Annotated in this window: 101 protein-coding genes, 9 tRNA genes, 2 rRNA genes and 1 pseudogene (2 of these 113 cut by a window edge); 42 read left to right on the top strand and 71 right to left on the bottom strand. The window is 65.7% G+C overall.

Annotated features, from left to right (window positions below; genetic code table 11):
• Nucleotides 1-166, bottom strand: partial view of a hypothetical protein gene (locus M9799_RS14460; protein ID WP_263725517.1) — the 5' end (the start) only. The gene continues 833 nt to the left of window position 1, outside the view; only the first 166 of its 999 coding nucleotides appear in the window; the start codon lies at nucleotides 164-166; the stop codon falls past the left edge of the window.
• Between the two features lie 487 nt (nucleotides 167-653).
• Complete coding sequence (locus tag M9799_RS14455; protein WP_231044582.1) at nucleotides 654-1,580, bottom strand: LysR family transcriptional regulator; 927 nt, start codon at nucleotides 1,578-1,580, stop codon at nucleotides 654-656.
• A gap of 197 nt (nucleotides 1,581-1,777) precedes the next feature.
• Here M9799_RS14455 and M9799_RS14450 point away from each other — a divergent pair, with 197 nt between their 5' ends.
• From M9799_RS14450 to M9799_RS14440, 3 genes are read left to right on the top strand one after another with little or no spacing between them, the layout of a single operon-like run.
• Complete coding sequence (locus M9799_RS14450) at nucleotides 1,778-3,001, top strand: CaiB/BaiF CoA transferase family protein (protein WP_231044581.1); 1,224 nt, start codon at nucleotides 1,778-1,780, stop codon at nucleotides 2,999-3,001.
• The gene (locus M9799_RS14445) at nucleotides 2,998-3,999 is read left to right on the top strand and encodes a hydroxymethylglutaryl-CoA lyase (RefSeq protein WP_231044580.1); all 1,002 of its coding nucleotides are present in this window, start codon (nucleotides 2,998-3,000) and stop codon (nucleotides 3,997-3,999) included. The genes M9799_RS14450 and M9799_RS14445 overlap by 4 nt, the downstream gene beginning before the upstream one ends.
• A gap of 47 nt (nucleotides 4,000-4,046) precedes the next feature.
• A complete protein-coding gene (locus tag M9799_RS14440; RefSeq protein ID WP_231044579.1) occupies nucleotides 4,047-5,027 on the top strand; it encodes a Bug family tripartite tricarboxylate transporter substrate binding protein in 981 nt (326 codons plus the stop codon).
• On the opposite strand, the gene M9799_RS14435 is transcribed toward M9799_RS14440, so the two are convergent.
• Complete coding sequence (locus M9799_RS14435; RefSeq protein ID WP_231044578.1) at nucleotides 5,028-5,942, bottom strand: LysR family transcriptional regulator; 915 nt, start codon at nucleotides 5,940-5,942, stop codon at nucleotides 5,028-5,030.
• Nucleotides 5,943-6,095: 153 nt separating this feature from the next.
• Between M9799_RS14435 and M9799_RS14430 the strand changes: the two genes are divergently transcribed.
• The 3 genes from M9799_RS14430 (at nucleotide 6,096) to M9799_RS14420 (ending at nucleotide 8,852) form a co-directional block, all read left to right on the top strand.
• A complete protein-coding gene (locus M9799_RS14430) occupies nucleotides 6,096-7,304 on the top strand; it encodes a CaiB/BaiF CoA transferase family protein (protein WP_231044577.1) in 1,209 nt (402 codons plus the stop codon).
• Between the two features lie 26 nt (nucleotides 7,305-7,330).
• Nucleotides 7,331-8,332, top strand: a complete 1,002-nt coding sequence (locus M9799_RS14425; protein ID WP_231044576.1) for a tripartite tricarboxylate transporter substrate binding protein — start codon at nucleotides 7,331-7,333, stop codon at nucleotides 8,330-8,332.
• A gap of 145 nt (nucleotides 8,333-8,477) precedes the next feature.
• The gene (locus M9799_RS14420) at nucleotides 8,478-8,852 is read left to right on the top strand and encodes a nucleotide pyrophosphohydrolase (protein WP_231044575.1); all 375 of its coding nucleotides are present in this window, start codon (nucleotides 8,478-8,480) and stop codon (nucleotides 8,850-8,852) included.
• A gap of 3 nt (nucleotides 8,853-8,855) precedes the next feature.
• Here the strand turns inward: M9799_RS14420 and epsC are convergent, their stop codons facing one another.
• A complete protein-coding gene (gene epsC / locus M9799_RS14415; RefSeq protein WP_231044574.1) occupies nucleotides 8,856-9,776 on the bottom strand; it encodes a serine O-acetyltransferase EpsC in 921 nt (306 codons plus the stop codon).
• Between the two features lie 324 nt (nucleotides 9,777-10,100).
• On the opposite strand from epsC, the gene M9799_RS14410 reads away from it, so the two are divergent.
• Together M9799_RS14410 and M9799_RS14405 are read left to right on the top strand one after the other, a co-directional pair.
• A complete protein-coding gene (locus M9799_RS14410) occupies nucleotides 10,101-10,904 on the top strand; it encodes a hypothetical protein (protein ID WP_231044573.1) in 804 nt (267 codons plus the stop codon).
• 63 nt (nucleotides 10,905-10,967) lie between these two features.
• The gene (locus M9799_RS14405) at nucleotides 10,968-11,768 is read left to right on the top strand and encodes a hypothetical protein (RefSeq protein WP_231044572.1); all 801 of its coding nucleotides are present in this window, start codon (nucleotides 10,968-10,970) and stop codon (nucleotides 11,766-11,768) included.
• Nucleotides 11,769-11,844: 76 nt separating this feature from the next.
• Here the strand turns inward: M9799_RS14405 and guaA are convergent, their stop codons facing one another.
• Together guaA and guaB are read right to left on the bottom strand one after the other, a co-directional pair.
• A complete protein-coding gene (gene guaA, locus M9799_RS14400) occupies nucleotides 11,845-13,461 on the bottom strand; it encodes a glutamine-hydrolyzing GMP synthase (protein ID WP_231044571.1) in 1,617 nt (538 codons plus the stop codon).
• Between the two features lie 73 nt (nucleotides 13,462-13,534).
• Nucleotides 13,535-15,010: an IMP dehydrogenase gene (gene guaB, locus M9799_RS14395; protein WP_231044570.1), complete on the bottom strand. Its 1,476-nt coding sequence runs from the start codon at nucleotides 15,008-15,010 to the stop codon at nucleotides 13,535-13,537.
• 147 nt (nucleotides 15,011-15,157) lie between these two features.
• Between guaB and M9799_RS14390 the strand changes: the two genes are divergently transcribed.
• On the top strand, nucleotides 15,158-15,892 hold the full coding sequence (locus M9799_RS14390; RefSeq protein ID WP_318530286.1) for a DUF4124 domain-containing protein: 735 nt from the start codon (nucleotides 15,158-15,160) through the stop codon (nucleotides 15,890-15,892).
• On the opposite strand, the gene M9799_RS14385 is transcribed toward M9799_RS14390, so the two are convergent.
• Both M9799_RS14385 and M9799_RS14380 read right to left on the bottom strand, forming a co-directional pair.
• On the bottom strand, nucleotides 15,886-16,224 hold the full coding sequence (locus M9799_RS14385) for an RnfH family protein (protein ID WP_231044569.1): 339 nt from the start codon (nucleotides 16,222-16,224) through the stop codon (nucleotides 15,886-15,888). The two genes, M9799_RS14390 and M9799_RS14385, sit on opposite strands and share 7 nt — an antisense overlap.
• Nucleotides 16,217-16,657: a type II toxin-antitoxin system RatA family toxin gene (locus M9799_RS14380; RefSeq protein ID WP_231044568.1), complete on the bottom strand. Its 441-nt coding sequence runs from the start codon at nucleotides 16,655-16,657 to the stop codon at nucleotides 16,217-16,219. Before M9799_RS14380 ends, M9799_RS14385 begins: the two co-directional genes overlap by 8 nt.
• Before the next feature lie 144 nt (nucleotides 16,658-16,801).
• Here M9799_RS14380 and smpB point away from each other — a divergent pair, with 144 nt between their 5' ends.
• Nucleotides 16,802-17,275, top strand: a complete 474-nt coding sequence (smpB, locus tag M9799_RS14375; RefSeq protein WP_231044567.1) for an SsrA-binding protein SmpB — start codon at nucleotides 16,802-16,804, stop codon at nucleotides 17,273-17,275.
• A 98-nt stretch (nucleotides 17,276-17,373) separates the two neighbouring features.
• On the opposite strand, the gene M9799_RS14370 is transcribed toward smpB, so the two are convergent.
• The 10 genes from M9799_RS14370 to M9799_RS14325 form a co-directional block, all read right to left on the bottom strand.
• The gene (locus M9799_RS14370; RefSeq protein WP_231044566.1) at nucleotides 17,374-18,468 is read right to left on the bottom strand and encodes an enoyl-CoA hydratase/isomerase family protein; all 1,095 of its coding nucleotides are present in this window, start codon (nucleotides 18,466-18,468) and stop codon (nucleotides 17,374-17,376) included.
• A 165-nt stretch (nucleotides 18,469-18,633) separates the two neighbouring features.
• Entirely contained in the window at nucleotides 18,634-20,460 is a 1,827-nt protein-coding gene (typA, locus tag M9799_RS14365) for a translational GTPase TypA (RefSeq protein ID WP_231044565.1), read from the bottom strand.
• Nucleotides 20,457-21,449: a tRNA pseudouridine(55) synthase TruB gene (gene truB, locus M9799_RS14360; protein WP_231044564.1), complete on the bottom strand. Its 993-nt coding sequence runs from the start codon at nucleotides 21,447-21,449 to the stop codon at nucleotides 20,457-20,459. Before truB ends, typA begins: the two co-directional genes overlap by 4 nt.
• 2 nt (nucleotides 21,450-21,451) lie before the next feature.
• Entirely contained in the window at nucleotides 21,452-21,823 is a 372-nt protein-coding gene (gene rbfA / locus M9799_RS14355) for a 30S ribosome-binding factor RbfA (protein ID WP_231044563.1), read from the bottom strand.
• Between the two features lie 3 nt (nucleotides 21,824-21,826).
• On the bottom strand, nucleotides 21,827-24,703 hold the full coding sequence (gene infB / locus M9799_RS14350; protein ID WP_231044562.1) for a translation initiation factor IF-2: 2,877 nt from the start codon (nucleotides 24,701-24,703) through the stop codon (nucleotides 21,827-21,829).
• Nucleotides 24,704-24,726: 23 nt separating this feature from the next.
• The gene (gene nusA, locus M9799_RS14345) at nucleotides 24,727-26,211 is read right to left on the bottom strand and encodes a transcription termination factor NusA (RefSeq protein ID WP_231044561.1); all 1,485 of its coding nucleotides are present in this window, start codon (nucleotides 26,209-26,211) and stop codon (nucleotides 24,727-24,729) included.
• Between the two features lie 90 nt (nucleotides 26,212-26,301).
• On the bottom strand, nucleotides 26,302-26,883 hold the full coding sequence (gene rimP, locus M9799_RS14340; RefSeq protein ID WP_231044560.1) for a ribosome maturation factor RimP: 582 nt from the start codon (nucleotides 26,881-26,883) through the stop codon (nucleotides 26,302-26,304).
• Nucleotides 26,884-27,103: 220 nt separating this feature from the next.
• Nucleotides 27,104-27,472 carry a thioredoxin family protein gene (locus M9799_RS14335; RefSeq protein WP_231044559.1) on the bottom strand — a complete coding sequence of 123 codons (369 nt, stop codon included), beginning with the start codon at nucleotides 27,470-27,472 and terminating at the stop codon, nucleotides 27,104-27,106.
• 10 nt (nucleotides 27,473-27,482) lie between these two features.
• Nucleotides 27,483-28,754, bottom strand: a complete 1,272-nt coding sequence (locus M9799_RS14330; protein WP_231044558.1) for a cytochrome c — start codon at nucleotides 28,752-28,754, stop codon at nucleotides 27,483-27,485.
• Nucleotides 28,754-29,452 carry a c-type cytochrome gene (locus tag M9799_RS14325; RefSeq protein WP_263725516.1) on the bottom strand — a complete coding sequence of 233 codons (699 nt, stop codon included), beginning with the start codon at nucleotides 29,450-29,452 and terminating at the stop codon, nucleotides 28,754-28,756. Before M9799_RS14325 ends, M9799_RS14330 begins: the two co-directional genes overlap by 1 nt.
• Before the next feature lie 747 nt (nucleotides 29,453-30,199).
• On the opposite strand from M9799_RS14325, the gene M9799_RS14315 reads away from it, so the two are divergent.
• The 6 genes from M9799_RS14315 (at nucleotide 30,200) to M9799_RS14290 (ending at nucleotide 36,355) form a co-directional block, all read left to right on the top strand.
• Nucleotides 30,200-31,375, top strand: coding sequence for a major royal jelly family protein (locus M9799_RS14315; RefSeq protein ID WP_231044556.1), 1,176 nt, complete (start codon nucleotides 30,200-30,202; stop codon nucleotides 31,373-31,375).
• Nucleotides 31,376-31,421: 46 nt separating this feature from the next.
• Nucleotides 31,422-32,183: an SRPBCC family protein gene (locus M9799_RS14310; protein WP_231044555.1), complete on the top strand. Its 762-nt coding sequence runs from the start codon at nucleotides 31,422-31,424 to the stop codon at nucleotides 32,181-32,183.
• A 10-nt stretch (nucleotides 32,184-32,193) separates the two neighbouring features.
• On the top strand, nucleotides 32,194-33,366 hold the full coding sequence (locus tag M9799_RS14305) for a zinc-dependent alcohol dehydrogenase (RefSeq protein ID WP_231044554.1): 1,173 nt from the start codon (nucleotides 32,194-32,196) through the stop codon (nucleotides 33,364-33,366).
• A gap of 1,087 nt (nucleotides 33,367-34,453) precedes the next feature.
• On the top strand, nucleotides 34,454-35,044 hold the full coding sequence (locus tag M9799_RS14300) for a lipocalin family protein (RefSeq protein WP_231044553.1): 591 nt from the start codon (nucleotides 34,454-34,456) through the stop codon (nucleotides 35,042-35,044).
• Nucleotides 35,045-35,072: 28 nt separating this feature from the next.
• The gene (locus M9799_RS14295; protein ID WP_231044552.1) at nucleotides 35,073-36,008 is read left to right on the top strand and encodes a DnaJ C-terminal domain-containing protein; all 936 of its coding nucleotides are present in this window, start codon (nucleotides 35,073-35,075) and stop codon (nucleotides 36,006-36,008) included.
• 14 nt (nucleotides 36,009-36,022) lie between these two features.
• Nucleotides 36,023-36,355 (top strand): chaperone modulator CbpM, encoded by a 333-nt coding sequence (locus tag M9799_RS14290; RefSeq protein WP_231044551.1) that lies wholly within the window; start codon nucleotides 36,023-36,025, stop codon nucleotides 36,353-36,355.
• Between the two features lie 49 nt (nucleotides 36,356-36,404).
• Here the strand turns inward: M9799_RS14290 and M9799_RS14285 are convergent, their stop codons facing one another.
• Complete coding sequence (locus M9799_RS14285; protein ID WP_231044550.1) at nucleotides 36,405-36,572, bottom strand: hypothetical protein; 168 nt, start codon at nucleotides 36,570-36,572, stop codon at nucleotides 36,405-36,407.
• Nucleotides 36,573-36,751: 179 nt separating this feature from the next.
• Here M9799_RS14285 and M9799_RS14280 point away from each other — a divergent pair, with 179 nt between their 5' ends.
• Both M9799_RS14280 and M9799_RS14275 read left to right on the top strand, forming a co-directional pair.
• Entirely contained in the window at nucleotides 36,752-38,557 is a 1,806-nt protein-coding gene (locus M9799_RS14280; RefSeq protein WP_231044549.1) for an ABC transporter ATP-binding protein, read from the top strand.
• Between the two features lie 200 nt (nucleotides 38,558-38,757).
• The gene (locus M9799_RS14275) at nucleotides 38,758-39,405 is read left to right on the top strand and encodes a lipocalin family protein (protein ID WP_231044548.1); all 648 of its coding nucleotides are present in this window, start codon (nucleotides 38,758-38,760) and stop codon (nucleotides 39,403-39,405) included.
• A gap of 14 nt (nucleotides 39,406-39,419) precedes the next feature.
• Here the strand turns inward: M9799_RS14275 and M9799_RS14270 are convergent, their stop codons facing one another.
• Genes M9799_RS14270 through M9799_RS14255 form a run of 4 tightly spaced genes read right to left on the bottom strand, consistent with a single transcriptional unit; the run spans nucleotide 39,420 to nucleotide 44,992 of the window.
• Nucleotides 39,420-41,045 carry an ABC transporter ATP-binding protein gene (locus tag M9799_RS14270; RefSeq protein ID WP_231044547.1) on the bottom strand — a complete coding sequence of 542 codons (1,626 nt, stop codon included), beginning with the start codon at nucleotides 41,043-41,045 and terminating at the stop codon, nucleotides 39,420-39,422.
• Entirely contained in the window at nucleotides 41,042-42,166 is a 1,125-nt protein-coding gene (locus tag M9799_RS14265; RefSeq protein ID WP_422689417.1) for an ABC transporter permease, read from the bottom strand. The genes M9799_RS14270 and M9799_RS14265 overlap by 4 nt, the downstream gene beginning before the upstream one ends.
• The gene (locus M9799_RS14260) at nucleotides 42,132-43,163 is read right to left on the bottom strand and encodes a microcin C ABC transporter permease YejB (protein WP_231044546.1); all 1,032 of its coding nucleotides are present in this window, start codon (nucleotides 43,161-43,163) and stop codon (nucleotides 42,132-42,134) included. Before M9799_RS14260 ends, M9799_RS14265 begins: the two co-directional genes overlap by 35 nt.
• Nucleotides 43,163-44,992, bottom strand: a complete 1,830-nt coding sequence (locus M9799_RS14255) for an extracellular solute-binding protein (protein ID WP_231044545.1) — start codon at nucleotides 44,990-44,992, stop codon at nucleotides 43,163-43,165. Before M9799_RS14255 ends, M9799_RS14260 begins: the two co-directional genes overlap by 1 nt.
• A 99-nt stretch (nucleotides 44,993-45,091) precedes the next feature.
• On the opposite strand from M9799_RS14255, the gene fabI reads away from it, so the two are divergent.
• Together fabI and M9799_RS14245 are read left to right on the top strand one after the other, a co-directional pair.
• Nucleotides 45,092-45,892 carry an enoyl-ACP reductase FabI gene (gene fabI / locus M9799_RS14250; RefSeq protein WP_231044544.1) on the top strand — a complete coding sequence of 267 codons (801 nt, stop codon included), beginning with the start codon at nucleotides 45,092-45,094 and terminating at the stop codon, nucleotides 45,890-45,892.
• Nucleotides 45,893-46,378: 486 nt separating this feature from the next.
• On the top strand, nucleotides 46,379-47,245 hold the full coding sequence (locus tag M9799_RS14245) for a cation diffusion facilitator family transporter (RefSeq protein WP_231044543.1): 867 nt from the start codon (nucleotides 46,379-46,381) through the stop codon (nucleotides 47,243-47,245).
• A gap of 13 nt (nucleotides 47,246-47,258) precedes the next feature.
• On the opposite strand, the gene M9799_RS14240 is transcribed toward M9799_RS14245, so the two are convergent.
• The 6 genes and pseudogenes from M9799_RS14240 to M9799_RS14220 form a co-directional block, all read right to left on the bottom strand.
• The gene (locus M9799_RS14240; protein WP_422689414.1) at nucleotides 47,259-47,498 is read right to left on the bottom strand and encodes a DUF2789 domain-containing protein; all 240 of its coding nucleotides are present in this window, start codon (nucleotides 47,496-47,498) and stop codon (nucleotides 47,259-47,261) included.
• Between the two features lie 220 nt (nucleotides 47,499-47,718).
• Entirely contained in the window at nucleotides 47,719-47,997 is a 279-nt protein-coding gene (locus M9799_RS14235) for a zinc ribbon domain-containing protein (RefSeq protein ID WP_377008725.1), read from the bottom strand.
• A pseudogene (locus M9799_RS20650) lies at nucleotides 47,988-48,077 on the bottom strand (helix-turn-helix domain-containing protein); the annotation flags it as partial. The pseudogene M9799_RS20650 and the gene M9799_RS14235, both read right to left, overlap by 10 nt.
• 217 nt (nucleotides 48,078-48,294) lie before the next feature.
• Nucleotides 48,295-49,293, bottom strand: coding sequence for a Bug family tripartite tricarboxylate transporter substrate binding protein (locus tag M9799_RS14230; RefSeq protein WP_231044541.1), 999 nt, complete (start codon nucleotides 49,291-49,293; stop codon nucleotides 48,295-48,297).
• Nucleotides 49,294-49,326: 33 nt separating this feature from the next.
• Nucleotides 49,327-49,710: an AtuA-related protein gene (locus tag M9799_RS14225; protein WP_231044540.1), complete on the bottom strand. Its 384-nt coding sequence runs from the start codon at nucleotides 49,708-49,710 to the stop codon at nucleotides 49,327-49,329.
• Entirely contained in the window at nucleotides 49,707-51,140 is a 1,434-nt protein-coding gene (locus M9799_RS14220; protein WP_231044539.1) for an acyclic terpene utilization AtuA family protein, read from the bottom strand. Before M9799_RS14220 ends, M9799_RS14225 begins: the two co-directional genes overlap by 4 nt.
• A 69-nt stretch (nucleotides 51,141-51,209) precedes the next feature.
• On the opposite strand from M9799_RS14220, the gene M9799_RS14215 reads away from it, so the two are divergent.
• Together M9799_RS14215 and M9799_RS14210 are read left to right on the top strand one after the other, a co-directional pair.
• Nucleotides 51,210-52,148 (top strand): LysR family transcriptional regulator, encoded by a 939-nt coding sequence (locus tag M9799_RS14215; RefSeq protein WP_231044538.1) that lies wholly within the window; start codon nucleotides 51,210-51,212, stop codon nucleotides 52,146-52,148.
• Nucleotides 52,149-52,219: 71 nt separating this feature from the next.
• Nucleotides 52,220-52,648 (top strand): hypothetical protein, encoded by a 429-nt coding sequence (locus M9799_RS14210; RefSeq protein WP_231044537.1) that lies wholly within the window; start codon nucleotides 52,220-52,222, stop codon nucleotides 52,646-52,648.
• A gap of 30 nt (nucleotides 52,649-52,678) precedes the next feature.
• On the opposite strand, the gene M9799_RS14205 is transcribed toward M9799_RS14210, so the two are convergent.
• The 3 genes from M9799_RS14205 to M9799_RS14195 form a co-directional block, all read right to left on the bottom strand.
• The gene (locus M9799_RS14205) at nucleotides 52,679-53,143 is read right to left on the bottom strand and encodes a COG4315 family predicted lipoprotein (protein WP_377008310.1); all 465 of its coding nucleotides are present in this window, start codon (nucleotides 53,141-53,143) and stop codon (nucleotides 52,679-52,681) included.
• A 138-nt stretch (nucleotides 53,144-53,281) separates the two neighbouring features.
• Nucleotides 53,282-54,922 carry an AMP-binding protein gene (locus M9799_RS14200; RefSeq protein WP_231044536.1) on the bottom strand — a complete coding sequence of 547 codons (1,641 nt, stop codon included), beginning with the start codon at nucleotides 54,920-54,922 and terminating at the stop codon, nucleotides 53,282-53,284.
• A 9-nt stretch (nucleotides 54,923-54,931) separates the two neighbouring features.
• Nucleotides 54,932-55,459, bottom strand: coding sequence for a GNAT family N-acetyltransferase (locus M9799_RS14195; RefSeq protein WP_231044535.1), 528 nt, complete (start codon nucleotides 55,457-55,459; stop codon nucleotides 54,932-54,934).
• A gap of 237 nt (nucleotides 55,460-55,696) precedes the next feature.
• Here M9799_RS14195 and M9799_RS14190 point away from each other — a divergent pair, with 237 nt between their 5' ends.
• The gene (locus M9799_RS14190; protein ID WP_231044534.1) at nucleotides 55,697-56,842 is read left to right on the top strand and encodes a zinc-dependent alcohol dehydrogenase family protein; all 1,146 of its coding nucleotides are present in this window, start codon (nucleotides 55,697-55,699) and stop codon (nucleotides 56,840-56,842) included.
• Nucleotides 56,843-56,931: 89 nt separating this feature from the next.
• Here the strand turns inward: M9799_RS14190 and M9799_RS14185 are convergent, their stop codons facing one another.
• From M9799_RS14185 to M9799_RS14165, 5 genes are all read right to left on the bottom strand, one after another.
• Nucleotides 56,932-57,591, bottom strand: coding sequence for a hypothetical protein (locus M9799_RS14185; RefSeq protein ID WP_231044533.1), 660 nt, complete (start codon nucleotides 57,589-57,591; stop codon nucleotides 56,932-56,934).
• 2 nt (nucleotides 57,592-57,593) lie between these two features.
• The gene (locus M9799_RS14180) at nucleotides 57,594-58,112 is read right to left on the bottom strand and encodes a carboxymuconolactone decarboxylase family protein (RefSeq protein WP_231044532.1); all 519 of its coding nucleotides are present in this window, start codon (nucleotides 58,110-58,112) and stop codon (nucleotides 57,594-57,596) included.
• A 5-nt stretch (nucleotides 58,113-58,117) separates the two neighbouring features.
• Complete coding sequence (locus M9799_RS14175) at nucleotides 58,118-59,080, bottom strand: Bug family tripartite tricarboxylate transporter substrate binding protein (RefSeq protein WP_231044736.1); 963 nt, start codon at nucleotides 59,078-59,080, stop codon at nucleotides 58,118-58,120.
• 82 nt (nucleotides 59,081-59,162) lie between these two features.
• Nucleotides 59,163-59,993 (bottom strand): SDR family NAD(P)-dependent oxidoreductase, encoded by an 831-nt coding sequence (locus M9799_RS14170; protein ID WP_231044531.1) that lies wholly within the window; start codon nucleotides 59,991-59,993, stop codon nucleotides 59,163-59,165.
• Between the two features lie 61 nt (nucleotides 59,994-60,054).
• Complete coding sequence (locus M9799_RS14165; protein WP_231044530.1) at nucleotides 60,055-60,909, bottom strand: amidohydrolase family protein; 855 nt, start codon at nucleotides 60,907-60,909, stop codon at nucleotides 60,055-60,057.
• Nucleotides 60,910-61,029: 120 nt separating this feature from the next.
• Between M9799_RS14165 and M9799_RS14160 the strand changes: the two genes are divergently transcribed.
• Nucleotides 61,030-61,914 (top strand): LysR family transcriptional regulator, encoded by an 885-nt coding sequence (locus M9799_RS14160; RefSeq protein WP_231044529.1) that lies wholly within the window; start codon nucleotides 61,030-61,032, stop codon nucleotides 61,912-61,914.
• A gap of 80 nt (nucleotides 61,915-61,994) precedes the next feature.
• On the opposite strand, the gene M9799_RS14155 is transcribed toward M9799_RS14160, so the two are convergent.
• From M9799_RS14155 to M9799_RS14145, 3 genes are all read right to left on the bottom strand, one after another.
• A tRNA-Ser gene (locus M9799_RS14155) sits at nucleotides 61,995-62,084 on the bottom strand.
• A 62-nt stretch (nucleotides 62,085-62,146) separates the two neighbouring features.
• Nucleotides 62,147-63,064, bottom strand: coding sequence for an SPFH domain-containing protein (locus M9799_RS14150; protein WP_231044528.1), 918 nt, complete (start codon nucleotides 63,062-63,064; stop codon nucleotides 62,147-62,149).
• A gap of 53 nt (nucleotides 63,065-63,117) precedes the next feature.
• Nucleotides 63,118-63,543, bottom strand: coding sequence for an NfeD family protein (locus M9799_RS14145; RefSeq protein ID WP_231044527.1), 426 nt, complete (start codon nucleotides 63,541-63,543; stop codon nucleotides 63,118-63,120).
• Nucleotides 63,544-63,686: 143 nt separating this feature from the next.
• On the opposite strand from M9799_RS14145, the gene M9799_RS14140 reads away from it, so the two are divergent.
• A complete protein-coding gene (locus M9799_RS14140; protein WP_231044526.1) occupies nucleotides 63,687-66,221 on the top strand; it encodes an arginine/lysine/ornithine decarboxylase in 2,535 nt (844 codons plus the stop codon).
• 128 nt (nucleotides 66,222-66,349) lie between these two features.
• Nucleotides 66,350-66,793, top strand: a complete 444-nt coding sequence (locus M9799_RS14135; RefSeq protein WP_231044525.1) for a VanZ family protein — start codon at nucleotides 66,350-66,352, stop codon at nucleotides 66,791-66,793.
• Here M9799_RS14135 and M9799_RS14130 read toward each other — a convergent pair.
• The 3 genes from M9799_RS14130 to M9799_RS14120 all read right to left on the bottom strand — a co-directional run bounded on the left by M9799_RS14130 (nucleotide 66,790) and on the right by M9799_RS14120 (nucleotide 68,310).
• On the bottom strand, nucleotides 66,790-67,686 hold the full coding sequence (locus M9799_RS14130; RefSeq protein ID WP_231044524.1) for an MBL fold metallo-hydrolase: 897 nt from the start codon (nucleotides 67,684-67,686) through the stop codon (nucleotides 66,790-66,792). The two genes, M9799_RS14135 and M9799_RS14130, sit on opposite strands and share 4 nt — an antisense overlap.
• Nucleotides 67,687-67,831: 145 nt before the next feature.
• Nucleotides 67,832-68,158 (bottom strand): plasmid stabilization protein, encoded by a 327-nt coding sequence (locus M9799_RS14125; protein WP_231044523.1) that lies wholly within the window; start codon nucleotides 68,156-68,158, stop codon nucleotides 67,832-67,834.
• A gap of 29 nt (nucleotides 68,159-68,187) precedes the next feature.
• The gene (locus M9799_RS14120) at nucleotides 68,188-68,310 is read right to left on the bottom strand and encodes a hypothetical protein (RefSeq protein WP_255662761.1); all 123 of its coding nucleotides are present in this window, start codon (nucleotides 68,308-68,310) and stop codon (nucleotides 68,188-68,190) included.
• 218 nt (nucleotides 68,311-68,528) lie between these two features.
• Here M9799_RS14120 and M9799_RS14115 point away from each other — a divergent pair, with 218 nt between their 5' ends.
• The gene (locus tag M9799_RS14115) at nucleotides 68,529-70,655 is read left to right on the top strand and encodes an alkaline phosphatase D family protein (RefSeq protein ID WP_231044522.1); all 2,127 of its coding nucleotides are present in this window, start codon (nucleotides 68,529-68,531) and stop codon (nucleotides 70,653-70,655) included.
• Between the two features lie 68 nt (nucleotides 70,656-70,723).
• On the opposite strand, the gene M9799_RS14110 is transcribed toward M9799_RS14115, so the two are convergent.
• From M9799_RS14110 to tig, 10 genes are all read right to left on the bottom strand, one after another.
• Nucleotides 70,724-70,815, bottom strand: a tRNA-Leu gene (locus M9799_RS14110).
• 135 nt (nucleotides 70,816-70,950) lie between these two features.
• Nucleotides 70,951-71,026: transfer RNA gene (locus M9799_RS14105), tRNA-Gly, on the bottom strand.
• Nucleotides 71,027-71,187: 161 nt separating this feature from the next.
• Nucleotides 71,188-71,261, bottom strand: a tRNA-Cys gene (locus M9799_RS14100).
• A gap of 47 nt (nucleotides 71,262-71,308) precedes the next feature.
• Nucleotides 71,309-71,384: transfer RNA gene (locus tag M9799_RS14095), tRNA-Gly, on the bottom strand.
• Between the two features lie 62 nt (nucleotides 71,385-71,446).
• Nucleotides 71,447-71,522 (bottom strand) — tRNA-Gly (locus tag M9799_RS14090).
• 65 nt (nucleotides 71,523-71,587) lie between these two features.
• Nucleotides 71,588-71,663: transfer RNA gene (locus tag M9799_RS14085), tRNA-Gly, on the bottom strand.
• 104 nt (nucleotides 71,664-71,767) lie between these two features.
• The gene (gene lon / locus M9799_RS14080; RefSeq protein ID WP_231044521.1) at nucleotides 71,768-74,185 is read right to left on the bottom strand and encodes an endopeptidase La; all 2,418 of its coding nucleotides are present in this window, start codon (nucleotides 74,183-74,185) and stop codon (nucleotides 71,768-71,770) included.
• Nucleotides 74,186-74,338: 153 nt separating this feature from the next.
• Entirely contained in the window at nucleotides 74,339-75,601 is a 1,263-nt protein-coding gene (gene clpX, locus M9799_RS14075; protein WP_231044520.1) for an ATP-dependent Clp protease ATP-binding subunit ClpX, read from the bottom strand.
• Between the two features lie 101 nt (nucleotides 75,602-75,702).
• On the bottom strand, nucleotides 75,703-76,311 hold the full coding sequence (gene clpP, locus M9799_RS14070; protein ID WP_304505210.1) for an ATP-dependent Clp endopeptidase proteolytic subunit ClpP: 609 nt from the start codon (nucleotides 76,309-76,311) through the stop codon (nucleotides 75,703-75,705).
• 125 nt (nucleotides 76,312-76,436) lie between these two features.
• Nucleotides 76,437-77,747 (bottom strand): trigger factor, encoded by a 1,311-nt coding sequence (gene tig, locus M9799_RS14065; protein WP_231044519.1) that lies wholly within the window; start codon nucleotides 77,745-77,747, stop codon nucleotides 76,437-76,439.
• 398 nt (nucleotides 77,748-78,145) lie between these two features.
• Here tig and M9799_RS14060 point away from each other — a divergent pair.
• Nucleotides 78,146-78,222, top strand: a tRNA-Pro gene (locus tag M9799_RS14060).
• Nucleotides 78,223-78,642: 420 nt separating this feature from the next.
• Here the strand turns inward: M9799_RS14060 and M9799_RS14055 are convergent.
• Together M9799_RS14055 and M9799_RS14050 are read right to left on the bottom strand one after the other, a co-directional pair.
• Entirely contained in the window at nucleotides 78,643-78,852 is a 210-nt protein-coding gene (locus M9799_RS14055) for a hypothetical protein (protein ID WP_231044517.1), read from the bottom strand.
• A 254-nt stretch (nucleotides 78,853-79,106) separates the two neighbouring features.
• A complete protein-coding gene (locus M9799_RS14050) occupies nucleotides 79,107-79,247 on the bottom strand; it encodes a hypothetical protein (protein WP_231044516.1) in 141 nt (46 codons plus the stop codon).
• A 204-nt stretch (nucleotides 79,248-79,451) separates the two neighbouring features.
• Here M9799_RS14050 and M9799_RS14045 point away from each other — a divergent pair, with 204 nt between their 5' ends.
• Nucleotides 79,452-80,066, top strand: a complete 615-nt coding sequence (locus M9799_RS14045; protein ID WP_231044515.1) for a cysteine hydrolase family protein — start codon at nucleotides 79,452-79,454, stop codon at nucleotides 80,064-80,066.
• Between the two features lie 107 nt (nucleotides 80,067-80,173).
• Here the strand turns inward: M9799_RS14045 and M9799_RS14040 are convergent.
• The 3 genes from M9799_RS14040 to M9799_RS14030 all read right to left on the bottom strand — a co-directional run bounded on the left by M9799_RS14040 (nucleotide 80,174) and on the right by M9799_RS14030 (nucleotide 84,626).
• Nucleotides 80,174-80,260: transfer RNA gene (locus M9799_RS14040), tRNA-Leu, on the bottom strand.
• 87 nt (nucleotides 80,261-80,347) lie between these two features.
• Nucleotides 80,348-83,512, bottom strand: a complete 3,165-nt coding sequence (locus M9799_RS14035) for an efflux RND transporter permease subunit (protein WP_231044514.1) — start codon at nucleotides 83,510-83,512, stop codon at nucleotides 80,348-80,350.
• A 7-nt stretch (nucleotides 83,513-83,519) separates the two neighbouring features.
• Nucleotides 83,520-84,626 (bottom strand): efflux RND transporter periplasmic adaptor subunit, encoded by a 1,107-nt coding sequence (locus tag M9799_RS14030; RefSeq protein ID WP_263725515.1) that lies wholly within the window; start codon nucleotides 84,624-84,626, stop codon nucleotides 83,520-83,522.
• A 249-nt stretch (nucleotides 84,627-84,875) separates the two neighbouring features.
• Between M9799_RS14030 and hpnC the strand changes: the two genes are divergently transcribed.
• The 4 genes from hpnC (at nucleotide 84,876) to hpnE (ending at nucleotide 89,413) form a co-directional block, all read left to right on the top strand.
• On the top strand, nucleotides 84,876-85,712 hold the full coding sequence (gene hpnC, locus M9799_RS14025; RefSeq protein WP_231044734.1) for a squalene synthase HpnC: 837 nt from the start codon (nucleotides 84,876-84,878) through the stop codon (nucleotides 85,710-85,712).
• Nucleotides 85,713-85,834: 122 nt separating this feature from the next.
• Nucleotides 85,835-87,115, top strand: coding sequence for a DEAD/DEAH box helicase (locus tag M9799_RS14020; protein WP_231044512.1), 1,281 nt, complete (start codon nucleotides 85,835-85,837; stop codon nucleotides 87,113-87,115).
• A gap of 139 nt (nucleotides 87,116-87,254) precedes the next feature.
• Nucleotides 87,255-88,094 (top strand): presqualene diphosphate synthase HpnD, encoded by an 840-nt coding sequence (gene hpnD / locus M9799_RS14015; RefSeq protein ID WP_231044733.1) that lies wholly within the window; start codon nucleotides 87,255-87,257, stop codon nucleotides 88,092-88,094.
• Nucleotides 88,095-88,132: 38 nt separating this feature from the next.
• A complete protein-coding gene (gene hpnE / locus M9799_RS14010; RefSeq protein WP_422692661.1) occupies nucleotides 88,133-89,413 on the top strand; it encodes a hydroxysqualene dehydroxylase HpnE in 1,281 nt (426 codons plus the stop codon).
• Here the strand turns inward: hpnE and M9799_RS14005 are convergent.
• From M9799_RS14005 to M9799_RS13990, 4 genes are all read right to left on the bottom strand, one after another.
• A complete protein-coding gene (locus M9799_RS14005; protein ID WP_231044511.1) occupies nucleotides 89,403-90,176 on the bottom strand; it encodes a lipoprotein intramolecular transacylase Lit in 774 nt (257 codons plus the stop codon). The genes hpnE and M9799_RS14005 overlap by 11 nt on opposite strands.
• Before the next feature lie 171 nt (nucleotides 90,177-90,347).
• Entirely contained in the window at nucleotides 90,348-91,532 is a 1,185-nt protein-coding gene (locus tag M9799_RS14000; RefSeq protein WP_231044510.1) for an MFS transporter, read from the bottom strand.
• A 97-nt stretch (nucleotides 91,533-91,629) separates the two neighbouring features.
• Nucleotides 91,630-92,538, bottom strand: a complete 909-nt coding sequence (locus tag M9799_RS13995) for a LysR family transcriptional regulator (RefSeq protein WP_231044509.1) — start codon at nucleotides 92,536-92,538, stop codon at nucleotides 91,630-91,632.
• A 2-nt stretch (nucleotides 92,539-92,540) separates the two neighbouring features.
• On the bottom strand, nucleotides 92,541-93,263 hold the full coding sequence (locus M9799_RS13990; RefSeq protein WP_231044508.1) for an HAD family hydrolase: 723 nt from the start codon (nucleotides 93,261-93,263) through the stop codon (nucleotides 92,541-92,543).
• 73 nt (nucleotides 93,264-93,336) lie between these two features.
• Here M9799_RS13990 and hemH point away from each other — a divergent pair, with 73 nt between their 5' ends.
• Entirely contained in the window at nucleotides 93,337-94,434 is a 1,098-nt protein-coding gene (gene hemH / locus M9799_RS13985; protein WP_231044507.1) for a ferrochelatase, read from the top strand.
• A 10-nt stretch (nucleotides 94,435-94,444) separates the two neighbouring features.
• On the opposite strand, the gene M9799_RS13980 is transcribed toward hemH, so the two are convergent.
• Nucleotides 94,445-94,930, bottom strand: a complete 486-nt coding sequence (locus M9799_RS13980) for an Lrp/AsnC family transcriptional regulator (protein WP_231044506.1) — start codon at nucleotides 94,928-94,930, stop codon at nucleotides 94,445-94,447.
• A gap of 131 nt (nucleotides 94,931-95,061) precedes the next feature.
• Here M9799_RS13980 and M9799_RS13975 point away from each other — a divergent pair, with 131 nt between their 5' ends.
• The 4 genes from M9799_RS13975 to M9799_RS13960 all read left to right on the top strand — a co-directional run bounded on the left by M9799_RS13975 (nucleotide 95,062) and on the right by M9799_RS13960 (nucleotide 98,403).
• A complete protein-coding gene (locus M9799_RS13975) occupies nucleotides 95,062-96,000 on the top strand; it encodes a DMT family transporter (protein ID WP_231044505.1) in 939 nt (312 codons plus the stop codon).
• Between the two features lie 110 nt (nucleotides 96,001-96,110).
• Nucleotides 96,111-97,055 carry a sulfurtransferase gene (locus tag M9799_RS13970; RefSeq protein ID WP_231044504.1) on the top strand — a complete coding sequence of 315 codons (945 nt, stop codon included), beginning with the start codon at nucleotides 96,111-96,113 and terminating at the stop codon, nucleotides 97,053-97,055.
• 71 nt (nucleotides 97,056-97,126) lie between these two features.
• A complete protein-coding gene (locus M9799_RS13965; protein ID WP_231044503.1) occupies nucleotides 97,127-98,224 on the top strand; it encodes a YeeE/YedE thiosulfate transporter family protein in 1,098 nt (365 codons plus the stop codon).
• An 11-nt stretch (nucleotides 98,225-98,235) separates the two neighbouring features.
• Complete coding sequence (locus tag M9799_RS13960) at nucleotides 98,236-98,403, top strand: hypothetical protein (RefSeq protein ID WP_231044502.1); 168 nt, start codon at nucleotides 98,236-98,238, stop codon at nucleotides 98,401-98,403.
• Between the two features lie 78 nt (nucleotides 98,404-98,481).
• Here the strand turns inward: M9799_RS13960 and M9799_RS13955 are convergent, their stop codons facing one another.
• From M9799_RS13955 to M9799_RS13945, 3 genes are all read right to left on the bottom strand, one after another.
• Nucleotides 98,482-99,972 carry a tripartite tricarboxylate transporter permease gene (locus M9799_RS13955; RefSeq protein WP_231044501.1) on the bottom strand — a complete coding sequence of 497 codons (1,491 nt, stop codon included), beginning with the start codon at nucleotides 99,970-99,972 and terminating at the stop codon, nucleotides 98,482-98,484.
• On the bottom strand, nucleotides 99,972-100,532 hold the full coding sequence (locus M9799_RS13950) for a tripartite tricarboxylate transporter TctB family protein (protein ID WP_231044500.1): 561 nt from the start codon (nucleotides 100,530-100,532) through the stop codon (nucleotides 99,972-99,974). The genes M9799_RS13955 and M9799_RS13950 overlap by 1 nt, the downstream gene beginning before the upstream one ends.
• 115 nt (nucleotides 100,533-100,647) lie before the next feature.
• Nucleotides 100,648-101,607, bottom strand: a complete 960-nt coding sequence (locus M9799_RS13945) for a Bug family tripartite tricarboxylate transporter substrate binding protein (RefSeq protein WP_231044499.1) — start codon at nucleotides 101,605-101,607, stop codon at nucleotides 100,648-100,650.
• A 159-nt stretch (nucleotides 101,608-101,766) separates the two neighbouring features.
• On the opposite strand from M9799_RS13945, the gene M9799_RS13940 reads away from it, so the two are divergent.
• The 3 genes from M9799_RS13940 to M9799_RS13930 are packed head-to-tail and all read left to right on the top strand — an operon-like array spanning nucleotide 101,767 to nucleotide 104,371.
• Entirely contained in the window at nucleotides 101,767-102,447 is a 681-nt protein-coding gene (locus tag M9799_RS13940; protein WP_231044498.1) for a response regulator, read from the top strand.
• Nucleotides 102,448-102,452: 5 nt separating this feature from the next.
• Entirely contained in the window at nucleotides 102,453-103,952 is a 1,500-nt protein-coding gene (locus tag M9799_RS13935; protein ID WP_231044731.1) for a sensor histidine kinase, read from the top strand.
• A complete protein-coding gene (locus tag M9799_RS13930) occupies nucleotides 103,949-104,371 on the top strand; it encodes an RNA-binding S4 domain-containing protein (protein WP_231044497.1) in 423 nt (140 codons plus the stop codon). Before M9799_RS13935 ends, M9799_RS13930 begins: the two co-directional genes overlap by 4 nt.
• Before the next feature lie 290 nt (nucleotides 104,372-104,661).
• Here M9799_RS13930 and M9799_RS13925 read toward each other — a convergent pair whose 3' ends face one another.
• Nucleotides 104,662-106,017: a uracil-xanthine permease family protein gene (locus M9799_RS13925; protein WP_231044496.1), complete on the bottom strand. Its 1,356-nt coding sequence runs from the start codon at nucleotides 106,015-106,017 to the stop codon at nucleotides 104,662-104,664.
• An 11-nt stretch (nucleotides 106,018-106,028) separates the two neighbouring features.
• Nucleotides 106,029-107,444 carry a guanine deaminase gene (guaD, locus tag M9799_RS13920; protein ID WP_231044495.1) on the bottom strand — a complete coding sequence of 472 codons (1,416 nt, stop codon included), beginning with the start codon at nucleotides 107,442-107,444 and terminating at the stop codon, nucleotides 106,029-106,031.
• A 266-nt stretch (nucleotides 107,445-107,710) separates the two neighbouring features.
• Between guaD and M9799_RS13915 the strand changes: the two genes are divergently transcribed.
• Nucleotides 107,711-108,508, top strand: coding sequence for a DNA/RNA non-specific endonuclease (locus M9799_RS13915; protein ID WP_377008289.1), 798 nt, complete (start codon nucleotides 107,711-107,713; stop codon nucleotides 108,506-108,508).
• A 724-nt stretch (nucleotides 108,509-109,232) separates the two neighbouring features.
• On the opposite strand, the gene M9799_RS13910 is transcribed toward M9799_RS13915, so the two are convergent.
• From M9799_RS13910 to M9799_RS13900, 3 genes are all read right to left on the bottom strand, one after another.
• Nucleotides 109,233-109,979, bottom strand: a complete 747-nt coding sequence (locus tag M9799_RS13910; protein ID WP_231044493.1) for a 16S rRNA pseudouridine(516) synthase — start codon at nucleotides 109,977-109,979, stop codon at nucleotides 109,233-109,235.
• Nucleotides 109,980-110,047: 68 nt separating this feature from the next.
• A 5S ribosomal RNA gene (rrf, locus tag M9799_RS13905) occupies nucleotides 110,048-110,160 on the bottom strand.
• A gap of 127 nt (nucleotides 110,161-110,287) precedes the next feature.
• Nucleotides 110,288-111,624, bottom strand: a 23S ribosomal RNA gene (locus M9799_RS13900) (it continues 1,539 nt past the right edge of the window).

Genomic DNA, 111,624 nt, shown 5'->3' with positions numbered 1-111,624 from the left:
TCAATCGTTCGAGAAAATCCACCACGTTGAAAGGCGGCAGCTCCATCACGGGCAAGGAGCCATTGCCCATCCGGCTGCGCAGCGCTGCGTGGGTGGCAAAGCCCAGACCGGCGGCAATGGCTTCCGTGAGATGGGCGGACTTCGCGTCCGGGAAGCGCAACTGCAAACGACTCTTGAGCACTCGTAATGCTTCGGAATGACCAGCCGAATTTTTCGCTGGCAATGGCGCGGCCCAAGGCGCTTGAGAAGACATGGCATTCGGTCCTGTGAAGCCGGTGTCCCTCGATTACGCACCAGCCTTGCGACAGAATGCAAAAGCAGGAGTGGCGTCAAAAATGTGAATTCCGATTTCACTCGAGGGCAAGTGGGGCCGGATGCCAGGGTGTGATTATGCGATGAAACGAATTTTGCCTCAGCGCATGGACTCCAATGGGTGCCTGGAACTGCGGGTCGGATACGGGGCTTTCGTCAAATCATCACGAGCAGCATGGCGCCGCTCAAGCTGTTGCATGGCCAAAGCGGCAGGCGACTCAATCGCAGTGCGTAATTACTTACAAGCTCGATTAATAACAGACGTTGGAATTCGTGCGCCTAAATGGAATATCGACGACGCTGGCTACCCGTCGGGCGCGTACACCGTCGCGCAAGTGCCGTCACTGCAACGGTCCTGGCGCTTCCGAAGCACCAACCGGGTCGGGCGGAGCAATCAAATGCTCCACCAGTGCCCTTGCGACAGGCGGCAGCGCCTCCAGGGAACGCAGGCACAGCACCAACTGGCGCTGCGCCCAGGGTTCGTCCAGACGTACCGCCGTGATACCAAGCGTGCCGGCATACAGCGCTGCGCTCTGGCGTGGCAAGATGCCCACGCCCAGACCGGCTGCCACCATCAGGCATAGTGCGTCATAGCTTGTGACCTGGATGCGCAGGCGCAGCGGCATGTCCAGCTGCGCGGCGCTGCGCGTCAGCGTGGCGTTGATGACGCTGCCTGCATGTGCGCCCACGAAGTCGTATTCGAGTGCCTGCCGCATGCTCACCTGCTCCAGCAGCGTGAGCGGATGGCCATGCGGGGCAATCAGAATCAGCTCGTCGCGCCTATACGGCAGATAGGACAGGTCGCCACCGTACCGGCCTGCATTGAGGATGCCGAAATCGGCTGTGTTCTGGGCCACGGCCAGCGCGATCTCGGTGCTGATCTTTTCCTGCAGGTGGACCTGGACTTCGGGGTGTTTTGCCATGAAACCCTGCAGCTGCACGGGCAGGAATTGCGTGATGGCCGAGATATTGGCCACCATGCGCACATGGCCGCGCATGCCGCTGCCATATTCGCGCATCTGCCGGGCGATGCCATCGATCTCTCCGAGTACGTTGCGCGCCAGGCCAAGCAAGGTATAGGCGGCGGGCGTGGGCGTGATGCCGCGGTTGCTGCGCTCGAACAGCTGCACGTTCAACTGAAGCTCCAGTTCTGCCAGCCGGCGGCTTGCGGCGGAAGTTGCAATGTGTTCCCGCAACGCAGCGCGTGCGATGGCCTGTTCCTCCATGACGGCGATGAAAAGACGCAGGGAAATGGGATCGAGGCGCATCGCAGCATTTTGCTTTGCCCAAACGGCAATGCTCATCGCATTTCTGCGGTTTATCCAAGGGTATCTACCGATATAGGCATCTGCCATGCTGAAATGCGTTGACAGCAACGCAAATCAGCGTTTTGTGCCCATGCGACTTCTTTGCATCATGACCGGCTTCGCGCGGCCACAGTCAGGCCGTCGAATCAAAGGAAAGCATGCAAGAAACTCAAGAACACATGCCGGCGTCGGACACGGGTGCGCTGTCGGGCGTTCGCGTCGTCGAAATGGGCCAGTTGATCGCCGGCCCATTTGCCGGCAAGACCCTGGGCGAGTTCGGCGCCGATGTCATCAAGATCGAGGCCCCGGGCATGGGCGACCCCTTGCGCAACTGGCGCATGATCAAGGAAGGCACCTCAGTGTGGTGGCAGGTGCAGTCGCGCAACAAGAAATCGGTGGCGCTGGATCTGCGCCAGCCCGAGGGCCAGGATCTGGTGCGCCAACTGCTGCGCGAAGCCGACGTGCTGATCGAGAACTTCAGGCCCGGCACGCTCGAGGGCTGGGGAATGTCGCCCGAGGAATTGCATGCGATCAACCCCAGCCTGATCATCCTGCGCATCTCCGGATATGGCCAGACCGGCCCCTACCGCGACCTTCCCGGTTTCGGCGTCGTGGGCGAAGCCATGGGCGGGCTGCGCCATCTCACCGGCGAGCCCGGGCGCGTGCCTGTGCGCGTGGGCGTCTCGATCGGCGACACCCTTGCCGCACTGCACGGCACCATCGGCGTGCTCACGGCGCTCTACCACCGCAAGGCCCATGGCGGCAAGGGCCAGGTGATCGATGTGGCGCTGCACGAAGCCGTGTTCAACGTCATGGAAAGCCTGGTTCCCGAGTACAGCGCCTTCGGTGCGGTGCGCGAGGCGGCCGGCAGCGCCTTGCCGGGCATCGCACCGTCGAACGCCTACCCCTGCGCCGACGGCTGGGTGCTGGTGGCGGGCAATGGCGACAGCATCTTCAAGCGCCTGATGCAGACCATCGCGCGTGAAGACCTGGCCCATGCGCCCGACCTGGCGAGCAATGCCGGTCGCGTGGCGCGCGTGCAGGAAATCGATGCCGCCATCGGTGCGTGGACGCAGACGCGCAGCATTGCCGAAGTGCTGGAACAGCTCGGAGCGGCCCGCGTGCCGGCCGGCCGCGTATACACCGCCAGGGATATCTGCGAAGACCCGCACTACCGCGCGCGCAACATGATCCTGCAGCAGCAGACGCGCGACGGCTACAGCCTCGAAGTGCCCGGCATCGTGCCCAAGCTTTCGGCCACGCCAGGCACGGTGCGCTCCAGCGCGCCCCGGCTGGGCGACGACACCGACGCGGTGCTCGCAGGCATGGGCCTCGATGCCGCTCAGATCGCCGCGCTGCGCGCCCGGGGGGTGATCCAATGACCATGTCCCATGTCTGGAACGGCGCCGGCAGGCGCATCCACATCCAGGAAGTCGGCCCGCGCGACGGCCTGCAGATGGAAAAGGTTTTCGTTCCCACGGCGCAGAAAATTGCCATGGTGGACGCGCTGTCGGCCGCAGGCATGGCCAAGATCGAGGTCACGGCCTTCGTCTCGCCCACCGCCATTCCCGCGCTGGCGGATGCCGAGCAGGTGCTGCGCGGCATCCAGCGGCCGCCCGGCACGGTGATGACCTGCCTGGTGCCCAATGTCAAAGGGGCGCAGCGCGCGATGGGCGCGGGTGCGGACGAGCTGAACCTGGTCATGTCGGTCAGCGAGACGCACAACCTCTGCAACCTGCGCATGCTCAGGCAGCAGTCCTTTGCAGCCCTGCAGGAAGTGGTGGCCGTGGCGCAGCAAGGCCGGGTGGCCGTCAACGTGTCGCTGTCTTGCAGCTTCGGCTGCCCCATGGAGGGCGACGTGCCCGCGCACACCGTGCTGGACTGGGCCGAGCGCTTCATCGCGCTGGGCGTGCAGGGCATCACTCTGTGCGACACCACGGGCATGGCCCATCCGGCGCAGGTGCATGCGCTGGTGCGCGCCTTCAGGAGCCGCTGGCCGCAGACCACATTGACCCTGCATTTCCACGACACGCGCGCCATGGCCCTGGCCAACGTGCTGGCGGCCATCGATGCCGGGGCGGACCGTTTCGACGCGTCGGTGGGCGGCCTGGGAGGCTGCCCCTACGCCCCCGGCGCCAGCGGCAATGCCTGCACGGAGGAGCTGGTGCATGCGCTGCAGCTCATGTGCTACGACACTGGAGTGGATCTGGCCGCGCTGACCCAGGTCGCGGCCGGGCTGCCGGCGCAGATCGGCCACGATATTCCCAGCGCGATCGTCAAGGCGGGGCCGGTGCACCGGCTGCACCCCGCTCCCGCATCGCTGCAAGAGGTTCGCATCCGCGCGCAGGAGAGGCTGCAGGCGGCGCAACAGGGGCTCTGAGCCCGCAACACAGGGCTTCGCCCATCACAGGATCCAAGGAGAAAAACATGACAATGACTCGCCAGCAATTCAGCCGTCTCGCATTGGCCACCGGCCTGGCCCTGGGCCTGGCCGGCACCGCCGCCGCACGCCCCAACTACCCGGACAGGCCGATCACCATGGTGGTGCCCGCTTCCGCCGGCGGCACGACCGACCTGGCCGCACGCATGACGGCGCAGGCGCTCGGCCCGGTGCTGGGACAGACCATCGTGGTGGAGAACAAGGGCGGCGGCAACGGCAACATCGCCGCGGCACAGGTCAAGCGCGCCGAAGCCGACGGCTACACGCTGCTGATGCAGTACTCGGGCTTCCACGTGATCTCGCCCCATCTGGCCAGGAGCACCTGGGAGCCGGCCGACTTCGTGCCCGTGGCCAACGTGCTGTCGGCACCGCAGATCATCGTGGTGCGCCGCGATCTTCCCGTGAACAACATGCAGGAACTGGTGGCCTACGCCAAGGCCAATCCGTCGAAGCTGAACTACGCGTCGTCCGGCAATGGTTCGCTCCAGCACGTGACCGGCGTGCAGCTGGAACAGGCCGCCGGCGTGCGCATGGTGCACGTGCCGTACAAGGGCACGGGCCCGGCGCTGCAGGACCTGCTCAGCGGCCAAGTGGACCTGACCTTCGGCACCGCGCCGCCCTTCATGCCCCACATCCAGGCCGGCAAGCTCAAGGTCTTGGCCGTGACCGGCAAGGAGCGCCTGCCCAGCCTGGCAAGCGTTCCCACCACCGCGGAAGCCGGCCTTCCCGGCGTCAACGCCACCTCGTGGTTCGCGCTGTTCGCGCCCGCCAAGACGCCTGGCGACATCGTGCGCAAGCTGGAATCCGACGTGCGCAACATGCTCGGCGATCCCGCGTTCCAGAAGAAGGCACTCGACCAGGGCGCCACTGCCGACTTCAAGGACGGCAAGGCGCTGGGCGCCATGGTGAAGCGCGACTGGGACATGTGGGCCAAGGTGGTCAAGGAAGCCAATATCCAGGCGGAGTGATCAGGCAGGCGCGGGCAGGCCGCCCTGCCTGCCCGCCTTCTCCAGCAGAAAATCGACCAGCGTCGCGATGGCTTTGGTCTGGTAGCGCGTCGGCATGTACAGCAGGTACTTGTTGGTCGACAGGAAATTCAGGCTGCCCGGCGCGAAGGGCAGCTGCACCAACTCGCCGCGCTGCAGCGGCTCGCGCACCATGTAATCGGGCACCACGCCCACGCCCAGTCCCTGCAGGATCGCGTCGCGCAGGAAGTAGAAGTTGGCCGACATCAGCCGCGGCTTGATGCGCAGCTCGGCACTGCGGCCCACGCGGTGGCCGGCCAGGCGCAGCTTCTGGCCCGTGAGGTTCGAGGTGATGAGCGGCACCTGGTGCAGTTCCGCCAGGCTGTGCGGCATGCCGTGCTCGCGCACCAGGGCCGGTGCGGCGCAGGCCACATAGTGCACCGGCCCCATGTTGCGCGCGACCAGGCTGGCCGGCGGCTCCGCCATCACGCGCATGGCGAAATCCACTGCGCCCGCCATCAGGTCCTCGATGTCGTTGTCGAAGACGACCTCCAGTGTCACGCCCGGGTACAGCTGCATGAACTCGGTGAGCCACGCCGACATCGCCAGCTGGCCATAGCCGCTGGGCACCGACAGCCGCACCGTGCCCTGCAATCCCCGGCCCAGGCTGCTGACCGATTCGCTGGCGGCCAGGAGCTCCTGGCGCATCGCGCGGCCGTGTTCATAGAGCTTCCATCCCAGCTCGGTGGGCTCGATCTGGCGCGTGGTGCGCCGCAGCAGCTGCTGGCCCAGCTCGCGCTCGAGCTGGTTGAGCCGCTGGCTCACGCTGGCCCGGCTCACGCCCAGGCGCACGGACGCCCGGCTCAGGTTGCCGGCTTCGATGATGTCCACGAGCAGGGAAAGGGTCGCCAGATTCATTGTCAAATTTACGAATACACAATGTTCAATTTTTATCACAATTGATAAATTTTCTAAACATATCAAAATACGCACCAGATTGGCGCACGATGGCGCAGTCGCTGAACCAGGGGTCCGCGTGCCTCGTTTTGATTTGTTGGACAAGGCTTTCGCATGACCGCTTCCCTTCCCCTGCAGCCGCTCGCCGGCCTGCGTGTTCTCGATCTGTCGCGCGTGCTGGCCGGGCCCATGTGCGCCATGTCGCTGGCCGACCTGGGCGCCGATGTCACCAAGGTCGAGCACCCGAGCCGCGGCGACGACACGCGCGACTGGGGCGTGCGCGTGGGCAGCCGCAATACCTCGTATTTCAACAGCGCCAACCGCAACAAACGCTCGATCAGCCTGGACCTGCAGTCGCCCCAGGGCCAGGAGATTGCGCTGCAGCTGGCGGCACGAAGCGATGTGGTGATCCAGAACTTCAAGGTCGGCGGCGCGGAGAAGCTCGGCCTGGGCTACGAACAGCTCAGCGCCCTCAACCCGCGCCTCGTGTACTGTTCCATCTCCGGCTATTCGCGCAGCGGGCCCGAGGCCAGGCGTCCCGGCTATGACCTGGTAGTGCAAGGCGAGGCCGGGCTGATGGCCATGAACGGCGAGGAAGGCCAGGGGCCGCTGAAGTTCGGCATAGCCGCCGTCGACATGTTCACCGGCATGTACTCCGCGCAGGCCATCCTTGCCGCCCTCTATGAGCGCCACACCACCGGCCGGGGCCGCCACGTGCAGATGGCGCTCTACGACTGCGGCCTGATGATCACCAGCTACTACGGCATGGAGGCGCTGCTCAAGGATGGGGACCCGCCGAAGTTCGGCAACGCCCATCCGTCCATCGTCCCCTACGGCGTGTTCGAAGCCGCCGACGGCCCGCTGGTGATCACCGTGGGCAACAACGGCCAGTTCCAGCGCTTTTGCAACGAGATCATCGAGCGCCCCGAATGGACCACCGACGAGCGCTTCGCCACCAACACCGCGCGCTCTGCCAACCGCCATGTGCTCATGCCGCTGATCCACGAGGCGCTGCGCCGCAAGCCGCGGGCCGAGCTGCTGGCGCAGCTCACGGCCGCGCAGATTCCCTGCGGCGAGGTACTGGGCATGCTGGACGCGCTGCAGTCCGAACGCACCCGGACGGCAGGTTTGCTGCACCGCTATGAAGACCGCGAAGCTGGCGCGCAGGCCGTGCTGGCGCCTCCCTATGCCATGGACGGCGAACGCCTGCCCGTGCGCATGCCGCCGCCGCATCTGGGCGAACACACCGACGCCGTGCTGAGCGAGCAGCTGGGAATGGCCCCCGACGCCATTGCCGCGTTGCGCGCGCAGAACATCATCTGAATATTATTTTTCAACGGAGACAAGAGATGGATCAACCTCACGCAATCAATCGCCGCCACCTGCTGGCCGCTGGCGCCGCCAGCGCGCTCGGCGCCTTTTCGGGCATCAGCTTCGCCGCCGATCCCGCCTGGCCCAGCAAGCTGGTGAAGATCGTCGTCGCCTTCCCACCCGGCGGTCCCACCGACACCGCCGCGCGCATCGTCGCGCAAAAGCTTGGCGAGCGCCTGGGCCAGACCATGATCGTCGAGAACCGTCCGGGCGCCTCGGGCTCGATCGGCACGGCGGCGTTCATCAAGTCGCCCGCCGACGGCTACAACCTGTCGATGTTCGGCATGCCGGCGCTGCTTGCGCCGCTGCTTTTCAACAACAACGCCTATGACGTGCGCAAGGACTTCCTGCCCGTGGCCACGGTCTATGACCTGCCCATGGCCATCGTCATCAACCCGCGCGTGCTGCCCGAGGTCACTAACCTGCAGCAGCTGATCGCCCACGCCAAGGCCGCCCAGACGCCGCTGAACTACACCAGCTCCGGCACCGGCAGCTTCGGCCACCTGTCGATGGAGCAGCTCAAGGACCTGGGCGGCTTCGACATGCAGCACATCCCCTACCGCGGCAGCGCTCCAGCCGTGACCGACCTGATCGGCGGGCAAGTCCCGGTGATGTTCGCCGACGTGGTTGCCGCCCTGCCCCACATCCAGGCGGGCAAGCTGCGCGCCATTGCCGGCAGCTCCAACAAGGCAAAGCTGCTGCTGCCGGGCATCCAGTCGGTGGCCGAACAGGGCTTTGCCGGGTTCGACGCCGACACCTGGGGCGGCCTGGTCGCGCCCCTGGGCACGCCGCGCGCCATCGTCGACCGCCTGAATGCCGAGCTGAAGGTGATCCTGGCCGACCCCGAGCTGCAGAAGAAGCTGATCGGTGCAGGGGCGGTCGCCAGCTACCAGGACTCGGAGACGATGCGCAAGCGCCTGGGGACCGACTATGCGCGATGGAGCAAGATCGCCAAGGACAAGAACATCTCGGCGCTCTGAGGCCGCATGCTCCGACGGGATGGGGCTTGCCAGCGAAGCCTTGGCAGGTCCGCTTGCCAAGGCTTTTTCTTGGTGAGCGCAGGCCGGCTGGACGGTGCATCAGGCGACGGGAATGGATGACAATCCTTACCCAAGGGGGTAGAACGTGAACCGGACTTTGATCGATGTGGACGGCGCCACGCAGGCGCTGCGGCAATTTGCGCACGAGCGGGATTGGCAGCAGTTCCATTCGCCCAAGAACCTGGCCATGGCGCTGTCGGGGGAAGTCGGCGAGCTGACGGAGATCTTCCAGTGGATGACCGAGGCCGACTCGCACGCAGCGGCTTCGGCGCCCAGTACCGCCCAGGCGGTAAGGGACGAACTGGCCGACGTCGCTCTCTACCTCATTCGCCTTGCGGACGTGCTGGGCGTGGATCTCAACGCGGCGATCACGGACAAGCTGGCCGCCAACGCCGCCAGGTACCCAGTGGAAGCTGCGCGCGGTGTAAGCACCAAGTACGACCGGTTGCCCAGGTCCTGATCGTCAATCGGGCGCAGCCCCTCCCCTGGGCGCCTTCTGCAGGCTGGCCTGCGTCACACTGGCCCCCGGCGCCACATCATCCGTGATCCAGACATTGCCGCCAATGGTCGCACCCCGGCCCAGCGTCACGCGGCCCAGGATCGTGGCGCCGGCGTAGATCACCACATCGTCTTCCACCACCGGGTGGCGCGGCAAGCCCTTCTTCAGCTGGCCCTCGCTGTCGGTTGGAAAGCGCTTGGCGCCCAGCGTCACGGCCTGGTAGAGGCGCACATGGTTGCCGATGACGGCGGTCTCGCCGATGACGACACCCGTGCCGTGGTCGATGAAGAAGCTGGCGCCGATCTTCGCGCCGGGATGGATGTCGATGCCGGTCTGCGCATGCGACAGCTCGGCGACGATGCGCGCCAACAGCGGCAGCTCCAGCCCGTAGAGCACATGCGCCAGGCGGTGGTGGATCATCGCCAGCACGCCGGGATAGCACAGCAGTACTTCGTCCACACTGCGCGCGGCCGGATCGCCCTGGTAGGCCGCGAGCACATCGGTGTCGAGCAGGCGCCGCAATTCGGGCAGCGCATTGGCAAACCGGCGCACCGCCTCGATGGCCTGGACCTCGATCTCCTGCGCCGGGCGCGCCGCATGCCGCGCGTTGAAGTTCAGCTCCAGCCGGGCCTGGCCCAGCAGTTCCTGCAGCGCGGCATCGAGCGTGTGGCCCACGTAGAAATCCTCGCTCTCGTGGCGCAGGTTGGTCGGGCCCAGGCGCATCGGGAACAACGCGCCCTTGAGCCCTTCGACCACACGCTCCACGGCATCGCGCGACGGAAACTCGCGTTCACCCGGCTCACGCGAGCGTTTTTGCAGGTCGCGCCATTCCTCGCGCGCGCCGCGCAGCGCGCGCACGATCTCGCCAACTTCGAAATTCGCCATGGGCATTCCTTGGTGTTCTTGTCGTGCCCAGCTTAACCCGGCTCGACGCCGAACCATCGCTGCTCACTGCAAGAGTCGCGGGGTTGAGCGTCCCCGCAGCCGCAGCCGACTTAAAGGGACAAGTATTCCTATCCTCCCTCGCACCGATTTCCTATGCGCCGTCAACCTGCTCCCAACGGATCGATTCATTGCGCGCTCAGCAAAATCAACAGACCACCCATACCCGATGCAGTCCATCAGTGCCGATATGGCAATTCACGAGGTGTATGCGCGGCGCCCTTTGCCGATGGGTCTTTTTCAGCATCACCCATGGAGTGACACACCATGCGCAAACCCATTCATGTTTCCCTGTCCGTGCTGCTGCTGTCCCTGCTGCAGGCCTGCGGAGGCGGCGGCGATGATAAGGCCAGTCCCGCGCCGCCGGCAGCCGAAGGCATCGCTGCCGCTGGCGCCGACATCGGCTCGGTCTCCGCCAGGCTCGTCCCCACCGAAACCAGGCGCTTCCTGCTGTTCTCCGCGTCCGGCCATTCGATCTTGCGCGGGGAGTCCGAACAGACAGACAGCGGCGCCATGGTCCGCCTGGGATCGGCCACCTTGTCGGGATCACGCCAGACGGTGGACATTACCGGCGACGCACACTATGCGCTCGGCCGCTGGCTGAAGGGCACCGTCACCCGATCCTCGCAAACCGAGACCTTGAACGGGGACAACCACAAGTCATATCACTACCTTGCCTTCAACGGCGTGACTGCACTGCCCACCATCGGCCAAGCCGAATGCAAGACCGTCGCCGCCACGGCGCCGACGGCCAATTCCGATCGCCATGCGAAGCTCGGGTCGGCAAGCGGATCCGGAACCATGGTGTTCAGCGACAGGGGCACAAGCATACGGGCCACGATACAGGTGCGCGTGGTCGGGGAAAGCGCACCGATGGCCCTGTCCGCAGAAATCACGGATGTGGAGCAAACGTCCTATAGCGGGCTGCTGCTGGCGCAGGGCCCGGGTGCGGCGCTCATGCTGGCAGACCAGGGCAGCCCCATTCCCGGGTTGGTCATGGGCTACAGGGCGCAGTTGCCTGGCGGCACCTTCTATACCGGAGTCGCCCGTTTTTCCTGCACCAAGAAGTGATACGGCCGCAGGTCCGGTCCGCAGTGCAAGCGCATTTCTGATCACAACCCAAGGATGCACATCATGAACCAATGCACTCGTGTTTCTCTTTCGGTGCTGCTCTTGGCCTTGCTGCAGGCCTGCGGAGGCGGTGGCGGCGAAGATGGTCCCGCGTCTCCTGCAGCGACGGCAGGCCTGGCCCCGGCCGTCGACACCGGCAAGGTCTCCGCCAAATTCGTACCCAAGGAAAAGAAACGCTTCATGCTTTTCGCGAGAGGCTTGGAGGTCTTCTCCGCAGGCGAGTCCGAGCAGGCAGACAGCGGCGCCATGGTGCGCCTGGACGAATACACCCTGTCGGGGTCTCGTCAGACGGCAGATATTTCCGGCGACACCCACTATGCGCTTGGCCGCTGGGTGAGAGGCACTGTGACTGGATCCTCGCGCACCGACACGCTCACGGGCACGGACAACAATGCCTATCACTACCTCGTCTATAACAGTTTGGCCAAACTGCCCGCCAGCGGCCAGCTCCGGTGCACTTCGGTGGCCGCCACGACGCCAACCAATTTTTACGCTTCTGCCAGGAACGCCGGCTCGGCAAGCGGATCCGCCGATGTCTCCTTCGATACCGACGGTGCTGGCGTACAGGGGGCGTTGCAGCTGCAGGTGGATGCTGGAAGTGCCACGGTAGATCTCCACACACGCATCAGGAGTGCGGGGTCCATGCCGATCACCGGCAGGATGCTGGCGCAGGGCCCAGGCGCGGCGATCGCATTGGCGGACCAGGGCAGTGCAACCCCTGCGCTGGTGGTGGGGTACAAGGCCCAGCTGCCAGGCGGCAACCTCTACAGCGGAGTGGCCCGCTTCGCCTGCAAGAGCCTCTGAAAGCAAAAAAGCCCGCTGCAAAGCGGGCTTCGATGGTTGGCGCCCGAGCCGGATCCGGCAGCGGCCTATGCGGATATCACTCCCACTCGATCGTCGCCGGCGGCTTCGTCGAAACGTCGTAGGTCACGCGGTTGATGCCGCGCACTTCGTTGATGATCCGGCCTGACACCTTCTTCAGCAGCGCATAGGGCAGCTCGGCCCAGTCCGCCGTCATGAAGTCGCTGGTCTGCACCGCGCGCAGCGCCACGACGTAGTCGTAGGTGCGGCCGTCGCCCATGACGCCCACGCTCTTGACGGGCAGGAACACGGTGAAGGCCTGGCTGGTCAGCTCATACCAGTTCTTGCCCGAGGCGGCGTCGACGAAGTTGTAGAGTTCCTCGTTGAAGATCGCGTCGGCGCGGCGCAGCAGGTCGGCGTATTCCTTCTTGACTTCGCCCAGGATGCGCACGCCCAGCCCCGGGCCGGGGAACGGGTGGCGGTAGACCATGTTGCGCGGCAGACCCAGGGCCACGCCGAGCTCGCGCACTTCGTCCTTGAAGAGGTCGCGCAGGGGCTCGAGCAGCTTCAGGCCCAGCTGCTCGGGCAGGCCACCCACGTTGTGGTGGCTCTTGATGGTCACGGCCTTCTTGCTCTTGGCGCCGCCCGACTCGATCACGTCGGGGTAGATCGTGCCCTGCGCCAGGAAGGTCGCGCCCTTGCTGCCGGCATTGGCGGCCTTGAGCTTGCTGGCTTCGGCCTTGAAGACATCGACGAACAGGCGGCCGATGATCTTGCGCTTCTGCTCGGGTTCGGACACGCCGGCGAGCTCGCCCAGGAACAGGTCGGCGGCATCGACGCGCACCACCTTGGCGTGCAGCTTGCCGGCAAACATCTCCATGACCATGTCGCCCTCGTTCAGGCGCAGCAGGCCGTGGTCGACGAAGACGCAGGTCAGCTGGTCGCCGATCGCGCGGTGGATCAGCGCCGCGGCCACGGACGAATCGACGCCGCCGGACAGGCCCAGGATGACTTCCTCGTCACCCACCTGCTCGCGGATCTTCGCCACGGCTTCCTCGATGTAGTCGCCCATGATCCAGTCGGGCGCGGCGCCGCAGATGTCGCGCACGAAGCGGTCGAGCATCGCCTGGCCCTGCACGCTGTGCGTGACTTCGGGGTGGAACTGCACGGCGTAATAGCGGCGCGCTTCGTCGGCCATGCCGGCGATCGGGCAGGACGGCGTCGAGCACATGACCTCGAAGCCCGGGGGCAGCTGGGTCACCTTGTCGCCGTGGCTCATCCAGACCTTGAGCATGCTGTTGCCCTCGTCCGTGGCGAAGTCCTCGATGCCCTTGAGCAGGCTGGTCTCGCCGTGGGCGCGCACTTCGGCGTAGCCGAACTCGCGGTGGTGCGAGCCTTCGACCTTGCCGCCCAGCTGGGTGGCCATGGTCTGCATGCCGTAGCAGATGCCGAGCACGGGCAGGCCCAGCTCGAACACGGCGTCGGGCGCGCGGTCGTCGACTTCGTAGACGCTGGCGTGGCTGCCCGACAGGATCACCCCGCGCAGCTTGCCGTCGGCGGCGAACTCGCGCACCCAGTCGCTGCTCACGTCGCAGGGATGCACTTCGCAGTAGACATGTGCTTCGCGCACGCGGCGCGCAATCAGCTGGGTGACTTGGGAGCCGAAGTCGAGGATGAGGATCTTGTCGTGTTGCATGGTCTGGAAAATGGCAAGGCCCGACCCGCCTGCCGAAGCAGCGGATCGGGCCATGGATGGCGATGAACCGATTTTAATCGGCGCGGTAGTTGGGCGCTTCCTTGGTGATCTGCACGTCATGGACGTGGCTCTCGCGAATGCCGGCCGTGGTGATCTCGACGAACTCGGCGCGGTTGTTCATCTCCTCGATGCTCGCGCAGCCGCAGTAGCCCATGGCCGCACGCACGCCGCCGGCCATCTGGTAGACGATGGAGACCATCGAGCCCTTGTAGGGCACGCGGCCTTCGATGCCTTCGGGCACGAGCTTGTCGGCCGTGGGGTTGCCGGTCGACGACTCCTGGAAGTAGCGGTCAGCCGAGCCCTGCTGCATCGCGCCGATCGAGCCCATGCCGCGGTAGCTCTTGTACGAGCGGCCCTGGTACAGGATGACCTCGCCAGGCGCTTCCTCGGTGCCGGCAAACATGCCGCCCATCATGATGGTCGATGCCCCGGCTGCCAGCGCCTTGGCGATGTCGCCCGAGAAGCGCACGCCGCCGTCGGCGATCAACGGCACGCCCGTGCCCTGCAGCGCGGTGGCCACGCTGTCGATGGCCATGATCTGCGGCACGCCCACACCGGCGACGATGCGCGTCGTGCAGATCGAGCCCGGGCCGATGCCGACCTTCACCGCGTCGGCGCCGGCTTCGACCAGTGCCAGCGCAGCCGCGCCGGTGGCGATGTTGCCACCCACCACATCGACCTGCGGATAGTTCTGCTTGACCCAGCGCACGCGCTCGATCACGCCCTGGCTGTGGCCGTGCGCGGTGTCGACGATGATCGCGTCCACGCCGGCCTTGACCAGCAGCTCGACGCGCTCCTCGGTGCCCGCACCCACGCCCACGGCCGCGCCCACGCGCAGGCGGCCGGCGCCATCGCGCGCGGCGTTCGGGAAGGTGGTCTGCTTGTTGATGTCCTTGACGGTGATCAGGCCCTTGAGCTCGAAATCATCGTTGACGACCAGGATGCGCTCGAGCTTGTGCTTGTTGAGCAGCGCCTTGGCTTCGGCGGGCGTCGTGCCGGCCTTCTCGTTGACCGTGATCAGCTTCTCGCGCTGCGTCATGATCTCGCTGACCTTGACGTCGTAGCGCGTCTCGAAGCGCACGTCGCGGCTGGTGACGATGCCGACCACCTTGCCACCATCGCAGACCGGGAAGCCGGAGATGCCGAGGTTTTCCGACAGCTGCAGCACCTGCAGCACGGTGTGGTCGGGGGTGATGACCACAGGGTCGATCACGACGCCGGATTCATGGCGCTTGACCTTTGCCACCTCGGCCGCCTGCTCCTGGGCCGTCATGTTCTTGTGGATGATGCCGATACCGCCCTCCTGCGCGATGGCAATGGCCAGGCGCGCTTCCGTCACGGTGTCCATCGCGGCGGAGACCAGGGGAATGTTCAGGGAGATATTGCGCGAGAAACGGGTCGCGAGGGAGGTGTCCTTGGGCAGGATTTGGGAGTAAGCGGGAACCAGCAACACATCGTCGAAGGTCAGTGCTTTTCCAAGAAGGCGCATGTGAAAGCTCCAAAAGAACGATTGTATCCGTGCCGGCTATTCTTAGAGGCGTGGCCCGGTTTTTGCCGCTTGCCTTGGCAGGCTGCGGGCGAAGTGCGAAGATTCCTGCGCGACACCGCCCTCCATTCACCTCACGCCCGAACGCCCATGAAGGTCTACACGCTTGTCCTGCTGTGCGCCAGCAGCCTGGTTTCCACCCATGCCCTGGCGCAGTGGCAATGGCTCGACGCGCAGGGGCGCAAGGTCTTCAGCGACCTGCCGCCCCCCAACCAGGTGCCGCCCGAGCGCATCCTGCAGCGGCCCACCAATGTGCGCCCCGCCGCGATACCCGCCCCCTCGGGCCCTGCCCCATCGGGCCCTGCCGCGCCTGCCGCCCCGGTCGAGGGCCGCGGCGTGGACCGCGAGCTGCAGGCGCGCAAGGCCGCGGAGGAAGCCGAACAGGCGAGGCGCGACCAGGCGCTGGCGCAGCAGCAGCAAAGGCTGCAGGCACAGCAGCGCCAGGACAACTGCGCGCGCGCCCGCTTGACGCTGGCCACGCTGATCGATGGCCGGCTGGTGGCGCACACCAATGCCCAGGGCGAGCGTGCCTATATGGATGAAGCCACACGGGCGCAGGAGCGCCAGCGCGCGCAGGGCATCATTGCCAGCGATTGCGGGCCAGGCGCCGGCACTGCGGCACCGCGCACGCAGCCAGCAGGCCCGGCGACTTCCGCCACTGTCGAGCCCAACACCCTCCCGTCCAGCGCGACTCCAGCCAACACGCCGCGGCCCGAAGTCCCCGGGACCGCCTCGCGGCGCGACCCCACCCCGCCGGAGCTCGCACGCCCCGGCGCGCCACGGCCGGGGCGCCCCGAAGAGCCCACCCCGCCGACGATTCAGTAACCGGCCTTGCCCCCGGGGCGCTGGCGTGAAAACAGTCCCGCCCCGCGCGCGCCCTGGCGCGCGAAGCGCTCGCGCCGCGCGACCTTGGGATCGACCAGCAGCGGCCGGTACAGCTCGACCCGGTCGCCGTCGCGCAGCCGTTGCGCGCGCTCGGCGCGCCGCCCCCAGATGCCTGCCTCGCAGGCGCTGGCTTCAAGGCCCACGGCGCGCAGTGCATCCTGCAGGCATGCCTGCGGCGGCAGGTGCAGCGTCCACTCCTGTGTCTGCCCAGCCTGGGCGGAAAACACCACCTCCACGCACAGCGGCGCCGAGGCAGCCGCGTCTTCAGCCATAGACCTGTTCCGCGCGCTTGATGAAGGCATCGACCATCGAGGCCGCGATGCGGTCGAATACCGGCCCGACCAGCGCCGCCAGCGCCATGCTGTCGAAGCCATAGGTCAGGCGCAGCTCCACCTTGCAGGCGCGCTGCGAGCCGTCGCCCACCGCGTGGAAGCACCAGTCGCCCTCGAGATGCGAGAACGGGCCCTCGACCAGCCGGATGTTCACGCGCCGGCCGGGCTCGTGGGTATTGCGGGTGACGAAGGATTTGCGCAACCCGCCCATGGCCATGCCCACTTCGGCCGTCATGCCGTGCTCATCCTGCTCCAGGATGCGCGCATGGTCGCACCAGGGCAGGAAATCGGCGTAATGGTCCACATCCGTCACCAGTGCATACATTTCTTCAGGGCTGTACCAGATGAGGACGGATTTGTTGACTGTTTTCATGGAATTGGGGCCCGAGTGGCGATGCTGCCAAGGCTTGTTGCATGCATCCGGGGCCGTTGGAAACTAGAATCTCTGAAGCGAGACGACAAACCACATTGTAGGGAGAGCTTTCATTTCCCGGATTGCGCCGCACTTAATTCATACATGGCCAAAAAAACTGATTCCCCGTCCCGCATAGCCGACAACAAAAAAGCGGCTTACAACTACTTCTTCGAGGAACGCCACGAAGCCGGCATGGTGCTGCACGGCTGGGAGGTCAAGGCGCTGCGCGAAGGCAAGGTGCAGCTGACCGATGGCTACGTCGTCATCAAGGACGGCGAGCTGTACCTGATCGGCTGCCAGATCAACCCGCTGCGCACCGCCTCGACCCACGTGAGTCCCGACGCCGCGCGCACCAAGAAGCTGCTGCTGCACAAGGAAGAGATCCGCAGGCTGATCGGCAAGGTCGAGCAAAAGGGCTACACCCTGGTGCCGCTGAACCTGCACTGGAAGAACGGCCTGGTCAAGGCCGAGATCGCGCTGGCCAAGGGCAAGGGTGAGCACGACAAGCGCGACACCATCAAGGACCGCGAAGGCAAGCGCGAGGTGGAGCGGGCGATGAAGGGGCGCAATCGTTGAGGTTGCGGGCCCCGTCTTGACCAGGGCCATTCATCCTTCGACAGGCTCAGGACGAACGGATGAATCTCGTTCGAGCTCAGGACGAACGGTTTGAAGCCTCAATCGGCCAGCCCCGCCAGCGGATGCGCATGCGCCGGCCACGGGCTCACGAAGAACGCCTGCCAGTCCGCCTCCTGCACCTCCTCGATGCGTGCCGGGTTCCAACGCGGCGCATGGTCCTTGTCCACCGCCAGCGCTCGGATGCCCTCGACGGTCTCGCTCTGGCCGGGGCGCAGGTAGAAGCAATGGCGCACCATGTCGCGCTCCATGCGCAGGTCGTCGGCCAGATCCATTTCGCGCGCGCGGCGCACCTGTTCCAGCACCACATGCAGCATCAGCGGCGAGCGCTTGCGCAGCGTCGCTGCAGTGGCCTGGGCCCAATCGCTGCCATCGGCCTCCAGCGCATCGACGATCGCCGGCACGGTGGGCAAGGCGAAGAAACGGTCGATCTCGGACTGTCGGCCTGCGTGGTGGGCCTCGGTGGTGCCGAGTTGCCCATCGATCCACTGCTGCACCGCAGCGCTGTCGCCAAATTCCCGGGTGATCAAAGTCTCCCACAGCGCGGGCAGTTGTTCCGAAGCAATGAAGCCATCGGCCAGGTTCAGCGCAATGGCATCACCCGCACCGATCATGTCCCCCGTGAGGCCCAGCCATTCGCCGGCGCGGCCCGGGCAGCGGCTGAGGAAATAGCCGCCGCCGACGTCCGGAAACAGGCCGATGGCCGTCTCGGGCATGGCCATCTTCGTGCGCTCGGTCACGATGCGCGCGCTTGCGCCCTGGCTGATGCCCATGCCGCCGCCCATCACGATGCCGTCCATGAAGGCGATGTAGGGCTTGGGATAGTGGTGGATCAGGTGGTTGAGCGCATATTCCTCGGTGAAGAAGTCCTCGAGCTGCGGGTTGCCCGTGCTGCCCGCCTGGTGCAGGAAGCGGATATCGCCGCCCGCGCACAGCGCGCCAAACACGCCCTCCTTGCTGCTGCCGCGCAGGGCCACCGCCAGCACCTGCGGGTCATCCTTCCACTCGAGCAGCGCGGCCATCAGTTCGCGCACCATCTCGAGCGACAGCGCGTTGAGCGCGCGCGCGCGGTTGAGGGTGATGCAGCCGATGCGGCCCCGCACTTCGGTCAGGACCAGCGCATTTGTCTCCGTCATGATTTTTCCTCTGTCTACAGGTGATTCCCGCGCAACCCCGCGGCTGCGCGCCAACCTTCAACCTTAACCGAGGCCATGCCGCAACCCTTGTCGCAGACGCAAAAAAAGCCGCACGAGGCGGCTTTTTCTGGACGCAGCGCAGTGGCCTGCGCGGCATTGGGGCTATCAGCCTTCGCGCGAAGCGCGCTTGCGGTCGTGTTCCTTGAGGAAGCGCTTGCGCACGCGGATGCTCTTGGGCGTGATCTCGACCAGCTCATCGTCCTCGATGAACTCGACGCCGTATTCCAGCGACAGGTCGATCGGGGGCGTGATCTTGATCGCGTCTTCCTTGCCGGAAACGCGGAAGTTGGTCAGCTGCTTGGTACGCGTGGCGTTCACGACCAGGTCGTTGTCGCGGCTGTGAATACCGATGATCATGCCTTCGTACACCGGATCGCCGGCCTTGACGAACATGCGGCCGCGGTCGTCGAGCTTGCCCAGGGCGTAGGTGAAGATTTCACCGTCGTCCATGGAGATCAGCACGCCGTTCTTGCGCCCGCCGATGTCGCCCTTGTGCGGCTCGTAGCTGTCGAAGATGTTCGAGATCAGGCCCGAACCACGCGTCAGGTTCAGGAACTCGTTGGTGAAGCCGATCAGGCCACGCGCCGGGATGCGGTACTCCAGGCGCACGCGGCCGCGGCCATCGGGTTCCATGTTGACCAGCTCGCCCTTGCGCTCGCCCAGCGCCTGCATCACGCCGCCCTGGTGGCCTTCCTCGATGTCGGCCGTGACCAGCTCAATCGGCTCGTTGCGTTCGCCGTCGATGTCGCGGAACACGACGCGCGGCTTGGACACTGCCAGCTCGTAGCCTTCGCGGCGCATTTCTTCCAGCAGGATGGTGAGGTGCAGTTCGCCGCGGCCCGACACTTCGAAAATGCCGTCTTCGTCGGTCTCACGCACGCGCAGGGCCACGTTCGAGCGCAGTTCCTTTTGCAGGCGGTCCCAGATCTGGCGGCTGGTCACGAACTTGCCTTCACGGCCGGCCAGGGGCGAGGTGTTCACGCAGAAGTTCATGGTCAAGGTCGGTTCGTCGATCTTGAGCATGGGCAGCGGCTGCGGGTTCAGCGGGTCGGTGATGGTTTCACCGATGCCGACGTTCTCGATGCCGTTGACCAGAACGATGTCGCTCGGGCCGGCCTCGTTGACCTGCACGCGGTCGATGCCCTGGAACTTGTGGATCTGGTTGATGCGGCCCTTGTAGGACTTGCCGTCCGGACCGGCCATGACCATCACGTCCTGGCCCATCTTGATCGTGCCCTGGGTGATGCGGCCCACGCCGATACGGCCGACGAAGGTGGAATAGTCCAGCGCAGAGACCTGCATCTGCAGGGGTGCCGAGGCATCGCCCTCGACCGAAGGCACGTGCGTCAGGATGGTGTTGAACAGGGCCGACATGTCGGTGCCCCACTGCTCGCCGGGAGCGCCTTCCTCGAGGGAGGACCAGCCATTGATGCCCGAGGCGTAGACCACGGGGAAGTCGAGCTGCTCATCGGTCGCGCCGAGCTTGTCGAACAGGTCGAAGGCGGCGTTGACCACGTAGTCGGGACGCGCACCGGGCTTGTCCACCTTGTTGACCACGACGATGGGCTTGAGGCCCAGGGCCAGCGCCTTCTTGGTCACGAAACGCGTCTGGGGCATGGGGCCCTCCTGCGCGTCGATCAGCAGCACCACGCCGTCGACCATCGACAGCGCACGTTCCACTTCGCCGCCGAAGTCCGCGTGGCCGGGCGTGTCGAGAATGTTGATGTGCGTGCCTTCCCAGCTCACGGCACAGTTCTTGGCCAGGATGGTGATGCCGCGCTCGCGCTCGATGGCATTGTTGTCCATGACGGTGTCGACCACCTTTTCATGCTCTGCAAAGGTGCCGGACTGGCGCAGGAGCTGATCGACCATGGTGGTTTTGCCGTGGTCAACGTGCGCGATGATCGCGATGTTGCGGATTTGTGTACTCATAAAGTTTCCAAAATGCCGCGGTCTGTTGGGCGCGGCGTGCCTTCCAAAATTTGTTGAATTTCCAGGGGACTCAGCAGGCGGTCGGGGATCAGTTCCCCGGCCAGCACATGGCCGACTCCCAGCAAAGCGTGTGGCTTTTCGCCATAGACCGCCACGGCGGGCGCATCCGCCCAGTCGCCGCGCCGGCGCATGCCCGACAGAAAACGTCCGGCATCGTACTCGTTCAGCGTGACAGGCGTGTGTTCATGCAGCAACACCTGGGGCGGCTGCACCTGCAGCAGGCGCTGCTCCTCGTCCATGGCCTCGAGCGCTTCGAGCGTGACGCAAGCTTCCAGCCCGAGCCCGCCGGTATCGGTGCGGCGCAGGAAGCGCAGGTGCGCGCCGCAGCCCAGCGCCTCGCCCACATCCTCACCCAGCGTGCGGATATAGGTGCCCTTGCTGCAGGTCACGACCAGCTTCACCGCGGCAAAGCCGTCCGCATCCTCGCACAGGCTGATCTCGAGCGCATGGATCGTCACGGCGCGCGCCGGGCGCTCGATCTCGATGCCCTCGCGCGCATATTCGTAGAGCGCCTTGCCGTCCTTCTTCAAGGCACTGTGCATGGGCGGCACCTGCGAGATCGGGCCGGTGAATCGCTGTGCCACGGACTGCAGCCGCTCGGGCGTGAAGGCCGTGAGGTCCACGGGCCGCTCGCGCACGACCTCGCCTTCCGCATCCGCAGTGGTCGTGGTCGCGCCCAGGCGGGCAATGGCCACATAGGTCTTGGCGGCTTCGAGCTGCAGCTGGCTGAACTTGGTGGCCGCGCCAAAGCACAGCGGCAAGACGCCGCTGGCCAATGGATCGAGCGTACCGGTATGGCCGGCCTTTTCCGCGCGCAACAACCACTTCACCTTCTGCAAAGCGTCGTTGCTGGAAAAGCCCAGCGGTTTGTCAAGCAGCAACACCCCATGCACAGGGCGCCGCTGCACCCTGGTGCGTGGCGCGTTCATGCTCAGTCGTCCTTCGCGCGCGAAGAAACCGCCTTGGCGATCAAGGCGTTCATGTCGGACGCGCGCTCCGTCGTACGGTCGTAGACGAAATGCAGCGTGGGCACGGTATGGATGTGCAGGCGCTTGAACAGGCCCGCGCGCAGGAAGCCCGCGGCCTGGCTCAGGCCTTCGAGCGTCTGCTCGGGATCACCCGTGAGGACGCTGAAGAACACCTTGGCGTGGGCGTAGTCGGGAGTGACCTCCACCCCTTGCAGGGTGACCATGCCCACGCGCGGGTCCTTCAGTTCCCGGGCGATCAGCTCCGACAGATCGCGCTGGATCTGGTCGGAGACCTTGAAGCTGCGATTCGGCGCAGCGCGTTTCTTGGCAGCCATCGGTTACAGCGTCCGTGCGATTTCCTTGATCTCGAAGACTTCCAGCACGTCACCTTCCTTGATGTCGTTGTAGTTCCGGAGCTTGATACCGCACTCGAAGCCTTCCTTGACTTCCTTGACGTCGTCCTTGAGGCGCTTGATCGACTCGATCTCGCCGGTGTAGACGACGATGTTGTCGCGCAGCAGGCGGAAGCGTGCATTGCGCGTGACATGGCCGGACGTGATGTACGAGCCGGCAATCGTGCCGATCTTCGTTGCCACGAACACCGTGCGGATCTCGGCCATGCCGATGATCTCTTCACGCTGCTCGGGTGCCAGCATGCCGGACATCGCCGCCTTGAGCTCGTCCACAGCGTCATAGATGATGTTGTAGTAACGGATCTCGACGTCGTTGTTCTCGGCCGTCTTGCGGGCATTCGCATCGGCGCGCACGTTGAAGCCGATCACGATGGCCTTAGAGGCAATCGCCAGGTTGATGTCGGACTCGCTGATGCCGCCCACGCCGGCATACACCAGCTGCACGCGCACTTCCTCGGTCGACAGCTTGAGCAGCGACTGGCCCAGGGCTTCCTGCGAACCCTGCACGTCGGCCTTGATGATGATGGGCAGGGTCTGCACCTCGCCCGCCGACATCTCGGCAAACACGTTCTCCAGCTTGGCAGCCTGTTGCTTGGCCAGCTTGGTGTTGCGGAACTTGCCGGCGCGGTAGGTGGCGATCTCACGGGCGCGGCGTTCGTCGCCCAGCACCATGAATTCGTCGCCGGCCGCGGGCACGTCCGACAGACCCTGGATTTCCACCGGGATCGAAGGACCTGCGGTCTTGGTCGCCTTGCCGGTTTCGTCCACCATGGCGCGCACGCGGCCATAGGTCTGGCCGGCCAGCACCACGTCGCCCACCTTCAGCGTGCCGGACTGCACCAGCACCGTCGCCACGGGGCCGCGGCCCTTGTCGAGCTGGGCTTCGATGACCAGGCCCTTGGCAGCGGCTTCGACCGGAGCCTTGAGTTCCAGCACTTCGGCCTGCAGCAGCACCTGCTCGAGCAGATCATCGATGCCCATGCCGGTCTTGGAGGACACGGGCACGAAGGGCGACTCGCCGCCGTACTCTTCGGGCACGACCTCTTCGACCACCAGCTCCTGCTTCACGCGCTCGAAGTTGGCATCGGGCTTGTCCGACTTGGTGATGGCCACGACGATGGGAACACCCGCCGCCTTGGCGTGCTTGATGGCTTCCTTGGTCTGGGGCATGACGCCGTCGTCGGCGGCAACCACCAGGATCACGATGTCGGTGGCCTGCGCACCGCGGGCACGCATGGCCGTGAAGGCCTCGTGGCCCGGGGTATCCAGGAAGGACACCATGCCGCGCTCGGTCTTCACATGGTAGGCACCGATGTGCTGCGTGATGCCGCCGGCTTCGCCACCCGCCACCTTGGTGCGGCGGATGTAGTCGAGCAGCGAGGTCTTGCCGTGGTCGACGTGACCCATGACGGTCACCACAGGGGCGCGCGGCAGGGCTTCCGCCTGCGAGGTTTCCTCGAAGGTGAACGCTTCGGGGTCGTCCAGCGCCGCCACCTTGGCGGTGTGGCCCATTTCCTCGACCACGATCATCGCCGTGTCCTGGTCCAGGGGCTGGTTGATGGTGACCATCTGGCCCATCTTCATCAACACCTTGATCAGCTCGGAAGCCTTGACCGACATCTTGTGCGCCAGCTCCGACACCGTGATGGTCTCGGGCACGTGCACCTCGATCGCGCGGAACTCCGCCGGTGCATGCTGCTGCTGCTCGTGGCGGTCATTGCCGCCGCGGCGGCTGCCGCCGCGCGGGCCGCTGCGCCAGTTGCTGGTGCCACGGCCGGGCGTGGCAGCGCTGTCGCCGCGCGTCTTGATTTCCTTCTTCTTGCCGTCGCCAGCCCAGCTGGAGGACAGCTTGGCGGACTTGACTTCCTTGCCCGCACCTGCGGCAGGCGCGGGGGCAGCAGCGCCGGGGCGTGCCGCGGTGGAGCCGGTGGCAGGCTTGTGCAGCGTGCCCTTCTTGGCGTCGCCCGCGGGCTTGGCCACGGCGGCCGGCTTGGGCGGCTCCTCGGGCTTCTTCGCCACCAGCACGCGCTTGGGCGCAGCCATCATGGCGCGGATGGCCTCGGCTTCGGCCTGGGCCCTGCGGCGGCGCTCGTCGAGATCCTTGGCGCGCGTCGCTTCCTCAGCGGCACGCTGACGCGACTCTTCCTCGGCCTTTTCGCGCGCGGCCGCCTGGGCGGCATTGCGGGCGGCGGCTTCCGCCTTGTATTCGCGCGAGGCTTCGGCCTTTTGCGCGTTGGCCTGGGCGATCTTCGCGGCTTCCTGGGCAGCATAGGCCGCAGCCCGCTCCTCGGCTTCGCGCTCGCGGCGTTCGCGCTCTTCGCGCTCACGGCGTTTTTCCACCAGTTCTTCCTCCTGCTGGCTGATCAGCTGCACCTGCTGGCGCGCGGCTTCCTCGCGGCGCACCAGTTCCTCGGCTTCGCGCTGCGCGTTGGCGCTGGCGGCCAGCTCCTGGGCGGCGGCAGCCTGAGCGGCTTCGCTTTCGGAAGCAGCTTCGCTGCCTTCGTCACGCTTGATGAAGGTGCGCTTCTTGCGCACTTCCACTTGAATGGTGCGGGCGCGGCCGGTGGCGTCAGCCTGCTTGATTTCGCTCGTCGACTTTTTCGTCAATGTGATTTTCTTGCGGTCAGCTCCGCCTGTGCCATGGCTGGCCTGCAGGTGCGAGAGCAGTTTCTGTTTATCGGACTCGGTCAACGCATCGGAAGCCGAGGCCTTGGCAACACCGGCGGAGCTCAGTTGTTGCAACAAGGTTTCGGGGGATTTTTTGAGTTCGGCGGCAAACTCGGCAACAGTGTTACTCGACATATTTGGTTCGTTCCTCCCTGACCTTACTCTTGCCCGGTGAACCAGTGTTCACGTGCCTTCATGATCAAAGCTTTCGCTTCGTCGGCAGACTGCCCGGTCAGTTCGGTCAGTTCGTCAATGGCCAGATCGGCCAAGTCATCCCGCGTATGCACGCCACCGTCGGCCAGCTTGGCCACCAGCTCAGGCGTCAATCCCTCGAGGTCGCGCAGATCCTGCGAAACCTTGTCGACATTTTCCTCGCGTGCGATTTCCATCGTGAGCAAGGCGTCCTTTGCACGCGCCCGCAGCTCGTTCACGGTGTCTTCGTCGAAGCTTTCGATCTCCAGCATTTCCTGCAGCGGCACATAGGCCACCTCTTCCAGGCTGGCGAAACCTTCTTCGATCAGGATGTCGGCGATTTCCTCGTCCACATCCAGGTTCTCCATGAACAGGCGACGCGCGGTATCCGTTTCGTCGGCCTGTTTTTGCGCAGACTCGGCTGCGTCCATGATGTTGATCTTCCAACCGGTGAGGTCGGAGGCCAGACGCACGTTCTGGCCGCCACGGCCGATGGCGATGGCGAGGTTTTCCTCGTCGACCACCACGTCCATGGCATGTTTCTCTTCGTCCACCACGATGGACGACACGTTGGCGGGCGCCAGTGCGCCGATGACGAACTGCGCCGGGTCTTCGGACCACAGCACGATATCGACGCGCTCGCCGGCCAGCTCGTTGGTCACGGCGTTGACGCGCGTGCCGCGCACGCCGACGCAGGTGCCGATCGGGTCGACGCGCTTGTCATGCGAGATCACGGCGATTTTCGCACGGCTGCCAGGATCACGGGCGCAGCTCTTGATTTCCAGCAGGCCCTGCTCGATTTCCGGCACTTCGTTGCGGAACAGCTCCACCATGAATTCCGGCGCCGAGCGCGACAGGATGATCGGCGCGCCGCGCAGCGTCAGGTCGACTTCCATAATCATGGCGCGCACGCGGTCGCCATTGCGCAGGTTTTCCTTGGGGATCATCTCGCTGCGGCGCAGGCGTCCCTCGACGCGGCCGCCCTCGACGATGATGTCGCCCTTGTCCATGCGCTTGACGGTGCCGGTGAAGATCTTCTCGCCGCGCGCCATGAAGTCGTTGAGCAGCATCTCGCGCTCGGCGTCGCGGATCTTCTGCAGGATCACCTGCTTGGCTGCCATCGCGCCGATGCGGCCGATGGGCACCGATTCCACTTCGTCTTCGATGTGTTCGCCCACGGCAATGCCAGGCACGCGGTCTTGCGCGTCCATCAGCAGTTCCTCGGCCTCGGGGTTCTGCAGGCCGGCGTCGTCGGGCACGACCAGCCAGCGGCGGAAGGTGTCGTAATCACCGCTATCACGGTCGATGGCCACGCGGATATCCACTTCGCCCTGGTACAGCTTCTTCGTGGCCTGGGCCAGCGCCAATTCCACAGCACCAAAGACCACATCGCGCTCGACGTTCTTCTCGCGCGAAATGGCCTCTACCAACATCAACAATTCGCGATTCATGCGATGACTCTCCTATTTCAATCACTTCGAGGGGGCACGGCCCTGGCGCCACCGATTTGCCCCGACCTATTCGACCTGCAGCGGCACCGCTTATGAGGCGGTCTTGTGGCCCCTGCCCTTGAAATCCACAATCGGTGCAAGGCGCGCTTCACGCAGCTCGTCGAGCGCGAAACCCAATGCCTGCAGCGGCGCAGGCACGCGTTTCTTGCTCACGCGCTGGCCCGGCTTCACGGGCGGCTCGTCGCTCCAGACGATCTGCCAGCCACCGGCCTCGCTGCGCTCGAGCGTGCCGCGGAATTTCTTGCGGTTGGCGCTGACCTGCCCGCCGGCGGCCGCGCCCATCGGCGCCTTGAGCGTCAGGTCGATGACCGAGCCTTCGAAGCGCACGAAATCCTGTTCGTGGCGCAGCGGCCGGTCGATGCCCGGCGACGACACTTCCAGGCGCTTGTATTCGGCACCATCGACTTCCAACGCGAACTGCAGCTGGCGCGTGACCTTCTCGCAGTCTTCGACGGTGACGAACTGCTCGGGAAGGTCCTGCGTTTCGGGCGTGGGCGGTTGCCACGGCAAATCGATGGTGACGCGCAGCAACCCGCCGGCGGAGCGCTCGATCTCCACCAGGTCATAGCCCAGGCCTGCGACTGTTTCTTCAACGATTTGCTGTAGTGCCACGTGTTTCCTATTCCATCTCTGCAAATACAAAAAACCCGATAACCCCCGGAAAACCCATCCGACAGCTTCGAGCTCCAAATGCAAGCGACCAAAAAAAACGGGCGGTATGTACCCGCCCGCTTGGTCGTGAGTGGCATATTGTACCCGCAATCCATTGTGAGGACTTGCAGACAGCCACCCGGCCCGGGTTGCCCGCAGGCTACTCGCCCAGGGCAGGGATTCAGGCCATGCCCGCCGCCAGAACGCGTTCGCGCAGATCCTGCGCCGCTACGGACACCGGTGCCTCCACCAGGCCTGCCTCCTGCAGCGACACCAGCAGCCGCGCCAGCACGGGCAGCTGCGGCAGCAAGGGGCCCAGGAAACGTGCGTGCCGTGCGTCGGAAATCAAGAGGCTGGGAAAAGTTTCTATGTCCAGATCGCCCGCGACATCTTCCCGGTCCTCGATGTCCAGCCACACGAAGCGTGCCTCGGGATGGCTGGCGGCAAGCGCCTCGAAACCCTGGCGGTATTGGGTGCATGTGCCGCACCACTGCGCGCACAGGCAGACCACGAGCCACTGCCTGCCCTCCACGCTCTGCCCACTGTCCATTCCCGCTCCTTCAATGCTGCCGCTTCTCGCGTGCCCTGTAAACCTCGATGGTACCAACCGCCGGCGCCATGTTGCCCCAGGATTGTCGGACAAAGCTCGCTACGGCAGCGATCTCGGCATCGCTCAGCTGATGGGAAAACGGGGGCATTCCATAGGGACGCGGGTTGCCGGCCGTCGCGGGGGGATAGCCGCCCTGCAGCACCATGCGCACGACGTTGCTGGCGTCTTCGAGATTGACGGCGGGATTGCCGGCCAGCGCATTGATGGCCCCGGGACGGCCTTCGCCCTGCGCTCCATGGCATTGCGCGCAGTGCTGGGCATAGAGCTTGGCACCAAGCCGGGTGTCGGTGGCCCTGGCCACCGGCGCGGCCGGCGTCGGCGGCGCGGGCAGGCTCTGCAGATAGACGGCGATGGCCTGTAGGTCAGCGCCGGACAGGTATTGGGTACTGCGAAAGACCACCTCGGCCATCGGCCCGCTGACGGAGGCGTGTGCAGAGACCCCGGTCTGCAGCAGCCGCACCAGGTCCTGCTGTCCAGCGTGCGTCCCGCCCAGCGCCGGCGCGTACCAGTCCTGCAGCGCCATCATGCCGCCGCGCAGCAATCCCTCCTCCACCGAGCCGCCCCAGGCATTGCGCGCCGCATGGCAGGCGGCGCAGTGGCCAAGGCCCTGCACCAGATAGGCACCGCGGTTCCACTCGGCCGTGGCGCTGGCCTGGGGCACCCATTCGGCGGCGCGGAAATACAGCGCGCGCCATACCGCCAGCGCCGCCTGGGTATTGAACGGAAACTCCAGACGATGCGCCTTGTTCGGAGCGCTGACCGGTGCCAGGCTTTGCAGATAGGCAAACAATGCGTTTGCATCTTCGCGCTGCACGCGCGTGTACTGGGGATAGGGAAAGGCCGGGTACAGCAGGCGGCCGTCCTGAGAGCGGCCATGGTGCAGCGCACGCCAGAACGCATCGGAGGTCCAGCGCCCCAGGCCGGTCTCCGCATCCGGCGTGAGATTGGGCGCGTAGACCACGCCAAAGGGTGTCTCGATGCCGCGCCCGCCAGCGTATTCCTTCCCACCCTGCGCCGTGTGGCAGCCCATGCAGTTGCCGGCACGCGCCAGGTAGGCGCCCTTTTCCAGCAGGGCGGAGGAAACGGTAGCCGGCGTGCCGGGTTCGCGCCACAGCTGCGGGGCGGGCGCCTCTCCGCGCAGATTGAGCCAGGCCACGGCAGCCGTGCAAGCCACCAGCAATGCAGCCAGCGCCAGCAGGCATTGGATCCAGCAGGATTTCATCATCGCGCCTCCCACGCCGCGGCAGCCAGCCCCGCGCAGGCCATGGGCGCGGGTCCGGACGGCTGGGTAGCTGGCTTGCCGCCCTCGGGAACGGGCTGCGCCGCCAGCCAGGCCGACACCGCCGCCACTTCCGGTGCTGAGAGTTTTTGCGCAATTGCGGCCATGCAGTCCGGATCCTGCGCATGCCGCTGCCCGGTTCTCCAGGCACCCAGCTGGCTGTTGAGATAGTCGCGCGACAGCCCCAGCAGGCCGGGTACCGCGGGCAGCACTCCGGTCATCGCCGTGCCATGGCAGGCCACACAGGCCGGCAGTCCGCGCGCCGCATCGCCCTGGCGCACGAGCGCCTCGCCGCGTGCTAGCGCCTGTGCCCCAGCCTGGGGCTGCAGAGGCGGCGGATATGGAACCTCGCGCCGCGCAAAGAAGCCGGCCATCTCGCGCAGATAGTCGTCCGTGAGGTGGGCCATCAGATAGCGCATCTGCGTGTGGTTGCGCCGGCCGTCGCGGAAGTTCTGCATCTGCCGGAACAGGTAGTCTGCGGGCTTGCCGGCCAGCCGCGGGAAATAGCCTTCGGGCGTGGCGCGCCCCTGGTCGCCATGGCAGGCGCTGCAGGCTTGGACGCGCCAGGCCATGGAGTCGATGGGAGCTGGCTGCTGGGCACCTGCACGAAGAGCCAGGAAGGTGGTCAGAGCGGCCACCATGGTTGCAGAGCAGTAGGTACCGATGGTGCGACTACGCCCGATCCCAACTTTTAACTTGCCCGAGGTAGAGAAAAACATGGCGCGCTCATCCGGTTGCACTACGGAAATGCCGAATCTACGTTTTGCCGCAGTTCATGACCAGGGGAATATTGCTAAGAGCATGCATTCGCAGAAGTTCCCGTAGATGACAAGCATCTGCTGCACGGCCATTTCGTGCCCTGTCAGACTGCTCCCAGCATATCTTTACGACGCACCAACCACTTAGAGCGCCTAAGAAAACCTCTTGCCGTATCTCCAACAGATGAGTGAGCACGCAAGCGAAAGAAAAGCCTGGTGAATGTCGGTCAACCGCCGGGCCGACTTCATGACCACGCCGAGGTTCTCGTGGCCGAAGACGCGACCCTGCTCGAAATCGGTCCGGCCCTCCTACATGTGCAGGTCGGAACCGCAGATGTTGGTGCCGGTAATTTGACGATGGCATCCGTCGGACGTTCGATCTTGGGATCGGGCACGTTTTCGACGGCAATTTGATTGGGACCGCGATAGACAACAGCTTTCATAGTCTGCTCCTTTGATCCACCAGGAGATGACGGCCCACCTGACGGGCACGGCACTCCCGGCAGCTATCGACAAAAACCCGTAAGTAAGCGCTCACCAAACGGCATGTAGTCCTGCATATGGGTCGTATCGGCAGTGGCAGGATGTGTGTCCTCCACCGCGGGTTGTCGTTATTGGAAAGGAAGAGTCATGCGAACCACGTCCCTGTTTTTCGCACTCGTCTTGGCAGGAGCATGCCTGTCTTCCGGCTCGGCGTCGGCACACACACAAGCGGCACGGGCGCCACCTGCGGCGCAATCGGAACATCACCGCGCCGATGCGCGGCTGCAGCAGGCGGCCCGGTTCGAACACCAGGTCACCGGCGTGACGGTCAGCGAAACGGGCCGTATCTTCGTCAACTTTCCGCGCTGGACGGAAGATTCGCTTGTCTCGGTCGCTGAACTCATGAAGGATGGGAGCTTGCGTCCTTATCCCAACGAACAATGGAATGCCTGGCGCAATGTACGGCGCGATGAGCTCGATCCATTGGATCACTGGGTGTGCGTGCAGAGCGTGGTGGCCGACGGTCGCGGCAGCGTCTGGGTAGTGGACCCCGCCGCTCCCGCCGTGGATGGCCTCGTACCCGATGGACCGAAGCTGGTGCGCATCGATCTCGCCACAGACAGGGTGGCCCAGGTGGTCCGCCTTGGCCAGGATATCGCAATTCCGGGATCGTACCTGAACGATGTCCGCTTCTCGATCGACGGCAAGCATGCCTTTCTTACCGACGCCGGACAGCGCGGTGCGCTGGTTGTAGTGGAGCTGGCCAGCGGCAAGGCGCGCCGGGTGCTGGATGGACATCCGTCGACCCAGCCGGAAAAAGGCGTGGTCGTGAACACCGACGGCAAGCCGCTGCGCTATCCGGACGGGCGCAAGGTGCTTTTCGCCGCCGACAGCATCGCCCTGTCTTCCGACGGTGCCTGGCTGTACTGGAAAGCGCTTACCGGTCACACCCTGTACCGCATCCAGACCGCGGCGCTCACAGGAAAGGGCCTGGCCGGAGGAGATGTCTCCAGCCACGTCCAGGCCTACGGCAAGGTCGGGCCTACGGACGGTCTCTGGATCGGCCGCGGCACCGACACCCTGTATGTCACATCCATCGAGGACAGTGCCATCAAGGCGCGCGACCTGTCCCAGGGTCCGGACGGGCGTCTGCGCACAGTGCTGCAGGATCCGCGGCTGCGCTGGCCCGACACCTTCAGCCAGGGCCCGGACGGCAGCCTGTACGTGACCACCTCGCGTATCCAGGACTCGGCTTTCTTCAACCGGGATGCGCCACCGGCCCTGCCGACCCAGCTATGGCGCCTTCCTCGGCCACGCGACTGACATCCTCGTGCGGCACGCCCGCGCCGCGAACGCCAAACCTGACTGCATGGCGGGCAAAACACAAGGGGGTTTTATTATGGCAAACGGTATCTTTGATACACAACGGAGTACGTCATCGCAGCGCGGCCGCCCTTGCGGGGCCGCCTCGGCCGGCGGGACGGGGCAGAACCTGCGCTGGATTCCCATCGCACTGGGCGCCGCCGCGATCGTGGCCGGGCTCGGGGGGCGAAAGAAAGGCGCGGGGGCGCTCATGGTCGCCGCGATCGCCGGCGCCGGCGCGGTCGGCGCGCTGCGCGTGCAGTCCGCGCGTGGGACCGCAAGCGGCCAGCCGGAAGTGGAGCGTTCGATCACGATCGGCAAGACTGCAGATGAACTTCGCCGCTACTGGCTCGACCCCGGCACGCTGCCCCAAGTCATGGCAGGTTTTGCTTCCGTGCATGCCACTGATGACGGCCGCATGCACTGGAAGCTGGAGGGACCGCTCGGCCGCGCCTGCGAATGGGATACCGAGACAGTCGACCGGGCCGACGAAGGCATCGGATGGCGCGCCCTTTCCGACGGCGCCATCGCGAACGAGGGATGGATCCGCTTTCACCCCGCCCCGGCTGGCCGGGGCACCGTGGTCACGCTGCGGTTTCATTTCAACCCGACCGGCGGCGCGCTCGGCGATTGGATCCTCGAACTCCTGGGAGCCGCGCCTCTGCGCGTGATCGCCGACGGCGCGCTGCGGCGCTTCAAGAACCTCGTCGAAACCGGCGAGATACCGACTACCGTGCGCCAGCCCGCCGCTCGCGCCGACACACACTGAGGAGAAGCACATGCGAGCACTTTACTGGAACGGCGTGAACGACTTGCGTGTCGGCACGGTGAAGGACCCCGAGATCGTGAACCCCCATGACGCCATCCTGCGCGTCAGCCTGTCGACGACCTGCGGCTCCGATCTGCATTTCATCGACGGCTACATCCCGACCATGCAGGCCGGCGACGTGATCGGCCACGAGTTCATGGGCGTGATCGAGGAAGTCGGCCCCGCGGTCAAGCGCGTGGCGAAGGGCGACCGCGTCGTGGTCCCGTCATTCATTGTGTGCGGCCAATGCTGGTATTGCCAGCAATCTCTCTACTCGTTGTGCGACAACACGCATCCCAAACCCGAATTGCAGGAGCCAATGCTCGGCGGATATCCCACGGCCGGCATCTACGGCTATACCCACGCTTTCGGCGGCTACGCGGGTGCGCACGCGCAATACGTTCGGGTACCGTTTGCCGATAACGACTGCTTCAAGGTCCCCGACGGGGTGGAGGACGAGACCGCGCTGTTTCTATCGGACGCGGCGCCGACCGGCTATATGGGCGCCGATTTCTGCAACATCCGTCCGGGCGACACGGTCGCGGTCTGGGGCTGTGGTGGCGTGGGCCTGATGGCGCAGCAGAGCGCGCGGCTGATGGGCGCCGAGCGGGTGATCGCGATCGACCGTTTTCCCGAGCGATTGCAAATGGCGCGCGAGCACGCCGGCGCCGAGACGATCGACTACACGCAGGTCGACAGCGTTCTGGACGCGCTCAAGGAAATGACGGGCGGACGCGGCCCAGATGCCTGCATCGACGCCGTAGGCATGGAGGCGCACGGCACCGGCCCGCAGTATGCCTATGACCGCGTGAAGCAGGCCCTGCGCCTGGAAACGGACCGCGGCCAGGCCCTGCGTGAAGCCATCATGGCCTGCCGCAAGGGCGGCACGCTGTCAGTCCTCGGCGTCTACGGGTTGATCGACAAGTTCCCCATGGGCGCCATCATGAACAAGGGCATGACGGTGCGCAGCGCCCAGCAGCACGGGCAAGCCTACATGGACCGGCTGCTTGCGCACGCACAGAGGGGTGAACTGAACCCGGCCTACCTCGCCACGCACCGTTTCTCGCTCGAGGACGGACCGCGCGGTTACGACATGTTCAAGCATAAGAAGGATGGCTGCGTACGCGCGGTATTCGCGCCATAGAGCCCGCCGCATCCGATGGACATGCCCCCAAGCGGCGCCGCCGGGGGCTACCGGCGCTGGCGCACGCTCCTGGAAGCCGGGCTGATGCTGGCACTCGGGCAATGGTGCTGCAAAAGGCCTGTGGCCAGCTGCCGGCCTTGGCGGCTAGCCCGGCAATCGCGCCGATCAAGGTCGCGGTCAACGTCAGCGCGCGCCAGCTTCACCGCCCACAGGTCGTTTGCCCAGGTGCAGGACTTGCTGGCGGTGGCTCGCATCGATGGGCGGAAACGTCGATCCTGGAGAACGTCGACGACACAATTGCCAAAATGAATGTGCTCAAGGCGCATGGCGTCACCTTGGCACTAAACAATTCGGAACCGGCTATTACTCGCTCGCCTGCCTCAAGCTCTGCCGCTCCACATGGACAAGATCGACCGCTTCGAGCATGCGTGCGACGCCTACCAGGGCTGCCTGTACGAATCCCTACACCATAGGATAGCTTCGGGTTTAACCAAATAACTCCCAACGCTTGCGATGTCGAGCCAGCCCTCGCCTTCTCGGAGGGAAGAACAAATACATCACCAACAACCACGTTAATCAACTCAGGATGACCTGTTTCCAAAAATTTAACCCTATCTATGCCAATATTAATCAGATTCATCTTTTTCCCAGAAAATTCACAGTTCTCCTCCGGCATTATTCTGGACTGATTTTTATCATCCAAAAGAGAATCATTAGAGAAATAATCACCAAAGACAGCAGCATCCGCAACATCCGAAATGAAATCAACCCGGCTCCTATCCCGCGGTTTTCTCTTGATTGCAACACATCAAGAAATTCCATAAATTTTTTCACAAATCATCAGAATTTTTAAAAAAACTTATAAATAAAATCCAATTCTCTAGATTGAAATCAAATATTCAACGGACGGCTTAAGGCTGATTTCAAAATTATTCTCAATTCATCCGGTTTTGACCCATGCCCGCAACAGTCATGCAGACTTGCCCCACCTCTGCCGACAGCGCGAGCCAGTGCTTACCTACAAATCAGGATACCTGTCATATGTACATTGGCCATACGCCGCCTCACAGCACCCAGGAGTCCGCCCATGTCCGCTGCCGCCTTTGCTTCCAGCCCCTCCAAGCCGCGTACCTGGCTCATGGCCCTGCTGCTGTGCAGCCTGCTGTTGGCATGCGGGCTGACTGCGCGCACCCATTCAGCGACCCATAACGTGGCGGTGGTGCAGAACTTCGATATTTCCCGCTATGCCGGCCCCTGGTATGTGCTGGCGCGCATCGATCACCCGTCGGAAGCGGGGCTGGTCCAGACCGGCGTCTACTACCGCAGCAACCAAGATGGCTCGCTGAGCATGGTGCAACGGGGCCTTGATCCCACCAGCGGGCAATGGGTCAAGCGCGAAAGCCTGGCGCTGCCTGCGGGCTCACCGCACGAGGGGGCATGGAAGCTGTCGTCGCAAAGGGGCGTGGCCAGCGATTACAACGTGGTCGCGCTGGATGACAGCTACCACTGGGCCGTCGTGAAGGGGGCCAGCGCCGCGCGCTCCTGGGTGCTGTCGCGCACGCCGACCCTGCCGGCCGATGTCAGGAGCGAGCTGCTGCAGCGCGCGCGCACTGCCGGCATCAATACCGAGCAGCTGCTCTGGGTCCCGCAGGAACGCGCCGTGGCTGCCCTGCTCTGACGATAGGCATGCACAGGCCGGAGCACATATGGATTACAAGGACTACTACCAGATCCTTGGTGTCGACCGCTCGGCCAGCGCGCAGGACATCAAGAAAGCCTACCGGCGCCTTGCGCGCAAGCACCATCCGGACCTTAGCCAGGACCCTGAATCGGCGCGCCGCATGGCCGAACTCAACGAAGCCAATACGGTGCTGTCGGACCCCGAGAAGCGCGCGGCTTACGACCAGCTGGGCAGCGAGGGAGCGCGCGGGGGCTTCCGGCCTCCGCCGCAGTGGGACGAAGAGCATGTCTTCCATGCCAGCGGCAGCGCCGACAGCGATGGTTTTAGCGATTTCTTCGATCAGCTCTTCGGCCGCAGCGCCTACCACCGTCAAAGCCATGCCCGCGGCCAGACCCCGCCCGATCTCAAGGGGCGCGACCAGCATGCGGTCATCGAGCTGGATCTGCAGGACAGCTATCAGGGCACGCAACGCGCGCTGCAGGTGCGCAGCGCCACGCTCGACGCGCAGGGCCACCCGGTCGAGAGGACGCGCGAACTGCAGGTCACCATCCCGAAAGGCGTCAAGGAAGGGCAGCTGATCCGCCTGGCCGGCCATGGAGGCCCGGGCCTGGGCAACGGCCCGGCGGGCGACCTGCTGCTGGAGGTGCGCTTTCGCGCGGATCCGCGCTGGCACGCCAAGGAGCGCGATGTCTACCAGCAGCTGCTGCTGGCGCCCTGGGAGGCGGCACTGGGCGGCCCGATCGAGGTGCAGACGCTGGCCGGGCCCCTCGAGGTCAACGTGCCCGCAGGCTGGAAACCCGGGCGCCAGCTGCGCCTGCGCGGCAAGGGCCTGCCGGGGCCGACGCCCGGCGACATGTATCTGACGCTTGAAATCGCGCTGCCGCCCGCCGATGATGCAGCCAGCCGCAAGGCCTACGAAGCGTTTGCCCAGGCCTTTGCCCAGTTCCATGCCCGATCCTGACGCGAGGAAGCTCCATGACTGCCGCCCCCTCCCCTTTTTGCACCCCCTGCGAAGTGCTGGACACGGCGGCACTGGATCTGGCGCAGCTGGCCCATGCCTGCCAGAAGCCGACGACGTGGGTGGTGCAGCACGTGCGCGACGAGGTGCTGCATATCGATGGCAGCAGCGGCGCGGGCGCGGCCGAGTGGCGCTTCAGTAGCCGCACGCTGCTGCGCGCGCGGCGCATTGCCCATCTGGAGCAGGCCTTCGATGCCGACCCGCAATTGGCGGCGCTGGCGGCGGACCTGATGGAGGAAGTGCGGCAACTGCGCCAGCTGCTGCGCCAGCACGGCGGCAATCCGCGCTGAAAAGCAAAAAAGCCCTCGCAAGGGCTTTTTCACTGGAAGCAGCCGAAGCTCAACCCTGGTGCGGGCGCTTGCCGGGGTTCTTCTTAGAGCGCGTGGCGACGCCACGTTCCTGGCTGCGGCGCTGGCCGCGGCCGGCGCTGGGCAGGCTATAGCCGTTGGGCAGGGGGGGCTGGGGCGTGAACTTGCGGTCGGCTTCGGTAACGATCTTGTTGCCCATGGGACATCCTTCAATGAAAAAAGCAATTCGAAGGCGCTATTAGGCCACAGCCTGGGGTGGGCGTGCACGGCAAAGCCTTCCCGGCGCGGGTGTTGCTGCCGCCATCCCGGGCCCAGGCAAGCCGCAATGCGCCGCCGTCCGACAGAGCTGCTCCACAGGACGGCGCATAAGAGCAGGCTATGCACATACTCTGGACCTACCTTCGACCCCATTCCCGGCTGGCCTGGCTCGCGCTGCTGCTGGCGGCCATCAGCCAGGTGCTGGCGCTGGTCGACCCGATCATCTTCGGCAAGATCATCGACGGCTACGCCATTAACCCGGGCAACAAGACCGATGACGAACTGATCTCCGGCGTGCTGCGCCTGCTGGGCCTGGCGGTGGCCGTGGCCATCGGCTCGCGCCTGGCCAAGGCGCTGCAGGAATACGTGACGCGCCTGGTGGTGCAGAAGCTCGGCACGCAGCTGTTCAACGACGGCCTGCGCCAGGTCATGCGCCTCAAATACCAGGAATTCGCCGAGATGCGCACCGGCGAGACGCTGTCGCTGCTGCAGAAGGCGCGGGCTGACAGCGAGCGCTTCATCAACACCTTCATCAACACCGTGTTCGCGGCCCTCGTCGGCATCAGCTTCCTGGTCTGGTATTCGGTCACGCGGCACTGGGCGCTGGTGCCGGTGTTCCTGATCGGCGTGCTGGTGCTGGGCGGGCTCACCGGCCTGCTCAGCCGCGAGATACGCAACCAGCAGCGTTCGATCGTGCGCGAGACCAACCGCAACTCGGGCTTCATCACCGAGTCGCTGCGCAACATCGAGTTGATCAAGAGCCTGGGGCTCACCTTTCCCGAGGTGCGGCGGCTGCAGGCGCAGACCGAGAAGATCTTCGCGCTCGAGATGCAGAAAGTGAAGCGCATCCGGCTGCTGTCCTTCCTGCAGGGCTCGACGCTGAGCCTGCTCAAGCTGGGCATCCTGTTCGCGCTGCTGTGGCTGATCTTCCGCGACGTGCTGAGCACCGGCGAGCTGATCGCCATGCAGTTCATCTCGGTGGCGATCTTCGCGCCACTGCAGGAGCTGGGCAACATCATCATTGCCTGGCGCGAGGCCGAGGCCTCGCTGAAGAATTTCTCGGCGCTGATGAACAAGCCGATCGAGAAGCGTCCGGCCAATCCCCAGCGCGTCGGGCTGCTGCAGGCGCTGAACTTCAACCAAGTGGAATTCCAGCACCGCGGTGCTGAGGACAAGGCGCTCGACGGCGTGTCGTTCTCGGCAAAACTCGGCGATACCATTGCCTTCGTCGGACCTTCGGGCTCGGGCAAGTCGACGTTGGTCAAGCTGCTGGTGGGCTTGTATACGCCGCAGGCCGGCTCCATCGATTTCAACGGCATTCCGACGCAGCAGCTGCGCTACAACGAGGTGCGCCGGCAGATCGGTTTCGTGACGCAGGAAACCCATCTGTTTGCCGGCACGCTGCGCGAGAACATGCTGTTCGTGAAGCCAGACGCCACCGACGAGGAGATATTGAGGGCCATGGAGCAGGCCTCGTGCCTGCACCTGCTGGCGCGTTCGCCGCTGGGGCTGGACACGCCCATCGGCGAGTCGGGCGTGCGCCTGTCGGGCGGGGAGAAGCAGCGGCTGTCGATCGCGCGCGCGCTGGTGCGCGACCCGCGGCTGCTGATCTTCGACGAGGCCACTTCGGCGCTCGACTCGCTGACCGAGGAGCAAATCACGGCCACCGTGCGCCAGGTGTCGCAGCAGTCGCACCGCATCACCCTGCTGATCGCCCACCGGCTGTCGACCATACTGCATGCGCAGACCATCATCGTGCTCGAACGCGGGCGCATTGCCGAGTCCGGCAGCCATGCCGAGCTGCTGGAGCGCAAGGGCCTGTATTACGCCATGTGGCGCCAGCAGATCGGCGAGCGCCCGGCCGGCCCGCCACTGGGGGCGCTGCCGCCGCAGGAGGACGCGCTGGAGCCGGCAGCAGGGAATTGACGGGCACGCGCGCGGGCGTCGTCCTGCGCTGACCCATGCATGCCAGCAAATACCTACATTGCCCCCAGGCAACACCGGGTAGATTGGTGACTGAGGCAGCAGGCGACATGCTGCCCTCCATAAAGAGTGCCGGGTGCACATGCCCGGCACCAACGCCTGCCAAAGGCATTTGTCATTCCATGCCACCCGAGGATTTCTCTATGCCCCGTCACAACGACTGCCGACTGCTTTCCTTCGACGACCTGCGCAGCCGGCTGGACCGCGACCCCCTGCCCGAAAAAGACAGCCGCACCGGCTCGGCGGTGGCCCTGGCGGTGGGCGCGGGCGCCGTTGCCTATCTGGCGTGGATGGCGCTGCGCACTCCTGCACGGCCTGCCGCGGTCCAGCCCGTGGGCAATTTCGACATCTCGCGCTACATGGGCCGCTGGTACGAGGTGGCGCGCATCGACCAGCGCTTCGAAAAGGGCCTGGTGCGCACCCGCGCCGAATACACCCTGGCGCCCAATGGCAGCGTGCAGGTCGTGAACCGTGGCTTCGATCCGCGCCGCAACCGCTGGGACGAGGCGCGCGGCAAGGCGCAGGTGGTGGGCAGCTCGAATGAAGCCGCGCTCAAGGTCTCGTTCTTCGGCCCCTTCTATGCAGGCTACAACGTGGTGGCGCTGGACGAGCACTACCGCTGGGCCATGGTCGTGGGCTCGAGCCTGGACTACTTCTGGATTCTCTCGCGCACCCCGGTGCTGCCCTCCGGCGTGCGCCAGCACCTGCTGGCGCAGGCGCAGCAGATCGGCATCAACCTCGACCGCATCACCTGGGTCATGCAGGACGGGGCCAATCCCACGGGCGGCTGAAGCGCCCGCGTTTCCTAGGCCATGGTGGCGGCCGCCACCAGCCGCTGCGTGTAGGCATGGCGCGGCGCATCGAGCACCTGCGCCACGGGCCCGGCCTCCAGCACCTCGCCCTCCTTCATCACCATCACGTCGTGCGCCATGGCGCGGATCACCTCGATGTCATGGGTGATCAGCAGATAGCTGAGCCCACGCTCCTTCTGCAGCCGCTGCAGCAGCGCCAGCACCTGCTGCTGCACCGTCACGTCGAGCGCGCTGGTGGGCTCGTCGAGCACCAGCAGCTGCGGCTGCACGATCAGCGCGCGCGCGATGGCCAGGCGCTGGCGCTGGCCGCCGGAGAATTCATGCGGATAGCGCTGCAGCAGGCCCGGGTACTGCAGCTGCGTCAGCCCCACGTCCGCCAGCACCTGCTCGACACGCTGGCGCCGCGCGGCCGCGGTGCTGCCAGGCTCCTGCAGGCGCAGGCCCTCGCCGACGATCTCCTCCACCGTGAGGCGCGGCGACAGCGAGGAGAACGGATCCTGGAACACGACCTGCACGCGCCGGCGCAGCGCCTGGTTGGCACGGCTGTTGCGCGTGGCCGGCTGCTGCCACGCCTGGCCCTCGATGCGCAGCTGGCCATCTGCGGGCAGCAGGCCCAGGATGGCCTGCGCCAGCGTCGACTTGCCCGAGCCCGACTCGCCCACGACGCCCAGCGTGTGGTGCGGCAGCAGTTGCAGGTCCACGCCCTTGACGGCGACGAACTCGCCGCGGCGGAACCATCCACGCAGCCCGGGCAGTGGCGTCGAGTAGCGCACCTGCAGCTGCTGCGTTTCCACCAGTGGCTGATCCGAGCGCTGCGGTGCTTCAACGACATCGCGCTTCGGCACACTGCCGATCAGGCGGCGCGTATAGGCATGCTGCGGGTTGGCAAACACCTCCTGCACGCTGCCCTGCTCCACCAGGCGCCCGTGCTCCATGACGGCAGCGCGGTCGGCAAAGCGCCGCACCAGGTTCAGGTCGTGGGTGATCAGCAGCAGCGCCATGCCGGTCTGGCGCTGCAGATCGCCCAGCAGCTCGAGGATCTGCACGCGCAGCGTCACGTCGAGCGCGGTCGTGGGTTCGTCGGCCAGCAGCAGCCTGGGCGATGAGGCCAGCGCCATGGCGATCATCGCGCGCTGGCGCTGCCCGCCGCTGAGCTGATGCGCGAACGCGCGCGCGCGCCGCTCGGGTTCGGGAATGCCGGTGGTGGCCAGCAGCTCGACGGCCTGGCGCCGCGCCTGCGCCGGCGACAGCGCCTGCTTGAGCTGCAGCACCTCCGCCACCTGGTCGCCCACCGCCATCAGCGGATTCAGCGCCGTCATCGGCTCCTGGAAGATCATCGCGATATCGCCGCCGCGCACGCCGCGCATCTCGCGCTCGGGCAGCGCCAGCAGGTCGCGCCCCTCGAACAGCGCCTGGCCGCTCAGGCGCGCATCGCCCGCCAGGCGCAGCAGCGCCAGCGCGGTGACGGTCTTGCCCGAGCCCGATTCACCGACCAGCGCCAGCTTCTCGCCCGCATGAACATGGAAATCCACGCCATGCACCACCTGCTTGTCGCCAAACCATACCTGCAGATCTCGCACTTCCAGCAATGGCGAAGAGGAAGAGTTGTTTTGCGTCATGGCTTGCTGTCCGTTACCTGGGCCTTGCGGGGATCGAGCGCGTCGCGCAGCGCATCGCCCATGAAGGTCAGCAGCAGCAGCGTGCTGACCAGCACCGCGAAGGTGCTCAGCGAAATCCACCAGGCGTCGATGCTGTTCTTGCCCTGGCTCAGCAGCTCGCCCAGGCTCGGAGTGCCGGGCGGCACCCCCAGGCCGAGGAAGTCGAGCGAAGTCAGCGCGAGAATCGCCGCGCTCATGCGAAAGGGCAGGAAGGTGACCACCGGCGTGAGGCTGTTGGGCAGGATATGGCGCCAGATGATCTGCGCATTGCCCACGCCCAGCGCGCGCGCCGCCTTCACGTAGTCGAGCTGGCGGTTGCGCAGGAACTCGGCGCGCACGTAGTCCGACAGCCCCATCCAGCCAAACAGGCTCAGCAGCACCAGCAGCAGCGCGATGCTGGGCGCGAACAGCGCGCTGAAGATGATCAGCAGGTAGAGCTCGGGCATGGAGCCCCAGATCTCTATGAAGCGCTGGAAGGCCAGGTCGGTGCGCCCGCCAAAGAAGCCCTGGATCGCACCGGTGATGACACCCAGCAGCACCCCGGTGGCAGTGAGCGCCAGCGCGAACAGCACGCTCACGCGAAAGCCGTAGATCAGCTGCGCCAGCAGGTCGCGCCCGCGGTCGTCGGTGCCCAGCCAGTTGGCCGCGCTGGGCGCTGCAGGATTGGGCTGCTGGGCGAAATAATTGATGGTCTTGGGGCCGTAGCGGTTTGGCGTATAGAGCGCCCAGTTTCCTTTTTCCGCCAGGCGCTCGGCAATGAAGGGGTCGAGATAGTCGGCGGCGGTCTCGAAGTCGCCGCCAAAGGTCGTCTCGGGGTAGTCGTTCCACAGCGGCCAGTACATCTGCCCCTGGTAGCGCACGGCGATCGGCCGGTCGTTGCTCAGCAGCTCCGCCCCCAGGCTCAGCAGCACCATGGCGCAAAAGACCATCAGGCTCCAGAAGCCCAGGCGGTTGCGCTTGAAGCGCTGCCAGGCACGGCGTGCGGGAGAAAGCGAGGGCGTGATGGCCGGGGCCGGCGGCGGCAGCGCGTGCGCCGTGGCAGAGGGGTCAATCGAACTTGACACGTGGGTCCACCCAGACATAGCAGAGATCGCCGATCAGCTTGGTGACCAGGCCGATCAGCGTGAACAGGAACAGCGTGCCCAGCACCACCGGATAGTCGCGCCGGATCACGCTCTCATAGCTCAGCAGCCCCAGACCGTCGAGCGAGAACAGCGTCTCGATCAGCAGCGAGCCGGCGAAGAAGGCGCCGATGAAGGCCGCGGGAAAACCGGTGATGATCGGAATCAACGCATTGCGGAACACATGCTTCCAGAGCACCTGGCGCTCGCTCAGGCCCTTGGCGCGCGCGGTGAGCACATATTGCTTGCGTATCTCCTCGAGAAACGCGTTCTTGGTCAGCATGGCGGTGACGGCAAAGCTGCCCGCCACCATGGCCGTGACCGGCAGCGCGATATGCCACAGATAATCCACGATGCGCGCGCCCCAGCTGAGCTCGTCCCAGTTGGCGGAAGTCAGCCCGCGCAGCGGAAACCACTGCAGCTGCCCGCCGAAGATCACCAGCAGCGCCACACCCAGCACGAAGCCCGGAATGGCATAGCCCACGAGAATGACCAGCGTCGTGACGAAATCGAAGCGCGTGCCGGCGCGCACCGCCTTGGCCACGCCCAGCGGCACCGCCACCAGGTAGCTGAGGAGAAAGGTCCACAGGCCCAGGCTGATCGACACCGGCAGCTTCTCGATCACCAGCTCCCACACCGCCTTGTTGTGAAAGAAACTGCGGCCCAGGTCGAACTGCGCGAACTGGCCGAGCATCTGCAAGAAGCGCTCGTGCGCGGGCTTGTCGAAGCCGTAGAGGGCCTTGATCTGCTCCAGGCGCTGCGGGTCCACGCCCTGCGCGCCGCGGTAGTTCATGCCGCCCCCGCCGCCCGTCGCGCCGCCCGCGCCGGCCTTGGCCTCGGCCAGGTATTGCTCGACGGGGCCGCCGGGCACGAACTGGATGACCACAAATGTCAGCAGCAGCACGCCCAGCAGCGTGGGCACCATCAACAGCAGCCGCTTGAGGATATAGATGAACATCAGCGGTCTTTCGGGGGCTTGGAGGCGGGGCTTCGCGCCCACCAGGTATCGAGCGCCCAGAGCTCGCCGTTGCTGTAGGGCGGCGCAATGGCGGGGCGCGCCAGGCGCCAGTCGTTGAAGACCATGCGGTGCGTGCCCGCGCTCCACTGCGGGATCAGATAGTGGCTGTGCGCGATGACGCGCTCGAGCGCATGGCAGGCCGGCAGCAGCTCGGCTTCTGTCTTGGCGCTGGTCATGGCCTGGATCAGCGCATCGACGGCCGGGCTCTTGACGCCTGCGTAGTTGCCGGAGTCCTCGGTGTCGGCGGCCTGGCTGCCCAGCAGATCGGCAAACTCCTGGCCCGGGTTGTGCGTGCCCGGATAGACGATGGTGGCGATGTCGAAGTCGAACTTCTGCAGCCGCTGCTGGAACAGCGCGAAGTCCACCGCGCGGTAGCGCAGCTGGATGCCGAGCTTTTCCAGGTTGCGCTGCCAGGGCGCGACGGTGCGCAGGCTGCCCTCGCCGCTGTCGAGGTATTCGAGCTCCAGCGGCTGGCCATCCACATTGCGCAGCACGCCGCCCTCCACCGTCCAGCCCGCGTCGCGCAGCAGCTGCTGCGCGCGGCGCAGGTTGGCGCGCAGCGAATTCGGCGGGTCGGTGCGCGGCGGGCTGTACATCTCGCCAAACGCCGCCGCCGGGATCTGCGCGCGCCAGGGCTCCATCAGCGCCAGCTCGGCGGCGCCCGGCAGGCCGCGCGTTTCGCAGGCGGTGTTGCCGAACATGCCACGCACCCGGTAGTACGAGCCGTAGAACATCTGGCGGTTCATCCACTCGTAATCCATGGCCAGGTCCAGCGCCTCGCGCACGCGCGCATCCTGGAGGACGGGCCGGCGCGTGTTGAGCACATAGCTCTGGAAACCCGAAGGCAGCTTGTGTTCGAACTCGCCCTTGACCAGTTCGCCGCTGGCAAAGCGCCGTCCGTCGATGCGCCGCGCCCAGTCGCCGGCGCTGTACACGCGCATCAGGTCGAACTCGCCGGCCTTGAGCGCCTCGAGCTTGGCAGTGTTGTCCTTGTAGATGCGCACGCTCACGCGCGCGAAGTTGGCCGTGCCCTTGCGCACGCCCAGGTTCCTGCCCCAGTAATCGGGGTCGAGCACATAGGTGATGTCCTTGCCGAAGCGCACGGGACCTATGCGGTACGGCCCGCTGCCGATGGGAATTTCCATGACCACCTGGTCAAAGGGCTTGGCCTTGCCATCGGCGCCCCGGCCCCAGTCGGGGCTGAAGATCGGCAGGCCGCCCACCGTGAGCGGCAGCTCGCGGTTGGGCACGCGAAAGCGAAAGCGCACCGTGCGCTCGTCCAGCACGTCGGCGCCCGCGACATCGATCAGCAGCGTCTTGTAGCCGGGCGCGGTGTGCGGGCCGATCAGCGTCTCGTAGCTGTATTTCACATCCCCGGCCAGCACCGGCCGGCCGTTGTGGAAGCGCGCCTCGGAGCGCAGCCTGAAGGTGGCCGACAGGCCGTCGGGCGCCACCGTCACATCCTCGGCCAGCAGCCCGTAGCCCGTCGCGGTCTCGTCAAGCGAACCGGTCAGCAGCGAATCGAACATCAGATTCGCCAGATAGGCGGGGGCGTTGCCCTTGATCGTGAACGGGTTGTACTTGTCGAAAGTGGAAACGCGCAGATTGCTCACCAGGCGCAGCTCGCCCCCCTTGGGCGCCTCGGGATTGACGTAATTGAAATGCGCGAAGCCTTGCGGGTAGCGCGGCTGCCCCCATAGCGCATAGGCATGTCCGGACCATGCAGGAGACACACCGGCCAGCAGCAAAGAAAACATCCAGTAGCGCATGCGACAATTCTGCCCTACGAAGCACCGCCGCGGTCAACGGTCGGGCGTGCTGCACCGAATTTCGCGCAACGCGCACCTCACTACTCCTGGAGAAAAACAATGGGCTTCCTCACCGGCAAGAAACTGCTGATCACCGGCGTCCTGTCCAACCGTTCCATCGCCTACGGCGTGGCCAAGGCCTGCCATGCGCAGGGCGCCGAACTGGCGTTCAGCTACGTGGGCGAGCGCTTCAAGGACCGCATCAGCGAGTTCGCCGCCGACTTCGACTCGAAGCTGGTGTTCGACTGCGACGTGGGCGACGACGCGCAGATCGAGAAGCTGTTTGCCGACCTGGGCCAGGCCTGGGGCACCTTCGACGGCTTCCTGCACTCGATCGGCTTCGCGCCGCGCGAGGCGATCGCCGGCAACTTCCTCGACGGCCTGAGCCGCGAGAACTTCCGCATCGCGCACGACATCAGCGCCTACAGCTTCCCGGCCATGGCCAAGGCCGCCCTGCCCTACCTCAACGACAAGTCGTCGCTGCTGACGCTGTCGTACCTGGGCGCGCTGCGCTCGATCCCCAACTACAACACCATGGGCCTGGCCAAGGCCTCGCTGGAGGCTTCCGTGCGCTATCTGGCCGAAGCCGTGGGCCGCACCGAAGACGGCCGCACGATTCGCGCCAACGGCATCTCCGCCGGCCCGATCAAGACCCTGGCCGCCAGCGGCATCAAGGACTTCGGCAAGCTGCTCAGCCGCGTGGCCGACGCCTCGCCGCTGCGCCGCAACGTGACGCCCGAAGATGTGGGCAATGTGGCGGCGTTCATGTTCTCGGATCTGGCGGCGGGCGTGACGGCCGAGATCACTTATGTGGATGGCGGCTTCAGCCAGACTGCTGGGTTGAGCGCTGATCAGGTGTAAATCGCACCGGGTTCGATCCGAGGCCATGGGTGGTGCACCCATGGCCTTTTCTTATTGCGGGCGTATCTGCATTACTGCGCTTCGACTCTCCACCACCGTTCGCCCTGAGCCTGCCTCGCCGGCCGCGTCGAAGGGCGTTTCTGGGCGCGATACGCGCATGGCATGCATTGAATGTTCAATTCTTGGGCGGAGCGAATCTTGAGAGCAGCCCGCTCACCCTTCGACAAGCTCAGGGCGAACGGAGAGCGGGCAATGCGCATGGAGCGATAGAGCGGAGCACCAGTCAACTTTTCATGCACGTGAAGCGTGCAAGGACATACCTCGAATACTGTTTGCGAACCGCACGAAGAATTAAGCTGGGCGGTACCAACCGCCTTCCCCGCCGAACCGATGCCAACCAGCGATCACCACTCACACGACCATGACCACGATCATGGCCACACGCATGACCACGGCAACGGCCATGCCCACAACCATGCCCCCTCCGTGACGGCCTCCAACGCGCGCCGCATCCAGTGGGTGTTCATCATGACGCTGGCCTATGCCGCGGTGCAGGTGGTGGGCGGTTGGCTGTCAGGCTCGCTGGCGCTGATCGCCGATGCCGGCCACATGCTGTCCGACGCGGCGGCGCTGCTGCTGGCGCTGGTCGCCTACCGCATTGCCGCGCGTGCACCCGACAAGCAGCGCACCTATGGCTTTCACCGCGTGCGCGTGCTGGCGGCGCTGGCCAACGGTGCCTCGCTGCTGCTGCTGGTGGCGTGGATTGCCTGGGAAGCCGTGCAGCGCTTTCGCGAGCCGACCGAAGTGCTGGCCGGGCCGATGCTGGGCGTGGCCGTCGTCGGATTGATCATCAATCTCGCCGGAGCCTGGGTGCTGATGCGCGGACACCAGGGCGACGGCAACCTGCGCGGCGCGCTGCTGCATGTGGTGGGCGACCTGCTGGGCTCGATTGGCGCGATTGCCGCAGCCATCGGCATTCTCTACACCGGCTGGACCGTGCTCGACCCGATTCTCTCGGTGCTGGTGTCGGTGCTGGTGGTGCGCTCGGCGTGGAGCCTGGTGTCGGATTCGCTGTTGATCCTGCTGCAGGCGGTGCCGCGCGGGCTGGATGTGGAGGGCGTGCAGGCCGACATTGCCGGCCTGCCTGAAATCGCGGAGGTGGGGCACTTCCATGCCTGGACGCTGACCGATGACCGCGTGGTGGCCACGGTGCATGTCACACCTGCGCCCGGCACCGATCCCCTGGCACTGCCGGCGCGCGTGGCGCGGCAGTTGCGCGAAAAGCATGCCATTGCGCATGCCACGGTGCAGGTCGATCCCCCGGGGGAGCTGCAGGGTCCGCACGCGCGGTGACGGACCCGGCGCTTCACTCCTCGGGGTGGGCGCGCAGCGAGACGTTGAGGTGGTCGATCACCGGCGCCCACTCGGCGTCGGCGCCCAGGCCTTCGCGCAGCATGCGCGACTGCGCGGGCGTCCAGAACGGCGCATCGGGCAGCAGGATGGCGGAATCCAGGGGGGCATGCTCGCGGATGAACGCCGCAATGCCTGCGTCGTCATCGGGCAGGCCCAGCTGCGCGAACAGTTGGGAAAAGGTGGGGGGGTTCAAGGTATCCATTGCAAAGCCCTTTTTATCGATTCACGTGGATGACTTCGCACCAAAATGCGAGCTGACGGCATTGCCCGGGAGCATCGCCCGAGGCAGCGCTGTTGACGCATTGTGCAGTAAACCTCCGTGCGCCATGCCCCCGGCGCTGTCGGAAAAAAGCCCGACTGATGCGCCGATTCCAGCCCGTTGACCTCCTCCCCTGCCTGAAGGCAGGGGATTCCTACGGCGCTATGCAGGATTGAAGCTCCTGCACAGTCGCTTCGGTGGGTTCCGGTTTCACCGAGACCGGTTGCGCCGATGTCTTTCGGCCTCGACCAGAGCCTTTCCCTCCACAGGCTGACAAGCGCAGTCCGCGCTCCAGAACATTGATGGCGCCCACCACATCGGCATGGTCGCCATGGCCGCAGGCCTGGCACATGAAGGCCGCTTGTGTGCGGCGATTGTCCTGGCTGACATGGCCGCAGTGCGGACATGTCTGGCTGGTGTAGCAAACCGGCAGGCCCCGGCGAAACGGCGCATGTCGCGCCGCTGCCTGCCGTCGGGCATGAGCTCAAACCGGAAGGCTTGCAGGCGCTGCATGAAAGGATTATCGACAAGAAGCGCCAACCTGCCAGGAAAAACAAACTATGGGCTGAAGCTCTTGGGTGGCCCCGTATTTGGCGGCGCGCCGGGAGCCAGCTGTGGTCAAGTATGTCAACAGGCCACAGTCGCCAAGGGCAACATCCAACAGCCGGGACCGCTTCGCTGTCCGCGCTCTTGACCCTGCCGTAAACGACAGGGTTTGCCGGGCATCAGATCATTCAGGCTGGATACCCGCCGCCTTGATCACCTTGCCCCACTTGGCGGTTTCCTCGGCCTGGAAGCGCGCCAGCTCCTCGGGCGAGCCATGCCAGCGGCTGGTGCCGGAGAGCGTGTAGAAGCTCGCGGCCTGCTTGCTTTCCACGGCCTTGCCCAGCAGGGTGCTGAGCTGGTTCACGATCTGCGGCGGCGTGCCCGCGGGCAGATAGGCGGCGAACCAGTAGCCCATGTTGTAGCCCTTGACGCCCGCCTGCTCGATGGTCGGCACGTCGGGCAGCATGGAGCTGCGCTCCTGCGTCGAGAAGCCCAGCGCCTTGAGCTTGCCGGCCTGCACCTGCGGCAGCCCGGTGGAGACATCGGTGATCATCAGATCGATCTGGCCGCCCAGCAAGTCGGTGATGGCCAGCGGGTTGCTCTTGTAGGGCACATGCAGGATATCGACGCCCGCGAGCTGCTTGAGCATTTCGCCGGCCATGCGGCTGGAGGAGCTGCCGCTGCCGAAGCTCAGCTTGCCCGGGTTGGCCTTGGCGTAGGCCACGAGGTCCGCGACCGACTTGTGCGGCGAGGCGGCATTCACCACCAACACCTGCCCGCCCTTGCCCAGGCCCGTCACGGGCGCGAAGTCCTTCACCGGGTCATAGGGCAGCTTCTTGTACAGATGCTCGTTGGCCGCATGGGTGGTGTTGGTGGTGATCAGCACCGTGTAGCCATCGGGCGCAGCGCGCGCCACGCCCTGCGCGGCCAGCATGCCGCTGGCGCCGCCCTTGTTTTCCACGACCACCGCCTGGCCGGTTTCCTGGGTGATGAACTGGCCCAGCGCACGCGCGATCTGGTCGGTGGCGCTGCCCGCGGCAAAGGGCACGACAAAGGTCAGCGGCTTGGCCGGGTACTTGGCTGCGCCCTGGGCGAAAACGCCAGGCGCCGCCAGCGCCAGTGCAGCGGCAATGCCTGCGCCCAGCGTGCGGCGGCGAAAGGAAAAGGTGGATGGCTTGTTCATGCTTTTGTCTCCTCGGTTGCGTGATGGGTCAATTCAACGGAATTTCGGAAGCTCTTGCGGCCCCTTGCAATGGATCAGCAGATCGGCCGGCAGCAGCACTTGCATCTGCAGCAGATCGAAGGCCAGCGCCTTGCCATGGGTGTCGAGATTGAGCGCGCTATTGACGCCGCCCTCGAGCACCTCGTCGAGCACGAAATTCATCGCCTGCAGCTGCGGCAGCACATGGCGCGCGACATGGCTGGGCGCGCGCGCCGCGAAATGCGCGGCCACGCGCTCGGCGGTCACCTGCTGCGCGATCACGGGCCACAGCGCCGGGTGGTAGGCAATCACGCTGATATTGCTGCGGTTGCCCTTGTCGCCGGTGCGGCCGTGGGCCAGCCGGTACAGCGGAACCTGCATGGATGCGGAAATGTTCATGCGCCCTCCCCGGCCGCGCGCCACCAGCGCCAGCCGCATTCGACGGAGTCCCGTGCAATCAGGCACGAGACGGTGGACAGGCGCGAGCGCAGCTGGGTGCGCACGCCGCCCCCGCCGCCCGGCCCGCAGGTATAGAGCGCATTGACTTCGCGCAGCAGCACTTCGGCCGCGCGCGCCGTCGGCTGCTCCCACGCCCAGCGCACGCGCACATCGCGCATGGCGCTGCTTTCGGCCGGCAGATGGTCCAGCCACCGGCCGTGGTCATCGCCCAGCACGCTGGTCACGCCGATGAAATCGCAGCGCAGCAGGCCCTGTCCGGCCAGCCGCGTGCCGATCACCTGGCGCGCCAGCTGCGCCCGCGCCAGCGCATGCGCGCCGGCATAGGAAATCTCGGCCTCGGCCAGCCAGCCGCGTTCGCTGCAGACATTCACCTTGAGATGGCTGGGCCGCGCATGGCCGCGCACGCCGTCGAGCCGCACCAGGTCGGGGCCGACCTCGGTCACCATCGCCTGGCTGATATCGGCCACCACATCGGGCGTCAGATAGGCCGCGGGATCGTGCACCTCGTAGAGCAGTTGCTCCTTGACGGTCTGGGAATTGATCACGCCGCCGGTACCCGCGGGCTTGCCGATGGTGCAGCGGCCGTCGGCCTCGATGCGCGCGATGGGAAATCCGACATGGGCCAGATCGGGCACGTCCTTGTAGCCCGGATCGGCGAAATAGCCGCCCGACACCTGCGAGCCGCATTCCAGCAGATGGCCGGCCATGGTGCCGCGCGCCAGCAGATCCCAGTCGTCCCAGGCCCAGCCATGCCAGGCAGCGGCCGGGCCCAGCACCAGCGCCGGGTCGGCCACACGGCCCGCGATCACGATCTCCGCGCCCTGCTCCAGCGCCAGGGCAATGGGCTGCGCGCCGATATAGGCATTGGCGCTGACCACGCGCGCCGTGGGCCATTCGTCGCCGCAGGCCTGCTGCAGGGCCGCGCGGTGCTCCTCGCCCATCAGGTCATCGCCCTGTACCAGCGCCATGCGCGGCACGCGCAGGCCCAGCTCTGCGGCCAGCGCCGCGATGCAGGCGGCCGCGCCGGCCGGATTGGCCGCGCCGAAGTTGCTGACGATGCGGATGCCATGCGCCAGGCAATCGGCCAGCACCGGCCGCAGCAGGTCGGCCAGCAGTGGCTCGAAGCCTGCGGCCGGATCGCGCTCGCGCGCCAGCTGCGCCAGCGCCAGCGTGCGTTCGGCCAGGGTCTCGAAGATCAGCACCGCGGGTTCGCGCGCCGCCATCAGCGCATCGACCACGGGCCGCGCCGCATCGGTGCGGTCGCCGGAAAAACCCGCGCCGCAGCCCACGAGCAGCGCACCGCGCGGCGTCGAGGGCGCAGGGCCCACAGGCCAGCGCGCGGAGGAAATATCGGAAGTGGGGGTCGCCATGCAGGCAATATAGGCCCAGCGCTTTATGCTGTAAATTCGATGCTTTGGATTGTTTCATCGAAAAACCCAATGAATCTCACCACGCGCCAACTGCAGGCCTTTGCCGCGCTGCACCAGCAGCTGAGCTTCACGCGCGCCGCGCAGCAGTGCTGCCTGTCGCAGCCTGCCTTCAGCGCGCTGATCCAGGGGCTGGAGCAAGGCCTGGGGGCGCAGCTGTTCGAGCGCAGCACGCGGCATGTGGTGCTGACGCGGGCGGGCCAGGACTTCCTGCCCCATGCGCAGCGCCTGCTGGCCGGCATCGAGCAGGCGGTGCAGGAGCTGCAGGGCGCGGCGCAGCTGCGCGCCAGCCGCGTGACGGTGGCGCTGCTGCCCTCGCTGGCGGCGCACTGGCTGCCCGCGGTGCTGGCCGATTTCGCGCAGACCCATCCCCATATCCAGGTGCAGGTGCGCGATGCGCTGAACACCCCGTGCCTGGAGAGCGTGCAGCAGGGCCAGGCCGACTGGGCGCTGTGCACGGCGCTGGCGCGCCACCCCGATCTGCATGCGGCGGCCGTGGCCGAGGAAAGCTTCTATCTCATCTGCCCGCGCGCGCATCCCCTGGCGCAGATGCAGGCGCCGATCCATGCCCAGGCACTGCAGAGCCACCCCTTCGTGCAGATGGCGGCGCATACCAGCGTGCGCGCCAGCGTGGACCTGTGGCAGGCGCAGGTCTTCGGCAAGCCGGTGCTGCAGACCTGCATGGAAGTCGAGCAGCTGGCCACGGTGATGGGCATGGTGCGCGCCGGCCTGGGCGTGAGCCTGGTGCCCGCGCTGTCGCTGGCCTACTTCCAGGACCCGGGCATTGCCATCCGCCGGCTGGTGGACACTGCGCCCTCGCGCACCATCTACTGGGTGCGCCATCGCCACCAGGGCCTGGGGCCGGCGGCGCAGGCGTTCTACGCCAGCGCGCAGCAATCGCTGCAGGAATGGCTGCAGGGGCAGAGCGGGCCGGCCATGCACACCGCATAAAACCGCGTGGCGCCCGAAATACCGCTCCTCTGGCTATGATGGTCCGAGTTGCAGCCCAGACCGCGACCCCGATGAACACTCCGGCCTTCCCACCGTTGCGCACCGAATGCCCGCCCGGCGCCTGCAATTGCGGGCGCGACGCGCTGCTGCAGCAGCCCGAGGCCGACCTGCGCATCATGCTGCTCACGCGCGAAGAGGAAAAACGCCTGCTGCAGCGGCTGGAGAACATCGCCAGCCTGGCAGACCTGCGCCACATGCTGCGGCGCATGCAGCAGCAGCTCGGCCTGGAGGTGCAGGTCAACACCAGCGGGCGCGAGGTGCGCACGCTGCGCGGCATCACCATCCTGGTGGTGGAGCGCCCGGGGCTGTGCCGCAAGACACGCCAGGCGATTCCTGCTGCCATCAAGCGCAGCCTGGAGCTGCGCCCGGAGATTGCCTTCGAGCTGCTGGACGAGGCGAGCCTGTTTGCGCCGCCCGGGCTGCAGGACGGGCGGCGTTAGCCCGCTGCCCGTCCACGCCAGCCTGCAGACTCAGGGCCGCGCCACGCGCCAGGCGTTGCCCACGCCGTCGCCGGTCATGTCGCCCGGCTTGCCATCCTTGACCCAGTAGTAGAGCGGACGCCCCTTGTAGGCCCACTGGCTGGCGCCATCGTCACGCGTGATCACGCTCCAGTCGCCGATCGGCTGGGCGCCTGGAGGCGCCATCAGCGGCGGCCAGTTGGTGGCGCAGCCGCCATTGCAGACGCTCTTGCCGCTGCCGGTGGCATCGCGGTCGAAGACATACAGCGTCATCTGGTTCGGTCCGACCAGCATGCCGTTCATGACCGTGGCGGGAGAGCCCTGCGACATCGATCCCGCGGGGGCGGGAGAGGTCTGGGTCATTGCCCCCGCAGTGGCTGCAGGTGTCTGCGCCGTGGATGCCCGGCTGGAGGGTGCCGTATCGCAGGCGGTCAGCGCCACCGAAACCAGAAAAGCCATCGAAGCCATACGCAGCATGGAATACTCCTTGAAGGTTGGAAAGCTGGAAGAAGGCGCTGGTCCATCACCCGGGCGCCGGTGAGAGTCGCCCGCAAAGTATCTGCCTTTTCGCGTTGCGTGTTGTAACCAAGTTTGCCTGGGTGTGGTCGGGCAGCCTCACGCCTGCCTACGCTTCTTGCATGCCCTCAAATCCAGCATCCCCTGCACGGTGCGCGGATCCACGCCGCGCGCAAAGATCGCGTGCTTCTGGATCTTCTGCGTGCCGGTCGTGGGAAGCTGCGGTGTGAACCAGATCCAGCCGGGCGCCTTGTAGTAGGCCATGCCGCCATGGCAATGCGCGAAGAGCTGCTGTGCCACCCCGCCCCTCGCGTCTGCCTCGGGCATCCCCGCCTTGAGCACTATGCAGGCCAGCACCTCCTCCTCGCGCAGCGCGTCGGCCACCGCCAGCACGGCGGCCTGCTCGACCAGCGGATGGGTCAGCAGCATCGCCTCGACCTCGGCCGCCGCGATGTTCTCACCCGAGCGCCGGATGATGTTCTTGCGCCGGTCGACGAAATGGAACATGCCGCCCGCGTCGCGCACCACGATGTCGCCAGTGTGGAACCAGCCGCCGCGCCAGGCGCTTTCGGTGGCGGCGGGGTCGTCCAGGTATCCACTGAAGAAGTCCTTGCGCGGCGTCTGCTTCGAGTGGCGGATGACCAGCTCGCCCGGCGTACCGTCCGGCACATCCTGGTCCAGATCGTCGACGGCCCGCGCCTGCACGCCCTCCACTGCCCGGCCGAACGCACGGGTGCCGACCTGGCGCGGCTCGTGGCAGTCGGCCATGATGCGCACCATCTCGGTCATGCCCCAGAGTTCCAGCAGCGGGAAGCCGAAGCGCTGCTCGAAAGCCGCATGCCGCTGCGGCTCGGCACCCGCACCGAAGCCGAAGCGCACGCAGTGGTTGCGGTCTTCGTCCGAAGGCGGCTGAAGCAGCAGCAGCTGGATCACGACGCCCAGGTAGTGGACGATGGTGGCACGCGTCTGGCGCACCTCCTGCCACCAGCGCGAGGGCTGGAAACGGTCGGTCTGCACCTGGCAGCCGCCAGTCAGCAGCATGCACTGGAACGACAGTATCGACGCGTTCACATGGAACAGCGGCAGCGGGTTGTACAGGCGCTCGCCGCCCTCGCGGATGCGCGCCAGCCCGCCGCGCGTGGCATAGGCATGGCCGGCCGCAAGCTCATAGTGGTGCGACAGCACGCAGCCCTTGGGCCGGCCCGTGGTGCCCGAGGTATAGAGAATGCTGGCGGGCGTATCAGGCCCCACCTGCCCTGCCAGCGCGGGGCGCGCCGCCATGGGCAGGCCCTGCGGCCACTGCTCCCACAGCAAGACCGGCGGCTGGTGCCGGCTTTCGCGCAGCGCCGCCTGTGCTGCATCCGCATGGCTGCCGAGCACCAGCAGCAGATCCGGCTGGGCATGGTCGATCAGATAGGCGAACTCGCCCGGGCGGTAGTCGGGATTCACCGGCACGCAGCACACGCCCAGCGCATTCAGCGCCAGCTTGTGCAGCATGTGCTCGGGCCGGCTTTCCAGCAGCAGGCCCACGCGATGCCCCAGTCCATAACCGGCCGCGCGGTACCGGGCCATCAGCGCGGTCACTTGCTGCGCGGCCTGCGCATAGCTGATCTCCCAGCCCTCGGGATGGTAGCCGCGTGCCGGATTCGCCGGCACTGCCAGCAGGCTGTTGCCGGCATAGGCCTGCGCGGCCTGGAAGAACACTTCGCCAATGCTGCTTTCTTCGTGGATGGCAATCACGGACAGTCCTCAGTTCGAGACAGGTTTGAAACCCAAGCGGCGAAACAATCGCTCGGAACGCAGATGCCCCACCGTGATACGGGCGCAGCAACCGGCGTAGCCGAGCTGCTGTAGCGCGGCAAGACTGTGACTGACCAGCATGCCGCCCATGCCCTGGCCCTGCAGCAGCTTGGCGACCGCTATCAAGCCGATCACCGGGCCGCCATAAGTGGGTGAGTCACCTACCAGGATGGCGCCATCGATCTCCCTGGCGCTTGATTCGTGCACGAATGAAGCGGCATCGATGAAATGGCCATAGTGTCCCGCCAGGATGGCGGGAACCGTGGTTCGAAATGTTCCGGCCAATGCCTCATCCGGTGCGTCCAGAAATGTTTGCTGCGCCAGCGTCACCACTGCCTGGGCATCCTCCGCGCGCACCGGCCGCAAAGCGCTGGTGCCATGAACAGGTCGCTGCTCCCCGGCAAGGCTCGTGCGCCACAGCCGGGCCACACGCGCAGCCCGCGGATTCCCGCACTGCGGTTGCTTCTGGCTTGTCATGGCTGCATCCTCCCTTCAGTCCAGGGCACATGGCCATCTGCCGCCGCCCTGCATCCAGCGTATCCCGACATCGCGACTTTTCAGCTGCCACCTAGGGAAAGCACGAAGCCGCATACGCACGCTTGAAAACAAAACTGCATGTGGGTGCACAGCCAGCTCGCACGCCGTGGCATCACTTGTGCATCTGCCTCCGGAATTCCGGCTTCGCGACCCTGTACTGAAAGACTTCCGCCCTTCATGAAAACCAGAGCTGCCGTACTGCGCGCCATGGGCGCCGCCCACCCCTATGCCCAAAGCCTGCCGCTGCAGATCGAGGAAGTGGAGCTTCAGCCGCCCGGCGAAGGCGAGGTGCTGATCCGCATTGCCGCCGCGGGCCTGTGCCATTCGGACCTGTCGGTCATCAATGGCGACCGCCCGCGCCCCATGCCCATGGCGCTGGGCCACGAGGCCTCGGCCGTGGTGGTCGAGACCGGCCCCGGCGTGCGCGACCTGCAGCCGGGCGACCATGTGGTCGTGGTGTTCATGCCCAGCTGCGGCCACTGCCTGCCCTGTGCCGAGGGCCGTCCCGCGCTGTGCGAGCCCGGCGCCGCCGCCAACGGCGCGGGCACGCTGCTGTCGGGCGCGCGCCGCATCTCGCATGTGGGCCAGCCCGTCAACCACCACCTGGGCTGCTCGGTATTCGCCGAGCACGCCGTGGTGTCGCGCAACTCGCTGGTGCGCATAGACAAGGACATCCCGTTGGTCGATGCCGCCCTCTTCGGCTGCGCGGTGCTCACGGGCGTGGGCGCGGTCATCAACACCGCCAAGATGCCTGCGGGCGCCTCGGTGGCCATCATCGGCCTGGGCGGCGTGGGCCTGGCGGCGCTGCTGGGCGCGCACACCGCCGGCGCGCGGCAGATCGTCGCGGTCGACCTGTCGGACGAAAAGCTGGCCCATGCCCGCACGCTGGGCGCGACCCACACCGTCAACGCCAGCCTGCCCGACGCCGCCGAGCAGATCCGCGCGCTCAGCGGCGCGGGCGTGGAATACGCCTTCGAGTTCGCCGGCTCGGTGCGCGCGCTGGAGCTGGCCTACGCCATCACCGCGCGCGGCGGCACCACCGTCACAGCCGGCCTGCCGCCCCCCACCGCAAGAATGGCTCTGCCCGCCGTCAGCCTGGTGGCCGAGGAGCGCACGCTTAAGGGCAGCTACATCGGCACCTGCGTGCCGACGCGCGACATTCCCCGCTATCTGAGCCTGTACCGCCAGGGCCGGCTGCCGGTGGACAGGCTGCTCAGCGGCACGCTGCAACTGGAGGACATCAACAAGGCCTTCGACCAGTTGCATGAAGGCCAGGCGGTGCGCCTGGTGGTGACGTTCGGGGCGGCGGCGCAGAGCCGATGATCTGGATCAGGAGATCTTCCTTCGCCTGATGCCTTGGCCGCACGAAGCAGCACCGCTTCGTGCCGCCTCCGAAGGGCGTCAGTGCGTTCTCAGGTCCGGCCGCCGGGCTCCACCGTGCGGAACATGGTGCGAAGCGTGTTGGTGAAGTGTGGCCGGGCGATATCGCTCCAGGCGGTGGCTCGCACCTTCAGCCAGGCCGGGCAACCCAGCACGTCGGGCGACAACAGGTCGTAGCAGGCCAAAGACAAAGGCCCTGCATCATGGTTCAGGTAACGCCGCGCGTGGACATTGCCCTGCACTGCCGCCAGACCCGGCATGTGCTCCTGGTCGTACCAGTTGAAGATTTCGGATTGCCAGCCTTCGGCCGGGTCCGTCTCGACCACGTAGTGCACAGGACCCTGCTGCCCGTACGAGGCGCCAGGACAATCGAATACCAGCTCCAGCCGAGATACCGTCAGGTCTGCCCCCTCCAGTTGCTTTTGCGCCGCCGCCTGCAGTGCCGCCAGCGCTGGTGCAGAGAGTGCTGCAGGGGCCGCAAGATCGGCATACACATAGGTGCGTCCGGTATCGTGCGACCAAGCGAAGCGGCTCATATGCAGCGCACAGGGCAAGCCGGCAGCCTGGCTGACGGAGTCCGCGAAGGCCGCGCCGTAGACCACCGAGGCAAGCGCTTGCGCTTGTGCCTCGGTGGGCGCCGGCATCGTCCATTGGAGCAAGATGCTGTGGGTGGTCACGGCGGAGTCATGCATGGTCAATGCCCGATATGGAAGGCTGTCAAAAAGCGGGAGACCATGTTGTAGGCCGCGATGGTAGCGACCAGATCCACTTGCTCCTGTGCATTGAAGTGGGCGCGGACCTGTTCGAACAGGCTGTCGCTCACAGTGATGTCGCGCGTCATGGCGTCGGTCAGCTGGATGGCAATGCGTTCCAGCGCCGTCCATGGTGCGTCGGCGGCAGCAGGAACCGTGCGCGTGGCTTCGATGGCTGCGTCGCTCTTGCCACCCTTCTGGGCATGCGGCACATGGGCGTTGAACTCGTAAGGAGCATTGTTGAGCACGGCAACGCGCAGGATGACCAGTTCGCGCAGTCCTGCGTCCAAGCTGCTGCGGTTGCGCACAGCGGAAAGCATCTGCTCCCAGCCATGGGCGATCGGGGGGCTGTTGAGCAGCACTTGGTAGAGCTCGGAGATGCGTCCGCGCTCCGCCATGATCTGGCGTTCCACGTCGGCCAGTTCCGGCCGGGTGCCGGGGGTGACAGGGGTGATTCTCATGATGGTCAGTCCGGAGTGATGTTGTTGGCACGTACGACGTTGCCCCACTTCCTGGTGTCAGCGTCCAGTGCCTTGGCCAGCTCTGCAGGCGTGCTGCCTGCGACTTCGGCGCCAGAGGCTTCGAGCTTGCTCTTGACCCCCGGGGTATGCAGGGATCGCTGGACCGCCTTGCTCATTTTCTCGGTTTCGGCGGCCGGCGTTCCCTTGGGGGCGAACAGGGCGTACCAGTTGTCGGAGTCCACTCCCTGGATGCCCATCTCGGCAAAGGTCGGCACATCGGGGAAGCGGGGATGGCGCTTGTTGGCCGCGATGCCGATGGGCTTGAGCTTGCCGGCGGAGATCTGCCCGATCAGGCCAGGGATGTCGCCAAAGAATCCGTCGACATGGCCGGCCATCACATCGGTGATAGCCGGCGCTGCGCCCTTGTAGGGGATGTGCGAGAGCTTGATCTTGGCGCGTTCGTTGAGCAGCTCCATCGCCAAATGCGGCACGCTACCAGTGCCCGAGGAGGCCATGGTCAGCGGAGCGCGCGACTTGCGTGCTGCTTCCACGAACTCCGCGCCCGTGTTGTATGGCGCCTTGGCATTGACCACCAGCATCTCGACATTGTTGACCACCAGCGACACCGGTGTGAGGTCGGTCGCAGGCTTGTAGCTCAGCTTGGGATACAGCGAGGGGTTGATGGCCACGGCACCCACGCTGGTCAGCCAGAGCGTGCGCGTGTCGGGCGAGGAGCGCGAGACATGGTCGGCGGCGATTGCACCATTCGCACCGGGCTTGTTTTCGATGACTACCGTCTGGCCCAACTCTTTGCCCAGCTGCTCAGCCAGCGTGCGTGCGACGAAGTCCACAGGGCCGCCCGGAGGGAAGGCCACGACGATGCGAGTCAACTGCGGCTGTGCGCCGGCCAAGCCGGAGCAAGTGAGGACAGCAACTGCGGCACAAGCAGAAAAGATACGGCGATTCATACGAAAAGCAGCCATGGAAGTCTCCTTTATTAATATTTGACCAACATCAGGACCGAGGCGGGGCCGTGCGCAGCCTGCGCTTTCAGTCGCAGCGCACAGACATGCCGCCATCGACCAGGATTTCGGCGCCGGTGACAAAGCGCGATTCGTCGCAGGCCAGGTACAGCGCTGCGTTGGCGGTGTCGCGACCGTCACCCATGAAAGGCAGGGGAATGCGTGATTGGCGTTGTTCGAGCAGCTTGTTCACATCGCCATCCGCGCGCTGGCCCGCCAGGCGCACTTCCACCATGGGGGTGTGCAGCTGACCGGGCACCACCGTGTTCACGCGGATGCCTTGCTTGGCGTATTGCACCGCCAGCACACGCGACAGCTGAATCACACCCGCCTTGGTGGCGGCGTAGGCCACTTGGGCCGCGCCAGTCCAGCGAATGCCGGAGGTAGACGAGATGTTGATGATCGCGCCGCTGTTCTGGGAGATCATGTGGGGCAAGGCATGCTTGCAGGTGAGGAACACGCTTTTGAGGTTGTGGTCGACTTGGGAGTCCCAGACTTCCTCGCTCATTTCCACCGGGCCGCCTTTGGCGGACCCGCCCACGTTGTTGACCAGCACATCCAGGCGGCCCAACTGCTGCACGCAAGCATCGATGGCTTCGGCAATCGATGCGCTGCTGGTGACGTCGCAGTGGCCGGTGACGAACCGGCCCCCTGCGGCTTCGATCATTTCCCGGGTTTCCACCATGCGGCCGGCATCTCGATCCACGCCGAACACGCTGGCTCCTTCTTGTGCAAAGCGCATGGCGATGGCGCGGCCGTTGCCCCAGCCGGAGCCGACCGAGCCGGCGCCGGTGACGAAGGCCACCTTGCCGGCCAGGCGGCCCTGGGGGTTGACGGGGGAATATTGATCGAATGGCATCGGTGTCGTCTCGTTGTGGGTGTAGTCGGGCCAGTGCGCAAGGCGCGCAGGGGGAGAGAGGTCAGAACTGGTAGAGGCGTTGGGGGTTGTCGACCAGCAGGGCCTGCAGCAGTTGTGGTGTGGGTGCGATCTCGGCCAGTGCGTCGACCAATTGGCCGTCATCCGGGATATGGGTATGGTTGGGGTGTGGCCAATCAGTGCCCCACAGGCATTGCTGGGGAAAGCGCTCCACCAGCTGACGTGCCAGCGGCTTCCCATGGATATAGGGCGGCACGCTGTCGATGCGGTCGACACCGCTGACCTTGACGTAGAACTGTGGATTGCGCGCCAGCAGGCCCTGCAACGCTTGGAAATCTTCGTGTGCCGCGCCCAGGCGGGCATCGACGCGGCCCATGTGATCGATCACCACCGGCACTGCGCTGGCTTGCAGTTGTGCGCCAACCGAATGCACCAGGCTGCTTTCGAAATGCACCTGCAAATGCATTCCCAATGCGGCAAGGCGCGGGGTCAGTGCCAGCACGTCTTCGACCGGGGCACCGGCGAGGTGGCGCATGAAGTTGAAGCGCACGGCGCGAAAGCCTTGCGCCGCCAGGACTGCCAGTTCGCTGTCGCTCATATCGACAGGCGCCAGTGCAACGCCCAGGTATTTGCCTTGGCCCGCTGCAATGGCGTCCGCCACGGCGCTGTTGTCGAAGCCGTGGCACGCCGATTGCACGATCACGCAGCGCGAGATGCCCAGGTGGCGGTGCAAGGCAAACAGGCTCTCCTTGCCGGCATCGGCAGGCGTGAAGCTGCGCTCGACCGCATACGGAAACCGAGCGCATGGGCCAAACACATGCACATGCGCATCGCAAGCACCGGCTGGCAGGGTCAGTGCTGGCTTGGAGGGTGTATCGGTATAGGTTTTCTCGGACATGGCAGGCGTCATTGATTCGTTGGGCCAATTTTGGTTCTTGAAAATGGTTTCATCACATCAAATTGGCTAATATCTGCTATCGAACAAACGTATGGAAATTGGCGCTTCCAAGGTGTCTGAATGGATCTCACCCGACTGACTTACTTCGTGGCGGTGGCCGAAGCCGGCAGCTTCAGCCGCGCTGCAGCGGCCTTGCATTTGTCGCAGCCCGCATTGAGCCGGCAGGTGTTGCTGCTGGAGGAGGAGCTGGGCCAAAGGCTTTTGGAGCGCACGGGCCGGGGCGTGGTGCTGACGGAGTCAGGCCGTGCCCTGCTGCAACATGCGCATGGAATCCTGGCGCTTGCGGCGCAAGCGGAGTCCGATATGCAGGAGCGCTTGCGCAGCCCCCGCGGGCGAGTGACGATCGGCTTGCCGCCTTGGGTGGCGCGTGCCATCGCTGCGGATTTGGTTCAGGGTTTCTTGCAGGAATACCCTGATGTCACCATCTGCATCGAAGAGAACCTCAGTGTCAGTCTGCGCGAATGGCTGATGGCGGGTCGTCTGGACCTTGCGCTGCTGTTCGATCCCCCACATTCGCCCCAGATCATGATGGAGACCTTGCTGCGTGAACCCCTGGTGCTGGTGAGCAGTGAGGCCTTGCCGAGCAAGATCCGCCTGTCCGCCCTGTCGCAGCGCAGCCTGACGATGGCGCGCGGCCCAAATGCCTTGCGGCGCTTGCTGGAGAGTTACACCGAGCCGCGTGGCTTGCCGCTGCGCCTGGTTGCCGAGGTGGACTCGGTGCATACCGTGCTGTCCCTGGTGGCACGGGGGATGGGCGACTCCGTGCTGCCTTGGAGTGCAGCGAAGGCCTGGGCTTCACCGCTGGCGCTGCATGTGGCCCAGGTGGTGTCACCCGTCGTACGCAATCGCCTGGTACTGGCGGTACCGCGTGCGCGCCCTGCAAACCGGGTCACGCGTTTTGCGGAGCATCTGCTCAAACGCGTGGTTGCCGAACAATTGGGGTAGCACAGGTGGATTCGGTCTGCTGAACCACCCTGAGGACAAACAGAAAAGCCCCACCTATTGCTAGGCGGGGCTTTGTGTTTTGGCGGAGAGGGCGGGATTCGAACCCGCGGTGGGGATTAGCCCACACACGCTTTCCAGGCGTGCGACTTAAACCGCTCATCCACCTCTCCGAAGACCGCAATTGTAGCAACACTTTGGTGCGCTCAAAGCCAACTGCGTGAAATAAGCGAAATTAGTTGCGCTCGCCACCCACCTGCGCCATCTTCATCGCCGAGGTGATCAGCGCCGAGACCTCGGTCATGTTGCTCGGCACGATCAGCGTGGTCTTGGCGTCGGCAGCCACCTTGCCGTAGGCCTCGACCGCGCTCTGGGCGACCTTGAGCTGCACCGCCTGCTCGCCGCCGGGCTGGCGGATGGCTTCGGCGATGCGTTCCAGGGCCATGGCGGTGGCCTCGGCCAGGGCGGTGATCGCGGCGGCCTCGCCCTGGGCGTTGTTGATGGCAGCCTGCTTCTCGCCCTCGGAGCGCGCGATGAAGGCTTCGCGCTGGCCGGTGGCGATGTTGATCTGCTCCTGGCGGCGGCCTTCCGAAGCGGCGATCAGCGCGCGCTTTTCACGCTCGGCGGTGATCTGCGCCTGCATCGAGCGCAGGATTTCGGCGGGCGGCGTCAGGTCCTTGATCTCGTAGCGCAGCACCTTCACGCCCCAGTTGAGCGCGGCCTCGTCGATGGCCGCCACGACCTGCGCGTTGATCATGTCGCGCTCCTCGAAGGTCTTGTCGAGCTCAAGCTTGCCGATCACGCTGCGCAGCGAGGTCTGCGCCAGCTGCGTCACGGCCATGATGTAGTTCGACGAGCCATAGCTGGCGCGCATGGGGTCGGTGACCTGGAAGTACAGGATGCCGTCGACCTGCAGTTGCGTGTTGTCGCGCGTGATGCAGACCTGGCTGGGCACGTCGAGTGGAATTTCCTTGAGGCTGTGCTTGTAGGCGACGCGGTCGACGAAGGGCACCAGGAAGTTCAGGCCCGGCGTGAGCGTTCCCGCGTACTTGCCCAGGCGCTCCTTGATCCAGGCGTTCTGCTGGGGCACGACCTTGATCGAGCGCGCGATGAAGATGGCGGCGATGACCAGAACGACGATAGCGATTTCCATGGAGTTTCCCTCTCGAGCCAGTTGAATCAGTTGAAAAGAAGCCCGGGCCGTGCTCAGAGCTTGTCGACCAGCAATCGGTTGCCGATGATCTCGGCCACGCGGTGCATTCCGGGGGTGGGCGCATTGCCCGGGCGCAGCACCACGGTCCACTGCGCGCCGCGGTAGCGCACCTGCGCCGTGCCATCGGCGGCCCAGTGGTCGACCTGTACCGATTCGCCGATATCCAGGTTCATGCTGCGATCGTTTTGCACCGGGTTGCGCAGCGCATGGCGCCGGCGCAGCAGATAGCAGCCAGCCACGGCGACGGTGCCCAGCAGCGCGGCCACGAGGATCTGCGACGTTTCGTCCACGCCAGCGTGCGCCGCAATGGCGCCCGCCACGGCGCCGGCAGCAAGCATGAGCAGATAGAAACTGCCGGTCAGCAACTCAGCCACCACCAACACCCCTGCAATCAACCACCAGATGGTGAAACTCGCCATACATCCCTTTCAGTCTGTTCCATTGTTTGCACTTCCCCACATCCAGCGGTGATAAGGTCCAAACTTTCACAGACGCCATAAGGATATTCCTTACACTCGCGCCTGTTTTCGATTTTTTAAGCCCGGTACAACGGAGGCTGCCGATGAAATTCCGCTTTCCTATCATCATCATAGATGAGGACTATCGTTCCGAGAATACCTCCGGTCTAGGTATTCGCGCCCTGGCGCAAGCCATCGAGGCCGAGGGCTTCGAAGTGCTGGGCGTGACCAGCTACGGTGACCTTACGCAGTTTGCCCAACAGCAAAGCCGGGCCAGCGCTTTCATCCTGTCCATCGACGACGAGGAATTCACCCTGGGCTCGGGGCTCGACCCGATCGTGCTGAGCCTGCGCAATTTCATCGAGGAAGTGCGCCGCAAGAACGCCGACGTGCCGATCTACGTGCACGGCGAGACCAAGACCAGCCGCCACCTGCCCAACGACATCCTGCGCGAGCTGCATGGCTTCATCCACATGTTCGAGGACACTCCCGAATTCGTGGCCAAGCACATCATCCGCGAAGCCAAGAACTACCTGGAAAGCGTGCAGCCGCCCTTCTTCAAGGCGCTGCTGGACTACGCCGAGGACGGCTCCTACAGCTGGCACTGCCCGGGCCATTCCGGCGGCGTGGCCTTCCTCAAGAGCCCGGTCGGCCAGATGTACCACCAGTTCTACGGCGAGAACATGCTGCGCGCCGACGTCTGCAACGCCGTCGAGGAACTGGGCCAGCTGCTGGACCACAACGGCGCCATCGGCGAGAGCGAGCGCAATGCCGCGCGCATCTTCAATGCCGACCACTGCTTCTTCGTGACCAACGGTACCTCGACCTCGAACAAGATCGTCTGGCACCACACCGTGGCCTCGGGCGACGTGGTCGTCGTTGACCGCAACTGCCACAAGTCGGTGCTGCACTCGATCATCATGACGGGCGCGATCCCGGTGTTCCTCAAGCCCACGCGCAACCACTTCGGCATCATCGGCCCGATCCCGCAAAGCGAATTCGCGCCCGAGACCATCGAGGCCAAGATCGCCGCCAACCCGCTGCTGCAGGGCGTGGACGCCAAGGCCGTGAAGCCGCGCGTGCTGACGCTGACGCAGTCGACCTATGACGGCGTGCTCTACAACACCGAGACCATCAAGAGCATGGTCGACGGCTATGTGGAGAACCTGCACTTCGACGAGGCCTGGCTGCCGCACGCCGCCTTCCACCCCTTCTATGGCAGCTACCACGCCATGGGCAAGAAGCGCGCGCGCCCCAAGCATTCGGTGGTCTATGCCACGCAGTCGATCCACAAGCTGCTGGCCGGCATCAGCCAGGCCTCGCATGTGCTGGTGCAGGATTCGCAGACGCAGAAGCTCGACCGCCATCTGTTCAACGAGGCGTATCTGATGCACACCTCGACCAGCCCGCAGTACAGCATCATCGCCAGCTGCGACGTGGCCGCCGCCATGATGGAGCCGCCTGCGGGCACGGCGCTGGTGGAGGAAAGCCTGGCCGAGGCACTGGACTTCCGCCGCGCGATGCGCAAGGTCGAAGAGGAATTCGGCAAGGACGACTGGTGGTTCAGCGTCTGGGGTCCCGACGACATCATCGAGGAAGGCCTGGGCACCGCCGAGGACTGGATCTTCCGCGCCAAGGCCAGGGCCAAGGGCAAGAAGGCCTCAGCCAAATGGCACGGCTTCGGCGATCTGGCGGACGGTTTCAACATGCTGGACCCGATCAAGTCGACCATCGTCACGCCCGGCCTGAACCTGGACGGCGAATTCGACAAGACCGGCATCCCGGCGTCCATCGTCACCAAGTACCTGTCGGAGCATGGCGTGGTGGTCGAGAAGACCGGCCTGTACTCGTTCTTCATCATGTTCACCATCGGCATCACCAAGGGCCGCTGGAACACCATGCTCACGGCGTTGCAGCAGTTCAAGGACGACTACGAAAAGAACCAGCCGATGTACCGCATCCTGCCCGAGTTCTGCCAGCAGCACCGGCAGTACGAGCGCATGGGCCTGCGCGACCTGTGCCAGCATGTGCACCAGATGTACGCCAAGCACGACATCGCCCGCCTGACCACCGAGATGTACCTCTCGGACCTGACGCCGTCGATGAAGCCCTCGGATGCCTACGCGCACATCGCCAAGCGCCTGACCGAGCGCGTCGAGATCGACAACCTCGAAGGCCGCACCACCGTCGGCCTGGTCACGCCCTACCCGCCAGGCATTCCGCTGCTGATTCCCGGCGAAGTCTTCAACCGCAAGATCGTCGACTATCTGCTGTTCGCGCGCGACTTCGCCAAGGAGTGCCCGGGCTTCGAGACCGACATCCACGGGCTGGTCGAGGAAGTGGACGAAGCCGGCGTGGTGCGCTTCTACGCGGACTGCGTGGCCGAAGTGCCCAAGGCCGAAGCCCAGCCCAAGGCCGCAGCGCGCGCCAAGGCGCCGGTGAAGGCCGCGGCAAAGACGCCCGCCAAGAGGGCAGCGGCGAAAACCTCCGCCAAAGCCCCGACCGAAGCCGAGGTCGAGAACATGACCGAGAATCGCACCACCGCCAAGCGCAAGGCCCGCGCCACGGCCACGCCGGGCAAGGGCGAGAAGGAGCTGGTGCAGCTGGGGTCCGACGGACCTTTCAGCCGGAAGATCTGACCTGCCTGGAAAGGCCAGGCGGTTCCTGTCTCAACCGTTCGTCCCGATCCTGAGCCTGCCGAAGGATCGAAGGATGACGTCCATTACCAGCGGCCTTGTGCCGCTGGTCCACTTTTGAAAGCCCGCTCTTGCAGCCTCTCGTCAGCGCTCCCAGCCTGTCTTCACTATCCTCGGCACATGTCTGCGCCTGGCTCTGGCGCCTCGCCGCCTTCGGCTGGGCCATCGCCATGGCCTGGGGCTGCCTGCAGGAAGCCGGCGGCGGCGCGCCCGGCTGGTGGCGCCTGCCGCATATCGACAAGCTGGCCCATGCGGGCATGCATGGAATGCTGGCCTGGCTGCTGTGGCGCAGCCGGCCCGCCACATCGAAGCCCCTGCGCATGGCAGGGCGCATCGTGCTGCTGTGCGCCGCCTATGGCCTGTGCATCGAGGCGGGCCAGGCGCTGTTCACGCTCACCCGCAGTGCCGAGCTGCTGGACGCCCTGGCCAACACCGCGGGCGCCCTCATCGGCGTGGCCCTGGCTGCGCGCCTGGCGCGGCCGGCATCGCCGCGCGAAGGCCTGGCCGGAGCCTAGATCCCCTGCGGCACGGCCCCGTGCTTCAGGAAGGCATTGACCGGCACCTGGATATAGGACCGGCCGCCTTCGGCCGCAGGCAGCCGGCCGCCCCGCACATTCACCTGCACCGCCGGCAGGATCAACGTCGGCATGGACAGCGACGCATCGCGCGCGGTGCGCATCCTCACGAACTCCTCCTGCGTGGTGCCGTCCCGGACATGGATGTTGCCGCTGCGCTGCTCGCGCACCGTGCTGACCCACGCTGCGGCGCGCGCAGGCGGAGGATAGTCGTGGCAGACATGCACGCGCGTGTCATCCGGCAGCGTCAGCAGGCGCTGTATCGACCGGTACAGCGTGGCGGCATCGCCACCCGGGAAATCCGCGCGAGCCGTGCCCACGTCAGGCATGAACAGCGTGTCGCCCACGAACACCGCGTCTTCCACGAGGTAGGCCATGTCGGCAGGCGTATGCCCCGGCACCCACAGCGCCCTCACCTCCAGCTCGCCGATGCGAAAGCGCTCGCCGTCTTCGAACAGGTGGTCGAACTGGCTGCCATCGGGCAGGAAGCCGCGCTCGAAGCGGAACACGCTGCGGAACATTTCCTGCACCTGACGGATGCGCGCGCCGATCGCCACCTTGCCACCCAGCACATGGCGCAGATGCTGGGCCGCCGAGAGATGGTCGGCATGCGCATGGGTTTCCAGCACCCATTGCAGCTGCCAGCCGCGCGCGCGCAGCAGGTCTATCACCCGGTCGGCGGAGGCGCAGGTCAGCGAGCCGGAATGCGGCTCGAAATCCAGCACCGGATCGATCACCGCCGCCTGGCCGGTGCGCGTGTCGGCCACGACATGGGTCACCGTGCCCGTGCCGCGGTCGTGGAAGGATTCAATCTGCATGTGCCGTGCCAGCATTCGCTGCTCCTGCCATCGGCGCGGGCTGTCGTGCGCTGCGCCAGAGTGCGCGATTGTGTCAGCAACTCCTCCCGAGGGGAAATGCCGGGCACGGGCCTGCTGCGCGCAGGGATTTGGCTGCGCGGGCAGGAACAGGCCGCGCTGCTCAGGACCCGGAGCCGGACTTCTTAGCCTCGGCATTGCGCTTGCGCGTGGCCGCAGCCTTCTTGGCCGAGGCCGAGCGCTGCTCGGGCGTGCGCGCCGCGGCGGCCTTGCCGCCCTTCTCGCCACCCTTGCGCGATGCGGAGTGGTCCTCGGGCTTGCCGCGCCCCGAACCCGACTTCTTGCCGCCGCCGGTTTCCTTGTTGACCGTGGCCCAGGCGCGCTTTTGCGCCTCCTCGTGGCCCACGCCGCGGTCCTCGTAGCCGGCTTCGATGTGCTCGGCCTGGCGCTTTTGCTTGTCCGTGTAGGCTGACTTGTCACCTCGTGGCATCGCGTTCTCCTTCAATGGGTGGAACCACCTCAGATATTGGGCTCCTTGGCCGGCTTCTCGGGTACCTCAAGCGGCGGCACTTCGGTGGGCTGATCGATGGGCTCGGGCGAAGGTTCTTCCTCCTTGCGCGGGTCCCGGTGCTGCGTGTTCATGGTTCGGGTCTCCTTGGTGGACTACCGTTGTACCCGGCTTGGCAAGGCTTCCAGGTAGGCGCTTGCAGCACAGCGCCATCAGGCAATGCCGCGCTTGCTCTGGCTGCATTTGTTCCACACCGGCCCAGGCGGACACCACGTCCACTGAAGTTGCCGGCCGGCAAAGCGCAGCAGCCTGCCTGCATCCCTCAACCAGCGGCCTGGCCTGGAGCACAACAATGGACAGAAGACAGTTCTTGCGGATCGGCGGCTTTGTCACAGCGTCGGTGGTCGGTGTAGGCCTTGCCGCCTGCGCCGGCGGCGATGATGTAAACACTGGCAACTGCGAAAGCGCCTGCGGGCCGGGCTGGAAGTTCCCCCAGAGCGTTGCTTCGGGCGACCCGCAGCCCGATGCCATCATGCTCTGGACACGCGTGGTTCCTGCCGGCGCCGGCGATGTCGCCTCCTGCGATGCCGGCGACTTCACGATTCGCCTGCGGATCACCGATGCCAACCACGACGCCGTTCTGGGCAGCAATGCCGCCCTGAGCGGCGGCACGGTGCTCGACACCCCGGTGGCAGTGCAGGCCATCTTCGACCATACCGTGCGCCACCGCGTCAGCGGCCTGGCGCCGTCCACTCTCTACTACTACCAATTCGTTGCCGGCGACGTGCATTCCAATGTGGGCCGCTTCAAGACGGCACCGGCCCGCAGCGCCGCGCCGGCGCAACTCCGTTTCGCAGTGCTCGCCTGCCAGGACTGGAGCATCAACCATTGGGGCGCGTTCGACGATGTGGCCGGGCAGGAACTGGATTTCGTGCTGCACCTGGGCGACTATATCTACGAGACCGTGGGTGAATGGTTCCAGGCGGGCCCGGTGGAAGCGCGCCACGCTCCGCTGTCGCTGCCCGACGGCAGCCACGGGAACGGCGCGGCCGGGGCGAGCCGTGCCACCACCCTGGCCGACTACCGCTACCTCTACAAACAATACCGCAGCGATGCACGGCTGCAGGCGGTGCACGAGCGCTTTGCAATGGTCGCCATCTGGGACGACCACGAATTCAGCAATGACTGCTGGCGTGACGCCGCAACCGACGGCGACGGTTCGGGCGACCACAGCCGCCAGCCCGGGCGCCGGCGCAGCGCCAACCAGGCCTGGTATGAATACATGCCCGCCGACATCCACTTCAGCGCCGATCCCGCAGCCGGCATCGACAACGTGCGCATCTACCGCGACCTGCAGTTCGGCCGTCTGGCACACCTGGTGTTGACCGACGAGCGCCTCTACCGCAGCGCCCATGCCCTCCCCGAGGCCGCGCCGTGCTCCGTCAGCGCCGCGCCGCTGGGCGGCATCGGCAGCCGCTCGATGGTGCCAGAGGCACTTCTGCACGCTGCCGAAGCGCGCAAGATGGCTGCGGCACGGGCTGCCGGGGAGCATCCGCTGACTCCGGTCTCGATGCTCAGCAACGCCCAGCGCGAATGGTGGCAGCAGACGATGAAAGACTCGCCCGCGCTGTGGAAGCTCTGGGGCAACGAGGTGTCGCTGCTGCGCATGGGGCTCGATGGCTCCCGCGCCATTGGCACGCTGCAGTCCGCGGACAGCGCCGAAGCGCTAGTACTCTTCTCCCAGCGCTTCCTCCTCAGCGCCGACCAGTGGGACGGCTACGACGCCGAACGCAAGGCGTTGATGCAGCATCTCAAGGACCATGGCATCCGCAATGTGGTGGCGCTCAGCGGCGACATCCATGCCTTCTTTGCCGGCGAGGTGCGCGACGACTACAGGGCGACGAGCGGCGGCAGCCCGGTGATGGTCGATCTGGTGACCGCCGGCATCAGCTCCGATTCCTTATTCGTTTATCTCAAGAAAGCCGTGGGCAGCCTGTCGGCCGGCCTGGTGCCGCTGGTGTACCAGACCCTGCGCGTACCGCTGCCTGGAGCGGGCACCCTGGAGTTGTCCGTCAACCTGCTTGACTACACGCTGGGAGCCCCCACCCCCACGGCCGCCACCCTTGCCGAGCGCCTGCGCGTGCCGCTGCGCGGGGCATTGGCGCAGGCCGGGCTGCCCGAAGCCCGGCTGGATGCCACCACGGCCTCGGTTCTGGAAGGTCTGCAGTCCGATGCAGACTTCACGGGCCGTTTGCTGGCCCTGGCCCGGGGGCTCGCAGCCCTGCACAGCAACCCCTGGCTGAAACTTGCCAACACCGATGCCCAGGGCTATGCGGTGGTCACGGTGACGGCTGCGGCGCTACGCTGCGAGTTCCGCCAGGTCAACAAGCTGGTGGGCGATGCGGCGCCGGCCACGGTGGTGGCGCGCACGACAGTGGCCACGGTGCCAAGGGACAGCACAGAAGTCAGCATTGCATGAGAGGAGAAGTGCCGGAGCGAGGCAGCACCGATGCAGGAGGGGAATGGCAGAAGTTCTGCGAAAGCTGGTGGTGCCCCGAGCCGGGATCGAACCGGCACGCCCCTTAACGGAAAGCGGCGGATTTTAAGTCCGCAGTGTCTACCAATTTCACCATCGGGGCGCCATGCTGCACGGCACTGCACCATGCAGCAGCAAGAGGCCATTCTATCGCATGCGCCCGGCGCCTCATCCAGCCCGGCAGCCAAGCGTTGCATGCATGAAAAAAGGGAAGCCGCAAAGCTTCCCTTTCGTGATCTGGAGCGGGAAAACGGGTTCGAACCGTCGACCTATACCTTGGCAAGGTATCGCTCTACCAACTGAGCTATTCCCGCATTTCTGCAGCGCCAATGTGCTGCAAAGAAGCAAGAATTGTAGCAGACTTCCGGCGCCATTCCTGGCTACAGCGCGATTTTTCTTGATGTATTTTGATGCAGGCCGGGCACAAGGCAAAAAAGCCAGAATCCTTGCGGATTCTGGCTTTCTGCTAAGAATTTGGAGGCGCGAACCAGAGTCGAACTGGTCTAACCGGATTTGCAATCCGGGGCATAACCGCTTTGCTATCGCGCCAAATTCACCCTTGTGAAAATGGGAAGCATGTGCTTCCCATTCTTATCTGGAGCGGGAAAACGGGTTCGAACCGTCGACCTATACCTTGGCAAGGTATCGCTCTACCAACTGAGCTATTCCCGCATATCCTGGAGAAAACATCTCTCCGGGATTTCGCCGGTCACCGAAGCGGCCGACTGAAAAACTGGAGCGGGAAAACGGGTTCGAACCGTCGACCTATACCTTGGCAAGGTATCGCTCTACCAACTGAGCTATTCCCGCAAAACCTCAAAAAAACTATCGTCTCTCGAGGCCTGCGCCAGCCGCCGAAGCCACTGGCTAAAACCTGGAGCGGGAAAACGGGTTCGAACCGTCGACCTATACCTTGGCAAGGTATCGCTCTACCAACTGAGCTATTCCCGCATTTCCTCTGCAGCCCTACATTCTACAATGTATCGTTGCTGCGATGGAGTGAATTGTAGCGTACTTTTTCACCCCAATTCGAAGACACCGAATTTTTTCGAATTTCAGTGCTGCACCGTGGCTGGCGTTCCCGCAGCCTTGGCGTTGGCCAGCATGGCTGCGACCTCTTCCTCCGTCAGCGGCTCGGGCATGCGCTCCAGAGCGTGCTTGAGCACTTGGTCCACCCAGCGCACCGGCACGATCTCCAGGCCGCTCTTCACATTCGCCGGAATCTCCTGCAGGTCCTTGACGTTTTCCTCGGGGATCAGCACAGTCTTGATGCCGCCGCGCAGCGCGGCCAGCAGCTTTTCCTTCAAGCCGCCGATGGCCGTCACTTCACCGCGCAGCGTGATCTCGCCGGTCATGGCCACGTCGGCGCGCACCGGAATGCCCGTCAATGCCGAGACGAAAGCCGTGGCCATGGCCGCACCCGCGCTCGGGCCGTCCTTGGGCGTGGCGCCGTCGGGCACGTGCACGTGGATGTCGCGCTTCTCGAAGGCTTCGTCCTTGATGCCCAGCATGCGTGCGCGGCTGCGGATGACGGTGCGCGCGGCCTCGACCGACTCCTTCATCACGTCGCCCAGCGAGCCGGTGCGCGTGATGACGCCCTTGCCGGGCATGGTCGCGGCCTCGATGGTCAGCAGATCGCCGCCGACTTCGGTCCACGCCAGGCCGACCACCTGGCCCACCTGGTTCTGCTGCTCAGCACGCCCGTAGGTGTACTTGCGCACGCCCAGGAACTCGGCGAGATTCTCGTCCGTGACCACCACGGGAGCGCTGAGCTTGGACAGCTGGATACCCTTGACCACCTTGCGGCAGATCTTCGACATCTCGCGCTCGAGCGAACGCACGCCGGCTTCACGCGTGTAGTAGCGCACCACGTCGCGCACGGCCGACTCCGTCACCTCGAGCTCGCCCTCCTTGAGGCCGTTGTTGGTGAGCTGCTTGGGCAGCAGGTAGCGCATCGCGATGTTGACCTTCTCGTCCTCGGTGTAACCCGACAGGCGGATCACTTCCATCCGGTCCAGCAGCGCCGGCGGGATGTTCATCGAGTTCGAGGTCGCAACGAACATGACGTCGCTCAGATCGAAGTCCAGTTCCACGTAGTGGTCGCCAAAGGCGTGGTTCTGCTCGGGATCGAGCACTTCCAGCAGCGCGCTCGACGGATCGCCGCGGAAATCCATACCCAGCTTGTCGATCTCGTCCAGCAGGAACAGCGGATTGCGCGTGCCGACCTTGTCCAGGCTCTGCAGCACCTTGCCCGGCATGGCGCCGATATAGGTGCGGCGGTGCCCGCGGATCTCGGCTTCGTCGCGCATGCCGCCCAGCGCCATGCGCACGTACTTGCGGCCCGTGGCCTTGGCGATCGACTGGCCCAGCGAGGTCTTGCCCACGCCCGGCGGGCCGACCAGGCACAGGATCGGCGCCTTGACCTTGTCGACGCGCTGCTGCACCGCCAGATATTCCATGATCCGGTCCTTGACCTTGTCCAGGCCGTAGTGGTCCTCGTTGAGCACCTCCTCGGCATTGGCCAGGTCATGCTTGATCTTGGTTTTCTTGCTCCAGGGCAGGCCCGTGAGCACGTCGATGTAGTTGCGCACCACGGTGGCTTCGGCCGACATGGGCGACATCAGCTTGAGCTTCTTGAGCTCGCCCTCGGCCTTCTTGCGCGCCTCGGTCGGCATCTTGGCCAGGCGGATGCGCTTCTCGATCTCCTCGAGATCCGCGCCCTCCTCGCCTTCGCCGAGCTCCTTCTGGATGGCTTTGACCTGCTCGTTGAGGTAGAAATCACGCTGGCTCTTTTCCATCTGGCGCTTGACGCGGCCGCGGATCTTCTTGTCGACATTGAGGATGTCGACCTCGCGGTCCAGCTGCTCGAACAGGTTCTCCAGCCGCGACTTGACATCGGCCAGGTCCAGCACGGCCTGCTTGGCCTCGAGCTTGAGCGGCAGATGCGCGGCAATGGTGTCGGCCAGGCGGCCGGCATCGTCGATGCTCGAGATCGAGGTCAGGATCTCTGCCGGGATCTTCTTGTTGAGCTTGACGTACTGGTCGAACTGCTGCGTCACGGCGCGGCGCAGGGCCTCGATCTCGCTGGGCTTGTGCGCCTCCTCATCGACCTCGACCGGCTGCACGGAGGACAGGAAATGGGTCTCGTGGTCGACGATGGCCTCCACGCGTGCGCGCTGCTGGCCTTCGACCAGCACTTTCACCGTGCCGTCGGGCAGCTTGAGCATCTGCAGGATGGTGCAGATGCAGCCGACCTCGAACATGTCCGATACGGCGGGCTCGTCCTTGGACGCGGTTTTCTGTGCCACCAGCATGATGCGGCGGTCGCCTTCCATCGCCAGCTCCAGCGCCTTGATGCTTTTGGCACGGCCCACGAACAGGGGGATGACCATGTGCGGGAACACCACCACATCGCGCAATGGCAGCAGCGGCAGATCGAGAGAAGAGGAAGACACGGGCTTGGGTCCTGACATGGAATTCCTTGGTAACTGTGCGGAATGTGGTCCGCTTGCGGCGATTTTCAACCCCTTGACCATGCCGAGCTGTGGGACATGGCCCATGGGGCGGGCGGAGCTGCGGGCCCGCTCAGGGCCCGGGCCAGCTTGCCGCCTGCGCCAGGGCGAAGATCAGGCTTGCTTGGCGGCTTCTCGGTACACGAGCAGCGGCGCCTTGCCATCTTCAATGGTGGACTCATCGAGCACCACCTTTTCCACGTTGTCGGCATTGGGCAATTCGAACATCGTGTCGATCAGCGACTGCTCGAGCAGCGAGCGCAGGCCGCGCGCGCCGGTCTTGCGCGCCAGTGCCTTGCGCGCGATCGCACGCAGGGCCGCCGGACGGATCTCGAGCTCCACGCCCTCCATGGCCAGCAGCTTGGCGTACTGCTTCACCAGCGCGTTCTTCGGCTCGGTGAGGATCTGCACCAGCGCATCCTCGCCCAGTTCGGCCAGCGCCGTCACGACGGGCATGCGGCCCACCAGTTCGGGGATGATGCCGAACTTGATCAGGTCTTCGGGCTCGATTTCCTGGAACATGTCGGAGACCGAGCGCTGCTTCTTGCTCTTGACCACGGCGCCGAAGCCGATGCCCGAGGCTTCGGTGCGGTTCTCGATCACCTTTTCCAGCCCTGCGAACGCGCCGCCGCAGATGAACAGGATGTTGGTGGTGTCAACCTGCAGGAAGTCCTGGTTCGGGTGCTTGCGCCCGCCCTGCGGCGGAATGCTCGCCATCGTGCCTTCGATGAGCTTGAGCAGCGCCTGCTGCACGCCCTCGCCGGAGACATCTCGCGTGATGCTGGGATTGTCCGACTTGCGCGAGATCTTGTCGATCTCGTCGATGTACACGATGCCGCGCTGCGCGCGCTCGACTTCGTAGTTGCAGCTTTGCAGCAGCTTCTGCACGATGTTCTCGACGTCCTCGCCGACGTAGCCGGCTTCGGTCAGCGTGGTTGCATCGGCCATGACGAAGGGAACGTCCAGCATGCGCGCCAGCGTCTGCGCCAGCAGCGTCTTGCCCGAGCCCGTGGGGCCGATCAGCAGGATGTTGCTCTTCGCCAGCTCGACATCATCCTTGCCGGCCTTTTCCTTGTGGCGCAGGCGCTTGTAGTGGTTGTAGACCGCCACCGACAGCGTGCGCTTGGCAACTTCCTGGCCAATCACATAGCTGTCCAGGTTGGCCTTGATCTCGGCGGGTGTCGGCAGGTCGCCGCGCGCATCGGGCTTGTCGTCCGCGGGCTTCTCGTCACGGATGATCTCGTTGCACAGATCAATACACTCGTCGCAGATAAAGACCGACGGACCGGCGATCAGCTTCTTCACTTCATGCTGGCTTTTGCCGCAGAACGTGCAGTAGAGGTTTTTTTCGCTGGAAGTGCCTTTTTTCTCGGCCATGGGGGCGGTGCCTTGTTACAAAAGTGTGGAAAAGGATGATACCTAAATAAAAAGCGGCGCCTCCCGCCAGGGGAAACGCCGCCAGCCGGAGCGAGTGGGCTTCAGGCGCGCTTGCTGATCACCTGGTCGATCAGGCCGTAGTCCTTGGCTTCATCGGCCGACAGGAAGTAGTCACGCTCGGTATCGCGCTGGATCTTCTCCAGCGGCTGGCCGGTCTGCTCCGCGAGGACGCGGTTGAGCTGCTCACGGGTCTTGAGGATCTCACGCGCGTGAATCTCGATTTCCGTGGCCTGGCCCTGCATGCCGCCCAGAGGCTGGTGGATCATGACCTTGGAGTGCGGCAAAGCATAACGCTTGCCCTTTGCCCCTGCCGACAGCAGGAATGCACCCATGCTGGCAGCCATGCCGGTGCACAGCGTCGACACGTCGGGCTTGATGAAATTCATGGTGTCGAAGATCGCCATGCCGGCGCTCACCGAGCCGCCCGGCGAGTTGATGTAGAACGAGATGTCCTTCTCGGGGTTCTCGCTCTCGAGGAACAGCAACTGGGCGACAACCAGGTTGGCAGACTGGTCATTGACCGGGCCGACCAGGAAGATCACGCGCTCCTTGAGCAGGCGTGAGTAAATGTCGTAAGACCGTTCGCCACGACCCGACTGCTCGATCACCATCGGAATCATGCCCAGGCCTTGAGTTTCCAGTGCGCTCATGTTTTCTCCATTCAATGGGGGTACTGTACCCAGAAAAGAAATGGGGCCTGTGCCTAAAAGCACAAGCCCCAAGCTAGGGTTTTCCCGCGAAGCATTCAGCGCTCACGGGAAACAGGGCCCCAGGCTTACGCTTGACCCATCAGTTCGTCGAAGGACACCGACTTGTCGTTGACCTTGGCCTTGCCCAGCACGAACTCGGTGACGTTGTTTTCAACGACCACGGCTTCGACTTCGGCCAGACGCTGGCGGTCGCCGAAGTACCAGCGCACGACTTCTTCAGGCTTCTCGTAGCTGGCAGCCAGCTCTTCGACGTGGGCCTTGAGCTGCTCGGGCGTGGCGTGCAGTTCATTGGCGCGCACCAGCTCGGCCACCACCAGGCCCAGGCGCACGCGGCGCTCGGCTTGGGGACGGAACACGTCCTCGGGGATCTCGGCCTTCTCGGCGTCCTTGATGCCGCGCTGCTTCAGTTCGGCGCGTGCGCCTTCCAGCAGGCGCGCCACTTCGGCTTGCACGCTGGCATTGGGCAGGTCGAGCTCGGCCTTGGCGACCAGGGCGTCCATCACGGCCTGCTTGTTGCGGGCCTGCAGGCGGAACTTGACTTCGCGCTCGAGGTTCTTCTTGATGTCGGCGCGCAGGCCGTCGACGGTGCCGTCGGCGATGCCCAGCGACTTGGCCAGCGCTTCGTTGACTTCGGGCAGGTTGGCGGCTTCGATCTTCTTCAGGGTCACGAGGAAGTCGGCGGTCTTACCGGCCACGTCCTTGCCGTGGTAGTCCTCGGGGAAGGCCAGCGGGAAAGTCTTGCTTTCGCCGGTCTTCATGCCGCGCACGGCGTCTTCGAATTCCTTGAGCATCTGGCCTTCGCCGACCAGGAACTGGAAGTCTTCGGCCTTGCCGCCGGCAAAGGTCTCGCCGTCGATCTTGCCTTCGAAGTCCACCGTGACGCGGTCGCCGTCCGCTGCCGCTTCTTCCTGGGCACGCTGGGCGAAGGTGCGGCGCTGCTTGCGCAGGATGTCGATGGTCTTGTCGATGGCGGCGTCGTCCACTTCGGCCGTCAGCTTGTCGACTTCGGCAGTCGACAGGTCTTCGATCTTGACTTCGGGCAGCACTTCGAACACGGCGTCGAATTGGGCTTCGCCTTCAGGCGCGCCTTCCTTTTCGGTGATGCGGGGCTGGCCGGCGACGCGCAGCTTGGCTTCGCTCACGGCCTGGGCAAAGGCTTCGCCGACCTTGTCGTTCAGCACTTCGTACTGCAGCGAGTAGCCATAGCGCTGGGCCACCACGTTCATCGGCACCTTGCCGGGACGGAAGCCGTCCATCTTCACGGTGCGGGCAACGCGCTTCAGGCGTGCGTCGACTTCGGACTGGATTGCGGACAAAGGCAAGCTGAGCGTGATCTTGCGCTCGAGCTTTTCGAGGGTTTCAACAGTAACGGCCATGGTTCTTCCTAATCAGGGATATGTGGACCGTGCCGGCTGCAGTGCAGCCTGCACCGTGTTCCGCAAAGTCTCACATGGGTGGCGCGCGGAGACACCCGCACGCCAAGAAAATCAATAGCTTAGGCAGCGGGCGTCCAGTCCATGCAGGCTGAAGGCGCGTCGCGCACTAAAAATCGAATCAGCAATTATAGCGAGCCGCCAACCACCCCCGGCGCGAGCCTGCCCGCGGGCTTTGGGGCGCACCTGCGCATGGGCCACGCGCAGTGCAGCGCGCCAAGGTGCGCAGCACAACGGCAGCGCCTGCCACAGGCTGCGGCGTGCAGCGCCGGCCTCATTTTGGAAAATAGTGGCAGTTTGCCAAAAGGCCGCCCATGTTTGGCATACAATAGCGTTCTCGTCGGCGTGTAGCGCAGCCTGGTAGCGCACTTGCATGGGGTGCAAGGGGTCGAAGGTTCGAATCCTTTCTCGCCGACCATTGATTCAAAAAGGACTTGGGGCAAAGCCTCAAGTCCTTTTTTCGTTGGCGCCGCCAACCCATGTATTGCGCGACGCAAAATGTCCGGGTAACCAATTTGCGCGGACAGTCCAGAAGAAATCCCAGAGATTTCCCCTGGGATTTCCCTTCCCCCGCTTCTCTTCCCCGGGGCATGGATAACCCCGCCTCCCACTGCTCATTGAATATCGCCGCCAGCCCCGCGGAGGCCAATCTCCGCAGGTATTTGCTGGCTGAACCAGCAAAGGACCGGGATTATCCCGAATATCGTTTGCCCGCAATGCAAAAGGCGCATTGCAGAAAGACAACGGGGCCTGGAATTATCCCCCTGCCTCCTCCAATGCGCCTGGATGGCCACGAAATTCAACCTTCCGACAATGCTCCGGTTGAATGCTCCATCACTCAGCCATCGCTCTTGCGGCCAGACTGCGAGGACGACGACTTGTCATCGTTCTTGTGGCTCTGGCGCCCGGCCTCGGCATGCTGCTCGCTGGTGCCGCCACGCGTCCCGCTCGAGGAACCCGTGGTGCTGCCTTGCTTGCCGGCATCGGCGTTCTGGATCTTCTTCTTGTCGGTGTACTGATTATGCCCGTGAGGGTTATTGACAGCCATTTTTATCTCCTTGGAAGTTGAGTGCACAGAAGGATCTGCACGGTTAAATTCTATAAACCGCTCCATTTGGATAATGTCGTCAACAACCTACTTTCTTGCCAGACAATAGCTTCAGCCAATGGAAGATTCAAACAGGATTAATGCCCGAAAAAACTGGCAGGGAAAATACCGAGAAAGGCGGATAATGAAAAGGTCCGCTGCCTGGCGGACCTTTGTGCAACAGCATGCCGCGGCATGCATGCGAAAGATGTGGATTACTTGTTCTTGTCCTTGCCGCGCGGCATCACTGTGGTGACGGGAGCCATTGGCCGATCGGAAGGGCTGCCGGTTTTCGGGGGAGAAGTATCCTTTTTGGGTTTCTTGGACATCTTCTCGTTGCGCTGTTCCTTGCCCATAAAGCCTCCTGATGCCGCCTCGAAGCAAGGCGGTAGACCGATGGTAAACGACAACGGGCCGAACCGCCGTAGTGCATGCGGCCGTCGCTGCGGGCAATGGACTACATGCGGAGCGGAAAGCACCGACAACCTTGGGCAGGGGTTGGATCAATCATCTGCCTGCAATGAAGACCATCTTTCTGTCCGACCATAAAGGAATCCTGCATGGCATCGCATGACGCAGCGGTGAAGAAGCCCGTGACATCCTCGCGCCGACTCAAGCAGACCGCCTTCCCGCACAGCCCCGAGGTGCTGCTGCTGGTGGATGTGATCAACCCGCTGGACTTTCCCACGGCCCAGGACATCCTGCCCAGCGCCATGGAGGCCGCAAAGGCCATTGCCAAGCTCAAGGCACGCCATACCAGGCGCGGCATGAGCTGCATCTATGCCAATGACAACTATGGCACCTGGCACAGCGAATTCCGCGACATCCTCGCGGAATGCTGCAAGCTCGAGGGCCCGCGCGGCGAGATGGCGCTCCTGCTGTCGCCAGGTCCCGAAGACCTGGTGATCCTCAAGCCCCAGCATTCGGCCTTCCATTCCACCCCGCTGCAGCACCTGCTGACCAAGATGAAGGCCAAAAAGCTCATCATCGTCGGGCTGGCGGCCGATATGTGTGTGATGCTCACCGCCACCGATGCCCGCATGCTGGGCTATGACGTGTGGGTACCCAAGGACTGCACCGCGGCCGAGTCGGTGCTGCGCAAGGACAATGCGCTGCAGCAGCTGGAGGGGGTGTTCAAGTGTTCGGTGCGGGCCGCGCACCGCAAGCGCAGCTGATCCACCTTCGGTTGCACAGCATAAAAAAAATAGGCTGTTCCCGCGGGGAAACAGCCTATCTTCCAGGAAACTGCCTGCTCGGCGAGAGCCGGCATTTCCATATCGATTGGTGCGCGAGGGGGGACTCGAACCCCCACACCATTGCTGGCGTCAGGACCTAAACCTGGTGCGTCTACCAATTTCGCCACCCGCGCGGTGGGTTGCAGCTATTGCCACGACCCTAGGTCAACCGTGTATCTTACCTGCGTCGCAACCCCATTCAGCCAATCGACGGAAAGTTTTTATGCTTTCTGCCTGGGCCGGCGCACGCGGAAGACGGCCGCGTACATGGCCGGCAGCGCCAGCAGTGTCAGCACGGTGGCCACCAGCAGCCCGCCCATGATGGCCACTGCCATCGGCCCCCAGAATACGCTGCGCGACAGCGGAATCATCGCCAGCACCGCGGCCGCCGCCGTCAGCACGATGGGCCGCAGGCGGCCTACCGTCGCTTCGATGATGGCATTCCAGGCGGGCATGCCGCGCGCGCGGTCGACCTCGATCTGGTCGATCAGGATCACCGAGTTGCGCTGGATCATGCCCATCAGCGCGATCACGCCCAGCAGCGCGACGAAGCCGAAGGGCCGGTCGAGCAGCAGCAGCGCGGCGGCGACGCCGGCAATGCCCATCGGGCCGGTCAGGAACACCAGCAGCGCGCGGCTGAAGCTGTGCAGCTGCAGCATCAACAGCGTGAAGGTGATGAACAGCATGACCGGCAGGCCCGCGGCAATCGAGGATGCGCCCTTGGAGCTCTCCTCCACCGCGCCCGCGACCTCGATGCGATAGGCGTTGGCGCCCTCGGCATGCCAGCGCTGCTCGACCTCACGCAGTGCGGGCAGCAGCGCCTCGGTCACGGTGGCGCCCTGCAGCCCCTCGCGCACATCGCCCTGCACCGTGATCGCGTAGCTGCGGCCTTCGCGCCAGAGCACGCCCGGCTCCCAGGCCAGCACCGGCCGCGCGATCTGCGTCAGCGGGATCGAGCTGCCCGAGGCGGTGCGCAGATAGGCGTTGCCCAGGTCGGTGATGGCATCGCGCTCGTTCAGCGGCGGACGCAGCACGATGTCGATAAGCCGGTCGCCTTCGCGATATTGGCCGACCGTGGCCCCGCTGAGCATGACATTGGCGGCCTGGGCGATGGACTGGCTGCTCACGCCCAGGGCCCGCGCCTTGTCTTGGTCCACCTCCAGGCGCAGGGCCTTGACCGACTCGTTCCAGTTGTCGTTGACACCGCGCATGTCGGCATTGCCCTGCAACAGCTTCTTGACCTCGTCGGCGCGCGCGCGCAGCGCCGTGGGGTCGGGCCCCACCACGCGGAACTGCACCGGATAGGGCACCGGCGGCCCGGAGGACAGCAGCGTGACGCGGCCGCGCGCCTGCGGAAAGTCCCGCGCCAGCATCTGCGGCAACTGGCGGCGCAAGCGCTCGCGGGCTTGCAGCGACTCGGCCACAACAATGAATTGCGAGACGTTGCTCTGCGGAAACACCTGGTCCAGCGGCAGGTAGAAGCGCGGCACGCCCGAACCCAGCCAGGCCGTGACGCTCTCCACGCCAGGCTCGGCCAGCAGGCGCTTTTCCGCGGCCTCGGCGGTCTGCGCATTGGCGGCAAAGGAGGTGCCTTCGGGGAACCACAGGTCGACCATGATCTCCATGCGCGTCGAGTCCGGGAAGAACTGCTGCTGCACGCGCGTCATGCCGAACAGGCCGAGCACCAGCACCAGCAACGTGGCGCCGATGGTCATCCAGCGGTGCTCGATGCACCAGTCCACGGTGCGCCGGAAACGGTCGTAGAACGGGCCGTCGAACACTTCATGCGGGCCCTGCGCGCCCGGCGCGGGTTCGTCCCGCGCATGCGGCGGGCGCTTGAGCAGCAGCAGGCCCAGGTACGGCACGAAGAACACCGAGGCCAGCCAGCTCAGCAGCAGCGCCACCACCGTGACCGCGAAGATGGCAAAGGTGTATTCGCCGGTCATCGACTTGGCCAGGCCGATGGGCAGGAAGCCCGCGGCCGTGATCAGCGTGCCGGTCAGCATCGGCATGGCGGTGATCTCGTAGGCAAAGGTGGCGGCGCGCAGCTTGTCGTAGCCCTCCTCCATCTTGCGCACCATCATCTCGACGGCAATGATCGCGTCGTCGACCAGCAGTCCCAGCGCAATGATCAGCGAGCCCAGCGAGATCTTGTGCAGCCCGATGTCCCAGTACCACATCGCCAGGAAGGTGGCGGCCAGCACCAGCGGAATGGTGATGCCCACCACCAGCCCGGGGCGCGGGTCGATGTACCAGCGCCGCCACCAGCGCTGCTCGCCGGTGCGCTTGTGCATGCCCAGGCTGATGAAGCTCACCGCCAGCACGACCACCACGGCCTCGATGAGCACCTTGATGAATTCGTTGACCGAGCTGGACACGGCACGCGGCTGGTCCTGCACGTTGACCAGCTGCATGCCCGCGGGCAGCGTGTTGCCCAGCCGAGCGCTGACCGCATGCAGGGTCTCGCCCAGTCGGATGATGTCGCCGCCCCGGGTCATGGCCACGCCCAGCGCGATCGAGTCCTGCCCCTGGTGGCGCACCTTGACGCTCGGCGGATCGACATAGCCGCGGCGGATCTCGGCGATGTCGCCCAGGCGCAGCTGCGCGCCGGAGGCGCCGCGGATCGGCATGGCGCGCAGGTCCTCCACGGCGTTGAAGGCGCCGGCCACGCGCACCTGCACCTGCTCGTCGCCCGCCTGCACCACCCCGGCGCTCTGCAATGCGTTCTGCTGGTCGAGCTGCGCCAGCACCTGGTTCATGTCCAGGCCCAGCTGCGCCAAGCGCAGCTGCGACAGCTCGATGTAGAGCTTCTCGTCCTGCACGCCAAACAGCTCGACCTTGGCCACGTCGGGCACGCGCAGCAGTTGCTGGCGCACGTCGTCGGCCACATCCTTGAGCTCGGCATAGCTGAAGCCCTGGCCCTGCAGCGCGTAGATCACGCCATAGACATCGCCGAAATCGTCGTTGAAGAACGGCCCCTGCACGCCCTGCGGCAGGGTGTAGCGCATGTCGCCGATCTTCTTGCGCACCGTGTACCAGAGCTGGGAGACCTCGCCCGGCTTGGAGCTGTCCTTGAGCTGGAAGATGATCTGCGACTCGCCGGGCTTGGAATAGCTGCGGATCTTGTCGGCATAGGGCACCTCCTGCAGCGTGCGTTCGAGCTTGTCCGTCACCTGCTCGGCCACCTGCTGCGCGGTGGCGCCGGGCCAGTAGGTGCGCACCACCATGGCGCGGAAGGTGAAGGGCGGGTCTTCGTCCTGTCCCAGCTGGAAATAGGCGGCAAAGCCCAGCAGCACGATGGACACCAGCAGGTAGCGCGTGAGCGCGATGTGCTCGAGCGCCCAGCGCGACAGGTTGAAGCCGGGTTGGGGCTGTACGGGATTCATGGCGGACTCAGCGGGTGGCGGGGATGGGCTGTGGTGCGGCATCGGCAGGACGCGCCGTCTCGCCAACGCCCTGGTACACCGTCACCTTCTGGCCCGGCGACAGCACATGCCCGCCGGTCGCCACCACGCGCATGCCTGGTGCCAGCCCCTGGGTGATGACCACTTCATTGCCGTCGGCGCTGCCCATGGTCACCGGCTGCAGCCGCACGCTGCTGGAATCCGCGTCGAATATCCAGACCGCCGAGCCGCCACCGTGCTGCTGCAACGCCGTGGTCGGAAGCTTGATCACCGGCTGGCTGGCGGCGCCCAGGCCTTCGGGGCGCGCATGCACCGTGGCGCCCAGCGCCGGCAGCGCCTGGCCCGGCGTGCGCTCCAGCGCCACCTTGACGAGATAGGTGCGCGTGACGGGGTCGGCGCTGGCCGCCACCTCGCGCACGCGGCCGGCATAGCGCTGGTCCCCGGCCCAGGTGCGCACCGCCACCGCCTGGCCGGGACGCATGCGCGCCACCTTGTCCTCGGGCACCGAGAACACCACATCGCGTTCCCCGTCCTGGGCGATGCGCACGACCGGCGTGCCGGCGGCGACCACCTGGCCGGGTTCGGCATCGATGCTTGTGACCACGCCCGCGACATCGGCGATCAAGCGCGTGTAATCGGCCTGCAGCGACTGGCCCGCGGCCTGCGCGCGCGCCTGGTCGAGGCTGGCCTGGGCCGATTTCAGCGTGGCTTCGCGGCGCTCGAGCTCGGCGCCGCTGATGAAGTTCTGCGCCCGCAGCGTCCGGTAGCGCTGCAGGTCGGCGGCCGCGAGATCGCGCTGCGTGGTGGCTGCCGTGACCTGCGCGCGGCTGGCCTCGGCCGCCAGCCGGTAATCCTGTGCATCGAGCTGCGCCAGCAACTGACCTGCAGTGACCTGTTGACCCAGTTCCACCTGGCGCGAGACCAGCTTGCCCGCCACGCGAAAGCCCAGCCGCGACTCGATGCGCGCGCGCACTTCGCCCGCATACTCCAGCTGCGCATCCACCGCGCCCACGCCGACCTCCAGCAGCTTCACCGAACGCACCGGTTCGGGGGCGGGTTCGGGGCGTGAACAGGCGGCCAGGCTACAGGCCAGCATCACTGCGTACAGGGCCCCAAGGGAGCGGGAAAGAGACATGGAGGGCATGCGGTGCTCTGAAAGAGGGGATCACGCCAGCGCGCGAACATGGCAAAAGGCTGGTCCAGCGCCTGGCTGGCGCGGACCGACCTAATGACTGAGGGGTTAGTAATTATCAAAGGCCATGCCGGGTTGTCAAGCGACAATGGCGGCGTGAAACCGCCCTCCCCGCCCTCCCCCGACACCGCACTGGCGACGCCCGCACCCACGATGGCGGCGCCCGTCACGCATTACGAGAATTTTCCCGTCGCCTCGCTGCTGTGCCCGCCGCACCTGCGCCAGCCCATTGCCGCCATCTACGGCTTTGCGCGTACCGCCGACGACATTGCCGATGAAGGCGATGCCACCCCCGCCGAGCGCCTGGCCGCGCTCGATGCCTATCGCGAAGAACTGCGGTCCGTGGCCGCGGGCCATGCACCCGGCACGCACCGGGCCGCGGTGTTCGGGCCGCTGCAGGTGGCCATCGTGCAGCATGGGTTGCCAACTCCATTGCTCGAAGACCTGCTCAGCGCCTTTTCGCAGGACGTGCGCAAGACCGCCGCCGGTGAAAGCTATGCCGATCGCGCGGAGCTGCTGGACTACTGCCGCCGCTCGGCCAATCCCGTCGGGCGCCTGCTGCTGCACCTCTACGGCGTGCACGATGCACAGGCGCTGGCGCAAAGCGATGCCATCTGCAGCGCGCTGCAGCTGATCAACTTCTGGCAGGACCTGAGCATCGACATCCCGCGCGGGCGCCATTACCTCAGCGATGCCGACTGCGCGCGCCATGGCGTCACGCGCGCCCAGCTGGCCACGCTCCAGAGCACGCCGGCCACGCGGCAGCTGATTGCCGGCAACGCGCGCTGGGCGCGCGAATGCATGCTGCAGGGCCTGCCGCTGGTGCACCGGCTGCCCGGACGCGCGGGGTGGGAGCTGCGCCTGGTCGTGCAGGGCGGGCTGCGCATTCTCGACAAGGTCGATGCGCTGCAGGGCGCCAGCCTGCACACCCGCCCGCGCCTGGGCAAGGCCGACTGGCTGCGGATGCTGGGACGGAGCCTGCGCATGTAGCCTCGGCGAATGCCCTGCACGCCCCGCGGCTTGCCGGCGCTGGCGCACAATGCCGAGCTTGCCAGCGCTTCCCGCGTATGCGCGCCCGGCCTCGTGCCGCCCGCCACTTTCCCTGCCCATCCATGCCTTTTTCCTCTCTTGGCCTTTCCCCGGCCCTTGCCCGCGCCGCCCGTGAACTGGGCTTCGAGCAGCCCACGCCGATCCAGCAGCAGGCCATTCCCGCCATCGTGCAGGGCCGCGATGTCTGGGCCTCGGCACGCACGGGCTCAGGCAAGACCGCGGCCTTTGCGCTGCCCGCGCTGCTGCAGCACCAGAACCTCGCGCTCGGCCAGCCCGGGCGCGGCGCGCGCAGCGTCCACACGCTGGTGGTGGTGCCCACGCGCGAACTCGCGGCCCAGGTCGGCGAGGTGCTGCGCAGCCTGGGCCGGCACCTGCCCCAGCCGCCGAAGATCGCGGTGGTGTTCGGCGGCGTTTCCGTCAACCCGCAGATGATGGCGCTGCGCGGCGGCGCCGACATCGTCGTGGCCACGCCTGGCCGGCTGCTGGACCTGGTGGAGCAGCGCGCGCTGCGCCTGTCGCAGGTGCAGTTGCTGGTGCTCGATGAAGCCGACCGGCTGCTGGACCTGGGCTTTGCCGACGAGCTGCAGCGCACGCTGGCGCTGCTGCCCAGGCAGCGCCAGACGCTGTTCTTCTCGGCCACCTATCCGCAGGCGGTCGAGGCGCTGGCGCAAAGCCTGCTGCACGACCCCCTGCGCGTGGAGATCGCCACCGACGCCAGCGAAAGCCAGGCCATCATCGAGCAGCGCGCCATTGCCGTGGACAGCACGCGGCGCACGCAGCTGCTGCGCCAGATGCTGCAGGACCCGGCCTGGACGCGCGTGCTGGTGTTCGTGGCCACCAAGCATACGGCCAATGTGGTGGCCGAGAAGCTCTACAAGAACGGCATCTATGCCACGCCCTTCCATGGCGAGCTGAGCCAGGGTGCACGCCAGCAGGTGCTCGATGAATTCAAGGAAGAGCGCTGGCAGGTGGTCGTGACCACCGATCTCGCGGCGCGCGGCATCGACATCGCGCAGCTGCCGGTGGTGGTGAACTACGACCTGCCGCGCTCGGCCGTCGATTACGTGCACCGCATTGGCCGCACTGGCCGCGCCGGCGACAGCGGACTGGCGGTGAGCTTCGTCACGCCGGCCAGCGAAGCCCACTGGCAGCTGATCGAGAAGCGCCAGCATCTGGCGCTGCCGCGCGAGATCATTGCCGGATTCGAGCCTCTCGAAGAGGTGCCGGCTGCGGTGCCGGGGGCGGCGGATGGGAATGGCGGGGTAAAGGGGAAGCGGCCGAGCAAGAAGGACAAGTTGCGGGCGGCAGCGGCTGCGGCAGAGAAGCAGCAGGGGCAAGCTTGAGTCGGGCCGTTCATCCTTCGACAAGCTCAGGACGAAGGTAAAAACCGTTCGCCCTGAGCTTGTCGAAGGGTGACGGCACCGCAACCTTAACTTCAGCCTCCTCAAAGCCCCCGCCGCACTCATGGGACAATCCCCCAATATGAACCCGGCCCAGTACGTCCAAGAAAAAGCCGCCGCCTCGGGCAGCAGCTTTTATTACGCCTTTCTTTTCCTGCCCCCGCAGCGCCGCGCAGCCATCACCGCGTTCTATGCGTTTTGCCGCGAGATCGACGATGTCGTCGACGAGGTCAGCGACCCGGGCCTGGCCGCCACCAAGCTGGCCTGGTGGCGCGGCGAGGTCGGCAAGTCCTTTGCCGGACAGCCCTCGCACCCGGCAATGCAGGCGCTGATGCCCGGCTGCGCGGAATACGGCATCCAGGAGTCGCATCTGCTGGCGGTGATCGAAGGCTGCCAGATGGACCTGGACCAGACCCGCTATCTCGACTACGCCGGCCTGCAGCGCTACTGCCATCTGGTGGCGGGCGTGGTGGGCGAAGTCTCGGCACGCATCTTCGGCCAGACGGACGATGCCACCACGGCCTATGCGCACAGGCTGGGCCAGGCGCTGCAGCTCACCAACATCATCCGCGACGTGGGCGAAGACGCGCTGCGCGGGCGCATCTACCTGCCGGTGAGCGAGCTGCAGCAGTTCGACGTCAAGGCGCACGAAATCCTCAAGCGCCAGTATTCCGAACGTTTCACGGCGCTGATGCGCTTTCAGGCCGAGCGCGCGCACCGCCTCTACGACGAAGCGCTGGCCCTGCTGCCCGAGGCCGACCGGCGCGCACAGAAGCCCGGCCTGATGATGGCCAGCATCTACCGCACGCTGCTGCGCGAGATCGAGCATGACGACTTCCAGGTGCTGCACCAGCGCATCAAGCTCACGCCGCTGCGCAAGTTCTGGCTGGCCTGGAAGATGCAGGCGCTGGGCCGCATGTGAGCGCGCGCGTTGCCGTCGTTGGCGGCGGCTGGGCTGGCATGGCCGCGGCCGTGACGCTGGCAAAGGCCGGCCGCAAGGTCACGGTCCACGAGGCCGCGCGCCACTGGGGCGGTCGCGCCAGGGCCCTGCAGCTGGACACACCCGAGGGCCCGATCACGCTGGACAACGGCCAGCATATCCTGATCGGCGCCTACACCGACAGCCTGGCGCTGATGCGCAGCGTCGGCGTGGACGTGGAGCGTGCGCTGCTGCGCCTGCCGATGGCGCTGCGCCATGCCGATGGCACGGGCCTGGCTTTTCCCGATCTGGCGCCGCCCTTCGATGCGCTGGCCGGCATCCTGGGCGCGCGCGGCTGGCGCTGGCGCGAGCGGCTGGTGCTGCTGGCCTGGGCCACGCGCTGGCGCCTGCGCGGCTTTCGCTGCGACGCGCAGGCCAGCGTGGCCGATCTGTGTGCATCGCTGCCGCCCAGGCTGATGGCCGAGTTCATCGAGCCGCTGTGCGTTTCCGCGCTCAACACCCCACCGGAGCAATCCAGCGGGGCGGTATTCCTGCGCGTGCTGCGCGACGCGCTGTTCAGCGGCCGGGGCGGCTCGAACTTCCTGCTGCCCACCTGCGATCTGGGAAGGCTTTTTCCCGCGACCGCCGCTGCCTGGCTGCAGGCGCGTGCACATGACTTGCGCCTTGGCTCGCGCGTGGCGCAATTGCAGGCCCAGCCGGATGGCTGGGTGGTGGATGGCGAGCGCTTCGACGCGGTGCTGCTGGCCACGCCCAGTGCCGAAGCCGCACGGCTGGCGGGGCAAGCCGCCGATACCCTGGCCGACATGCAGTGCGCCGCCGCATTGCGCCAATGGTCGGCCGGTGCCGCAGGGCTGGCGCATACCGCCATTGCCACGGTCTATGCGCGCACCGCGGAACCCGCGCAGCGCCTGGCGCCCGCGCTGCCCCTGCTGGCGCTTCGCTCCGGGCCCGGGGCGCCAGCGCAGTTCGTTTTCGACAGAGGCCACCTGGGCGGGCCCGCGGGGCTGATGGCCTTCGTGGTCAGCGCCAGTGCCCAGTCGCGTGCCGACACCGAAACCCAGGTGCTGGCCCAGGCCGCGCGCGCACTGGGCTGGCACGGCATGCAGGCGCTCGCCACGGTGATCGACAAGCGCGCCACCTTTGCCTGCACGCCGGGCCTGCAGCGCCCGGGCCAGGCGCTGGCGCCAGGCCTGTGGGCCTGCGGTGATTATGTCGACGGCCCCTACCCTGCCACGCTGGAAGGCGCGGTCAAAAGCGGCATGGCCGCGGCACGCGCACTGGGCGCCGCGACTACCGCGTGAGGTTCAGCGCCTCGCCAGCGATGGAGGCACTGGCGGCACTGGCGGCCCTGGCACGGGTCCAGCGCAGCAGCCGTTGCAGGCCGTATGATGCCATGCACCACAGCGCGGCCCAGAGCAGCACCAGCAGCACGGCAATGAAGGCAAAGATGTCGGGTGCCTTCATCAGCGTCGTCATGAGCGAATCCTGGTAATGGAAATACCACTGGTGGCCGGCGGGAAAGACCTGGGTATGGAGCCAGTAGAACAGCTTCTCCGGGCCCGCGAGCAGCACCATCGTGGTCAGCAGGCCCACGCCGGCAAGCCAGCCCTGCACTGTCGTGCGCGGCGCGGGCAACCGCAGCCGCCGGCGGTAGACCACGGCCAGCAGAACCAGCCATGCCAGGAAAGCCGCGATGCCGACACGGTAGAACCCATCGATGAGGTCGGCCACATCCTCCAGATGCATGATCTCCGCGGCATGCATCAGCGCCTGCGGCTGGCCGTCGGGCAACAGGTAGCTGATCTGCTCCAGGCCCTTGCCGCCGGACTGCACGGCGGCGGTGATCTCGCCGAACAGGCGCCAATGCTCCTGGGCGGAAGTGAACTCGAAATCCGCGCGGTAACGGTTGAGCGGGGCATAGCGGGCAATGGTCTCGCCGATACCCACCCAACGGTAGCCGATGGGATAGGCAAAGCTCCACTGCGCCAGCAGATGCCAGGCCAGCAAGGCCAGCGCCAGCATCTGGCAGACGTAAAACAGCGTCCAGAAAAGCAGACGTTTCATCATATTGACGCTTCCACAGCGGCGCATCGGAGTTGGATGCATGCGAACGGGCCTGGCGCCTGCGGGACATCGATGCCATACCCGTCGGCGCGCGCAGCGCCGCCCTAGTGTAGCGAGGTCAAACTGGATGGGTGACCGGCGTTTGCAGGTGCATGTGCGGCCTTGCGCGCATCAGCGCTGCACGAAGCGGCGCGCCATCACCAGCGCCGCCACGGCTGCCACCGCAGCCACTGCCGCGCCCGCCACGCCCACGCTGGCCACGCCCCACCAGGAGATGCTGGCGCCCCCCAGCACCGCGCCCAGCGCAATGCCGCCATTGGCCGCGGAGACGTTGATGGTTCCTGCCAGCGCCTGGGCCTGGGGCGCCGATTTCATCACGCGGATCTGGCAAATCGGATAGAGCGCCGTGTTGGCAATGCCCCAGATCGCCAATGCCAGCACCAGGCCGGCATGCTGGCGCGCCAGCACCACGGTTGCCAGCATGCCCAGCGCCAGCAGCGCGCTGAACGCGGCGGTAGCCGCCAGCGGTTTTCGATCGACCCAGATCCCGCCCAGCCAGTTGCCCAGCAGGCCCACCGCGCCGAAGCCCATCAGCCACCAGCCGACCTGCGCCGCGGGCACCAGGGCCTGCTTTTCCAGCAACTCGGCCAGATAGGTGTAGCCCGTGAACATGGCCGTGAACACCGCCACCGACAGCAGCACATGGGCGACGAACGCGGGGTCGCGCAGGATACGTGCCTGCTGCGCCAGGCTCACGCGCTGGCTGCCCGGCAGCGCCGGCATGAAGCATTGCAGCAGCACTGCGACCAGCAGTGAAAGCATGGCCAGCGCCCAGAACGCGCCGCGCCAGCCAATGGCGTCGCCTGCAATCGTGCCCAGCGGAATGCCCAGCAGCATGGCGGCGGAGATGCCCAGGTACACCGTGGCCACCGCCCGGCCCGCACGCTTGGGCCCGGCCAGCTGCGCCGCGGTTTCGCTGGCGGTGCCCCAGAACACCGGCAAAGCCAGCGCGGGGACGATGCGCGCCAGCGCCAGCACCCAGAAGTTCGGCGCCAGGGCCGCCAGCGCATTGGAGGCGGCAAACAGTGCCAGCACGCCAAGGAACAGGCGCTTGCGCTCCACGTGCGCCAGCCGCGCGGTCAGCGGGGGGCCGAAAACCATCACCACGACGGCAAACAGCGTCACCAGCTGGCCCGCGGTCGATACGGAAATCGACAGGTCGCGCGCCAGCGCCGGCAGCAGGCCGACCATCAGGAATTCGGTGGTGACGATCACAAAGGCGGCAATCGCCAGGATCATGGTGGATATCCGGCTGCCTGGGGGCTGGCCGGCGGCTACGGAGGAAGAAGAAGACATATGCAGGATCGCGAAAAGCAAACCCGAAAGCTTATTGACTCCTCAGCTTCCTATGTTGGATGATTTTTCCAAAGACTTCATCCAGAATTTCCACAATCTACACGTGTAGTGTTTTGCCAAGATGCGCCAGCAGCGCATCGACCTTGGGCAGCAGTTGCCGGCTGCGCTGCCACAGCAGATAAAGCGGCAGGCCGTCGGCGGCAAACGAGGGCAGTACGTGCACGAGTTCGCCACGTGCGATCCGGTCGCCCACCAGCCAGGTGGAGATCTGCGCCACGCCCAGGCCCTGCACCACGGCGTCCACCCAAGCCTGCGCATTGCCGATCTCCAGCCGCGCCCGGGGCTGCAAGTGCTCGACCGGCGCGTTGCCACGCTGGATCAGCCATGGCCCAGGGGAACCATCGGCGCGGCGGTAAAGCACGCCCTCGACCTGCGCCAAAGCCGCCAGATCATCGGCGAGCGGTCCCACGCGCTCCAGGTAGCCGGGCGCGCAGCAGAAGATCCGCCGTTCCTGGCCGAGAAAGCGGTGACCGATGGGCGCGGGCCAGGCATCGCTGCCACCGATGCGCACCGCCACGTCGATGCCGTCCTCCACCAGATCGACGAAGCGGTCGGTGAACGAGACCTGCGGCTGCACGCCGGGATAGGCCTGCATGAACTCAAACAGCAGCGGCATCACATGCAGCTGCCCATAGGTCGCAGGCAGATCGATGCGCAGCCGGCCCACGGGCACACTGCCCTCGGCCTGCAGCACATGCTCGGCCTCTTCCAGCTCCCCCAGCACGCGCTGGCAGGTACGGTGGAAGGCGTGTCCCGCATCGGTCAGCGCCAGCCGCCGCGTGGTGCGCTCGAAAAGCCGCACGCCCAGGCGTGCCTCGAGGCGCGCGATGGCCTTGCCCACCGCCGAGTTGCTCAGATTCAGGCGCTCGCCGGCGGCGGTGAAGCTGCCGGCATCGACGACAGCGACAAACACATCGATGCCTTTGAGGCGCTCGGAGGAGTACATGCTCAAGCCTTGGTGCTCAAGCCCTCGCACAGCTGCGCCAGGCTGGCCACCGTCGCATGCGGCGTGGCCCCCTCGTGCGGCCATTCCACGCCGGAGCGGTTGACCCACACCGCGAGCATGCCAGCATCCATCGCGGCCTTGACGTCCAGCATCGCGTCGTCCCCAATGTGCAGCACGCTGTGCGCGGGCACGCCCGCGGCCTTGGCCGCCAGATCGAAGATGCGCGCATCGGGCTTGGCAAAGCCCACGCGGTGCGCACTGACACTGGCGTGGAAGAATTTTCCCAGGCCGACGACATGCACATCGGCCGTGCCGTTGCTCAACGCCACGATGGGCCAGCGCGCGGCCAGGAACTCGAGCGCCGGCAGCACGTCCTCGAACAGCTCGACGCGCTGGCGCTCGGCAAAGAAGGCCTCGAACGCGGCCTCGGCCAGCGTATGGTCGTCGCCCGCGCGCGTCAGCGCCAGGCGTATCGATTCGCGCCGCAGCCCGTTGAGGTCGTGCGCCAGATCGGGCCGCAGGCTGCCGATCTCGTTGCGCACGGCGCGCACCGCCTCGGCGGTCTGCAGCGCCTGGGCAGTGGCCGGGGCGTGCGTGTGCAGCCACTGCAGCAGCACGCGCTCGGCGCGCTCGATCGTGGGCCAGATCGGCCACAGGGTGTCGTCGAGATCGAGGGTGATGGCGCGGATGCCGGAAAACGCGCTGAAGTCGGGTTGTGATTGCATAGGTTGTCCAAGAATACCGCAGCCGCCAGGGGCCGAAGCTGCGCGCGCACGCAGGCTTTGTCACAATCCATGCATGCTTTCACGCTTTGCGCCAGAACCTCCCTTCTCCCACGCCAGCGCGCCGCGCACTGGCGTGCTGCTGTGCAACCTCGGCACGCCCGATGCGCCCACGGCCCCGGCCGTGCGCCGCTATCTGGCGCAGTTCCTCGGCGACGACCGCGTGGTCGAGATCCCGAAGCTGGCCTGGTGGCCGATCCTGCACGGCATCATCCTGCGCACGCGTCCCGCGAAGTCCGCGGCGAAGTATGCGACGGTGTGGCATCCCCAGGATGGCTCGCCCCTCGCGCACTGGACGGCGCGCCAGTCGCTGCTGCTGCGCGGCTGGCTGGGCGAGGCCGGGCATTCGGTATTGGTGCGGCATGCGATGCGCTATGGCAACCCGTCCATTGCCAGCGAACTCGACGCGCTCAAGGCCGAAGGCGCCACGCGCATCCTGATCCTGCCGCTGTATCCGCAGTACTCGGGCACGACCACGGCCAGCGTGTTCGATGCGGTCTATGAATGGGCGCGCACGCAGCGCCATGTTCCGGAGCTGCGCTTCGTCAACCGCTACCACGACGATGCGGGCTATATCGACGCACTGGCCAGGCGCATCGAGGCGCACTGGCGCGACGCCGGGCGCAGCGCGCATCTGGTGATGAGCTTCCATGGCGTGCCCGCGCGCACGCTGGAGCTGGGTGATCCCTACCACTGCGAAAGCCAGAAGACCGGCCGCCTGCTGGCCGAGCGCCTGGGTCTTTCGCCCGAGCAATACACCGTCACCTTCCAGTCGCGCTTTGGCAAGGCCAGGTGGCTCGAGCCCTATACCGAGCCCACGCTGATCGCCATGGCGCAGCGCGGCGTGCACAGCGTCGATGTGGTGTGCCCGGGCTTCACCAGCGATTGCCTCGAGACGCTGGAGGAAATCAACCAGGAGGCGCGCGAAGCCTTCCTGCATGCGGGCGGCAAGGCGTTTGCGTATATCCCCTGCCTCAACGACAGCGCGCCCTGGATCACCGCGCTGAGCCAGATTGCGCAGCAGCACCTCGCAGGCTGGCCGCTGGATCGGCCGGATGAAGCAGCGCTGCAGCGCACGGCGCAGCGCGCCAGGGCGATGGGCGCAGCGAAGTGAGACGCTGCGGTCACCGCCGGCGCAAATGCCCCGTCGGCAGCGCGGTGGTGTACTTCACCTGGCTCAGCGCAAAGCTCGAACGGATGCTCGCCACGCTGGGAATCTGCGTCAGGCATTCGAGCAGCAGGTTCTGGTACTTGATCAGGTCCTCGATCACCACGCGCAGCATGAAGTCGGCCTCGCCGCTCATCAGATAGCACTCCATCACCTCGGGCCGGCGGGCGATCGCGCGCGTGAACACCTCCAGCGACTCCTTGTCCTGGTGCTTCAGCGAGACATGCACGAAGACGTTCACGGCAAGCCCCAGCTTGAGCGGGTCGACCAGCGACACCGAGGCGCGCAGCACCCCGTTTTGCTTCATTTCCGTGACCCGGCGCCAGCAGGGCGAGGCCGACAGGCCCACGCGCTCGGCCAGTTCCGCATTGCTCAGCTCGGCGTTCTTCTGCAGTTCATCGAGAATGCGCAGGCTGGCTTCGTCCAAGGTGATTTCGCTCAAGGCAATTCTTTCCGGCATTCAAATGATGCCCGGTATTTTCTTCCCGGTTTTGCGCCAAAGGCAGCAAACAAGACCAAGAATTTTCCGTGAATCTGGGTAAAACTACGCGCCCATCAGGTAGTTACCCTAATATGTCCAGTTCCCCCATCCTTGCAAAGACCTTCCAGGCCGCGCCCGCGCATCTGGCGCAGCGCTCCACTTTCCTGTGGCTTTGCGTGATGGTGCTGCTCTGGGGCTTGAGCTGGCCTGCCACCAGGCTGGCGCTGGATGTGGTGCCGCCGCTGTGGCTGGCCGCCATCCGCTTTGGCAGCGCCGCGCTGTGCCTGTTTGCCGTGCTCGCAATCCGCGGCCAGCTGGCATTCCCACCGCACCAGGACTGGCCGATCGTCGCCAGCATGGGCCTGCTGCAGATGATGACCTTCACCGGCCTGGGCATGATTGCCATGACCCACATGGACACCAGCCGCGCCGTGCTGCTGGCCTACACCACGCCGCTGTGGGGGGTCGTTGCCGGCTGGATGATATTGCGCCAGGCGCCGACGCGCTGGCAGTTGCTGGCCCTTGCCGTGGGCCTGGCGGGCGTGGCGCTGGTGTGCTCGCCCTGGGAAATGGACTGGACCGCGCCCGGCGCCGTCATGGGCACGGCCTTCCTGCTCACCGGCGCCATCTGCTGGTCGGTGGCGATCCTGCATATCAAGCGCCACCGCTGGACGGCCTCGCCGCTGGCGCTGGCGCCATGGCAGATGCTGCTGGCCAGCGTGCCGCTTTCGGGTTTTGCCTTTGCGCTGGAAGGCTCGCCAGCAGCCATTCCCTTTGACCCCAAGCTTCTGGAGCTGCTGCTGTTCATCGGGCCCATCGCCACCTCGGCCTGCTTTGTGATCTCGGCCGAGCACGGCCGCCGCATCAGCACCTTCGCCATGTCCAACTTCACGCTGGGCGTGCCGCTGGTGGGCATCCTGGCCTCGGTGCTGTTGCTGGGCAATCGGCTGTCGATGCTGTTTGCCGCCGGTTTATGCCTGGTGTTTTCCGGTATGGTGCTGGCCGCCGTGGCTGCGGCCCGCAAACGCTGATCCCCGACCGCTTATCACCACGGCGTATGTACTAAGAAATTAAATATCGTTGGTCCGAGTTGGATAAAACCCGACAATCTTGGGTTCGGTACGAACCCAAAGGAGTGACCATGAAGAAAATGCTTGCCTTTGCTGTGGCGTTGACCGCTGCCCAGTGGGTTGCGGCCGCACAGCCTTTGCTCACGCCAGCGCAGCTGAACGCGATCCAGGCGACATCGCCCGCCCTGCGCGTCATCGACATCCGCGATGCCAAGGCCTATGGCGCGCAGCACATTCCCGGCGCGCTCAATGCTCCCTATGCCAAGTGGCGCGGCCCCGCCACCAACCCGGGCGAGCTGCCCGATGTCTCCAAGCTCACGCAGCTCGTGCAATCGCTGGGTCTGACACCGTCCACCCACGCGGTCGTTGTCTCGACAGGCGCGGATGCCACCGATTTCGGCGCCTCGGCGCGCGTCTACTGGACGCTCAAGACCCTGGGACTCAAGGAATTGTCCATCGTCAACGGCGGCATGAAGTCCTGGGCCGATGCCAAGCTGCCGCAGGACAGCGCCACTCCCGAGGTCGCAGCCAGCCGTTGGCAGCCGCAGCTCGACAGCAGCCTGATCGCCACGCGCGAGGACATCCGCAGGAACATCGACCTGAGCAACGCGGCGCTGGTCGATTCGCGCCCCGATGCCTTCTACCAGGGCAAGACGCGCGCGCCCGCGGCCAAGCTCTCGGGCACGCTGCCCGGCGCGCAGCAGCTCGACTTCAACCAGTGGTTCGTGCCGGGCACCTCCACGTTTGTGGACGCCGCTGCGGCGCGCCAGATTGCCGCCAAGGTCCAGCGCCAGCAGGGCCAGGACATGGTGGCCTTCTGCAACACCGGCCACTGGGCTGCGACCGACTGGTTCGGCCTGAGCGAGATGGCCGGCTTGCCCAACGTCAAGCTGTATGCGGGCTCGATGGTCGACTGGACCCAGCAGCCGGACGCACCGGCGCTGGAAAACCAGCCCAGCCGCGCCGAGTCGCTGGCTTATGACGCGCGCCAGTGGTGGCAGCGCAAGTTCAAGTAAGCCGGCGCCCGCCCTGGCCGGCGCGCCCCGTGCGCGCCTTTTTTTTGCAACTTCCAACCGGATTGGTGGACATGAAACGTCTTCCCCTCGCGGCCTTGATGGCCGTTTTCCTTGGCTGGCTGCTCTGGACGGTGTCCGTGCGCCAGGCCGCCCTGTTTGCCGTGGGCATCGGCCTGGGCGCCGTGCTTGCGGGCCGGCGCTTTGGCTTTACCACCGGCTGGCGCATGCTGATCGAGGACAAGGATGCCAGCGGCGTCTTTGGCCAATTGCTGCTGCTGGCGCTGGCCGCGGCCCTTGCCATGCCTTTGCTGGGCACCTTCCCCGAGCTGACGGCAGCGCTTGGTCCTCCGAGCGTGAGCCTGCTGATCGGCGCCTTTGTCTTCGGCCTGTGCATGCAGATCGCCGACGGCTGCGGCAGCGGCACGCTCTACAAGGCGGGCATGGGCATTCCCATGAACGCTGCCATCCTGCCGATGTTTGCCATCGGCAGCTTCGTCGGCTCGCTGCACCTGGGCTGGTGGCTCGATCTCGGACGCGTGGCGCCCGTCGGTCTGGTCACCTCCTGGGGCTGGCCGACGGCCCTGGCTGCCACGCTGCTGGCGCTGGCGCTGATTGCCGTGGGCGTGCGCTGGTACGTCGGCCAGGCCAACGCCCGGCTGCAGCGCCCGGCGCAGCCGCTGTGGCAGCGCCGCTGGGTCGTGGGCGCCGTGCTGATTGCGGTCCTTGCGACCGCCAATCTGGTGATTGCCGGCCAGCCCTGGGGCGTGGTCTATGGCTTCGGCCTGTGGGCGGCCAAGGTGGCCAACGCCACGGGTGCGGTCGATCTCGCGCAGAACTGGTTCTGGAGCCAGCCTGGCAACGCCGCGCGGCTGCAGGAAACCGTGCTGCTGGACGTGACCAGCATCACCAATATCGGCATCCTGGCCGGTGCGCTTTGGGCTGCGGCCGGCAAACCCGCCGCCGCCAAGGCGCTGACCGGCACGCAGTGGGTCGTCGCGCTGGTCGCCGGCCTGGTGCTGGGCTACAGCTCGCGCCTGGCCTTCGGCTGCAATGTAGGCGCGATGATCTCGGGCATCAGCACCGGCAGCATCCATGGCTGGATCTGGGTACCGCTGGCCTTTGCCGGAACCATCTTCGGGCTGCGCATCCGCCGCCACTTCGGCTTCTGAGGAGCATCTCCATGACGCGAAAAACTATCTGGCGCACCGGCTTCTGGCTGGTGCTGGCGGCCTTCCTGGCCTGGGATTACCAGAACTCGGCGCCCGTCGATCTGCGCTACGAAGCGCCGCTGATTGCGGCGGGCTCGGGGCAGGCGATCCAGGGCGGACATTGCTCCATGCCGGATTGATCCCTGCCGGCAGCAGCCCATGCGACAAGGGCCGGGTCCTGCATTGCACAGGACCCGGCCCTTTTTGCTTGCGCCGGCTCAGACCCGGATGCGCCGCGCCAGCAACCGCGGCACGATCAGCACCGCCAGCACGATCACGATCAACGCCAGCGACATCGGCCGCTGCAGGAAGATCATCCAGCTGCCCTCGCCAATGGACACCGCATTGCGCATCTGCGCCTCGGCCAGCGGCCCCAGGATCATGCCCACCACCACCGGCGCGGTGGGGAAGTCGAAGCGCCGCATCAGCACGCCCAGCACGCCGACGCCATACAGCAGGAACAGATCGAAGGCGCTCTGGCGCATGCCGTAGGCCCCCACCGTGGCGAAGATCAGGATGCCCGCGTACAGCTGCGGCTTGGGGATGCGCAGAAGCTTGACCCAGAGCCCAACCATCGGCAGGTTCAGCACCAGCAGCATCAGATTGCCGATGTACAGCGAGGCGATCAGCGCCCAGACCAGCGTCGCCGAGCTCGTGAACAGCTGCGGGCCGGGGTTGATGCCGTAGTTCTGGAACGCGCCCAGCAGCACCGCCGTGGTGTTGGAGGTGGGAATGCCCAGCGTCAGCAGCGGAATCAGCGCCGCCGTCACGGTGGCATTGTTGGCCGCCTCGGGCCCGGCCACGCCCTCGATCGCACCCTGGCGGCCGAATTCCTCCTTGTCCTTGCCCTTGGCCAGCTTCTTCTCGGCCGCATAGCTCAGGAAAGTGGGGATCTCCGTGCCGCCAGCCGGAATGCAGCCAAAGGGCATGCCGATGGCCGTGCCGCGCAGCCAGGCGGGCAGCGAGCGGCGCCAGTCGCGTTTGGTCATGTGCACGCGGCCCATGCGGTTCTGCGTCTCGGCCGTATGGCCTTCGTACAGCGCCGCATAGAGCACCTCGGCCACGGCAAACAGGCCCACCGCCACCAGCACGATGTCGATGCCATCGAGCAGTTCCATCTTGCCGCCGGTGTAGCGCGCCGCGCCCGAGATCTGGTCCATGCCGATGCAGCCCGCGGCCAGGCCGATGAACAGCGCCGTCATGCCGCGCAGCCGGCTCTGGCCCAGCACCGCGCTCACGGTGGTGAAGGCCAGCACCATCAGCATGAAATACTCCGGCGGCCCCAGCCTGACGGCAAACTCCGCGACCGAAGGCGCGAACAGCGTGACCACCACGGTGGCAAAGGTGCCCGCCAGGAAGGAGCCGATGGCGGCCGTGGCCAGCGCCGCGCCCGCGCGCCCGCTCTTGGCCATCTTGTTGCCCTCCATGGCCGTGACCATGCTGGCCGTCTCCCCGGGCGTGTTCAGCAGGATCGAGGCCGTCGAGCCGCCATACATCGCGCCGTAGTAGATGCCGGCAAAGAAGATCATCGAGGCCGTGACCTCGACCTTGGCGGTGATCGGCAGCAGCATGGCCACCGCCACGGCGGGACCGATGCCCGGCAGCACGCCCACGGCGGTGCCGAGCGCGCAGCCGACCAGGGCCCAGAGCAGATTGACAGGGGTGATGGCGGTGGCGAAGCCCGCCATCAGGGCGTCGAGAATTTCCATCAGAGCCACCCCGTCCCGGTCAGGCCGGGCAAATTGATCGCCAGGAATTGCGTGAAGACCCAGAACACCGGCGCCGAGATGCACAGGCCCGAGAACAGGTCCACTCCCCAGGTGCGCAGCTGCCCGGCCTGCGGCTGGCCCGCGGCGCGGCGCAGCCCCTGCACCGCCAGCACATAGCACAGCGTGCAGCTCAGGATGAAGCCCAGCGTGGTGATCAGCGCCGCATTGAGCAGCAGGCCGGCCGAAACCCAGACCGCTGCCGGCCAGTCGGCCCGGTGGCTGCCCGTGGGCACCGCCATCGCGCGGAAGCCGCCGCTCAGCGCCTCCCACACCAGCCAGGCGCCGCACAGCGCCAGCACAGCCGCGCAGACCCAGGGCAGGAAGTTCGGCCCAACGCCGCCATAGCCCGCGTCACCGGGAATCTGCAGCGCGCCAAAGGCCAGGCCGGCCGCCACCAGCAGCACGCCCGCGCCCACTGCGGTCTGCAGCTGCACGGCAGGAATGGCACCGGTATCGGGAGGAGGAATATCGAGGGAATGAAGGGGGCTGGGATCGGTCATCGCATACCTGCACCAAACGCGCGCCGGGTGCGAAACCGCGGCGCCATGAAAAAACCGGCGGCAAGCCGCCGGCACTGGCCCGGCCCGGCATGCGGCCGGGCCTGGGGCTGGGAGATCAGACCATGCCGGACTTGACCATCGTGGCGCGCAGGCTGGCGAACTCGGTGTCGACGAACGAGGCAAACGCATCGCCCGCCAGCCAGGCCGCGGTCCAGTCGTTCTTCTTCATCGACTCGGCCCACGAGGGGCTCTTGACGGCCTTGTCGAGCATGGCGATCAGCGCGTCGCGCTGCGCGCGGCTGATGCCGGGCGCGCCATACACGCCGCGCCAGTTGCCGATCTCCACGTCGATGCCCTGCTCCTTGAGCGTGGGCACGTTCGAGCCCGCCAGGCGCTGGCCGGAGGTCACGGCAATGGCCTTCATCTTGCCGCTGGAGATGTACTCGGCGAATTCGCTCATGCCGCTGCCGCCGACGGTGACATTGCCGCCCAGGATGGCGGAGATGGCCTCGCCGCCGCCACGGAATGCGACGTAGTTGATCTTCGCCGGGTCCACGCCCACGGCGCGCGCGATCATTGCCGCGGCAATGTGCTCGGTCGAGCCGCGCGAGCCGCCGCCCCACTTGATGCTGCCCGGGTCTTTCTTGAGCTGCGCCACGACGTCGGCCATGGTCTTGTAGGGCGAGTTGGCCGGCAGCACGAACACGTTGTATTCGCTGGTCAGGCGCGCCAGCGGCGTGGCCTGCGTCAGGTTCACCGGCGGCTTGCCGGTGATGATGCCGCCCAGCATCACGGCGCCCATCACCATCAGCGCGTTCGGGTCGCCCTTGCTGCCGTTGACGAACTGCGCCAGGCCGATGGCGCCGGCGGCGCCGCCCTTGTTGTCATAGGTCACCGACGAGGCCACGCCCGCGTCCTGCAGCGCCTTGCCCAGCGCGCGGCCGGTGGTGTCCCAGCCGCCGCCCGGGTTGGCCGGCAGCATCATCTTGACGGCCTGGGCCGCCTGCGCGCTCAGGGGCAGCGCACCGCCGACGGCGAGCGCGGCCAGGGAATGAAGGAAGGTATCTCGGCGCATTTTTGTCTCCTGGGTTTTGGTCGTCGGTTCCTGTCGCGCCATCATGTGACAGTTAGCTGTCAAAAGGCTGTACGCAAGCCTAGGTGTAATCCCCTAAACCAGCGCCGTCCTACGCTGCGAATCCGTCGCCTCGCCCGCCAGGTGCTAACCTCCCGCCCCATGCGCCTGCTGCTTGTAGAAGACGACCCCGCGATGCGTGCCACGCTGCAGCGCACGCTCGCGCGCCGCGGCATGCAGGTGCGCACCGCGGCCGACGGCCCCGCGGCCTTGCACGAATGGCAGACGGGCCTGCCCGACACCGTGGTGCTGGACCTGAGCCTGCCCGGGCTCGACGGCCTGCAGGTGCTGGCCGCCGCGCGCCAGCAGGGCCTGCGCACGCCGGTGCTGATCCTCACCGCGCGCGACAGCGTGGGCGACCGGGTGCTGGGCCTGAACGCCGGCGCCGACGACTATCTGACCAAGCCCTTCGATCTCGACGAGCTCGAGGCCCGGCTGCGCGCGCTGCTGCGCCGCAGTACCGGCCTGGCAAACCCGCCGGCAAACGAAGATGCGGTGCTCGGCGCGCTGCGCTATGAAAAGCAAAGCGGCGCGCTCTATGCCTGGGGCCAGCCGCTGGAGCTCACCCCGCGCGAGCGCGCGCTGGTGCAGGCGCTGATGGCCCGCCCCGGCCATGCGGTGGCCAAGGAGCGGCTGTTCGCGCTGGTCTTCCCCGGAGAAACCGAAGTGCAGTACGAAGCCGTCGAAGTCGTGGTCTACCGGCTGCGCAAGAAGCTCGCCGGCACGGGCGTGACGCTCATGACGCTGCGCGGCCTTGGCTATCTGCTCAAGGCCGACGATTGAAAGCCATGGCCAGCGCGCGCGAACGCCCCGCCTGGTCGCTGCGCCGCCAGCTGCTGGTGGGCATCCTGGTGCCGGTGCTGCTGCTGATCGGCTTCAGCACCTGGAGCCTGCATCGCCAGACCCTGACGGCATTGAACACCGCCTACGACCGCACGCTGCTGGCCTCTGCCAAGAGCATCAGCGAACAGCTGGGCGTGTATGGCTACGACGACCAGGCCGAGCTGCGCGCGCTGGTGCCCTACTCCGCGCTGGAGATCTTCGAGGCCGACAACCAGAGCCGCATGTTCTACCGCGTCTCGACCATGGGCGGCGAGATGGTGTCGGGTTTTGCCGAGCTGCCGATGTGGCGCGGGCGCATCCCGCAGCGCCCGCCCTATGCGGCGCTGGTGGATTTCTACGATGCCCGGTTCCGCGGCGTGCCGGTGCGCATGGCCGTGCTGCTGCAGCCCGTGTCCAGCTCCGAGGGCCGCGGCATGGCCGTGATCCAGGTGGCCGAAACGCTGGAGCTGCGCGAGGCCCAGGCCTGGCCGATCCTGTGGCGCACGCTGGCCAGTCAGGCCCTGCTGGTGGCCGTGGTGGCATGCATCGTGGTGCTGGTGGTGCAGCGCGCGACGCAGCCCGTGCGCGCGCTCAGCACGGCGCTGCAATCGCGCCGCCAGGGCGACCTGAGCCCGCTGCATGCGCCCGCGGCCGCGCGCGAGCTGCAGCCCCTGGTGCAGGCCACCAACCAGGTCATGCAGCGCCTGCGCCTGCTGCTGGCGCACCAGAAGCGCTTCGTGCGCGATGCCTCGCACCAGTTGCGCACGCCGCTGGCGGTGCTCAAGACCCAGGTGCAGTCGGCGCAGCGCGGCGATGTGCCTGCGGCTCAGGCCTTTGCCGAGATCGGCGCCACCGTCGAGCGCGCAACGCAGCTGGCCAACCAGATGCTGGCGCTGGCCAAGGTCGAGCAGCTGCGCCAGCAGGCCGATGCCGCGCAGCCCTGCGCCTGGGACGAGATCGTGCGCGAGATCGCTCTGGACCTGTCCCCGCTGATTGCCGAGAAAGATCTCGACTTCGAACTGCGGGCCGGGCAGCAGGTCAGCGTCGATGCGCACGGCTGGATGCTGCGCGAGCTCACGCGCAACCTGCTGCACAACGCCATCCGCCACAGCCCCGCATGCGGCTGGCTGCGCGTGCAACTGGTAGCCATGCCCGATCCGGCCGCGCCCGGCACCCTGGCCCGTCTATGCATCAGCGACAGCGGTCCGGGCATCGGCGAAGAGCTGGCCCAGCGCCTGTTCCAGCCCTTCTCCGCTGGCGATGTGCAGGCCGGCTCGGGTCTGGGCCTGGCCATCTGCCACGAAATCGTCCAGGCATTGGGCGGCCAGCTTCAGTTGCGCAATCGCAGCAGCGCTCCCCGCGGTCTCGATGCCGTGGCCACGCTGCATGGCAGCGCGGCCATGTTCCACGCAGCCCACAGGGACACTACCGCGTCCCCCACCGAACAGGCACAATTTCACCCATGAACGAATTGCAAACCATGCGTCTGGACAAATGGCTCTGGTGCGCGCGTTTCTACAAGACGCGCAGCCTGGCTGTCGAGGAAATAGGCAAGGGCCGGGTCACCGTGAATGGCTTGCACGCCAAAGCGGCACGCGAGCTGAAAGTCGGCGACACCGTCCATTTGCGCCAGGGCCCGGTTGCCCGCACCGTGGTGGTCCGTGGCCTGATGCCCTCGCGCGGTCCGGCCAGCGTCGCCCAGGGGCTCTACGCCGAAACCCCCGAAAGCCTGGCCGAACGCGAGCGCCTGGCCGAACAGCGCCGCCTGGCGCCCGAACCCGCCACCACTCTCACCGAGGGCCGCCCCACCAAGCGCGACCGCCGCGACATCGACCGCGCGCGCGCCACCGACTGGAACGACCGCTGGAGCGCATCGATCGATTGAGCGCGTCGGCTCCCACCGTGCATCCCGAGCTCTGCTCCCGCCGTTCGTCCTGAGCCCTGGCCGCCACCGTTCATCCTGAGCTTGTCGAAGGATGACGGGCCAGCTTTAAAGAGACGTCCAAGGTTCGCCAGGCTCATCACGAACGGTTCAATTCACCGCTCGTCCTGAGCTCAACTTCCGTTCGTCCTAAGCTTGCCTGCGCGGTCCGGTCGAAGGATGAACAGCCTGTCCTCCGGCTCAGCCCCTCCTCCTGCTCGCTCCTGGACGCGCCAGGCAAAGGGTGAAGCCCCTCAAGCCTGCCGACTTTCCTCCCCCACCCGCGGCAGCACCAGATTCATCACCATCGCCGCCATCGCCCCCACGGTGACCGCCGAGCCCAGCAGATACTGCAGCATGTCCGGCAGCGACTGCACCCAAGCCTTGGGCGCCAGCGTGGCAAAGAAGGCGCAGATCAGCGGAATGCCCACCACCAGCATCGCGCGCTCATCGAGATGCACATGGCGCAGGATGCGGATGCCGGCCATCGAGATCGTGATGCACACCACGGCAAACACGCCGCCAATGACCGGCGCGGGAATGGCGGCGATCAGCGCCGAGAACTTGCCGACGAAACCCAGCACCGCCAGCACCACGCCAATGGCCACGAACACCATTCGGCTGGCCACGCCGGTGATGGAAATCACCCCGGCATTGGTCGAGTAGCCCGTGACCGGCGTCGCGCCGATGAGAGCTGCCACGCCGCAGCCAATGCCCTCGCCCATGGCACCGCGGTCCAGCTGCCTGTCGGTGATAGGCTGGTCGATCACCGCCGACACCGCGAACCAGGTGCCGGTGGTCTCGGCCATCACCACCATGTAGATCAAGACGAAGGTCAGAATCGCCGGCAGCGAGAACTGCAGTTCATAGTCGACGAACGCCATCTTCGGCAGCATCAGCCAGGGCGCGGCCGCCACGGCATCGAAGGAAAACTGACCGATGAACGATGCCGCAATGGTGCCGCCCACCAGCGCGATCACCACCGACAGCAGCCGCACCCACACACCCACACGGTTGTTGAAGCGCAGGCCGATCATCATGGCCAGCACCAGCAGCGCGGCCGACAGCGCGGCGAGCGCGATGTTCTGGTTGATGGTGGAACTGCCATGCACCGCAAACACATTGGCCGTGAGCGCGATCGGCAGCAGCGACAGTCCCACCACCAGGATGATCGAGCCCCCGACGATCGGCGGCACCAGCCAGCGGATCAGCCGGTGGAACCAGCCCAGCGCACCCAGCGCGATCACCAGCAGTGCGCCCGGAATCAGCGCGCCATAGACCGAGCCCATGCCGGTGAGACCCGCGCCACCGGCCAGCGCCACCGCGATGATCGCGCCCAAAGGAATATAGGATGGCCCCTGTGCCACCGGCATGCGCATGCACCAGGCGGTCTGGATGATGGTCGCGATGCCGGCCGCGAGAAAGGTAGACTGGATCAGCGAGGCCGAATCGGCCTGCGACAGCGCCAGGGCCGAGGCGATGATGAACGGCACGACATACACATCCATCGCCATCACATGCTGCACGCCCAGCAGCAGGGCCTTGGTGAGGGTGACGCGGTCGTCGGGCTGGGCGATCAGGCGCCCTTCGTAGGCAGTAGGGTTTGTCATGTATGCTGCATTCAGCTGAGGTTGGAGAGCACCGCGCCGCGGCAATGCACCAGCGCGCCCTGCACCCAGGTCTGGGCCACATTGGCGCGCGTCGCGTTGTAGATGATTTTCTGCAGCACGTCGGCCGGGCTGTCGCTGCCGGGCCAGATGCAGATATTGGAGTCGGGCGCATGGCAATCGACCACGATGGCGTCGAAGTGCTGTCCGGCCTCGATGCGGCCGATCGGCAGGTCCAGCGCCGCACCGCCCGCCGCCGTCGCCAGCCACAGTGCGAACACATGGTCGATGCGCGCATCGTGGCGCCCGCGCTGCGCGGACGGCAGATCAGGGTCCACCCCTTCGTCCAGCGCATAGGACGCGGTGATGGCATGGCGGCAGGCATCGAACATCGAGGGACTGTAGCCGCCCGAGATATCGCTGCCCAGCCCCATGCCCATGTGCCGTGCATGCCCGGACCGCGCCGGGAACACGCTGTTGGCGAAGTAGAAGTTCGACAGCGGGCAGTGCGCCACTGACGCCCCGACCTCGGCCATCAGCGCGACATCCTCCGGCGTCAGGAAGTTCGCATGCGCCACCACCGTGCGGCGCGTCAGCAGGCCGAAGCGGTGCAGCGCATGCGCATCGGTCATGCCGGTGCGCTCCAGCACATGCTGGTGCGCCCAGTCGCTTTCGGAGCAATGCGTCTGCACATGCACGCCCGTGCGCTGTGCCAGCGCGCCCAGGCCTTCGAGCAGTGCGTCGGTGCAGCTGGGAATGAAACGCGGCGTGATCACCGGCAGCACCAGACCACCGGCATTGCCCGGCAGCCCTGCCAGCGTGCCGATGAATGCCTCGGTCCCCTCGATCGCCGCCTGCGCGCTGGCATCGCGGTAGAACTCCGGGCACTGGCTGGGCTCGTCCATGGCCACGCGCCCCACCAGGGCGCGCTGCCCCTGGCGCAGGCACTGCTCGGCCAGCACCCGGTTGCCGCCGTCATGGAGCGTGCCGAAATACATGGCCGTGGTCGTGCCATTGGCCAGCAGATGGCGCACCAGCGGACGGTAGACGCTCTCGGCAAAGGCCTCGTCGCCATAGCGCGCCTCGAGCGGGAAGGTGTTGCGCTGCAGCCAGTCCGCCAGCGGCACATCGAGCGCCTTGCCCATCTGCGGCCATTGGGGCGCATGCACATGCACGTCGATCAGCCCCGGCAGCAGATAGCTGCCCTCGGGCAGCTCGCGCAACTGGCCCGTGGCCGCATGGCGCGCACGCTCCCCGGCCCAGCGCGGATCATCGCGCGCAATCACCGATTCGATCACGCCAGTGGATGACACCACCACCAGCGCATCGACCTGAACGCGCAGCGCATCGGAGCGTGGGGTATCGAAAGCCGTGCATTGCAGCGCCCAGGCCTGGCCCGGCGTCGGTGGAGAAAACAAAGAGGAGTTCATGGACAGCGCCCTCCGCGGGCGGGCGCCGCCTGAGGCCCGGGCGCCCAAAAGGCACGCATTCTACGGCTGCCCGCACGGCGCCACCACGGCGGGGTCTTAGTCCTTTGCCTCTGCCCATCGAACTGGACGGCAATCCCGTCTTCAACTTGCTTTCAAGCTCTCATTTTTGAGGCATCCTACGCAGCTCGAACGTGGTCAAAGCCACATGCCAGGCGGCGCTTTGCCGCGTGGCTTTCTTGCACCTCTTGAGTGACGGCCCCGTGCCGATGAATGCAGTGAATTCTGGTCACACCCTGGCGCGCCTGACGCGGCGCGTCGCCCTTGCCGCCACGCTGATCGCGGCGGCGGCGGTTTCCGCCAAGCCCTCCCCCGCCATCACCGCGCTGCCGGCGAACGCCTTTGCCGACTGCCCCGGGTTCTTCGTCGCCGGCCATGTGCCAGCGCCGCCGCTGGGCGTGGGCAAGCTGCGTGCCCTGTGCTATGACGCCTTTGCGGTGCTGCACAACGGTGAAAGCAAGACCCCGGTCTATGTGGCGCAACGCCTGAACCGCGCGCTGGTCGACGACGCAGATGAAAAGCGCACCAACAAATTCTTTGCCGATGCGCGCCTGCCGCGCAGCGAACGCGCCGAACTCGACGATTACAAGCGCTCGGGCTACTCCCGCGGCCACATGGCCCCTGCGGGCGACATGCCTACAGCGCGCGCCATGGCGCAAAGCTTCTCGCTGGCCAACATGGTGCCCCAGGCCATCAAGCACAATTCCGGCCCCTGGGCGCGCATCGAAAAAGACACCCGCAGCTACGCCCACCGTGCCCAGGGGGATGTATATGTCTTCACCGGCCCGGTTTTCGCGCCAGGCAGCAGCACCGTCGGCAGCGGTCAGGTACGCGTGCCCACCCATCTCTACAAACTGGTCTACGACGCCACCACCCGCCGCTCCTGGGCCTACTGGCAGGCCAACGACGACGCCGAGCGCGTGTCGAAGCCGATCAGCTACGAGGAATTGGTACAGCGCACCGGCATCCAGTTCCTGCCGCAGGCCATCCGGACCACTTCACGTTGAGCTTGGGGCAAACCATTCGTCCTGAGCCTGTCGAAGGATGAAGGGCCTTACCTATAGATCAAGCACGGCCTCACTCTGGCTGAACGCAGGCATCGTCGCAAACCGTTCGTCCTGAGCCTGTCGAAGGATGAAGGGCCTTACCTATAGATCAAGCACGGCCTCACTCTGGCTGAACGCAGGGCATCGTCGCAAACCGTTCGTCCTGAGCCTGTCGAAGGATGAAGCGCCTTACCTATAGATCAAGCACGGCCTCACTCTGGCTGAACGCAGGGCGTCGTTGCAAACCGTTCGTCCTGAGCCTGTCGAAGGATGAAGGGCCTTACCTATAGATCAAGCACGGCTTCACTCTGGCTGAACGCAGGCATCGTCGCAAACCGTTCGTCCTGAGCCTGTCGAAGGATGAAGGGCCTTACCTATAGATCAAGCACGGCTTCACTCTGGCTGAACGCAGGCATCGTCGCAAACCGTTCGTTCTGAGCCTGTCGAAGGATGAAGGGCCTTACCTATAGATCAAGCACGGCCTCACTCTGGCTGAACGCAGGGCATCGTCGCAAACCGTTCGTCCTGAGCCTGTCGAAGGATGAAGCGCCTTACCTATAGATCAAGCACGGCCTCACTCTGGCTGAACGCAGGGCATCGTCACAAACCGTTCGTCCTGAGCCTGTCGAAGGATGAAGCGCCTTACCTATAGATCAAGCACGGTCTCACTCTCGTCCGTGCCCAGTTACCCCTTGAGCTTCTCCAGATCCTCCACCGTCAACCACCTCCACTGCCCCGGCGCCAGATCCTCCGGCAGATCCAGGCTGCCGATACGTGCCCGATGCAACCCTTCCACCCGGTTGCCTACCGCCGCCAGCATGCGCTTGACCTGGTGGTACTTTCCTTCGGTCAGCGTCAGATCCAGCACATGGCTGTCCACCAGCACGCAGGCCGCTGCCTTGACCGGCTTGGGATCGTCATCGAGCACGACGCCGGCCAGCAGACGGTCCACCATCTCCTGCGTTACCGGATGCTTTGCCGTCACACGATAGACCTTGGGCACATGCTTCTTCGGCGAGCTCATGCGGTGGATGAACTGCCCATCGTCGCTGAGCAGCAACATGCCGGTCGTATCCTGGTCCAGCCGTCCCACGGCCTGCAGGCCCTGGATAGCACTCTTGCAGGGCCGCTGGCGCAGCGGCGCAGGCAGCAATGTGTAGATACTGGGATAGGTCGACGGCTTTTGCGAGCACTCGGTACCAGCCGGCTTGTGCAGCACGACATAGCCCTTGGCGTGGTATTCCCAGTCCACACCCTGGACCCGCATGCGCAGTCCTTCGGGATCGAAATCAGCCGTCGAATCCGTACATTTCACCGGCGCGGCCGACGGGTCATCCTGGGGATAGATTTCCACCCAGCCCTGCTGCACCAGACCGGCACATACACGACGGGTTCCAAACCCTTGCGAATAAAGAATGTCTTGCAGTTGCATGGCGATATAGCTCAAGAAAAAACAAAACCCCCAGGCCTTTGGGGCGCTGGGGGTTTGCTGCTGTAAGAGCCTGACAATGACCTACTTTCACACGGGAACCCGCACTATCATCGGCGCAAAGTCGTTTCACTGTCCTGTTCGGGATGGGAAGGAGTGGAGCCAACTTGCTATGGTCATCAGGCATAACTTTTTGCCTTTTCGTTCGGTTTGTCGAACAACTCGGCGAATTCATAGAGACTGAAATCAGATTATTTTGACTGCGCCATCTTTGGCATAACTGTCTTCGATCCGCTGGGGATCAAAGTTATAGGGTCAAGCCTCACGAGCAATTAGTATTGGTTAGCTTAACGCATTGCTGCGCTTCCACACCCAACCTATCAACGTCCTGGTCTCGAACGACTCTTCAGGGGGGTCAAGCCCCCGGCAGATCTCATCTTGAAACGAGTTTCCCGCTTAGATGCTTTCAGCGGTTATCTCTTCCACACTTAGCTACTCGGCAATGCCACTGGCGTGACAACCGATACACCAGAGGTGTGTCCACTCCGGTCCTCTCGTACTAGGAGCAGGCTTCCTCAAATCTGCAGCGCCCACGGAAGATAGGGACCAAACTGTCTCACGACGTTTTAAACCCAGCTCACGTACCTCTTTAAATGGCGAACAGCCATACCCTTGGGACCGACTACAGCCCCAGGATGAGATGAGCCGACATCGAGGTGCCAAACACCGCCGTCGATATGAACTCTTGGGCGGTATCAGCCTGTTATCCCCAGAGTACCTTTTATCCGTTGAGCGATGGCCCTTCCATACAGAACCACCGGATCACTATGTCCTGCTTTCGCATCTGCTCGACTTGTCAGTCTCGCAGTTAAGCACGCTTATGCCATTGCACTATCGTCACGATGTCCGACCGTAACTAGCGTACCTTCGAACTCCTCCGTTACGCTTTGGGAGGAGACCGCCCCAGTCAAACTGCCTACCATGCACTGTCCCCGATCCCGGTAAGGGACCTAGGTTAGAACCTCAAACACACCAGGGTGGTATTTCAACGTTGGCTCCATGAGAACTAGCGTCCTCACTTCAAAGCCTCCCACCTATCCTACACAGATCTGTTCAAAGTCCAATACAAAGCTACAGTAAAGGTTCATGGGGTCTTTCCGTCTTTCCGCGGGGAGATTGCATCATCACAAACATTTCAACTTCGCTGAGTCTCTGGAGGAGACAGTGTGGCCATCGTTACGCCATTCGTGCAGGTCGGAACTTACCCGACAAGGAATTTCGCTACCTTAGGACCGTTATAGTTACGGCCGCCGTTTACTGGGACTTCAATCAAGAGCTTGCACCCCATCATTTAATCTTCCAGCACCGGGCAGGCGTCACACCCTATACGTCCACTTTCGTGTTTGCAGAGTGCTGTGTTTTTATTAAACAGTCGCAGCCACCGATTTTTTGCAACCGCTTTGGGCTCCCCTTGTGCAGGATCACCTACTTGCGGCATACCTTCTCCCGAAGTTACGGTATCAATTTGCCGAGTTCCTTCTCCAGAGTTCTCTCAAGCGCCTTAGAATACTCATCTCGCGCACCAGTGTCGGTTTGCGGTACGGTCGTGTGTAGCTGAAGCTTAGTGGCTTTTCCTGGAAGCTGGGTA

It is taken from the genome of Comamonas endophytica (assembly GCF_023634805.2).
Lineage (GTDB): Bacteria > Pseudomonadota > Gammaproteobacteria > Burkholderiales > Burkholderiaceae_C > Comamonas > Comamonas endophytica.
Note: the sequence above shows the minus strand (reverse complement) of the source record. Positions and strands in the feature narration are given on the sequence as shown.

Bases quoted from the DNA above. Each gene is read 5' to 3' on its own strand.
- M9799_RS14455 (WP_231044582.1), bottom strand. From the start codon at position 1,580: ATGCGCCTCGATCCCATTTCCCTGCGTCTTTTCATCGCCGTCATGGAG.
- M9799_RS14450 (WP_231044581.1), top strand. From the start codon at position 1,778: ATGCAAGAAACTCAAGAACACATGCCGGCGTCGGACACGGGTGCGCTG.
- M9799_RS14445 (WP_231044580.1), top strand. From the start codon at position 2,998: ATGACCATGTCCCATGTCTGGAACGGCGCCGGCAGGCGCATCCACATC.
- M9799_RS14440 (WP_231044579.1), top strand. From the start codon at position 4,047: ATGACAATGACTCGCCAGCAATTCAGCCGTCTCGCATTGGCCACCGGC.
- M9799_RS14435 (WP_231044578.1), bottom strand. From the start codon at position 5,942: ATGAATCTGGCGACCCTTTCCCTGCTCGTGGACATCATCGAAGCCGGC.
- M9799_RS14430 (WP_231044577.1), top strand. From the start codon at position 6,096: ATGACCGCTTCCCTTCCCCTGCAGCCGCTCGCCGGCCTGCGTGTTCTC.
- M9799_RS14425 (WP_231044576.1), top strand. From the start codon at position 7,331: ATGGATCAACCTCACGCAATCAATCGCCGCCACCTGCTGGCCGCTGGC.
- epsC (WP_231044574.1), bottom strand. From the start codon at position 9,776: ATGGCGAATTTCGAAGTTGGCGAGATCGTGCGCGCGCTGCGCGGCGCG.
- M9799_RS14410 (WP_231044573.1), top strand. From the start codon at position 10,101: ATGCGCAAACCCATTCATGTTTCCCTGTCCGTGCTGCTGCTGTCCCTG.
- M9799_RS14405 (WP_231044572.1), top strand. From the start codon at position 10,968: ATGAACCAATGCACTCGTGTTTCTCTTTCGGTGCTGCTCTTGGCCTTG.
- guaA (WP_231044571.1), bottom strand. From the start codon at position 13,461: ATGCAACACGACAAGATCCTCATCCTCGACTTCGGCTCCCAAGTCACC.
- guaB (WP_231044570.1), bottom strand. From the start codon at position 15,010: ATGCGCCTTCTTGGAAAAGCACTGACCTTCGACGATGTGTTGCTGGTT.
- M9799_RS14390 (WP_318530286.1), top strand. From the start codon at position 15,158: ATGAAGGTCTACACGCTTGTCCTGCTGTGCGCCAGCAGCCTGGTTTCC.
- M9799_RS14385 (WP_231044569.1), bottom strand. From the start codon at position 16,224: ATGGCTGAAGACGCGGCTGCCTCGGCGCCGCTGTGCGTGGAGGTGGTG.
- M9799_RS14380 (WP_231044568.1), bottom strand. From the start codon at position 16,657: ATGAAAACAGTCAACAAATCCGTCCTCATCTGGTACAGCCCTGAAGAA.
- smpB (WP_231044567.1), top strand. From the start codon at position 16,802: ATGGCCAAAAAAACTGATTCCCCGTCCCGCATAGCCGACAACAAAAAA.
- M9799_RS14370 (WP_231044566.1), bottom strand. From the start codon at position 18,468: ATGACGGAGACAAATGCGCTGGTCCTGACCGAAGTGCGGGGCCGCATC.
- typA (WP_231044565.1), bottom strand. From the start codon at position 20,460: ATGAGTACACAAATCCGCAACATCGCGATCATCGCGCACGTTGACCAC.
- truB (WP_231044564.1), bottom strand. From the start codon at position 21,449: ATGAACGCGCCACGCACCAGGGTGCAGCGGCGCCCTGTGCATGGGGTG.
- rbfA (WP_231044563.1), bottom strand. From the start codon at position 21,823: ATGGCTGCCAAGAAACGCGCTGCGCCGAATCGCAGCTTCAAGGTCTCC.
- infB (WP_231044562.1), bottom strand. From the start codon at position 24,703: ATGTCGAGTAACACTGTTGCCGAGTTTGCCGCCGAACTCAAAAAATCC.
- nusA (WP_231044561.1), bottom strand. From the start codon at position 26,211: ATGAATCGCGAATTGTTGATGTTGGTAGAGGCCATTTCGCGCGAGAAG.
- M9799_RS14335 (WP_231044559.1), bottom strand. From the start codon at position 27,472: ATGGACAGTGGGCAGAGCGTGGAGGGCAGGCAGTGGCTCGTGGTCTGC.
- M9799_RS14330 (WP_231044558.1), bottom strand. From the start codon at position 28,754: ATGAAATCCTGCTGGATCCAATGCCTGCTGGCGCTGGCTGCATTGCTG.
- M9799_RS14325 (WP_263725516.1), bottom strand. From the start codon at position 29,452: ATGGTGGCCGCTCTGACCACCTTCCTGGCTCTTCGTGCAGGTGCCCAG.
- M9799_RS14315 (WP_231044556.1), top strand. From the start codon at position 30,200: ATGCGAACCACGTCCCTGTTTTTCGCACTCGTCTTGGCAGGAGCATGC.
- M9799_RS14310 (WP_231044555.1), top strand. From the start codon at position 31,422: ATGGCGGGCAAAACACAAGGGGGTTTTATTATGGCAAACGGTATCTTT.
- M9799_RS14305 (WP_231044554.1), top strand. From the start codon at position 32,194: ATGCGAGCACTTTACTGGAACGGCGTGAACGACTTGCGTGTCGGCACG.
- M9799_RS14300 (WP_231044553.1), top strand. From the start codon at position 34,454: ATGTCCGCTGCCGCCTTTGCTTCCAGCCCCTCCAAGCCGCGTACCTGG.
- M9799_RS14295 (WP_231044552.1), top strand. From the start codon at position 35,073: ATGGATTACAAGGACTACTACCAGATCCTTGGTGTCGACCGCTCGGCC.
- M9799_RS14290 (WP_231044551.1), top strand. From the start codon at position 36,023: ATGACTGCCGCCCCCTCCCCTTTTTGCACCCCCTGCGAAGTGCTGGAC.
- M9799_RS14285 (WP_231044550.1), bottom strand. From the start codon at position 36,572: ATGGGCAACAAGATCGTTACCGAAGCCGACCGCAAGTTCACGCCCCAG.
- M9799_RS14280 (WP_231044549.1), top strand. From the start codon at position 36,752: ATGCACATACTCTGGACCTACCTTCGACCCCATTCCCGGCTGGCCTGG.
- M9799_RS14275 (WP_231044548.1), top strand. From the start codon at position 38,758: ATGCCCCGTCACAACGACTGCCGACTGCTTTCCTTCGACGACCTGCGC.
- M9799_RS14270 (WP_231044547.1), bottom strand. From the start codon at position 41,045: ATGACGCAAAACAACTCTTCCTCTTCGCCATTGCTGGAAGTGCGAGAT.
- M9799_RS14265 (WP_422689417.1), bottom strand. From the start codon at position 42,166: ATGTCTGGGTGGACCCACGTGTCAAGTTCGATTGACCCCTCTGCCACG.
- M9799_RS14260 (WP_231044546.1), bottom strand. From the start codon at position 43,163: ATGTTCATCTATATCCTCAAGCGGCTGCTGTTGATGGTGCCCACGCTG.
- M9799_RS14255 (WP_231044545.1), bottom strand. From the start codon at position 44,992: ATGCGCTACTGGATGTTTTCTTTGCTGCTGGCCGGTGTGTCTCCTGCA.
- fabI (WP_231044544.1), top strand. From the start codon at position 45,092: ATGGGCTTCCTCACCGGCAAGAAACTGCTGATCACCGGCGTCCTGTCC.
- M9799_RS14230 (WP_231044541.1), bottom strand. From the start codon at position 49,293: ATGAACAAGCCATCCACCTTTTCCTTTCGCCGCCGCACGCTGGGCGCA.
- M9799_RS14225 (WP_231044540.1), bottom strand. From the start codon at position 49,710: ATGAACATTTCCGCATCCATGCAGGTTCCGCTGTACCGGCTGGCCCAC.
- M9799_RS14220 (WP_231044539.1), bottom strand. From the start codon at position 51,140: ATGGCGACCCCCACTTCCGATATTTCCTCCGCGCGCTGGCCTGTGGGC.
- M9799_RS14215 (WP_231044538.1), top strand. From the start codon at position 51,210: ATGAATCTCACCACGCGCCAACTGCAGGCCTTTGCCGCGCTGCACCAG.
- M9799_RS14210 (WP_231044537.1), top strand. From the start codon at position 52,220: ATGAACACTCCGGCCTTCCCACCGTTGCGCACCGAATGCCCGCCCGGC.
- M9799_RS14205 (WP_377008310.1), bottom strand. From the start codon at position 53,143: ATGCTGCGTATGGCTTCGATGGCTTTTCTGGTTTCGGTGGCGCTGACC.
- M9799_RS14195 (WP_231044535.1), bottom strand. From the start codon at position 55,459: ATGACAAGCCAGAAGCAACCGCAGTGCGGGAATCCGCGGGCTGCGCGT.
- M9799_RS14190 (WP_231044534.1), top strand. From the start codon at position 55,697: ATGAAAACCAGAGCTGCCGTACTGCGCGCCATGGGCGCCGCCCACCCC.
- M9799_RS14185 (WP_231044533.1), bottom strand. From the start codon at position 57,591: ATGCATGACTCCGCCGTGACCACCCACAGCATCTTGCTCCAATGGACG.
- M9799_RS14180 (WP_231044532.1), bottom strand. From the start codon at position 58,112: ATGAGAATCACCCCTGTCACCCCCGGCACCCGGCCGGAACTGGCCGAC.
- M9799_RS14175 (WP_231044736.1), bottom strand. From the start codon at position 59,080: ATGAATCGCCGTATCTTTTCTGCTTGTGCCGCAGTTGCTGTCCTCACT.
- M9799_RS14170 (WP_231044531.1), bottom strand. From the start codon at position 59,993: ATGCCATTCGATCAATATTCCCCCGTCAACCCCCAGGGCCGCCTGGCC.
- M9799_RS14165 (WP_231044530.1), bottom strand. From the start codon at position 60,909: ATGTCCGAGAAAACCTATACCGATACACCCTCCAAGCCAGCACTGACC.
- M9799_RS14160 (WP_231044529.1), top strand. From the start codon at position 61,030: ATGGATCTCACCCGACTGACTTACTTCGTGGCGGTGGCCGAAGCCGGC.
- M9799_RS14150 (WP_231044528.1), bottom strand. From the start codon at position 63,064: ATGGAAATCGCTATCGTCGTTCTGGTCATCGCCGCCATCTTCATCGCG.
- M9799_RS14145 (WP_231044527.1), bottom strand. From the start codon at position 63,543: ATGGCGAGTTTCACCATCTGGTGGTTGATTGCAGGGGTGTTGGTGGTG.
- M9799_RS14140 (WP_231044526.1), top strand. From the start codon at position 63,687: ATGAAATTCCGCTTTCCTATCATCATCATAGATGAGGACTATCGTTCC.
- M9799_RS14130 (WP_231044524.1), bottom strand. From the start codon at position 67,686: ATGCTGGCACGGCACATGCAGATTGAATCCTTCCACGACCGCGGCACG.
- M9799_RS14125 (WP_231044523.1), bottom strand. From the start codon at position 68,158: ATGCCACGAGGTGACAAGTCAGCCTACACGGACAAGCAAAAGCGCCAG.
- M9799_RS14120 (WP_255662761.1), bottom strand. From the start codon at position 68,310: ATGAACACGCAGCACCGGGACCCGCGCAAGGAGGAAGAACCTTCGCCC.
- M9799_RS14115 (WP_231044522.1), top strand. From the start codon at position 68,529: ATGGACAGAAGACAGTTCTTGCGGATCGGCGGCTTTGTCACAGCGTCG.
- lon (WP_231044521.1), bottom strand. From the start codon at position 74,185: ATGTCAGGACCCAAGCCCGTGTCTTCCTCTTCTCTCGATCTGCCGCTG.
- clpX (WP_231044520.1), bottom strand. From the start codon at position 75,601: ATGGCCGAGAAAAAAGGCACTTCCAGCGAAAAAAACCTCTACTGCACG.
- clpP (WP_304505210.1), bottom strand. From the start codon at position 76,311: ATGAGCGCACTGGAAACTCAAGGCCTGGGCATGATTCCGATGGTGATC.
- tig (WP_231044519.1), bottom strand. From the start codon at position 77,747: ATGGCCGTTACTGTTGAAACCCTCGAAAAGCTCGAGCGCAAGATCACG.
- M9799_RS14055 (WP_231044517.1), bottom strand. From the start codon at position 78,852: ATGGCTGTCAATAACCCTCACGGGCATAATCAGTACACCGACAAGAAG.
- M9799_RS14050 (WP_231044516.1), bottom strand. From the start codon at position 79,247: ATGGGCAAGGAACAGCGCAACGAGAAGATGTCCAAGAAACCCAAAAAG.
- M9799_RS14045 (WP_231044515.1), top strand. From the start codon at position 79,452: ATGGCATCGCATGACGCAGCGGTGAAGAAGCCCGTGACATCCTCGCGC.
- M9799_RS14035 (WP_231044514.1), bottom strand. From the start codon at position 83,512: ATGAATCCCGTACAGCCCCAACCCGGCTTCAACCTGTCGCGCTGGGCG.
- M9799_RS14030 (WP_263725515.1), bottom strand. From the start codon at position 84,626: ATGCTGGCCTGTAGCCTGGCCGCCTGTTCACGCCCCGAACCCGCCCCC.
- hpnC (WP_231044734.1), top strand. From the start codon at position 84,876: ATGGCGGCGCCCGTCACGCATTACGAGAATTTTCCCGTCGCCTCGCTG.
- M9799_RS14020 (WP_231044512.1), top strand. From the start codon at position 85,835: ATGCCTTTTTCCTCTCTTGGCCTTTCCCCGGCCCTTGCCCGCGCCGCC.
- hpnD (WP_231044733.1), top strand. From the start codon at position 87,255: ATGAACCCGGCCCAGTACGTCCAAGAAAAAGCCGCCGCCTCGGGCAGC.
- hpnE (WP_422692661.1), top strand. From the start codon at position 88,133: ATGGCCGCGGCCGTGACGCTGGCAAAGGCCGGCCGCAAGGTCACGGTC.
- M9799_RS14005 (WP_231044511.1), bottom strand. From the start codon at position 90,176: ATGAAACGTCTGCTTTTCTGGACGCTGTTTTACGTCTGCCAGATGCTG.
- M9799_RS14000 (WP_231044510.1), bottom strand. From the start codon at position 91,532: ATGTCTTCTTCTTCCTCCGTAGCCGCCGGCCAGCCCCCAGGCAGCCGG.
- M9799_RS13995 (WP_231044509.1), bottom strand. From the start codon at position 92,538: ATGTACTCCTCCGAGCGCCTCAAAGGCATCGATGTGTTTGTCGCTGTC.
- M9799_RS13990 (WP_231044508.1), bottom strand. From the start codon at position 93,263: ATGCAATCACAACCCGACTTCAGCGCGTTTTCCGGCATCCGCGCCATC.
- hemH (WP_231044507.1), top strand. From the start codon at position 93,337: ATGCTTTCACGCTTTGCGCCAGAACCTCCCTTCTCCCACGCCAGCGCG.
- M9799_RS13975 (WP_231044505.1), top strand. From the start codon at position 95,062: ATGTCCAGTTCCCCCATCCTTGCAAAGACCTTCCAGGCCGCGCCCGCG.
- M9799_RS13970 (WP_231044504.1), top strand. From the start codon at position 96,111: ATGAAGAAAATGCTTGCCTTTGCTGTGGCGTTGACCGCTGCCCAGTGG.
- M9799_RS13965 (WP_231044503.1), top strand. From the start codon at position 97,127: ATGAAACGTCTTCCCCTCGCGGCCTTGATGGCCGTTTTCCTTGGCTGG.
- M9799_RS13960 (WP_231044502.1), top strand. From the start codon at position 98,236: ATGACGCGAAAAACTATCTGGCGCACCGGCTTCTGGCTGGTGCTGGCG.
- M9799_RS13955 (WP_231044501.1), bottom strand. From the start codon at position 99,972: ATGGAAATTCTCGACGCCCTGATGGCGGGCTTCGCCACCGCCATCACC.
- M9799_RS13950 (WP_231044500.1), bottom strand. From the start codon at position 100,532: ATGACCGATCCCAGCCCCCTTCATTCCCTCGATATTCCTCCTCCCGAT.
- M9799_RS13945 (WP_231044499.1), bottom strand. From the start codon at position 101,607: ATGCGCCGAGATACCTTCCTTCATTCCCTGGCCGCGCTCGCCGTCGGC.
- M9799_RS13940 (WP_231044498.1), top strand. From the start codon at position 101,767: ATGCGCCTGCTGCTTGTAGAAGACGACCCCGCGATGCGTGCCACGCTG.
- M9799_RS13935 (WP_231044731.1), top strand. From the start codon at position 102,453: ATGGCCAGCGCGCGCGAACGCCCCGCCTGGTCGCTGCGCCGCCAGCTG.
- M9799_RS13930 (WP_231044497.1), top strand. From the start codon at position 103,949: ATGAACGAATTGCAAACCATGCGTCTGGACAAATGGCTCTGGTGCGCG.
- M9799_RS13925 (WP_231044496.1), bottom strand. From the start codon at position 106,017: ATGACAAACCCTACTGCCTACGAAGGGCGCCTGATCGCCCAGCCCGAC.
- guaD (WP_231044495.1), bottom strand. From the start codon at position 107,444: ATGAACTCCTCTTTGTTTTCTCCACCGACGCCGGGCCAGGCCTGGGCG.
- M9799_RS13915 (WP_377008289.1), top strand. From the start codon at position 107,711: ATGAATGCAGTGAATTCTGGTCACACCCTGGCGCGCCTGACGCGGCGC.
- M9799_RS13910 (WP_231044493.1), bottom strand. From the start codon at position 109,979: ATGCAACTGCAAGACATTCTTTATTCGCAAGGGTTTGGAACCCGTCGT.